The 110,523-nt window shown below is 42.9% G+C and carries 142 protein-coding genes, 1 pseudogene, 1 riboswitch and 1 other annotated feature; of the genes and pseudogenes, 41 read left to right on the top strand and 102 right to left on the bottom strand.

The genetic code is table 11. The features are described 5' to 3' along the window. The coding region (locus M3221_RS26830; RefSeq protein ID WP_396120282.1) for an IS3 family transposase at positions 1–109 on the top strand (109 nt) is incomplete at its 5' end. 36 nt (positions 110–145) lie between these two features. Continuing rightward, positions 146–508: a hypothetical protein gene (locus M3221_RS13305; protein WP_251272245.1), complete on the top strand. Its 363-nt coding sequence runs from the start codon at positions 146–148 to the stop codon at positions 506–508. A 104-nt stretch (positions 509–612) separates the two neighbouring features. On the opposite strand, the gene M3221_RS13310 is transcribed toward M3221_RS13305, so the two are convergent. Next, positions 613–1,296, bottom strand: coding sequence for a hypothetical protein (locus M3221_RS13310; RefSeq protein ID WP_251272246.1), 684 nt, complete (start codon positions 1,294–1,296; stop codon positions 613–615). An 839-nt stretch (positions 1,297–2,135) separates the two neighbouring features. Between M3221_RS13310 and M3221_RS13315 the strand changes: the two genes are divergently transcribed. Then, positions 2,136–2,432 carry a hypothetical protein gene (locus M3221_RS13315; RefSeq protein WP_251272247.1) on the top strand — a complete coding sequence of 99 codons (297 nt, stop codon included), beginning with the start codon at positions 2,136–2,138 and terminating at the stop codon, positions 2,430–2,432. A gap of 34 nt (positions 2,433–2,466) precedes the next feature. On the opposite strand, the gene M3221_RS13320 is transcribed toward M3221_RS13315, so the two are convergent. The 5 genes from M3221_RS13320 to M3221_RS13340 form a co-directional block, all read right to left on the bottom strand. Next, positions 2,467–3,372 carry a tyrosine-type recombinase/integrase gene (locus tag M3221_RS13320; RefSeq protein WP_251272248.1) on the bottom strand — a complete coding sequence of 302 codons (906 nt, stop codon included), beginning with the start codon at positions 3,370–3,372 and terminating at the stop codon, positions 2,467–2,469. A 335-nt stretch (positions 3,373–3,707) separates the two neighbouring features. Then, positions 3,708–3,908 (bottom strand): hypothetical protein, encoded by a 201-nt coding sequence (locus M3221_RS13325; RefSeq protein ID WP_251272249.1) that lies wholly within the window; start codon positions 3,906–3,908, stop codon positions 3,708–3,710. Positions 3,909–4,118: 210 nt separating this feature from the next. Beyond that, entirely contained in the window at positions 4,119–4,904 is a 786-nt protein-coding gene (locus M3221_RS13330; RefSeq protein WP_251272250.1) for a glucose-1-dehydrogenase, read from the bottom strand. 21 nt (positions 4,905–4,925) lie between these two features. Continuing rightward, positions 4,926–5,783 (bottom strand): GRP family sugar transporter, encoded by an 858-nt coding sequence (locus M3221_RS13335; protein WP_251272398.1) that lies wholly within the window; start codon positions 5,781–5,783, stop codon positions 4,926–4,928. 208 nt (positions 5,784–5,991) lie between these two features. After that, positions 5,992–6,186, bottom strand: coding sequence for a hypothetical protein (locus M3221_RS13340; RefSeq protein WP_251272251.1), 195 nt, complete (start codon positions 6,184–6,186; stop codon positions 5,992–5,994). Positions 6,187–6,379: 193 nt separating this feature from the next. On the opposite strand from M3221_RS13340, the gene M3221_RS13345 reads away from it, so the two are divergent. Then, complete coding sequence (locus tag M3221_RS13345; RefSeq protein ID WP_251272252.1) at positions 6,380–7,069, top strand: hypothetical protein; 690 nt, start codon at positions 6,380–6,382, stop codon at positions 7,067–7,069. A gap of 36 nt (positions 7,070–7,105) precedes the next feature. Here the strand turns inward: M3221_RS13345 and M3221_RS13350 are convergent, their stop codons facing one another. After that, positions 7,106–8,983 (bottom strand): ABC-F family ATP-binding cassette domain-containing protein, encoded by a 1,878-nt coding sequence (locus tag M3221_RS13350; RefSeq protein WP_251272399.1) that lies wholly within the window; start codon positions 8,981–8,983, stop codon positions 7,106–7,108. A 74-nt stretch (positions 8,984–9,057) separates the two neighbouring features. On the opposite strand from M3221_RS13350, the gene M3221_RS13355 reads away from it, so the two are divergent. Further along, positions 9,058–9,624 carry an SLOG family protein gene (locus M3221_RS13355; protein ID WP_251272253.1) on the top strand — a complete coding sequence of 189 codons (567 nt, stop codon included), beginning with the start codon at positions 9,058–9,060 and terminating at the stop codon, positions 9,622–9,624. Positions 9,625–9,684: 60 nt separating this feature from the next. Here the strand turns inward: M3221_RS13355 and purT are convergent, their stop codons facing one another. After that, the gene (purT, locus tag M3221_RS13360) at positions 9,685–10,851 is read right to left on the bottom strand and encodes a formate-dependent phosphoribosylglycinamide formyltransferase (protein WP_251272254.1); all 1,167 of its coding nucleotides are present in this window, start codon (positions 10,849–10,851) and stop codon (positions 9,685–9,687) included. 187 nt (positions 10,852–11,038) lie between these two features. On the opposite strand from purT, the gene M3221_RS13365 reads away from it, so the two are divergent. Next, positions 11,039–11,959: a CHAD domain-containing protein gene (locus tag M3221_RS13365; protein ID WP_251272255.1), complete on the top strand. Its 921-nt coding sequence runs from the start codon at positions 11,039–11,041 to the stop codon at positions 11,957–11,959. 63 nt (positions 11,960–12,022) lie between these two features. On the opposite strand, the gene nagE is transcribed toward M3221_RS13365, so the two are convergent. Further along, complete coding sequence (gene nagE / locus M3221_RS13370) at positions 12,023–13,465, bottom strand: N-acetylglucosamine-specific PTS transporter subunit IIBC (RefSeq protein ID WP_251272256.1); 1,443 nt, start codon at positions 13,463–13,465, stop codon at positions 12,023–12,025. A 209-nt stretch (positions 13,466–13,674) separates the two neighbouring features. On the opposite strand from nagE, the gene nagA reads away from it, so the two are divergent. Genes nagA through M3221_RS13390 form a run of 4 tightly spaced genes read left to right on the top strand, consistent with a single transcriptional unit; the run spans position 13,675 to position 17,055 of the window. Then, positions 13,675–14,844 carry an N-acetylglucosamine-6-phosphate deacetylase gene (gene nagA, locus M3221_RS13375; protein ID WP_251272257.1) on the top strand — a complete coding sequence of 390 codons (1,170 nt, stop codon included), beginning with the start codon at positions 13,675–13,677 and terminating at the stop codon, positions 14,842–14,844. Continuing rightward, positions 14,841–15,584: a glucosamine-6-phosphate deaminase gene (gene nagB, locus M3221_RS13380; protein ID WP_251272258.1), complete on the top strand. Its 744-nt coding sequence runs from the start codon at positions 14,841–14,843 to the stop codon at positions 15,582–15,584. The genes nagA and nagB overlap by 4 nt, the downstream gene beginning before the upstream one ends. Continuing rightward, positions 15,581–16,303, top strand: a complete 723-nt coding sequence (locus tag M3221_RS13385) for a GntR family transcriptional regulator (protein WP_251272259.1) — start codon at positions 15,581–15,583, stop codon at positions 16,301–16,303. Before nagB ends, M3221_RS13385 begins: the two co-directional genes overlap by 4 nt. Before the next feature lie 17 nt (positions 16,304–16,320). Next, a complete protein-coding gene (locus M3221_RS13390) occupies positions 16,321–17,055 on the top strand; it encodes an SIS domain-containing protein (protein ID WP_396120283.1) in 735 nt (244 codons plus the stop codon). A gap of 29 nt (positions 17,056–17,084) precedes the next feature. On the opposite strand, the gene uvsE is transcribed toward M3221_RS13390, so the two are convergent. Further along, entirely contained in the window at positions 17,085–17,963 is an 879-nt protein-coding gene (uvsE, locus tag M3221_RS13395) for a UV DNA damage repair endonuclease UvsE (RefSeq protein WP_251272261.1), read from the bottom strand. A 455-nt stretch (positions 17,964–18,418) separates the two neighbouring features. Between uvsE and M3221_RS13400 the strand changes: the two genes are divergently transcribed. From M3221_RS13400 to M3221_RS13410, 3 genes are all read left to right on the top strand, one after another. Further along, positions 18,419–18,751 carry a YolD-like family protein gene (locus M3221_RS13400; RefSeq protein WP_251272262.1) on the top strand — a complete coding sequence of 111 codons (333 nt, stop codon included), beginning with the start codon at positions 18,419–18,421 and terminating at the stop codon, positions 18,749–18,751. Positions 18,752–18,895: 144 nt separating this feature from the next. After that, complete coding sequence (locus M3221_RS13405; RefSeq protein WP_251272263.1) at positions 18,896–19,471, top strand: hypothetical protein; 576 nt, start codon at positions 18,896–18,898, stop codon at positions 19,469–19,471. A 655-nt stretch (positions 19,472–20,126) separates the two neighbouring features. Then, complete coding sequence (locus M3221_RS13410; RefSeq protein WP_251272264.1) at positions 20,127–20,720, top strand: branched-chain amino acid aminotransferase; 594 nt, start codon at positions 20,127–20,129, stop codon at positions 20,718–20,720. A 231-nt stretch (positions 20,721–20,951) separates the two neighbouring features. On the opposite strand, the gene M3221_RS13415 is transcribed toward M3221_RS13410, so the two are convergent. The 50 genes and pseudogenes from M3221_RS13415 to M3221_RS13660 all read right to left on the bottom strand — a co-directional run bounded on the left by M3221_RS13415 (position 20,952) and on the right by M3221_RS13660 (position 55,404). Further along, positions 20,952–21,155: a cold-shock protein gene (locus M3221_RS13415; protein ID WP_251272265.1), complete on the bottom strand. Its 204-nt coding sequence runs from the start codon at positions 21,153–21,155 to the stop codon at positions 20,952–20,954. A 1,008-nt stretch (positions 21,156–22,163) separates the two neighbouring features. Then, positions 22,164–23,018 (bottom strand): peptidoglycan-binding protein, encoded by an 855-nt coding sequence (locus M3221_RS13420; RefSeq protein ID WP_251272266.1) that lies wholly within the window; start codon positions 23,016–23,018, stop codon positions 22,164–22,166. Between the two features lie 61 nt (positions 23,019–23,079). Further along, positions 23,080–23,505 carry a phage holin family protein gene (locus M3221_RS13425; protein ID WP_251272267.1) on the bottom strand — a complete coding sequence of 142 codons (426 nt, stop codon included), beginning with the start codon at positions 23,503–23,505 and terminating at the stop codon, positions 23,080–23,082. A gap of 130 nt (positions 23,506–23,635) precedes the next feature. Next, positions 23,636–23,917 (bottom strand): hypothetical protein, encoded by a 282-nt coding sequence (locus M3221_RS13430; RefSeq protein ID WP_251272268.1) that lies wholly within the window; start codon positions 23,915–23,917, stop codon positions 23,636–23,638. 139 nt (positions 23,918–24,056) lie between these two features. Further along, positions 24,057–24,278, bottom strand: coding sequence for a hypothetical protein (locus M3221_RS13435; RefSeq protein ID WP_251272269.1), 222 nt, complete (start codon positions 24,276–24,278; stop codon positions 24,057–24,059). A 22-nt stretch (positions 24,279–24,300) separates the two neighbouring features. Further along, positions 24,301–24,447 (bottom strand): hypothetical protein, encoded by a 147-nt coding sequence (locus tag M3221_RS13440; protein ID WP_251272270.1) that lies wholly within the window; start codon positions 24,445–24,447, stop codon positions 24,301–24,303. A gap of 167 nt (positions 24,448–24,614) precedes the next feature. Next, positions 24,615–24,866, bottom strand: coding sequence for a hypothetical protein (locus M3221_RS13445; protein ID WP_251272271.1), 252 nt, complete (start codon positions 24,864–24,866; stop codon positions 24,615–24,617). 43 nt (positions 24,867–24,909) lie between these two features. Beyond that, positions 24,910–25,239, bottom strand: coding sequence for a hypothetical protein (locus M3221_RS13450; RefSeq protein ID WP_251272272.1), 330 nt, complete (start codon positions 25,237–25,239; stop codon positions 24,910–24,912). Positions 25,240–25,253: 14 nt separating this feature from the next. Continuing rightward, positions 25,254–26,309, bottom strand: coding sequence for a hypothetical protein (locus M3221_RS13455; RefSeq protein ID WP_251272273.1), 1,056 nt, complete (start codon positions 26,307–26,309; stop codon positions 25,254–25,256). A gap of 2 nt (positions 26,310–26,311) precedes the next feature. Continuing rightward, the gene (locus M3221_RS13460; RefSeq protein WP_251272274.1) at positions 26,312–26,653 is read right to left on the bottom strand and encodes a hypothetical protein; all 342 of its coding nucleotides are present in this window, start codon (positions 26,651–26,653) and stop codon (positions 26,312–26,314) included. Between the two features lie 16 nt (positions 26,654–26,669). Beyond that, complete coding sequence (locus tag M3221_RS13465; protein ID WP_251272275.1) at positions 26,670–26,849, bottom strand: hypothetical protein; 180 nt, start codon at positions 26,847–26,849, stop codon at positions 26,670–26,672. Next, positions 26,850–27,119 (bottom strand): hypothetical protein, encoded by a 270-nt coding sequence (locus M3221_RS13470; protein WP_251272276.1) that lies wholly within the window; start codon positions 27,117–27,119, stop codon positions 26,850–26,852. Further along, positions 27,120–27,470, bottom strand: coding sequence for a PF13754 domain-containing protein (locus tag M3221_RS13475; protein WP_251272277.1), 351 nt, complete (start codon positions 27,468–27,470; stop codon positions 27,120–27,122). It abuts the gene before it with no gap. A gap of 3 nt (positions 27,471–27,473) precedes the next feature. After that, positions 27,474–28,370: an Ig-like domain-containing protein gene (locus M3221_RS13480; protein WP_251272278.1), complete on the bottom strand. Its 897-nt coding sequence runs from the start codon at positions 28,368–28,370 to the stop codon at positions 27,474–27,476. A gap of 421 nt (positions 28,371–28,791) precedes the next feature. Then, a pseudogene (locus M3221_RS13485) lies at positions 28,792–28,896 on the bottom strand (hypothetical protein); the annotation flags it as partial. Next, positions 28,896–29,180 carry a hypothetical protein gene (locus tag M3221_RS13490; protein WP_251272279.1) on the bottom strand — a complete coding sequence of 95 codons (285 nt, stop codon included), beginning with the start codon at positions 29,178–29,180 and terminating at the stop codon, positions 28,896–28,898. The pseudogene M3221_RS13485 and the gene M3221_RS13490, both read right to left, overlap by 1 nt. Further along, the gene (locus M3221_RS13495; RefSeq protein ID WP_251272280.1) at positions 29,181–29,765 is read right to left on the bottom strand and encodes a putative phage tail protein; all 585 of its coding nucleotides are present in this window, start codon (positions 29,763–29,765) and stop codon (positions 29,181–29,183) included. Next, positions 29,762–30,907, bottom strand: coding sequence for a baseplate J/gp47 family protein (locus tag M3221_RS13500; RefSeq protein ID WP_251272281.1), 1,146 nt, complete (start codon positions 30,905–30,907; stop codon positions 29,762–29,764). Before M3221_RS13500 ends, M3221_RS13495 begins: the two co-directional genes overlap by 4 nt. After that, positions 30,900–31,367: a DUF2634 domain-containing protein gene (locus M3221_RS13505; RefSeq protein WP_251272282.1), complete on the bottom strand. Its 468-nt coding sequence runs from the start codon at positions 31,365–31,367 to the stop codon at positions 30,900–30,902. Before M3221_RS13505 ends, M3221_RS13500 begins: the two co-directional genes overlap by 8 nt. Positions 31,368–31,379: 12 nt before the next feature. Further along, a complete protein-coding gene (locus M3221_RS13510; RefSeq protein WP_251272283.1) occupies positions 31,380–31,745 on the bottom strand; it encodes a hypothetical protein in 366 nt (121 codons plus the stop codon). Positions 31,746–31,759: 14 nt separating this feature from the next. Then, a complete protein-coding gene (locus M3221_RS13515; RefSeq protein ID WP_251272284.1) occupies positions 31,760–33,664 on the bottom strand; it encodes a C40 family peptidase in 1,905 nt (634 codons plus the stop codon). Continuing rightward, positions 33,661–34,341, bottom strand: coding sequence for a LysM peptidoglycan-binding domain-containing protein (locus M3221_RS13520; RefSeq protein ID WP_251272285.1), 681 nt, complete (start codon positions 34,339–34,341; stop codon positions 33,661–33,663). The genes M3221_RS13515 and M3221_RS13520 overlap by 4 nt, the downstream gene beginning before the upstream one ends. Then, complete coding sequence (locus M3221_RS13525; RefSeq protein WP_251272286.1) at positions 34,338–36,863, bottom strand: phage tail tape measure protein; 2,526 nt, start codon at positions 36,861–36,863, stop codon at positions 34,338–34,340. The genes M3221_RS13520 and M3221_RS13525 overlap by 4 nt, the downstream gene beginning before the upstream one ends. Positions 36,864–37,047: 184 nt before the next feature. Next, positions 37,048–37,557 carry a phage tail assembly chaperone gene (locus M3221_RS13530; RefSeq protein ID WP_251272287.1) on the bottom strand — a complete coding sequence of 170 codons (510 nt, stop codon included), beginning with the start codon at positions 37,555–37,557 and terminating at the stop codon, positions 37,048–37,050. Positions 37,558–37,622: 65 nt separating this feature from the next. Continuing rightward, positions 37,623–38,030 (bottom strand): phage tail tube protein, encoded by a 408-nt coding sequence (locus tag M3221_RS13535; RefSeq protein WP_251272288.1) that lies wholly within the window; start codon positions 38,028–38,030, stop codon positions 37,623–37,625. A gap of 18 nt (positions 38,031–38,048) precedes the next feature. Then, a complete protein-coding gene (locus tag M3221_RS13540; protein ID WP_251272289.1) occupies positions 38,049–39,467 on the bottom strand; it encodes a phage tail protein in 1,419 nt (472 codons plus the stop codon). Next, the gene (locus tag M3221_RS13545) at positions 39,467–39,676 is read right to left on the bottom strand and encodes a YqzN/YkzM domain-containing protein (protein ID WP_251272290.1); all 210 of its coding nucleotides are present in this window, start codon (positions 39,674–39,676) and stop codon (positions 39,467–39,469) included. The genes M3221_RS13540 and M3221_RS13545 overlap by 1 nt, the downstream gene beginning before the upstream one ends. Before the next feature lie 14 nt (positions 39,677–39,690). Next, on the bottom strand, positions 39,691–40,161 hold the full coding sequence (locus tag M3221_RS13550; RefSeq protein WP_251272291.1) for a hypothetical protein: 471 nt from the start codon (positions 40,159–40,161) through the stop codon (positions 39,691–39,693). A gap of 14 nt (positions 40,162–40,175) precedes the next feature. Next, positions 40,176–40,673, bottom strand: coding sequence for an HK97 gp10 family phage protein (locus tag M3221_RS13555; RefSeq protein ID WP_251272292.1), 498 nt, complete (start codon positions 40,671–40,673; stop codon positions 40,176–40,178). Further along, a complete protein-coding gene (locus M3221_RS13560) occupies positions 40,670–41,065 on the bottom strand; it encodes a hypothetical protein (RefSeq protein ID WP_251272293.1) in 396 nt (131 codons plus the stop codon). The genes M3221_RS13555 and M3221_RS13560 overlap by 4 nt, the downstream gene beginning before the upstream one ends. A gap of 15 nt (positions 41,066–41,080) precedes the next feature. Further along, positions 41,081–41,386: a DUF7210 family protein gene (locus M3221_RS13565; RefSeq protein ID WP_251272294.1), complete on the bottom strand. Its 306-nt coding sequence runs from the start codon at positions 41,384–41,386 to the stop codon at positions 41,081–41,083. A 50-nt stretch (positions 41,387–41,436) separates the two neighbouring features. Continuing rightward, a complete protein-coding gene (locus tag M3221_RS13570; RefSeq protein ID WP_251272295.1) occupies positions 41,437–42,441 on the bottom strand; it encodes a major capsid protein in 1,005 nt (334 codons plus the stop codon). A 31-nt stretch (positions 42,442–42,472) separates the two neighbouring features. After that, positions 42,473–42,877, bottom strand: coding sequence for a hypothetical protein (locus M3221_RS13575; RefSeq protein WP_251272296.1), 405 nt, complete (start codon positions 42,875–42,877; stop codon positions 42,473–42,475). Positions 42,878–42,900: 23 nt separating this feature from the next. Next, on the bottom strand, positions 42,901–43,653 hold the full coding sequence (locus M3221_RS13580) for a hypothetical protein (protein ID WP_251272297.1): 753 nt from the start codon (positions 43,651–43,653) through the stop codon (positions 42,901–42,903). A gap of 203 nt (positions 43,654–43,856) precedes the next feature. Beyond that, positions 43,857–44,300: a gas vesicle accessory protein GvpU gene (gene gvpU / locus M3221_RS13585; protein WP_251272298.1), complete on the bottom strand. Its 444-nt coding sequence runs from the start codon at positions 44,298–44,300 to the stop codon at positions 43,857–43,859. Positions 44,301–44,359: 59 nt separating this feature from the next. Then, the gene (locus tag M3221_RS13590; RefSeq protein ID WP_251272299.1) at positions 44,360–45,454 is read right to left on the bottom strand and encodes a minor capsid protein; all 1,095 of its coding nucleotides are present in this window, start codon (positions 45,452–45,454) and stop codon (positions 44,360–44,362) included. 11 nt (positions 45,455–45,465) lie between these two features. Continuing rightward, positions 45,466–47,079, bottom strand: coding sequence for a phage portal protein (locus M3221_RS13595; RefSeq protein ID WP_251272300.1), 1,614 nt, complete (start codon positions 47,077–47,079; stop codon positions 45,466–45,468). Between the two features lie 140 nt (positions 47,080–47,219). Beyond that, a complete protein-coding gene (locus M3221_RS13600) occupies positions 47,220–47,423 on the bottom strand; it encodes a hypothetical protein (RefSeq protein WP_251272301.1) in 204 nt (67 codons plus the stop codon). Further along, a complete protein-coding gene (locus M3221_RS13605) occupies positions 47,416–48,021 on the bottom strand; it encodes a hypothetical protein (protein WP_251272302.1) in 606 nt (201 codons plus the stop codon). Before M3221_RS13605 ends, M3221_RS13600 begins: the two co-directional genes overlap by 8 nt. Before the next feature lie 14 nt (positions 48,022–48,035). Further along, positions 48,036–49,439 carry a terminase B gene (locus M3221_RS13610; RefSeq protein WP_251272303.1) on the bottom strand — a complete coding sequence of 468 codons (1,404 nt, stop codon included), beginning with the start codon at positions 49,437–49,439 and terminating at the stop codon, positions 48,036–48,038. Further along, positions 49,432–50,331, bottom strand: a complete 900-nt coding sequence (locus M3221_RS13615; RefSeq protein WP_251272304.1) for a terminase small subunit — start codon at positions 50,329–50,331, stop codon at positions 49,432–49,434. The genes M3221_RS13610 and M3221_RS13615 overlap by 8 nt, the downstream gene beginning before the upstream one ends. 38 nt (positions 50,332–50,369) lie before the next feature. Beyond that, the gene (locus M3221_RS13620; RefSeq protein ID WP_251272305.1) at positions 50,370–50,711 is read right to left on the bottom strand and encodes an ImmA/IrrE family metallo-endopeptidase; all 342 of its coding nucleotides are present in this window, start codon (positions 50,709–50,711) and stop codon (positions 50,370–50,372) included. Positions 50,712–50,776: 65 nt separating this feature from the next. Further along, positions 50,777–51,412 carry a hypothetical protein gene (locus M3221_RS13625; protein ID WP_251272306.1) on the bottom strand — a complete coding sequence of 212 codons (636 nt, stop codon included), beginning with the start codon at positions 51,410–51,412 and terminating at the stop codon, positions 50,777–50,779. A gap of 122 nt (positions 51,413–51,534) precedes the next feature. Continuing rightward, a complete protein-coding gene (locus M3221_RS13630) occupies positions 51,535–52,182 on the bottom strand; it encodes a hypothetical protein (RefSeq protein ID WP_251272307.1) in 648 nt (215 codons plus the stop codon). 80 nt (positions 52,183–52,262) lie between these two features. Next, positions 52,263–52,502: a hypothetical protein gene (locus tag M3221_RS13635; protein WP_251272308.1), complete on the bottom strand. Its 240-nt coding sequence runs from the start codon at positions 52,500–52,502 to the stop codon at positions 52,263–52,265. 322 nt (positions 52,503–52,824) lie between these two features. After that, positions 52,825–53,358, bottom strand: a complete 534-nt coding sequence (locus tag M3221_RS13640; protein WP_251272309.1) for a helix-turn-helix domain-containing protein — start codon at positions 53,356–53,358, stop codon at positions 52,825–52,827. A 38-nt stretch (positions 53,359–53,396) separates the two neighbouring features. Next, entirely contained in the window at positions 53,397–53,720 is a 324-nt protein-coding gene (locus M3221_RS13645; RefSeq protein ID WP_251272310.1) for a hypothetical protein, read from the bottom strand. A gap of 50 nt (positions 53,721–53,770) precedes the next feature. Next, positions 53,771–53,860: riboswitch (cyclic di-GMP riboswitch) on the bottom strand. A 141-nt stretch (positions 53,861–54,001) separates the two neighbouring features. Beyond that, a complete protein-coding gene (locus M3221_RS13650) occupies positions 54,002–54,493 on the bottom strand; it encodes a sigma-70 family RNA polymerase sigma factor (protein ID WP_251272311.1) in 492 nt (163 codons plus the stop codon). Positions 54,494–54,506: 13 nt separating this feature from the next. After that, the gene (locus tag M3221_RS13655; protein WP_251272312.1) at positions 54,507–54,713 is read right to left on the bottom strand and encodes a hypothetical protein; all 207 of its coding nucleotides are present in this window, start codon (positions 54,711–54,713) and stop codon (positions 54,507–54,509) included. Between the two features lie 517 nt (positions 54,714–55,230). Beyond that, positions 55,231–55,404 carry a DUF3954 domain-containing protein gene (locus M3221_RS13660; RefSeq protein ID WP_251272313.1) on the bottom strand — a complete coding sequence of 58 codons (174 nt, stop codon included), beginning with the start codon at positions 55,402–55,404 and terminating at the stop codon, positions 55,231–55,233. Positions 55,405–55,609: 205 nt separating this feature from the next. Between M3221_RS13660 and M3221_RS13665 the strand changes: the two genes are divergently transcribed. The 3 genes from M3221_RS13665 (at position 55,610) to M3221_RS13670 (ending at position 56,426) form a co-directional block, all read left to right on the top strand. Further along, the gene (locus M3221_RS13665) at positions 55,610–55,777 is read left to right on the top strand and encodes an aspartyl-phosphate phosphatase Spo0E family protein (RefSeq protein ID WP_251272314.1); all 168 of its coding nucleotides are present in this window, start codon (positions 55,610–55,612) and stop codon (positions 55,775–55,777) included. 190 nt (positions 55,778–55,967) lie between these two features. Next, a complete protein-coding gene (locus M3221_RS26320; protein WP_285880497.1) occupies positions 55,968–56,102 on the top strand; it encodes a hypothetical protein in 135 nt (44 codons plus the stop codon). A 156-nt stretch (positions 56,103–56,258) separates the two neighbouring features. Beyond that, complete coding sequence (locus M3221_RS13670) at positions 56,259–56,426, top strand: aspartyl-phosphate phosphatase Spo0E family protein (protein WP_251272315.1); 168 nt, start codon at positions 56,259–56,261, stop codon at positions 56,424–56,426. A 916-nt stretch (positions 56,427–57,342) separates the two neighbouring features. Here M3221_RS13670 and M3221_RS13675 read toward each other — a convergent pair. Both M3221_RS13675 and M3221_RS13680 read right to left on the bottom strand, forming a co-directional pair. Beyond that, positions 57,343–57,582 (bottom strand): hypothetical protein, encoded by a 240-nt coding sequence (locus M3221_RS13675; protein ID WP_251272316.1) that lies wholly within the window; start codon positions 57,580–57,582, stop codon positions 57,343–57,345. Further along, the gene (locus tag M3221_RS13680) at positions 57,579–57,977 is read right to left on the bottom strand and encodes a hypothetical protein (protein ID WP_251272317.1); all 399 of its coding nucleotides are present in this window, start codon (positions 57,975–57,977) and stop codon (positions 57,579–57,581) included. Before M3221_RS13680 ends, M3221_RS13675 begins: the two co-directional genes overlap by 4 nt. Before the next feature lie 319 nt (positions 57,978–58,296). Here M3221_RS13680 and M3221_RS13685 point away from each other — a divergent pair, with 319 nt between their 5' ends. Further along, complete coding sequence (locus tag M3221_RS13685) at positions 58,297–58,515, top strand: hypothetical protein (RefSeq protein ID WP_251272318.1); 219 nt, start codon at positions 58,297–58,299, stop codon at positions 58,513–58,515. A 292-nt stretch (positions 58,516–58,807) separates the two neighbouring features. Beyond that, complete coding sequence (locus M3221_RS13690) at positions 58,808–58,978, top strand: hypothetical protein (RefSeq protein WP_251272319.1); 171 nt, start codon at positions 58,808–58,810, stop codon at positions 58,976–58,978. A gap of 565 nt (positions 58,979–59,543) precedes the next feature. Here M3221_RS13690 and M3221_RS13695 read toward each other — a convergent pair. Next, positions 59,544–59,981 carry a RusA family crossover junction endodeoxyribonuclease gene (locus tag M3221_RS13695; protein ID WP_251272320.1) on the bottom strand — a complete coding sequence of 146 codons (438 nt, stop codon included), beginning with the start codon at positions 59,979–59,981 and terminating at the stop codon, positions 59,544–59,546. Between the two features lie 167 nt (positions 59,982–60,148). Between M3221_RS13695 and M3221_RS13700 the strand changes: the two genes are divergently transcribed. Then, the gene (locus M3221_RS13700; protein WP_251272321.1) at positions 60,149–60,352 is read left to right on the top strand and encodes a hypothetical protein; all 204 of its coding nucleotides are present in this window, start codon (positions 60,149–60,151) and stop codon (positions 60,350–60,352) included. Here the strand turns inward: M3221_RS13700 and M3221_RS13705 are convergent. From M3221_RS13705 to M3221_RS13755, 12 genes are all read right to left on the bottom strand, one after another. Beyond that, positions 60,349–60,570 carry a hypothetical protein gene (locus M3221_RS13705; RefSeq protein ID WP_251272322.1) on the bottom strand — a complete coding sequence of 74 codons (222 nt, stop codon included), beginning with the start codon at positions 60,568–60,570 and terminating at the stop codon, positions 60,349–60,351. The genes M3221_RS13700 and M3221_RS13705 overlap by 4 nt on opposite strands. A gap of 14 nt (positions 60,571–60,584) precedes the next feature. Next, positions 60,585–60,740, bottom strand: coding sequence for a hypothetical protein (locus M3221_RS13710; RefSeq protein ID WP_251272323.1), 156 nt, complete (start codon positions 60,738–60,740; stop codon positions 60,585–60,587). Then, positions 60,737–60,949, bottom strand: coding sequence for a hypothetical protein (locus tag M3221_RS13715; RefSeq protein ID WP_251272324.1), 213 nt, complete (start codon positions 60,947–60,949; stop codon positions 60,737–60,739). The genes M3221_RS13710 and M3221_RS13715 overlap by 4 nt, the downstream gene beginning before the upstream one ends. After that, a complete protein-coding gene (locus M3221_RS13720; protein ID WP_251272325.1) occupies positions 60,942–61,856 on the bottom strand; it encodes an ATP-binding protein in 915 nt (304 codons plus the stop codon). The genes M3221_RS13715 and M3221_RS13720 overlap by 8 nt, the downstream gene beginning before the upstream one ends. Further along, on the bottom strand, positions 61,783–62,688 hold the full coding sequence (locus M3221_RS13725; RefSeq protein ID WP_251272326.1) for a hypothetical protein: 906 nt from the start codon (positions 62,686–62,688) through the stop codon (positions 61,783–61,785). The genes M3221_RS13720 and M3221_RS13725 overlap by 74 nt, the downstream gene beginning before the upstream one ends. Before the next feature lie 173 nt (positions 62,689–62,861). Then, a complete protein-coding gene (locus tag M3221_RS13730) occupies positions 62,862–63,770 on the bottom strand; it encodes a recombinase RecT (protein WP_251272327.1) in 909 nt (302 codons plus the stop codon). 14 nt (positions 63,771–63,784) lie between these two features. Continuing rightward, positions 63,785–64,744, bottom strand: a complete 960-nt coding sequence (locus tag M3221_RS13735) for a YqaJ viral recombinase family nuclease (protein ID WP_251272400.1) — start codon at positions 64,742–64,744, stop codon at positions 63,785–63,787. 108 nt (positions 64,745–64,852) lie between these two features. Continuing rightward, positions 64,853–65,071 (bottom strand): YqaI family protein, encoded by a 219-nt coding sequence (locus M3221_RS13740; protein ID WP_251272328.1) that lies wholly within the window; start codon positions 65,069–65,071, stop codon positions 64,853–64,855. A 172-nt stretch (positions 65,072–65,243) separates the two neighbouring features. Next, complete coding sequence (locus M3221_RS26325; protein ID WP_285880507.1) at positions 65,244–65,366, bottom strand: hypothetical protein; 123 nt, start codon at positions 65,364–65,366, stop codon at positions 65,244–65,246. A 108-nt stretch (positions 65,367–65,474) separates the two neighbouring features. Then, on the bottom strand, positions 65,475–66,017 hold the full coding sequence (locus M3221_RS13745; protein ID WP_251272329.1) for a helix-turn-helix domain-containing protein: 543 nt from the start codon (positions 66,015–66,017) through the stop codon (positions 65,475–65,477). 75 nt (positions 66,018–66,092) lie between these two features. Then, positions 66,093–66,293: a helix-turn-helix transcriptional regulator gene (locus M3221_RS13750; RefSeq protein ID WP_251272330.1), complete on the bottom strand. Its 201-nt coding sequence runs from the start codon at positions 66,291–66,293 to the stop codon at positions 66,093–66,095. Between the two features lie 110 nt (positions 66,294–66,403). Next, positions 66,404–66,628, bottom strand: coding sequence for a helix-turn-helix domain-containing protein (locus M3221_RS13755; protein WP_251272331.1), 225 nt, complete (start codon positions 66,626–66,628; stop codon positions 66,404–66,406). A gap of 173 nt (positions 66,629–66,801) precedes the next feature. Between M3221_RS13755 and M3221_RS13760 the strand changes: the two genes are divergently transcribed. The 8 genes from M3221_RS13760 (at position 66,802) to M3221_RS13795 (ending at position 73,394) form a co-directional block, all read left to right on the top strand. Beyond that, positions 66,802–67,248 (top strand): helix-turn-helix domain-containing protein, encoded by a 447-nt coding sequence (locus M3221_RS13760; protein ID WP_251272332.1) that lies wholly within the window; start codon positions 66,802–66,804, stop codon positions 67,246–67,248. Positions 67,249–67,260: 12 nt separating this feature from the next. Further along, positions 67,261–67,704, top strand: a complete 444-nt coding sequence (locus M3221_RS13765; RefSeq protein WP_251272333.1) for an ImmA/IrrE family metallo-endopeptidase — start codon at positions 67,261–67,263, stop codon at positions 67,702–67,704. A gap of 66 nt (positions 67,705–67,770) precedes the next feature. Next, positions 67,771–68,217, top strand: a complete 447-nt coding sequence (locus tag M3221_RS13770) for a hypothetical protein (RefSeq protein WP_251272334.1) — start codon at positions 67,771–67,773, stop codon at positions 68,215–68,217. A gap of 145 nt (positions 68,218–68,362) precedes the next feature. Beyond that, positions 68,363–69,541, top strand: a complete 1,179-nt coding sequence (locus tag M3221_RS13775; protein ID WP_251272335.1) for a hypothetical protein — start codon at positions 68,363–68,365, stop codon at positions 69,539–69,541. Beyond that, the gene (locus M3221_RS13780) at positions 69,507–70,100 is read left to right on the top strand and encodes a hypothetical protein (RefSeq protein WP_251272336.1); all 594 of its coding nucleotides are present in this window, start codon (positions 69,507–69,509) and stop codon (positions 70,098–70,100) included. Before M3221_RS13775 ends, M3221_RS13780 begins: the two co-directional genes overlap by 35 nt. Continuing rightward, a complete protein-coding gene (locus M3221_RS13785) occupies positions 70,097–70,747 on the top strand; it encodes a hypothetical protein (RefSeq protein ID WP_251272337.1) in 651 nt (216 codons plus the stop codon). Before M3221_RS13780 ends, M3221_RS13785 begins: the two co-directional genes overlap by 4 nt. 255 nt (positions 70,748–71,002) lie before the next feature. Beyond that, entirely contained in the window at positions 71,003–72,154 is a 1,152-nt protein-coding gene (locus tag M3221_RS13790) for a tyrosine-type recombinase/integrase (protein ID WP_251272338.1), read from the top strand. A gap of 160 nt (positions 72,155–72,314) precedes the next feature. After that, on the top strand, positions 72,315–73,394 hold the full coding sequence (locus M3221_RS13795; protein WP_251272339.1) for a tyrosine-type recombinase/integrase: 1,080 nt from the start codon (positions 72,315–72,317) through the stop codon (positions 73,392–73,394). A gap of 82 nt (positions 73,395–73,476) precedes the next feature. Here the strand turns inward: M3221_RS13795 and M3221_RS13800 are convergent, their stop codons facing one another. Beyond that, entirely contained in the window at positions 73,477–74,403 is a 927-nt protein-coding gene (locus M3221_RS13800; RefSeq protein WP_251272340.1) for an MBL fold metallo-hydrolase, read from the bottom strand. A 71-nt stretch (positions 74,404–74,474) separates the two neighbouring features. Then, complete coding sequence (locus tag M3221_RS13805) at positions 74,475–75,554, bottom strand: branched-chain amino acid aminotransferase (RefSeq protein ID WP_251272341.1); 1,080 nt, start codon at positions 75,552–75,554, stop codon at positions 74,475–74,477. Between the two features lie 165 nt (positions 75,555–75,719). Between M3221_RS13805 and M3221_RS13810 the strand changes: the two genes are divergently transcribed. From M3221_RS13810 to M3221_RS13820, 3 genes are all read left to right on the top strand, one after another. Then, entirely contained in the window at positions 75,720–76,355 is a 636-nt protein-coding gene (locus M3221_RS13810; RefSeq protein WP_251272342.1) for an NUDIX hydrolase, read from the top strand. Positions 76,356–76,385: 30 nt separating this feature from the next. Next, positions 76,386–76,594, top strand: a binding site (T-box leader). 46 nt (positions 76,595–76,640) lie between these two features. Beyond that, positions 76,641–77,756: a glutamate 5-kinase gene (proB, locus tag M3221_RS13815; protein WP_251272343.1), complete on the top strand. Its 1,116-nt coding sequence runs from the start codon at positions 76,641–76,643 to the stop codon at positions 77,754–77,756. Between the two features lie 11 nt (positions 77,757–77,767). Further along, entirely contained in the window at positions 77,768–79,009 is a 1,242-nt protein-coding gene (locus M3221_RS13820) for a glutamate-5-semialdehyde dehydrogenase (protein ID WP_251272344.1), read from the top strand. Between the two features lie 101 nt (positions 79,010–79,110). On the opposite strand, the gene M3221_RS13825 is transcribed toward M3221_RS13820, so the two are convergent. From M3221_RS13825 to M3221_RS13835, 3 genes are all read right to left on the bottom strand, one after another. After that, the gene (locus M3221_RS13825; RefSeq protein WP_251272345.1) at positions 79,111–79,440 is read right to left on the bottom strand and encodes a hypothetical protein; all 330 of its coding nucleotides are present in this window, start codon (positions 79,438–79,440) and stop codon (positions 79,111–79,113) included. A 104-nt stretch (positions 79,441–79,544) separates the two neighbouring features. Then, on the bottom strand, positions 79,545–80,237 hold the full coding sequence (locus M3221_RS13830) for a hypothetical protein (RefSeq protein WP_251272346.1): 693 nt from the start codon (positions 80,235–80,237) through the stop codon (positions 79,545–79,547). Between the two features lie 122 nt (positions 80,238–80,359). After that, entirely contained in the window at positions 80,360–80,521 is a 162-nt protein-coding gene (locus tag M3221_RS13835; protein WP_242232955.1) for a hypothetical protein, read from the bottom strand. 217 nt (positions 80,522–80,738) lie between these two features. On the opposite strand from M3221_RS13835, the gene yfkAB reads away from it, so the two are divergent. From yfkAB to M3221_RS13855, 4 genes are read left to right on the top strand one after another with little or no spacing between them, the layout of a single operon-like run. Next, on the top strand, positions 80,739–81,866 hold the full coding sequence (yfkAB, locus tag M3221_RS13840; RefSeq protein ID WP_251272347.1) for a radical SAM/CxCxxxxC motif protein YfkAB: 1,128 nt from the start codon (positions 80,739–80,741) through the stop codon (positions 81,864–81,866). Further along, positions 81,863–82,402, top strand: a complete 540-nt coding sequence (gene msrA / locus M3221_RS13845; protein ID WP_251272348.1) for a peptide-methionine (S)-S-oxide reductase MsrA — start codon at positions 81,863–81,865, stop codon at positions 82,400–82,402. Before yfkAB ends, msrA begins: the two co-directional genes overlap by 4 nt. After that, positions 82,383–83,753: an aminotransferase-like domain-containing protein gene (locus tag M3221_RS13850; RefSeq protein WP_251272349.1), complete on the top strand. Its 1,371-nt coding sequence runs from the start codon at positions 82,383–82,385 to the stop codon at positions 83,751–83,753. Before msrA ends, M3221_RS13850 begins: the two co-directional genes overlap by 20 nt. A gap of 17 nt (positions 83,754–83,770) precedes the next feature. After that, the gene (locus M3221_RS13855) at positions 83,771–84,052 is read left to right on the top strand and encodes a DUF6509 family protein (protein WP_242232959.1); all 282 of its coding nucleotides are present in this window, start codon (positions 83,771–83,773) and stop codon (positions 84,050–84,052) included. A 92-nt stretch (positions 84,053–84,144) separates the two neighbouring features. Here the strand turns inward: M3221_RS13855 and M3221_RS13860 are convergent, their stop codons facing one another. From M3221_RS13860 to M3221_RS13895, 8 genes are all read right to left on the bottom strand, one after another. Next, on the bottom strand, positions 84,145–84,282 hold the full coding sequence (locus M3221_RS13860; RefSeq protein WP_242232960.1) for a hypothetical protein: 138 nt from the start codon (positions 84,280–84,282) through the stop codon (positions 84,145–84,147). Between the two features lie 113 nt (positions 84,283–84,395). Further along, complete coding sequence (locus tag M3221_RS13865; RefSeq protein ID WP_251272350.1) at positions 84,396–84,800, bottom strand: sporulation protein; 405 nt, start codon at positions 84,798–84,800, stop codon at positions 84,396–84,398. A gap of 119 nt (positions 84,801–84,919) precedes the next feature. Further along, complete coding sequence (locus tag M3221_RS13870; protein ID WP_251272351.1) at positions 84,920–85,549, bottom strand: metal-dependent hydrolase; 630 nt, start codon at positions 85,547–85,549, stop codon at positions 84,920–84,922. A gap of 58 nt (positions 85,550–85,607) precedes the next feature. Continuing rightward, positions 85,608–85,907, bottom strand: a complete 300-nt coding sequence (locus M3221_RS13875) for a hypothetical protein (RefSeq protein WP_242232963.1) — start codon at positions 85,905–85,907, stop codon at positions 85,608–85,610. 141 nt (positions 85,908–86,048) lie between these two features. Next, complete coding sequence (locus M3221_RS13880; RefSeq protein ID WP_242232964.1) at positions 86,049–86,399, bottom strand: hypothetical protein; 351 nt, start codon at positions 86,397–86,399, stop codon at positions 86,049–86,051. A gap of 218 nt (positions 86,400–86,617) precedes the next feature. Continuing rightward, positions 86,618–86,818 (bottom strand): cold-shock protein CspD, encoded by a 201-nt coding sequence (gene cspD / locus M3221_RS13885; RefSeq protein WP_242232965.1) that lies wholly within the window; start codon positions 86,816–86,818, stop codon positions 86,618–86,620. Positions 86,819–86,933: 115 nt separating this feature from the next. Next, positions 86,934–87,473 carry a hypothetical protein gene (locus M3221_RS13890; RefSeq protein ID WP_251272352.1) on the bottom strand — a complete coding sequence of 180 codons (540 nt, stop codon included), beginning with the start codon at positions 87,471–87,473 and terminating at the stop codon, positions 86,934–86,936. A gap of 33 nt (positions 87,474–87,506) precedes the next feature. Then, on the bottom strand, positions 87,507–88,877 hold the full coding sequence (locus M3221_RS13895; protein ID WP_251272353.1) for an aldehyde dehydrogenase: 1,371 nt from the start codon (positions 88,875–88,877) through the stop codon (positions 87,507–87,509). Positions 88,878–88,994: 117 nt separating this feature from the next. Between M3221_RS13895 and M3221_RS13900 the strand changes: the two genes are divergently transcribed. After that, the gene (locus tag M3221_RS13900; protein WP_251272354.1) at positions 88,995–89,591 is read left to right on the top strand and encodes a YitT family protein; all 597 of its coding nucleotides are present in this window, start codon (positions 88,995–88,997) and stop codon (positions 89,589–89,591) included. 19 nt (positions 89,592–89,610) lie between these two features. Here M3221_RS13900 and M3221_RS13905 read toward each other — a convergent pair whose 3' ends face one another. Then, positions 89,611–90,633, bottom strand: a complete 1,023-nt coding sequence (locus tag M3221_RS13905) for a metal ABC transporter solute-binding protein, Zn/Mn family (protein ID WP_251272355.1) — start codon at positions 90,631–90,633, stop codon at positions 89,611–89,613. Between the two features lie 114 nt (positions 90,634–90,747). After that, positions 90,748–91,491: a type I methionyl aminopeptidase gene (gene map, locus M3221_RS13910; protein WP_251272356.1), complete on the bottom strand. Its 744-nt coding sequence runs from the start codon at positions 91,489–91,491 to the stop codon at positions 90,748–90,750. Between the two features lie 153 nt (positions 91,492–91,644). On the opposite strand from map, the gene M3221_RS13915 reads away from it, so the two are divergent. Next, positions 91,645–92,268 carry an HAD hydrolase-like protein gene (locus M3221_RS13915; RefSeq protein ID WP_251272357.1) on the top strand — a complete coding sequence of 208 codons (624 nt, stop codon included), beginning with the start codon at positions 91,645–91,647 and terminating at the stop codon, positions 92,266–92,268. Between the two features lie 30 nt (positions 92,269–92,298). Here the strand turns inward: M3221_RS13915 and M3221_RS13920 are convergent, their stop codons facing one another. From M3221_RS13920 to parE, 5 genes are all read right to left on the bottom strand, one after another. Then, positions 92,299–93,495, bottom strand: coding sequence for an MFS transporter (locus M3221_RS13920; protein ID WP_251272358.1), 1,197 nt, complete (start codon positions 93,493–93,495; stop codon positions 92,299–92,301). A gap of 20 nt (positions 93,496–93,515) precedes the next feature. Further along, positions 93,516–94,385, bottom strand: a complete 870-nt coding sequence (locus tag M3221_RS13925) for a TetR/AcrR family transcriptional regulator (RefSeq protein ID WP_251272359.1) — start codon at positions 94,383–94,385, stop codon at positions 93,516–93,518. Between the two features lie 138 nt (positions 94,386–94,523). Continuing rightward, positions 94,524–94,904 (bottom strand): large conductance mechanosensitive channel protein MscL, encoded by a 381-nt coding sequence (gene mscL, locus M3221_RS13930; protein ID WP_251272360.1) that lies wholly within the window; start codon positions 94,902–94,904, stop codon positions 94,524–94,526. 371 nt (positions 94,905–95,275) lie between these two features. Continuing rightward, positions 95,276–97,699 (bottom strand): DNA topoisomerase IV subunit A, encoded by a 2,424-nt coding sequence (parC, locus tag M3221_RS13935; protein WP_251272361.1) that lies wholly within the window; start codon positions 97,697–97,699, stop codon positions 95,276–95,278. A gap of 4 nt (positions 97,700–97,703) precedes the next feature. Then, positions 97,704–99,680, bottom strand: coding sequence for a DNA topoisomerase IV subunit B (gene parE, locus M3221_RS13940; RefSeq protein ID WP_251272362.1), 1,977 nt, complete (start codon positions 99,678–99,680; stop codon positions 97,704–97,706). Between the two features lie 233 nt (positions 99,681–99,913). Here parE and plsY point away from each other — a divergent pair, with 233 nt between their 5' ends. Beyond that, entirely contained in the window at positions 99,914–100,516 is a 603-nt protein-coding gene (plsY, locus tag M3221_RS13945; protein ID WP_251272401.1) for a glycerol-3-phosphate 1-O-acyltransferase PlsY, read from the top strand. Positions 100,517–100,634: 118 nt separating this feature from the next. Further along, the gene (locus tag M3221_RS13950) at positions 100,635–100,943 is read left to right on the top strand and encodes a HesB/YadR/YfhF family protein (RefSeq protein WP_251272363.1); all 309 of its coding nucleotides are present in this window, start codon (positions 100,635–100,637) and stop codon (positions 100,941–100,943) included. Here M3221_RS13950 and M3221_RS13955 read toward each other — a convergent pair. Together M3221_RS13955 and M3221_RS13960 are read right to left on the bottom strand one after the other, a co-directional pair. After that, positions 100,933–101,235 (bottom strand): hypothetical protein, encoded by a 303-nt coding sequence (locus tag M3221_RS13955; protein ID WP_251272364.1) that lies wholly within the window; start codon positions 101,233–101,235, stop codon positions 100,933–100,935. The genes M3221_RS13950 and M3221_RS13955 overlap by 11 nt on opposite strands. Then, positions 101,235–101,657: an acyl-CoA thioesterase gene (locus M3221_RS13960; RefSeq protein WP_251272365.1), complete on the bottom strand. Its 423-nt coding sequence runs from the start codon at positions 101,655–101,657 to the stop codon at positions 101,235–101,237. Before M3221_RS13960 ends, M3221_RS13955 begins: the two co-directional genes overlap by 1 nt. 236 nt (positions 101,658–101,893) lie before the next feature. Here M3221_RS13960 and M3221_RS13965 point away from each other — a divergent pair, with 236 nt between their 5' ends. Together M3221_RS13965 and ggt are read left to right on the top strand one after the other, a co-directional pair. Further along, on the top strand, positions 101,894–102,283 hold the full coding sequence (locus tag M3221_RS13965) for a peptidase dimerization domain-containing protein (protein ID WP_251272366.1): 390 nt from the start codon (positions 101,894–101,896) through the stop codon (positions 102,281–102,283). 78 nt (positions 102,284–102,361) lie between these two features. Next, entirely contained in the window at positions 102,362–104,041 is a 1,680-nt protein-coding gene (ggt, locus tag M3221_RS13970; protein ID WP_251272367.1) for a gamma-glutamyltransferase, read from the top strand. Between the two features lie 98 nt (positions 104,042–104,139). Here ggt and cobT read toward each other — a convergent pair whose 3' ends face one another. The 3 genes from cobT to M3221_RS13985 all read right to left on the bottom strand — a co-directional run bounded on the left by cobT (position 104,140) and on the right by M3221_RS13985 (position 108,565). Continuing rightward, positions 104,140–105,189, bottom strand: coding sequence for a nicotinate-nucleotide--dimethylbenzimidazole phosphoribosyltransferase (cobT, locus tag M3221_RS13975; protein ID WP_251272368.1), 1,050 nt, complete (start codon positions 105,187–105,189; stop codon positions 104,140–104,142). A 154-nt stretch (positions 105,190–105,343) separates the two neighbouring features. Continuing rightward, positions 105,344–108,070 carry an aconitate hydratase AcnA gene (gene acnA / locus M3221_RS13980; protein ID WP_251272369.1) on the bottom strand — a complete coding sequence of 909 codons (2,727 nt, stop codon included), beginning with the start codon at positions 108,068–108,070 and terminating at the stop codon, positions 105,344–105,346. 264 nt (positions 108,071–108,334) lie between these two features. Continuing rightward, a complete protein-coding gene (locus M3221_RS13985; protein ID WP_251272370.1) occupies positions 108,335–108,565 on the bottom strand; it encodes a hypothetical protein in 231 nt (76 codons plus the stop codon). A gap of 174 nt (positions 108,566–108,739) precedes the next feature. Here M3221_RS13985 and M3221_RS13990 point away from each other — a divergent pair, with 174 nt between their 5' ends. Next, the gene (locus M3221_RS13990; protein ID WP_251272371.1) at positions 108,740–109,024 is read left to right on the top strand and encodes a hypothetical protein; all 285 of its coding nucleotides are present in this window, start codon (positions 108,740–108,742) and stop codon (positions 109,022–109,024) included. A gap of 383 nt (positions 109,025–109,407) precedes the next feature. Here the strand turns inward: M3221_RS13990 and M3221_RS13995 are convergent, their stop codons facing one another. Beyond that, positions 109,408–109,818 (bottom strand): hypothetical protein, encoded by a 411-nt coding sequence (locus M3221_RS13995; protein ID WP_251272372.1) that lies wholly within the window; start codon positions 109,816–109,818, stop codon positions 109,408–109,410. A gap of 463 nt (positions 109,819–110,281) precedes the next feature. Further along, positions 110,282–110,440 (bottom strand): hypothetical protein, encoded by a 159-nt coding sequence (locus tag M3221_RS14000; protein WP_251272373.1) that lies wholly within the window; start codon positions 110,438–110,440, stop codon positions 110,282–110,284. Positions 110,441–110,523: the final 83 nt, after the last annotated feature.

Genomic DNA, 110,523 nt, shown 5'->3' on the forward strand with positions numbered 1-110,523 from the left:
TGAATTCAGTGACTATGTCAACTGGTTTAACAAGCTGCGTATTCATGGAACACTAGGCTATGTAAGTCCGATTGAATACAAACAATCGTCCCTTAAAAAAGCTGTCTGATTTAGTGTTGACAATCCAAGGAGGAAATACAACTCTATGAAAAGATTGAGCCTGTACTTAGCCGCAACAGTGTTCTTTTTACTATCTTTAGCCGGTTGTTCTGATAATCACGATACGGAAAAGAATGCTAAAGCAGACAGTTACACCAAAGTTAGGGAAAGTGCTTGGAGATTCCTTGAAGATAAAGGATGGAACGATACTACAAAAGAAAACTGGCAGCGCGCTAAGGTAGAAAAGGTTGTTATTGATAATAGCTATGAGTTGTTAGATAAAACTTATAAAGGAAAAGAAGCATTGTCTGTTTCCTTTGAAGATAACGAAAATGTAGTTGTTGGTACACCACTAATTTTAGTCGATGCTGATACAAACAAAGTAATTGGCTATATGCCAAGTGAATAGTAAAGATGTGGCCTTCACATGTACTATTAAGGAGTAAACCGGTAAAGTATTAGATAAAACCTCATGCCTAAGTTATGCATGAGGTTCTTTGTTTTTGTATGTTATCATCCTTCAAACGAATGGAGTGTGATGTCTTTAAGACCCTTTAACTTAAAAAGTCCCCGTTCTTTTAAATATTCCGCAAAATAAAGGTCTGCTTCTTTCTTTTCATCGTATGGTTTCTTAGATAGCACAAACCCTATTTTATCCTGAGAAGATATTTCTACACCGGAGATATACGCTTTGATGTTATGGGAAATAAAAAGTTCCTTCGCTGGAATAAGAAAGGATTTTATCAAATTGAGAAGCAGCTTCAGTTCAAACTCATATGTAAATCGTTCAATATTAGATAAATCGATGAACACAGCGCCTAAAAACCCCGTGTTATATACGTCTCGAAAACTGCCAATTCCGTCATATAGGTTTCTTTCAAGTAAGTAGTTATGAAAGTAAGCTTCTCCTTCTTTTTCTGTGAATTTCTGTTTGGAAAGAACGAGACCCAGCTTCTTTTGTCTTTTTAAATATACGCAAGCTAGATGTGCCGATATCCCATGTTCATTGAAGATACTTGTCGATGCCTGCAACAATCCATTTAAGACATGGTGAACGATTTGTAACGACGCTCTTGGGAAATGATAGGCATTCTCTTCTATTTCAATTGTATCGACAAAAGTGGCTCCTAAGAAACCGGTATTGGAAATAATAGGACTGCTTTTTCTTGTTCGTCCTGCACTTTTTCTTATCGACATCCAATCATTCCCTTCCATCAGTAGTCATATCCAGTAAATACAAACATTTGTTCTCGTATTTATTATATCGTGACTCACTTTCCATGTAAATAGATAAACGGAAAAGAATTCTTCACTTTTTAGAAGGAAGGCCGCCTCGGCTAAAATGATTGAAAACACAAAAAAAGGAACGCCTTTAAGAAAGGCATTCCTTTTAAATTTCTTATGTCATTATCGTGCTTCTGTTAGCATCATTAACTCTTCATCATTATCCATTTCAATAACACAATCCATTGTGTGAATATCTTTATCTTCGTGGTTCCCATAATAAATCGTTATATTCATGATTCTCTCTCCTTATTGTAGGAATCCTAGAAAGTCCTTGTTGGATTTATTTATACCCTATTATAGCTTATTTTAAAAGCGACCACAATATTCTAGAAAATGAAATCGAATACTTATTTTGCCGATTTAATTAATACAGGTACAATACCCTTAAAAGAAGAGATAGAGAAAAGACACATTCTATTTCAGTTGGACGATAGAAATACTTATATAGAAACAATGTTGAGCAAAATACTAATCGATTAAAAAAGACTGTCTAGTGAGTTATTTTTACTACCAGGCGGTCTTTCGCTTAAAATTAAATCTTTTTCTTTATATTCCTTATCAGGGAGGAATAATAAATAAATTTAGCAAACTAAAGAAACAGAATTCTTTTAAAGAATTCGATGTTTTGTTAAGTATGTAGCGAAGCGCTTCTCCAATTATTCGGTAGGCGGGTAACTGGTTATAATTTCGACTATTTCATAGCAACACTGTTTGAGGAGCGGGAAATAGAACGTGAAAATATTAAATATTTGCTGGGGCATAGTGATAAAGAAAATATTGCGCGGTATCTTAAAAACGATAAACGTAAAATTTTTCAGCTAAGAACGGCTTTGACAGAAATTGAAGAAGAATTAGAAGGGGCTCTGCAGCAAAAATCGGATAAGGAACAAAGCAATAAACTTGCCGAGGTAACTGCGGAAAATGAGACAAAAGAGGTTCAAAGCAATGGAGATCTAAACTTATCTGCTGATGAATTAATGCGTATCTACACGACGCATCCAGATCTGTTTAAAAAATTGGTTTTAGCAAACAATGCAGCAAGTTAAAAATAACTGTCTCATGAAAATGAGACAGTTATTTTTACTCTATTTTGAAAGAGTGGATGGCTTTCTTTTTTTGTTCAAAGTCAATGTGTGTATACATAGATGTCGTTGCTAAACTTTCATGCCCCAATAATTCTTGAAGGGTTTTAAGGTCAACTTTATCATCAGCCTGTTGCAATAATAACATCGCAAAAGTGTGCCTTAAATGATGAAGGGAAAACCGTTTCAGCGGCAGTCCGGCTTTTAATAAGATATCCTTGAATGTGACATGCAAGCCATGAGGAGTCATTTTGTCTCCATTTTTATTTAAAAAAACGGGTTCTGTATCATGTAATTGATGTGCTGCCAAATGTTCTTTATATTTATGAAATAAAGGCACTACAATCATATGTAGAGGGAGGAGGCGCTCTTTTTTTCCTTTTCCAAATGCTCTAATGGTCTGATTGTCCAAATTCACTTGTTCCCAGATTGAATCAACAAGCTCCTGTCTGCGCATTCCAGACGTAGCCAGCAGCTTAAATAAAACGTTATTTCGATAGGCAAGCGGTCGTTCATCTTTTTCTAAAAAGCGGAAAAGCTTTTGTAGTTCTTCCAAAGACATATAAACAGGAAGATTTTTATCGGATTTCGGAGCTTGAATGCCTGCCACAAAGTCTGATTCCGTATAACGTTCTTTTAAACAAAATGAACTCAATGACTTTAAACAGGAAATGCGGCTCTGCAAGGTTCGGGGTTTGGCGTTATGATTCAATACTTGGTCCTGAATAAATCTCCGGCTTGTTGATGGTGTTAAATCATTCAGTTCCAGTGAGCGCTTATGACTACGCAAGAAGTCTTCGTAAGACCTTAAATCATTTGCGTAACCAACGATAGTGTTTTTTGAATAACTTTTTTCCACTTCCAGTGACATTAAAAAATCATCGGTCGCTTGTGTGAAATTCATGAGTAACAACCTTCAAAAAAGTTAATTATCCGTACGCGCCTATGAATTATAAGACGTACATACGGGTTATGAGAGCAACCTCAAAGCTTATCTGGACAGACCTAATGATTATAGTCAACTTGGAGAGAGGGAAGTTTCTTATAACTAATATTTATAAAAACGTGGGGAAACCGGTTATAGTTCTATTTGATTTTTTTGAAGTTAACATAATATTTATTATAGAAAGTCGAATATCTTTTTTCTCATTTTATAAGTAAACTTGTAACAATGAGAAAAAAGAGAAATTTTACGTTTCAGTTTTTATCCAGCCCTGGATCCATTTATTTGTTTTTGTTTTAAGCGATTTTTGTTTTCCGTACTCGTGGTCGATTAATCATTCCTGTGCAGCAAAAACATTCGGTATGCCATTGATAATCTTCATGGTCTTCAGGAAACTGGACATTGGAGACGAGCACCGATTCAAGTCTGTGTATAATAATATCTTCTACAGCAATCACAAAAATGCTGCGGCCGCTTTTTAATTCGATTTCAACCACTTTCTCCGCGCTGCCTTCCAGATCACTGGAAGGGATTTCAATGGCAATTCCAAGCTCTTCATGGTACCATTCGCGTGCTGTCCGCTTAAACGCTAATCCATCTGTCAGCAGCTTGTTGAATTACTCTCATTATCTTTTTTATGAAAACAAGAAAAAAAGGCTATACGTCATAAAGCTGCTTTCCTTTCTAGGAAAGCAGCTTTATTGGGTTCAGCCTCTGCCCGCTTGAAAACCAGGATACTTCGTCATGCCTCCGTCGGCAAAAAGCGTGATGCCTGTTACGTAGCTTGATTCTGAAGAAGCAAGCCAGGCGGCAGCAGCCGCGATTCCTTCCGGTTTTCCAATATAACCCATTGGGATGAGAGATTCAACGTCTGCTTTTGCCTTCGGATCCGAAAATTTCTCGGCATTAATCGGTGTATCGATCGCTCCGGGCCCGATGCTGTTCACACGGATGCCTTTCGGGGCATATTCAAGCGCCAATGTCTGCGTCAGCATGTTCACTCCGCCTTTACTAGCCGCATAATGAACAAAATGCGGCCATGGAATCACTTCATGAACGCTGGACATATTAATGATATTTCCTTTAATCCCGTGATCAAGCATATAAGAGATCGCTTCGCGGCAGCCGAGAAACATGCCTGTTAAGTTCGTGTCTATTACTTTATTCCAATCATCGAGGCTCAGCTTTTCGGATGGAACCTCATTTTCAATGCCGGCGTTGTTAATCATGATATCAATAGAGCCGAACGCTTCTGCTGTTTTTGCGATCAAAGCTTTTACATCCTGCTCCTTTGATACATCTCCTTGCAGCCAAATCGCTTCCCCGCCCGCTTGCTGCACTTCCTGGGCTACTTTTTTCCCGTCTTCTTCATTTTGATAATAATTTACTGCCACCTTCGCGCCTTCACGTCCAAAGCGGACAGCCATCGCCCGGCCCAGCCCTGAAGAAGCGCCGGTAATCACCACTGCTTTTCCTTTTAAGTCAGGATACATGCTTCTTCCTCCTTTAGCATATTACGTTTTTGTAAAACCGATGAGCACGCCGCCGGCTGCGATAAGCAGGCAGCCTGCCAGCACAAGGACAAGCTGTTTTTTCGTTTTCTTTTCTCCTAATAGAAAAATGCCGCCCAGTGTTGAGATAATAACGCCCGTTTGAGACAAGGAAAAGCTGGTGGCTACGCCGATCCGCGGTATGGATAAAAGCAGTCCGAGATTGCCAATGCCCCAAAGAATGCCAGACAAAGTATTGCGTAAAGCATATTTGTTAAAGGGCTTATGTTTAAGCGTCAGCAGCACGGCACCGATAAACATCCCGATTGCTTGAGGCAGAATAGCGGCCCAGCTGTCGATGTTAAACCAGCGGATGATCACGACGTAGAGCAGGTAGCCCGCTGTCGAAATGAGCAGCAGAAGCAACCCTTTCCGCCGGCTGCCTGATTCTTTACTTGGGTCTTCTCCGCCTCCTGTAATCGATGTCAGCACGACCCCTGTGATAATCAGTACGATCGATATAATCCCTAGTAAAACCGCTGTAGCAGTCGTCCACTCTTTAAAGACAATAACGCCAAAAAGAGTCGTAGCGGCCAGCTGCATACCAGTAGAAATCGGCACTGCTTTTGAAACACCAAGATGCGGTACACTGCCGAGCTGGTTTTTCTGGCCAACCGCCCAGAAAAGGCCGGAGACAACACCCGCCATCCAAGCAGTTGTATTCACAAAAGGCTGTGCCCACAGATACATACCGAAAGCAAAAACAAGCGCTCCGATGGTAATGCCGAGAGTCTGGCTATGAGAATCGCCGCCTAATTTTACGCTCACCAGTACGATACTTCCCCATGTCAAAGCAGGAAGAAGTGCAATTAAAATCGTTATCATTCTAAGTCCCTCAGTTCTTCTGTTGTTGGACATCCACGGGTTATGAGCGTTCCATCTATACAGAAGGTAGCTTTTGTCCAATGGAAAACGATTATACGCAAAAAAAACGCTTAGTCTTAAACTAAGCGAATCGGCAGAGCCATATTGTTGTGAAAGCGTATACAAAATTCTGTGAAGAAGGAGATCCTTGCTGTGCACCGGCGGTTTAGGCGTGCCGTTGATCTGATGTTTCATCATTCATAACCTGCTCAGCCCGGCCAATATAGTGCACGCCTTCCATCAGCTGCGAAGCATCACAAATTAAATGAACAAGCGTTTCTTTTTTCGTCCAGGCAATTAAGTCATTCGCCAGAATAGGCTTTTGGCATTTGCTGCAGCACCAGTTTATGTTTCGATTCATTTTTTCCACGCACCCTTTTTTTCTTTCTATCATACTGTTCCATGAAAGAAAAGCGTGTCAAACGACAACCGATTTTTTTGGCATGTTTTGTCGATTGCTTTTCTTTGTTCTACACGGTCGCACGGACACATTACCCTGCTGGTACATATGATGAAGAGCAGGATTCAATTTTAATGAGCGGAGGAGAAACGATATGTATTGGCATCCTTATTACGGTTTTTATAGCATGATGCCTTATGAAGATGTTCCAGCCAACGTGATCAGCGCGCAGGGGCAGCCAGACAGATTAGGACGTCGCTGGATTGTTCAAGAAGGTGCCTGGCGGGCTGTCTGGACGCGGCGTGGAAACAGCAACGTATTCGATGGGCGCTGGTCTCAGGCAGGCCAGGCTGATATTACAGCAGTACTGACGATTTATATACAGGGTTCCTTTGTTTTTATTTTACGGCGCAACAGCAGTGATGGAAATAACTGCAACTACACGGGAACTTTCGGTGCTGGCGGGCGGACAGCCAGCGGACAATTTTTTTGTAATCGCGGCGGCGGCACGTGGAGTGCAGTGATTGAACAGCGCCAGCAGCCCGATCGGGACCGGCTCGGCCGGAGATGGGATGTGCAGGAAGGCGCCTGGCGCGGTGTATGGACACGGCGCGGGAACAGCAACGTCTTTGACGGGAGATGGACACAGCCCGGTCAAACGCCTGTTACAGCTATTTTAACGATTACGCTGCAAGGCAACAACGTTCGCATTCAAAGACGAAACAGCAGCGACGGAAACAACTGTGACTACAGAGGCACAATGTCTGCAGACGGCAGAAGGGCTTCCGGCCAATTCACCTGTGACCGCGGCGGCGGCAGCTGGAGCGCCACGATAACCCAGTAACGCAAAAAGGCTTCCGGACAACCGGAAGCCTTTTGATTATTCGCCTGCTTTTTCTGCTAAGTATTCCCATCTTTCTAGCATGTGGTCAAGCTTTTCTTTGATTTCTGTTTCTTCTGCCATTAACAAATTTAATTTCCCAAAATCACTTCCAGCAGTCGCCATTTCCTCTGAGATGGCCGCAAGCCGCTGCTCCGCGGCTTCCATGTCATCCTCAATCGTTTCCCATTCGCGAGTTTCCGAATAAGACATTTTCTTTTTTCGTTCCGGGCGCGGCGGTGCAGCTGCCACTTTTGGCTTCGCTTCTTCAGCAGGTGCCTCCTGCTTTTCTTCCAGAAACTCAGAGTAGCTTCCATAGTAAAAATCGACGATACCCTGGCCTTTGAAAACAAGCAGCTGCTGGCACACTTTATCAAGGAAATAGCGGTCATGGGATACCGTTACCACAACACCCGAAAAATGCTCCAGATAGTCTTCTAAAATCGTCAGGGTCTGCGTATCGAGATCATTCGTCGGTTCGTCTAATAAAAGAACGTTTGGTGCAGACATTAAAATATTCAATAAATAAAGGCGCCGCTTTTCCCCGCCTGAAAGCTTTCGGATCAATGTGCCATGCGTATGCATAGGAAACAAAAACTTCTCCAGCATTTGTGCGGCTGAAACAAAGCTGCCGTCTTTAAGCTGAATCGATTCGGCTGTTTCCCGAATGTACTCGATCATCCGCATGTTCTCGTCCATGTCTTCGTTTTCCTGTGTATAGTATCCGATTTTCACAGTCTGCCCCTGGTCAAGACTGCCGGCATCTACCGTCTCCCGGCCGGCAATAATATTAAGCAGTGTTGATTTCCCGCTGCCGTTGCGACCGACAATTCCAATCCGGTCCCCGCGTTTAAACAAAAAAGAAAAATCGTTCAAGATCGTCTGGCTGCCAAATGATTTTTCAATGTTTTGAAGCTCCAGCACTTTTTTGCCAAGACGGGCGCCGCCAAGGTCCATTTGAAGTGATTCATTGCTGTGCTTCTGTTTTACTTCCGCATCCAGGACTTCAAAGCGCTGAATACGGGCTTTTTGTTTGGTTGTGCGGGCTTTGGCTCCTTTGCGCATCCAGGCAAGCTCTTTTTTAAACAAACTTTCTTTTTTTCCCTGCTCAAGCGTCTCGTTTTCTTCCCGAATAGCTTTTGCTTCGAGGAAGTCTGCATAATTGCCTTTGTACTCATACAAATTCCCACGCTCAAGCTCCCAAATTTTATCCGCGACGGCATCGAGAAAATACCGGTCATGCGTGACAAACAGCACCGCTTTCTGCGATTTCTTTAAGTATTCCTGAAGCCATTTAATACTGTCATAGTCCAAGTGGTTCGTCGGCTCATCCAAAATAAGCAGATCTGGTGTTTCAATGAGCGTTTTAGCAAGAGCAGCCCGCTTTTTTTGGCCGCCGGACAGTTCAGACAGCTTTTGCCCAAAATTCGGCAGGCCCAGCTTGGTTAAGATCGTTTTGGCTTCCGCACTTGTATCCCATGCGCCCAGGTCATCCATTCGCTGCTGCTGCTTCATAAGCTCCTGCTGCACCGATTCGTCTTCGGCATTTTCCTGCAGCCGAAGAAGCGTCCGCTCATACTCTTTAATCGCCGAAAAAACCGGTGATTGGCTGGCATATAAATAATCCATAATGGTCATATTCTCATTAAAATCCGGATTTTGGGACAGGTAGGAAATCGAATAGTCATTCGGATGATCCTTTTTCCCTTCGTCCCAGTCATCCAGGCCGGCAATCACGTTTAAAAGTGTTGTTTTGCCAGTTCCATTGATACCGAGAATACCAATTTTATCTCCTTCTGTGATCGAAAAAGAAATATGCTGAAACAGCTCTTTCTCCCCTACTGTTTTTGTTACGCCTTCCATTGTAAAAACGTTCATGGTTTTCCCCTTTTCATGCTGGTCTTTTTTCATTTTACCATTCTTCCCTGTATAATGGACCCGAGGTGGTTGAATTGGTTAAAACGATTTTGCTCTCCGGCTACAAAAGCCATGAGCTTGGCATATGGGATCAAAAACACCCTGGTATTTCCGTGATCAAACTTGCGCTTGAGGGGCGGCTGCGTACGCTTCTTGATGAGGGGCTCCAATGGGTGATTATCGGCGGACAGCCCGGCGTAGAGCTGTGGGGAGCGGAAGTGGTTTTTTCCTTGAAAGAAGAGTTTCCGGACTTGAAGCTCGGTGTTCTAACCCCCTTTTTAGAGCAGGAGAAAAATTGGAAGGAAGAACGGCAGGATTACTATAACAGCATTATCGACCAGGCCGATTTTGTAGATGCCGTATCTAAAAAGCCGTACATAGGGCCCTGGCAGTTCAAAGCGAGAGATGAGTTTTCACTCGACAATACGGACGCGCTTCTGCTCGTTTACGATGAAGAAAGAGAAGGGTCGCCCAAGTTTTTAAAAGCAGCAGCGGATAAACGGACGGAACGAGGCGATTATGCTGTTTTCATGATCACGATGTATGACCTGCAGACAGCAGCGGAAGAGCTGCAGGAGCGGGAGCGTACTGACTTTTATTAAATCGGCAGGATGCAATCAAAAAAGGAACCTGAATCAGGTCCCTTTTTTGATTGCATCCTTTTATTCGTATTCCACTGTAATATGAGCGGCAGCGGCCTCTGCCTGTTCACGCGCTTTCTCGACTGTTTCAGCACTGTTTAACACAACAGCCATGCGGCGGCCTTTTTTTGTTTCCGGCTTTCCAAACACACGCACCTGTGTGTCGGGCGCTGCCAGTGCTTTTTCAACCCCTTTAATTTCATAAGAAGACTGCTCTTCCAAAGCTTTAATCGTACGGCTGGCACCAGGTGAAAGAAGACGGATACCCGGAATCGGAAAACCAAGGACAGCCCGGATGTGTATGGCAAACTCAGATAAATCCTGGGTTACCATGGTCACCATTCCGGTATCGTGCGGACGCGGTGATACCTCGCTAAAGTAAATGCCGTTTTCGGTAATAAACAGCTCTACACCAAATAAGCCGTAACCGCCAAGCGCATCTGTTATTTTTTGAGCAATCGCTTCTGCTTCCGCAATCTGGTTCTCTGTCATGTTATGCGGCTGCCATGATTCGATATAATCGCCGTCTTCTTGAATATGGCCGATTGGCGCACAGAAGGTTGTACCGGAAACGGAACGGACGGTTAACAGTGTAATTTCAGACTCAAACGTAATAAACTCTTCTACAATGACCCGTGTTTTTTTCGCCCGCCCTCCTTCAAGAGCGATATTCCAGGAAGACTCTATCTCTTCTTTTGAGCGGCAGACGCTTTGTCCTTTGCCGGATGAACTCATAATCGGTTTGATCACACATGGTGTACCGATCGCCTCTACCGCTTCTTGCAGCTCTTCAAGCGTATTGGCAAACGCATATTTTGCGGTAGGCAGTCTCAGTGTTTCGCTGGCCAGACGGCGGATTCCTTCGCGGTCCATCGTTAAATTTGCCGCTTTCGCTGTTGGCACAACATGATATCCTTCTTCCTCCAGCTCGATCAGTGTCTCAGTTGCAATGGCTTCAATTTCTGGAATAATAAAGTCGGGTTTTTCCTGTTCAATTAACGCACGCAGCGCTGCCCCATCAAGCATATTGATTACATGGGAGGAATGAGCAACCTGCATGGCGGGCGCCTGCGCATAACGGTCTACCGCAATCGTTTTTACGCCAAGCCGCTGTGCTTCAATCACCACTTCTTTACCCAATTCTCCCGATCCGAGCATCATAATCGTTTTTGTTTTTAATCCAGTCATCTTCATACTCTCCTTAACATCCGCCATTGGCGGCTTTTTCTCTTCTTTTTCTGTTTCCGAATCCATTATAACACGCAAATAACGAACATATTCATCTTGATGACAATAAATTATTCGTCCGATGGAGCAAGTTAACTTTTTGAAAAAGAGGGAAAACAGAAAACAGAATAAGAAAGCGGGTGACGGAATGATACAGAGTGATACAAATACATGCCTGTTATGTGAAAACGAGCAATCTTTAATACCAATCAAACAGCACTTTATGTGCAGCGAATGCCTGGATGAAGGAAATGACTGGCGGCTGGCGCAATGGGAATCGTGGTTTCAAAAGCGGATCAGCCGGTATTTGCATTTATGCCATAAATGCTTAAAAACGGATGATATCGAAGCGGTTCATCAAGCCCGGGTAATAGGAAGAAAGATCATGGCTTTGCTTCAATTTTTAAACGCACCAAAAAATCATTCTGTTATAAAAGTGTTAAAAAACATTCATTCTTTGCTTAACCCGGTGCGTGAAGCCAATGTGTTTTTAGAGGCATTTGAGAGCCGAAACGATAAGGTTCACCAGCAGCTGTTTAAAAAGGTCCGCAAAAAACGAAAAAAGCTGCAAAAAAAACTGCAGCAAAGCCTGCCTCCATTAATCGAAAAAGCGAGCCGCCGGATGTCAGCTTTTTCTGCAGAGGAACTGCCTTTTTACGCATTATCAATTGACCCAGAGGCCCAGATCCTTTTGTTTGAAAACCAATTCAACGAAAAAATTGAGCGATACAAGCAGTTCGTGGACGCATATGGGAAACGAGCACCTGAATCCATTAAAGCGCTTCACAAAGTACGGATTCAATCTAAAGCGCTCCGCTACATGTACGCAGAGCTCGGCGGCCTGCTGGGACAGGACTTTTCAAAAAAAGAAAAGCATTATAAAGACATTCAAAGCCAGTTTGGCGAGATTAATGATGTGCAGGACTGGCTGAATAAACTGGACCGTTACAAAAACAAGCTGGATGCATCCGAAGAAGAAATGGCTGCTGTTGAAAAAAAGTGGCAGAACCGATTAAAAGCGCTTCACGAGGAAGTAGAACTTGTACTAATCGAAAACCGGGCAGGCTAAGGTGTGCCAATTCTGCCGCGCATTGAAATAATGATAAAAAAAGCCGCCTATTGGCGGCTTTTTTTATGATCGCTTATTTCGTATACGGGCAACTTCGTCCGCCACAAACTGTACATTCGTGCCGACAATGACTTGAATGCTGTTTGGGCCTACAATATGGGTGCCCGGCACACCGGTTGATTTGATTTTTGCTTCGTCTACTGCTTTCATATCTTTGACTTCAACGCGCAGACGGGTCACACAGTTATCAATGGAAGCGACATTGGCGTCCCCGCCCAGCCCTTCGTAAATAATCGCTGCCATTTTCTCGAATCGGCTGCCTGAAGCAGCATCTTCAATTTGTGCTGTTTCTTCTTCTCGTCCCGGTGTTTTCAAATCGAACTTTTGAATTAAAAACCGGAACATGACGTAATAAATCAGGCCAAAGACAAGACCCTGTAAAAGCAGCATATATGGCATATTGGCGAGCGGAAGCTTTGAACTGAGCACAAAATCAACAAGCCCTGCACTAAAGCCAAAGCCTGCGGTCCAGTGGAAAAACGCAGCTACAGCAAGAGACAGCCCAGTCAATGCCGCATGCACGACATATAGCGCCGGCGCTAAAAACATAAAGGAGAATTCCAGCGGTTCTGTCACACCGGTGAAAAAGGACGCGAATCCAGCTGCAAGCAATAGAGATGCAGCCTGCTTTTTCCGCTTCGTTTTGGCTGTATGATACATCGCCAGCGCCGCAGCCGGAAGACCGAACATCATTACCGGGAAAAATCCCGCCTGGTACATGCCAGTTACGCCTTTTTCACCAGTTCCGGACCAAAAATTGCCGATATCATTAATCCCCGCTACATCAAACCAGAAAACAGAGTTTAAAGCGTGGTGAAGACCGGTTGGAATCAGGAGACGGTTGAAAAAGCCGTACAAGCCGGCACCAATAAAATCAAGCTTACTGATCGCTGTTCCAAATGAGACGAGTGCTGTGAAGATAACAGGCCAGACAAAAAACAATACACCGGAGATAACAAGCATCGCCACCGCCGTCATAATCGGCACGAGACGTTTGCCACTGAAAAAAGCAAGCGCATCATGAAGCTGCACATGACTAAACCGGTTATACATCATAGAAGCCACAATACCCGATAAAATACCGATAAACTGATTGCCGATTTTTTCAAATGCCGCATTGACGTTTTCAGGGTCCGTCCCTTGCAGCATGGCCACCGAATCGGTTGACAGGAGCGTAGTGACTACGAGATAAGCAACCAGCCCGCTTAGCGCTGCCGATCCATCTTTGTCTTTTGACATGCCAAGCGCAACCCCGACTGCAAACAAAATCGCCATATTATCAATAATAGACGATCCCGCTTTAATTAAGAAAGCGGCGGCCGCATTGTCTGCTCCCCACCCGGCCGGATCAATCCAGTAGCCGATTCCCATCAAAATCGCGGCAGCCGGCAGTACAGCTACCGGCAGCATTAACGAACGGCCAATATTTTGCAAATATTTCATCATGAATATCCATCCCCCTTAAAAAGTAAATTAGAAAACGGTTTCGTTAACAGCACTTTATCACGCCTAAAGTATAGTTGTCTATACCAATAAATGAAATTTCAAAAGTATAACCCCGTAAATTTTGAGACTACAGCTGTTAATTGGTATAGACAACTAGTTTTTACTCGGTTACACTGAAACTAAACATATACAAAATGAGGTGCTCTAAAATGAAGGAATATGTGATAAAAGGCGGCTCCGTTTATGCAGAAAACGAAGTATTTTCTCCCGGATTTGTTCATATAACAAATGGGAAAATTGCTGCTGCAGGCCCCTTGTCAGCGTGTCCATCTGACGTGCCGTCTGTTTCCACTTCTGCTGAGTCCATGATTCTGCCTGGAGCAGTTGATATTCACATTCATGGTGCAGCGGGTGCCGATACAATGGATGCCACACAGGCTTCCCTGCATAAAATGGCGGCGTATCTTCCGTCTGAAGGCACAACCACTTTTTTGGCAACGACTATGACACAAGCAAAAGAAGCAATTGAACAAGCGCTAGATTGCTTTTCGCATTACGAACAAGAGCCAGGTGAAGCAGAAATAGCCGGTATTCATTTAGAAGGTCCTTTTATTTCTCCAAAACACCCTGGAGCCCAGCCGCGTGAAGCGATTCAGCAGCCGGATGTAGAGCAGTTTCAAAAATGGAATACCCTCTCCGGTGAAAAGATCCGCCTCGTTACACTGGCACCCGAAGAAAAATACGGAATGGACCTTGTCGCTTATTTAACACAATCAGGCGTTACCGCATCCGCCGGCCATACCGATGCTACATTTGATGAGCTTTGCAGAGCGGCCGAAGCCGGACTGACCCATATCACCCATCTTTATAACGGAATGCGGGGCATGCATCACCGTGAACCCGGTACTGCCGGTGGGGCCTTGCTTCACAACGGGCTTTATGTGGAAATGATCGTGGACGGCATTCATATCCATCCGCAGATGGTGCGCCTTGCCTTCGAACAAAAAACAGCGGACCGGACTATATTGATTACGGATTCTATGCGCGCTAAAGGCGTACCGGACGGAGAGTATGAGCTTGGCGGACAGGCGGTCACCGTTCAAAACGGAAGGGCTGTTCTTGAAGATGGTACCCTGGCCGGCAGCACGTTATCTATGCAGGGAGCCATTCAAAACATGCGGAAGTTTACGGACTGCACGATACGAGATATTGTTAAAATGACCGCCGAAAACCCAGCAAAGCAGGTACGGCTGTTTGAGCGAAAAGGAAGCATTGCACCAGGAAAAGACGCTGACCTTGTCGTATACGATGGACAGTTTTGTGTACAAAAAACGATTTGCCGTGGCGTTGTGGCATTTGAAAAGGAGAGGGGAAAATGAAGATCATCCGCGTTCCCGATTATGAAGCGATGAGCAAACAAGCCGCAGATGTTTTAATAAAAAAGATCAAAGAGCTTCCCGCTCCTGTTATCGGCTTGGCGACAGGCTCTACCCCAAAAGGGATGTACGAGCAGTTAATTTCTGCGCATCAAAATGCCGGCATTTCCTTTCGGCATGTGACGACCTTTAATTTAGATGAATATATCGGACTGCCGACATCTAATCCGAACAGCTATCATTCTTTTATGCAGGAAACCTTTTTTGGGCATATTGATATCCCATTGGAAAATATCCATATACCTAATGGAGAAGCGGCTCTTTTAGAAAATGAGTGTACCCGGTATGAAGCGCTCATTGACAAAAAAGAAATCGATGTGCAGGTGCTTGGCATCGGCGAAAATGGACATATTGGCTTTAACGAGCCAGGCACATCGTTCGATCAAATCACCCATGTGACGACACTGACCCATTCTACCCGGCAGGCAAACGCCCGGTTTTTCCAATCAGCAGAAGCAGTGCCAAAGCAGGCGATTACAATGGGAATTGCGTCTATTATGAAAAGCCGTGAGATTCTTTTGCTTGCCTCTGGCATGCGAAAAGCAGAAGCAGTCGCACGCTTGTTTTCAGGAAATATCTCAGAAGAGTTCCCGGCGTCTGTACTGCACCATCACCCATGTGTTACAATAATAGCAGATAATGAAGCGCTTTCATTGTCGAATATGGAAGGAAGAACGATATGATTGACAAACGCTCGCCTGTGCCAATTTACTATCAGCTTGAACATGTGATTCGTCAGCAAATCGATACGGGTGAATTACAGCCTGGTGACCTTATTCCTTCTGAACGGGAGTATGCCGAACAGCTTGATGTCAGCCGGATGACCGTACGGCAGGCCATTACAAATCTCGTAAATGAAGGACTGCTGTACCGGCAAAAAGGCCGCGGCACGTTTGTGGCAGAACAAAAATTAGAACAAAACCTTTCTGGACTCACGAGTTTTACCGAAGATATGAGAGCGCGGGGAATGGTCCCTGGCAGCACACTGCTTGCCTTCCAAATTGTGCCGGCGGACAAAAAAGTGGCAGACAGGCTATTGCTCGCTGAACATGCGCCTGTGTATGAAATCAAACGAATCCGGCTGGCTGATGAAGTGCCAATGGCTCTGGAGACCGTATACATGTCCGCCAACTTAATCAAAGGCTTAAGCGAAGCCATTATTACGGCTTCTCTTTACCACCATATAGAAGAAGAACTCGGACTTGAGATTGGGCGCGCCGTTCAATCAATGGAGTCTGCGATCGTCAGTGAAGCAGAGCGGCCGCATCTGCTTGTGCCAAAAGGAGCGCCTGTTTTGCTGATTGAACGGCATACCTTCTTAAAAGACGGTACACCCCTTGAATATGTGAAGTCATCCTACCGCGCGGACCGCTACAAGTTCACGATCGACATAAACCGGTAAAGGAGCGGGATACGATGATGTACTTAAAATATGTTCACAGAGTCGCGGATATGCTTGTTGATGCAGCGCACAAACAAACAAGCCAGGCGGATATTGCCGCTGAATGGATTGTCAAAAGTGTCCGGCGCGGAGGAATTGTTCACGTATTCGGCTGCGGGCATTCGCATATGCTGGCGGAAGAGCTGTTTTACCGGGCTGGAGGACTCGCCTGCATTCAGCCGATTTTTTTGGAAGATGTGATGCTTCATAAAGGGGCCGTGCGCTCTTCGACATTTGAACGCCAAAACGGCTATATCGCTTCGTTGGAGGATGAACTCGATATTCGGCCGGAAGATGTGCTGATCGTCGTATCCACATCGGGCATTAACCCGGTTCCGATTGACATTTTGCTTCGCGGCCGAAAAGCAGGCGTGAAAACAATCGCGATTACTTCCTTAGAATATAGCCGAAGAGCCCAAACCCGGCACGAGGAAGGAACGACCCTGCGTGATGCCGCGGATCTTGTCATTGATAACAGCGCTCCTTATGGAGATGCGCTGTTAACAGACAAAAAAGCGCCAGCACCGTTCGGGCCGGCGTCCACCCTGCTCAGTGCCGCTCTGTTAAATGGCATTATGGCTTCAGTGATTGCCAAAATGATTGAACGCGGATTGGAGCCGCCGATTTTTTTAAGCGGCAATCTGCCGGATGCCGATGAACATAACCGCATGCTGGTTGAACAATATAAGGAACGGATTCCTCTGCTTCGTTAAAACGCCCTTCCCTGCGGAAGAGCGTTTTTTTAACGGTACTGTTCCCGTATTTGCAGGACGGCGAGCTCCTTCATTTTTGCTTCCACCATCACATCAATGGATGAATCCGGCAAATGCTCGATAAAATAGCGCCAGTCATCTTCTAAAATATAATTATGATGGGCACGATCTGTTTTTCCGTCCCGTCCGGAGCTGATATGCATTTTCGGCGGGATTTCTTTATGCTGCCACGTGTCGACGGCACGCTGGATTACCTCGTCAATTTTCGCGTCTTCTTCATGGTTACATGCATGATGATGAATATCAAAACAAGCCGCTGCACCGGTTTCGCCGCACACATCCAGCACATCATGGATCGTAAAAATTTTATCATCATTTTCAATCCGCATCGTTTGTTTGATCGCTTCTGGAAGCTGCTTAAACGTTTCGGCAAAACGTTCCTTTGCTGATTCCTTATCTCCATATGCACCGCCGACATGCAAAATCATATCGCGCCCGCCGGTAAGATCTAAGAGTTCCTGATGGTGAATCAAGTCTAAAATCGACTTTTGCACCACTTCCTCGTTAGGAGAATTGATCAACGTGTACTGGCCTGGATGAACCGACAAACGAACATCGTATTCAGCTGCCAGTTCCTTGATTTCATCGGTAATTTTTAAAACATCTTCATCTTTCCCCCACTCCCATGTCACCACCGGATGGGTGGCAAGCGGTATGAGGTTGCTGCTCATCCGGTAAAAATAAATCCGGTTGGCGACATTCCATTTAATGATTTCCAATGTTTCATTTAAGTTATGAAGCGCCAGTTCTTTTATTTTGGCCATTCCTTCTGTTTCGGCTGTTTTCAGCCGGCACGTTTTAAATTTGGACGGCATCGACATATTAATACAAGCATATCCGATTCGCATAGATGAACTCCTTTTTTGGTTTCGTTTCTTTATGTTTTCCCTAACCGCCCGGGGATGAACCGCTTCACTATACATGAATTCAGGCTTTTCCTGCAAGAAAGAATCGGCTATACTATAAGTAAAGATAACTATAGAGTATATTCATGGCCATTTTTAGTGTTTTTGACCGTTTTATGTATTGTTAAACAATCCTTTTATATCAACAAATGAATTGATAATTAAGAACAGGTGTTTTTATTGTTTTTAATTGTTTGGTCACCCATTTAGTCACCTGTAGTCACCCGTATTCTATGAAAATAGCCAGGATTTCGAATCCAGTTTCTTCATTAATATTGTGTATGTGAAAAGGCACTCGTTTTGAGTGTCTTTTTTTTATTGTATTTGCCACCGTACAATCCTTCATTTATACTTAAATGATATAAGAACATACGTTCTCATTAAAAGGAGTGGTGTTGGTGAAGAAATTATACCCAGATCGCGGCATGCTGAAATGGCGCGGGCTGACCCTAGCTGAACAAACAGAAATGTACGCTAAACTGAAACGAGAAGAAGAAAAAGAAGCGCCCCCTCTTTATCTGGATGAACAGGCACTGGAAGAAATGCAACGAATTATGATGGAGTCTTATAATGAGCATCGAGTGATTGAGCTGCAAGTGAACACGTTTGGTCTTCCTTATGTAGAAGGTAAAGGGATCGTTACTTCCCTCCAACCGCAGAATGGCCGCTTATTGCTGACAGACGGCTCTTACTGCGTCAAAGACATTGTTACGATTAGATTTGCCGATTGATTTATCTCGATTTTACAATTCAAAAGGCGCCCTGTTACCTTATTCGTAAGCTCTATTAAAGAACATTGTTGTTTTCTTAAACGAGTTAGAAAACTAACTGTTATACTTAAAACAAGAAGAAAGACATTTGTAGAGGAGATAAAAATGTTTGAAATCAAAACCTTTTTAGAGAAGCATGGTTATGATCATACCGATTCATACTTTTTTGAGCATCCAAGGGAGAGATATATTGGCTTGGATGAGTCATCAAAGCTAAAGGAATATTTTGACCATAGGGATTTTACTCCTGAATATATTCAAATGCTTGTAACCATCCAGTACAAAGAAAAAGTATTGATGGGCATTGATAAGCTGAATGGATTAGATTTGTGGGAACAGACTTATCTAGATGCGATTAAACAATATATAGAAAATCGCGATGCTGAATCAATGTATGGTATTGACCCTGTGACATTAAAGTTAACTTCATTGGATAACACGTTGTTACAGTTTCTCATTATCGATGATTGGGAACCAAGACAAGTTCACACTGAGGCTGTTCTCCCTGAAAAAGAATTTTTAGAAGCTCTTTTAACCGAAGCAGAACATTTCTGGGAAGTGCTTCTTGAGTATAAAGTATTTGAAGGGAAAAATAAGAGGGAAGACACCCCAAGTGATTATCCAGCACAGATGATTAAAGAAATAAAAAAGCTGAGAGAAAAAGTGAAACAATTAAGTTGATTTTCAAAAGGCATACACGATATGTCTTTTCTTTTTGCGGAAATATCAATATTGGTTATTTAACAAAGTCTATTCGCAAAGGAGCTGATTACATGCGAAGAGAGAAAATCGTTATGGTGTGCCGGCGTTGCCAGGAAGAAATACAGGAGACTGATCATGTGGGTATCACGCAGATAAACAGCATCGTTCATTTATATTGTGGTGCTTGGCCCCGGCCGGGTGAGCGGATTGTTAATGAAGGTTCTTTCAAGGATATAGCTAAGAAATATTTGTGACTGGCTGCGGCCGGCCTTTTTTTATTTAACATTTGCGGGTTTAATCAAGTAATCCTCACTTTATTAGGGACTCCTTTAAATGTGACAACGAATTTTTTCACAAAGGCTCTGTTAAAGCCTAATGTTGATAAAGCACAGTTTTTTCTGTGATACGCTGACGTACTGTTGATTAATAACGGGTGTTCCTTTGGGAGAAAAAATTAACGTTTTGTTAAAACTGTATTCGTAGTTCTTGTCATCATAATAGGTATTGTGACTATGGTAACTAGAAGTTTTAAATATGCAGGAATAATCCTGCACGGTTACAGATATTTTACCCGTGGTTTATATGCTATGATTGAATGAAATAGGTATGAAAAGATACTAGGAGGACACTCACCATGTTAAAAAAACAAATGGAAATATACATATCAAAAGCTTTAAGGGAGAATAAGGTTGAATTGTTTAAAGAGGAAAAAGAATATGCAGAAAGGCATCACTTGACAAAAGATTTTACTATAGTAGAAAAAGAAAATATTACCCGCTTTGCTGATGCTTATATCGAGCGCTGTAATAAAGAAAACGAAGAGTTGATTTCGGAAGAATCAGCTGCATTTTTATCACAATCCCTTGAATACCTAAAAATCAATAAAAGCGAATTCCTTTACTTTGAATCTTCATGGTTTGAATTAATCGGAGTTGAGACACTTTCATTGGAAGTCGATGATGTGTTCGGAACATACAATGCCTTGTTCGGCTTGAAATTCCAAAAGAAAATGGGGAATGTATTAAAGGCTTACTTAAATAATGAACTCCAAGGAGGGATTGGAACATACAGTTTAATGTTCAACCAAGATGATGGACTATGGGATGTCAATTTTTCCTTGAATAGTATAGAAGGATTTAAGGAAGAGATGTCTTTGGGCGATGCTTTAAGCCTCATTTATCATTTTCTGTTTATTCTTGTTGAAACAATCGAAGAAGATATGTTGTAATCCATAATGCATTAGTTCAACAAAACATACAAAAAAGACCGATTTTTTCCGGTCTTTTTTATTTCAGTATGTTATACTGTAAACAAACCTTTGAAGCTTTAAATCATTTTCTATTACCTGTACCATCTCCCTACTCGAACGTTGAGTAGGGTTTTTTATTGAGTATTTTATATAGAGAACATAAAAAAACAGGCCCTATATAAAGAGCCTGTTTGTATAAACAATTTAAGATTAAGCAGCTTTTTGAACGTTAGTTGCTTGAGCTCCACGAGCACCTTGCTCAACGTCAAACGTTACTTTTTGACCTTCGTCTAAAGACTTGTATCCGTCACTTTGGATTGCAGAGAAGTGTACGAATACATCGTCTCCATTTTCACGTTCGATAAAGCCAAAACCTTTTTCTGCATTAAACCATTTAACTGTACCTTTTTCCATTTTTGTTGCCTCCTAGTGCGTTACCACACATTGTATTACTATCCCTGCTCAAAGTATTTATCAAGACGAAAAGTCGATATTCATACTATCCTTTACACCGAACAAAAATAATTCTTCCTTATCATAGCAGGAAACGGAAATAATTGCAAATTAATATTATCGTTTAGCCGTGGCATTATTTGTTAAACGTGTGGATACCCATACAGAATCGGTAAGCAAAATAGAAAATGTCAATAATCCTGCATCGAATTTATAATATTGTCTAAGATGCCTATTAATAACTATGGTTTGAAAACCCCATGAAAATGAATCACGAGTGTCTTCAAACCTTTTTCTTTGCTTAATAGTACTTCAAAAATAATTTTTACGGTTATTGATTGTTAATGATTTCTTTAAAAAGCTCAGCTGTTTCTTGTTCAAGTGCAAGATATTCTCTTAAAAGCAGGGCTGTTCACTGGTAAAGCTTTGTTTCTGCAGATGTTACCAAACGGTCACTCACGGTAAATCCCCATTTGCCAAGATGTTCATTATAAAATGATATTTGATCACAAATAATCTTCCTTTTATTCATTACCACTTTTCAAAGCCTTTTAAATTAAGAAATTCAAGCTTAATAGTAATATGGTCTTCTGGCTCTTTATTTTGACACTCAAAAACCAATCCATATACGGTAGTATTTCCTTACTTGTAATGTTTGTTCTCAAACATCTGTTTCCGCTTAGGAATAAAAAAAGCAATTACCTCTGGACGAAGTAACTGCCAAATTAAATATATGTGCCAAAAGAAAATGAACAAAGGCAGAGCTATACCTTTGTAAGATGAATGTATGTTAAGACAGTAAGATATATGAAACATATACCAAATGAAAAGAGCAGTTGCGAATTGCAATCTGTTCAAAAAGGAAGGAAATGAGTATTGCCATTGCCTTAATCAGTGTATGACTTCTTGAATACAAGGCTTAATTTGTTAGCCCTTTAGCATTTAAAAAATTGATGTAAGGTGATTTTCTTACGCACTATATGATTTGATTTTTGGATTGTAGCCGTGCTCAACTGCAATAAGTGCCCGTGCCTCTTCTGCAGACTCAAGCGATGTGAAAACGCCGGTGTACACTCGGTTGTCCTCCGCACCTTTTCGAGCGTTGAAGCCAAGTTCTTTTGCCGCGGCTTCTGCAGCTTCCGGAGTGCCAAATGTGCCCGTAACAACGCGGAAAATACCTGGTGTTGCGACAAACGATTTCTTTTTAAGCAACTCGTCGATCTTGGCCAGGGTTGCTTCTCCTGCCACTCCATCGATGGTTAAGCCCGTACGACGTTGCAAAATCATAACAGCATTTGTTGTGCCTTTGCCGTGGATTCCATCGACACCGTTTGTATCCAAGCCCAGCTTTACGAGCTTTTCCTGCAGGGCAAGGATCTCTTCTTTGCTCATGACGTTGATCGGTGCTGCAGCTGCTACAGTCAACGCCTTATCAGTGCCATAACCTTTATAATTGTACTGCAGGTGTGGAGCATCCCAGCCCCAGCGGTATCCAGATTCAAAGCCCAGCTTCTCAGCGTATTGGATCGCTGCATAAAACGGAAACTTGCCATAAGCTTCCTTTGCCCACTGTGCTTTGCCATCTTGGATCGGGACGAAATCCAAAGCTTGTCCCGTTAAGTGAAAACTTTTCAAGGTTTTTGAAGCGCCTTTTGCTAAGTTTTCCCGCTGTTGCGCCATAGTGCGGAGCGTTTCATAAACCAGTACATCGATTTTGTTATCTACACAATACTGATACCATTTCATTGCCTGCGCTCTTGTATTTGGCGCTAAATCATCCAGATTTCCAAGGTTTCTTTGATGATAAGTAGGTAACCAACTCATTTTCTTATCCTCCTGTTCAAATAAAAAGAGCAGCCCGCTAGGATCGCTCTGCTTGGTGTATTTAAACTGCTTTATCGTCTTTATTACTGACACGTTTTTCGCCAGGCTTATCGTTAAACAAGGCAAGCTTTTCTAAGATCGAGGCTGGGATTGGCACGCCTAATTTACCTGCATTTTCTACAATCGATAAAATCTCATTACAAATGTAGAAAAGGACTGTCCCTTTCGCCAAGGCGCCGTCTAAGCCCAGCACCTGATCTGCAATATTGGCGGCAATGATCACGATGAACACGCCCACTTTTCTGGCGTAGCCATATAATGCTGTACGGCTTCGCAGGCGCCCTTCTTTCCACGCGTACATAACGCCTGTCACAATATCACATGCCATCATGAGCAGTAGCAGATCAATAAATTGAGCGCCGCCAAACAGATACATTTTTACAACTTCCAATCCTTCTCCGTGTATAAACACTTGAAATCCCTCCATTTTGTTGTCACCTCCTTTCGGTGATGACCTCCCGCAGTTATTTTTCTCTACTAAAAAAGCCGCCCGGAGGCAGCATGAATGAACTTAAAAAGAGCACCCGTATGGATGCTCAAATGAAATCAATAAATATTTATTTACTGAACTCAAAATTATATTTCTTATTAATTTTTTGGGCGATTTCATCTAAAAATGCCTCTACAGTCATTTTTTCTACTTCTTTAGTATACCAAGCTAGTTTGGCACCTTTTCTTTTCTTATTATAAGCCACTTCAAGTGGCATATAGGCTTTAACTGCGTAAGTATAATCAAATTTAATATATAACTCGTTTCCCAGTGGGCACTCTAATTTCACTGTATACAATGGATTTTTATGCTCTGGTTCAAACTTCACTTTTTTGATTTTTGCTAACATTATTTATTCCTCCGATAGTGTTTGTCGTCATTAGTAACATCGGATAGGTTAGCAGTTATGTTAAGTTTCTATATGAATAAGAAGTTTCCCAAGGCAGCTTGGTTTTTGTGCATAAGAAAGAGCACCCAATATAGATGCTCTAACGTAATTTATTTAGTTTTACTGCTTGATAGTTCCCTAAGTAATAGTTAAAATTGTCCGTATATTTTTCGTAATGATATAATTTCTTTTCCTCAAATTCTTTTCGAATTCTTTTATTAATACAATCGGCTTCAAGCTGTTTGTATTTAAAATAATTATATCTGTGCCACATCTGAAGAAGTTCAGACAAAAATAAAGAGCAATTTGCTTTTACTTTCATATATTAACCCTCCAATTCCCCTTTATCCCTTTTCACTTTGAGTTTGAGATACTTTTAGATAATTTTCATTTCTTTTTTGTTCATACCATTCAACCGCTTTGCGTTGTTTTGAAGTTAAGTAACCCATATTAACTTTTGGTGCATTCTTTCTCATATTTCGCTTATTCAATTTTAAAACCACCCTATATCCTAACTATACTGTTAAATTGTTTATCGACAATTTCTGAAAAATTTCAACATAATAGGCGATTTTACAAAAGAAAAAGCCCTTCAATTACAAAGCGCTTGCTAAACAGTATCGTTTTACTATTCTCAATAGGACATAAAAAATACACCTTACTCTGTAGGTGCTGTTTCCGTTCCTTCTGTTGGATATTTATAAGCCACCGTATCGTCATATTCCGGCTGTGTAATCCATTCGTTTGTATGTGCATTATGAATTTCGTCTTCTGAATAAACCGCAGCTGCTTTCTGCTTTACCGGTTCGACGTATTCAGCTGGGATGTTTGTAAAGCGCGTTTCTGTTGTTTCGCCGTAGATATAAATGTTTCGTGCGTAAGTGTTTGTTCTAAAGTCGTAGATTGCCATTGATAATGCCTCCTATATTGATATTAAGGTCGATCAAACCTTTTCATTGGTTGAAATAGAAGTCCATAAACCCTTGCAGATCAGCGCTTAATGTCGCCATTTCTTGTTCCTGCTTTTCGATCTTTGCTTTTAGCTGCGCGTTTTCTTCTTCTGGCGACAACGGACGGTCTACATATTCATAATACAACCCTTTAGTTGCATCGTATTTTAAAATAGGATCTTTACCCTTTATTTGTTCCGGTTCGGGTAACGATTCAACAAAAATACCGGTTTTCTCTAATTCCTCTTTCGTTCTTTTAAGCCCGTATTCTTCGTGAAAAGGTGCAAAATGCGTCATTGTTACTTCTCTGTTTTGTAAGCCAATATAAATCATTTCATTTCCCCCTCTTACAGTAATTTAAAGTTTTGTGATAATACGTTTAAATACATCCATGAGTTCAGGTATGAAACCCACGGGATTTTAGCACCCTTTTTGCCTTTGACAAACGTTGATTGCTTCTGGTAAGGTCCGCCATTTGACGGCGTTATTGTATAGAGAACTGCACCGGTACTTAATCTGAAACACGTTATCACACCATTAGAGATAGTGAAAATTTCATCCGTATCAACATTTACATACGAGAAGTCCGCCGTATAACTTATACTATACTGCCCGATTCTTGTCCAAGTGGTAGTTGTAGTATCGTACACGTTAACCGCTACCGGGCTTGAAGACGATACAACGGCTCTATTGCCGTCCACATGGACACTATCGCCATAGAAGTATCCGGAATGTGCTGTGAGTTCAACCGGCGCAATATCGTCTAATGCCAATGATCCAATTATGCCGTTGTTGCCGCCTGTCTTGAAGTAAATTCGGCCATTATGAATCCACGGTTTATTGAGACGGCTGATGCTGGCGCGGGTACTGTATATCTCATATAGCGCGTTCCCCATATTTCCGACTACCGTCATTGTTTGCAAGTTCACCGTCGTATAATAGACGTATGATCCTATTGTAAAAAGCACCACCAAATACTTGTCGTATTCGTAATGAGCCTGGTAAGTGACCGCGCTGTTGTAAAGCGTGACCATTGATAATAGTTCCGTGAATGTATCATTGTAGAACTTCAGTGAGTTACTATCGACAACGATGTATTTATCTAAGTATGTTGAATAAATCATTTCTGAACCATTCCCGGCGGTTGGTGATACCTCTGCTATGAGCCCGAAATCCTCGTTTATCAAAGCGTGTTTATAAGGGTTGCTACTGTACTGATACGTGAATGTATAAACGCCGTTAGGCATCCGCTTGAACCCCTTTGAAGTATTGGCCATATATCGCCCTTTACTTAGGATGGGCGGCGTGTCCATCCCTTGTAAGTCTCTATATGAGATTTCTGATCCGCTGCGATATTTACCCCCGCCGAATGGTCCGCCGTGAATACTAATATCCAGATTCATAATTACGCCCCCGTCCAGTCGCCGTCTGCGTCATATGTGATTGGACGCGCTACAGTCGTTTTTACTGTTGTCCCGTCTGCTTCATAGACAGTAAAGGTACGGGTCGTATATTGCGGGCTGGTTCCGCCAGAAAGGACAACTTTTACTACCAGCTTATCGTCTACACGGTTTCTGTATTCTACAGTCGTAAAGACGCCGTTCGCATCCTTCCCAGACCGGACCATTTTACAAGGTCCTACCAGCGATTCTATGACCCTGAAATTTTCGTTCCATTCGTACATATCCAGATCGTCGTCTAGACCCCACTTGTGCAGCTGCAGCTGATCTGTTTTGTATTGGCTCATTTAAACCCCTGCTTTCTTAATTCGGTTCATCTACGTCACGCCATGTAAGACCGCGATCATGGACCTGCTGCCAGGTTAATGTCTGCAGATCGCGCAGCGTAATAACAGACGTTACAGATACTTCAATTTTAAAGCTTTGCCCCGCGTTTACTGTCTGCGGCGTCAGCGTCACGCTGTCTATAACAGGCCCAGCCATTTAATAACGCTCCACGTTAATCGGCACAGGCGCTTTTAAGATTTCATTTGCAACTTCATATGTAAACATTAGCGTATACAGCCCTTTAGCTGGGGGCTGAATCACCGCTGTTAGCTCTTTATCATTTATCGAACATTCGCCCGTCTGCACAGCTTCCTCGTTGCTATTTCGGTATAGCGTGAAGACCGGGTTTCGAATCACGAAGGGGGCTGTACTGGTGCTGATAATGTTGACTTTTACTTCTTTACGTTCCCCTAGAATAAACTTCATTTACAAAACCACCCTCACACTAAAATTCTGCGGCAGTTCTGCGTGCTGCATGTGCGGATCGACCACATAAAAGGCAAAATCGGAACTGATCACCGTGCAAGCAAACGGATCATCTCCCACCTTATATACATAATTCAGTGGAATTACCTGCGCCGATAAAGTGGACGGGTCAATTGCAAACAGCATCGCGGTACTATATGCCATGTTTCCAGCTTCGTCATATGCCGTGACTTCGACGATAAACTCACCATCAAGGTTAAGCGGCACAGGTGCGACCCATGTACCGCTTTTGTCTTTGCTGAAGATGATGCTTGTCCCGTCGATTTCCCCGGTCATTCGTACCACAGCCATAAATTAGTCAGTTACAGAAACGCTGATAATAAATGTCGCACCTGTGTCCACTGGATTAGGCGTGATTGTTAAGCCGCTAATTGTTGGAGCGACTGTATCAAGCGTGACGGTACGTGTAACGGTTGTTTCCAGACCTGCGCTGTCACGAGCTTTTACGACAATCGTATTTGTTCCAGCTGTGAGCGTAACCGCTTTGCTGAATGCGCCAGAAGACACCGTAACCGCGCCCTGGTCTGCCCCGTTCACGGCAATTGTAACCGTCGTAGGGTTTGAAGTAGCGTCAGACGTAGTCCCTGTTACTGTCAGGTTTGTTTGGTTTATTACCAAAGCATTTACAGGCGCTGTAACGTTCAAGGTAGGCGCTACAGTATCAACTACAAACGTTACGGACTGCTGCGTCGCTGCATTTCCGTCATTATCCGACACGTTTACCGTGTACGTGTGATTTCCTTGTGCTAAACCGCTGGCAGTATACGAGAAGTTGTAGCCGCCTGTAACCGGCGTAAAGGTAATATTCGCATTTGATACGGCTGTTCCGTCGATCTTCAAAGAGAAAGAAGAAAGATTAATCCCAGAACCGTTTGTTTCATCTTTGATCGTTCCTGTGATGGTCGGTGCAGCTGTTGTCATACGTGCATTTGCAGCTGGAGAAAGGGCTGAAATAACTGGTGGCACCTTCTCCTTAACAACTAGGCGGTTTGCCGTGTTCGTCGCATCCTGTGTGGTGCTGTTTCCCGCAGTATCCGTCGCTGTAACTGTTACAGCGAAATAGCCACCTGATTCATTAAAAGACGTTTTTGTAGGCGCTGTGACCGTCGCTTCATATTTTCCTGTTGATCCGTTAAGCGTCAATGTATATGTTTGGCCGTTTATCGTGGCCGTGACTGTTTGTACTGTCAATGTCCTGCCCCCTTATTTGTTATGAAGTACCTTCAGGAATACCCATCACATCGCGCCAGCGAAGGGCGCCGATTTGGTTTCGGTTGATTAAGCCGTTTTCATTTAGTGTCGCAATTCCGTTCGCTTTGCCCAGTGTATCTGTCACTGCTTTTACTTTTGCTGCAGACCCTGCGGTTGTTTCCTGCTGGGTCCAGGATGACCAGGCTGAACCATTAAACAAACGAAAATGTACGGCGTTTGTCGATAAGTTTAAAGCGAATTGATAAAAAGCGCCCGCAGCTGTTTTTGGTGTGTTGCAGATCAAGTAAGCAGCCGCTGAAGGCGTGGCTGTGACGGCATTTGTGACTGTGTAATATTTTTGATCGGTCAACGTGTTTGCGCTCCCGCTTGATACAGCCGTTGTGCCTTTTATAAGCGCGTCAGACAGTATCGTATGGGCATCTTTAATCCCTTGTTCCCAGCGATTAATATCACCTTCTGTTACCGGGTCGTTTCCCTGCCAATTTGTTTTTGCATTATAGGCCATTATTTACGTTCACCCCTTACATTAAATTCAAAGGTGAAGACAAGCGGTTTCCCAGCTGCAGGGGTAAAATTCGTTGTCCGGTTTGTGATCACGCCGCCATTTTCATCCAGTAATGCGACCGATGTTACCGGAGTCGTCATTTCGATATTTCCTGTGTTAATTACAATCTTCCCGCCGCTGTCTGTTTTTGTGCTGATCGGTACGTCTGTCGCACCGTTCAAGCGCACCGTTGTCGCCCGGTTCAGAATATCGGTACGGGCACGCTGTATATATGCCGTATTCATTTATAGAACCATCCTTTCCTGCGACTTAATCGGCGTCATGCCTACCCGGAACTCATTGACCGTGTGGTATGTGTTCAGATTTACAGAAACCGTGTCTTCGATAATCAATTCTTCATCTGTGTAAAGCCCGACGACATGCCGCATATGTGCTGGCTTCATTTCTTCAAACGCTTCAATCATCCCGTCAAAACTGACAAGGTGATCAATATTGTGCATGGTCATAAAGCGGTATGTACGCGGGATCGATCGAAAACGGGCAGTTTGCGGCACGCTGTACATATTGGCAAGGCGAAGGGCTTCTGGCTTTGTAAATGTGGAAAGCCCGGCCCGTTTAGCCATGACACGCGCCCGACGCAGCTCATAGCTGTCTGTTTCGATTGTCGAAAGATTATAGTTGAACTCCCAGTATTTCAGTCCCCAAGTGGCAGTCTGCACATGCAGCTGCGCCCGAAGATCGAGCGCACGCTCTGCATTTCGCTGGTGTTCAGATAAAATCGCAGTCAATACATCTCGGTACACCTGCGAAGTGTCGTAATAGCTGGGCACCAGCTGCATGACGGCTTCGACGCGTTCTTCTAAGGTCATGTGAAATTCACCATCCCGCGAACTGGAATTTCATTACCCTGTACTGCGATATTTGTTGTGCCGCCGTTTAGTGTGAAATTACTATAATCCGCGATAAGCTCATTTGCTCCAAGCAAGGCTTCTACTTTCTTATAAATCACGTACTGCGTTTCTGAAGAAGAAAGTGCAAGATCTGCGACCCCGCTTAAATAAGTGTCAAAATCAACTTTAAACGAATCAATAACCTGCTGCATTGTAGCACCAGGCATTAGCACGACTTTAGCAGCTGCATCGATTAGCTTGTCCACCGAACTTTCGACTGTGACAATCGCACCGACTGGCGCCTTCCCGTCACCCATACCGTCCTGATACGGGTCAATATAAGTCTGTACTGCATTTATCATTTCTGCGGTAGCTGGACGCCCTTCAATGTCTGCAATGATCAGCTTGACCGTGCCATCACCGTCCCATAATGGAATAGGTTTTACAGTACCCACACCGATAACTTCCTGTGCCCAAGCGTCATAATCCAGCTTGTTGCCGCTGCGGCGCGGCAGCTGTGCAGCATTTTTCCATCGCTGCAGAAGGCTTTCATCACTTTCTCGATCCCGGCCTCCCTCAAAATCTTCGGCCTGATCGATTGAAATAATACCGGATAACGTTGGAAGAAACGTCCAAGCAGACCCCGCTTCAACATTCATTGATGCCCCTTCACCCTGCGTATCGACCAAAATGTCTTGTGTGCCTTCTGCCGTATAAATGACTTCTTCAGTTACAATGCCGATGATGGGATTTCCATCAGCATCCACGGCAGTCGTGATCAGTTCTTGACCCTGCTGGATCGTGACACCAGCGCGGGCTGTTACCTGGAGTTTGCCCTGAGCGATCGTTGCTTCGAAACGCGGTTCCATATTCGTTCCTGCAACGTTCATATCAAGATAAATATCTTCTGCATACACCGGGAAAGCGTGCCGAAGTGTGGCGTCCATATTTGTGCCCTGCTGCTGGGTATCCAGCGCACCAGCGACGACTACGTCATACACAAAGTCGCCAGGTTCTTTCCGGTATTTCTCCAGCTCTGGACGCGCCAGTACACGTTCCTTTATCGCATCTTCACTTTCTTCAAAAACACTTTGGAATTCAAGATCCAATTCATCAGCCATCAGATAAAATCACCCCTTCGATTATGACATCCTGATTAAAGATAGTCTGAAGCGTGAAGCTGATTTCGACTTCATCTTCCTTCAGGTGATCGGCATCTTCCCCGTATTGACCTGGTGCGCCACGGCGTTTTAAAACAAGGTCCGTGACACCAGTAATCCATGGATCATAAATCAGGGCTTCAATTGTTGCACGCTCCAGCTCATTTAGGCGGGCCTCTTCTGTCAGACCATCCGCTTTTTTGATTTCATAGGCATCATTTCCATACTTGTGATCAAGATCTTCGTCATCGATATTGGCGTATATCAAGTACTTTCCTCGTGCTGTATTCAAGGCTTTTAACGCGACTTGATTTGCTGCTTCGCCGCCTTTCACAAGGATGACCCGGCGCCGCGAATCAAGGGCGAAATCGCCTTTTTCCCAATCAAACACAGGGGTCTCCTGCTCTAAAATATCAGCCATATTGTCACCTCATTAATTCGCCGCGACGAATATCCCATTTTTCAGGGTATACGTCGTAACGGTCGATCCATTTGAAACTTGTATCTGTTCAGATAATCCTTTATTGTCCAAACGCTGGATGATGCCCCAGCGGTTAGGTGTAGGGTTATCACCTATCGGTACTGCAAAATAACGGGCGAAGGGTTCAAGCGGAAGATATTCCGCGGGGATTTCGAACAGCGCCATCGACACAGGGTTTGCTGAACCTTCAAAAATCAATGTGCTGGAAGAATCTGCAGTCACGATCGTCATGCCTTTTCGATTTACGGCACCCTTGCTTCCCTGCTGCTTTATCAGCCCCAGAAGCTCCTGCGCTTTATTTACCTGTGTTTTTGCCATTGCCTGCCCTCCCTTTATAGAACCCTTCGTATTTGCATAAATTGTTTTCCCCAGTAGTCGGCGGCTGTCTGCATGGTATATCCGTGTTCTTTACAGCCTGAAGATGCCAGGCTGACACAGTAGCCTGGCCGCGTCACAATACCTACGTGCGAAGGAAGATGTTTCGCACGCCCCTTAATTGTTCCTTTAAATACAACCAGGTCGCCCGGCTGCGCTTCTCTCGTGCTGATCTTTACGCCTTTTGTGGCCTGATTGATAGAGCCGTCGCCTATGTTTAAGCCTACAGCCACCCTGTACACATACTTTGTGAAGCCTGAACAGTCCCCCTGGCCGTTTGTGATTGTTTTACCGTTCCACTTATACTTTAGCTTCCCTTTCCATTTCCGGGCTTCAGCGACAATTTTATCGCGCTTCGTGTTCCCGTTAGAAGAAGAGCCGCTTGACGTATTCACGGTTTTGGTGACTGTCTTCAGCTTCGCTTCATATTTTGGTTTCAGTGTTTTCCAGTTCTTCACTTTATTCCGGGCATCAGCTGGACCTTTGCCGCGTTCTAAAATGGTCACTTCCACGCTTCGGCGTCCAAAATTCGCTGTCGCTGTCTTTCCTTTAATCAGGATGTCAACTCGCTTACCGCCGTTCTCCCGCTTGATTGCGCCTCCGGTATCTTCAGCCAAATAAATGCCTGAATACTTCGGCATAGACGGTACCTGGATATGCACAACCGATCCATATGGGATTATGGACGGGGAAACTGCGATGGTACGGTTATACGCCCATATGGTGCTTGTCGCAGTGTATTTTCCGTCACCCTGCTTGTTGATCCCGCCAAGCTTCGGATCGTATGCTGTGGCTTGGAAAGAGCTGTACGCTTGTCCATTTATGCGGGCTGTAGCATCCGTCGTGGTTGTGCTGCCTGAGCCAACTTCAGCTGCTTTTTTCTTGGCCGGATCTTCATTTGCATCTTCGATCTGAATTTCAGGAACGTACGCGGTTTTTTGTACATCCACGGCGACACTGATCAAGCCGTCAGATTGAAATTCATGTACTGCATTTCGAATATGGTAACCGCCCAGCAGTCCGCTGAATTGTTCTTCAATGTAGACCATGTCTGCGGAAAAGAATACAGGCATCTTCCCATCTGATACGCCAGACACACTTGCGGTGATCCCGACGCTGGAAACTTCATCAAGGAACTTTTGTGCCAGGCCGTTTATATTTGCAGCATCTTCCTTACTGACCTCTTCCATATCCTGAATCATGCCGTATTTCTTTCTTTGTACTGCGTTCTGCTTTGTAACAATCTGGCCAGTTTCCCGGTTGATTAGCTTCACGACTGTGGCCATATTTTCGCCGTCTTCTTCATACGTGGCTTCAGTAAGGTTTACACCTACCTGAAAGGACCACATTAGTTTCGGTGTTTCCAGCAGAACAAGATCAGCAGCATCTGTGTATGGATTGTATCGCGGCATCCATCGTGTGTTTGTTTTCGCTTTAGTACGGGCCATTGAATCTGTTAAGGCTGTGACTGCTTTTTCTTTCTGATACCACAGTTCAGTAAGGATAATTTTCGTGTTTGGGATGTTACCAATATTGATTTCACATGCTTTTAAAAGCTGCTTATAAATCTGCCCCAGTGTCATCCCTGGAAAGTGCCAGTCATTTACACTTTTCAATTTGTACAGCGGGTCATAGGCCACATACTGCATCTGCCGATCATCCACGAAGCGGCGTCTGTAAACCTTGCCAATGAACTCCCGGCGGTTCTGCACGAAAAATTCAACGTCAGCACCTTCAGGGATTTTATGCGAAAAGAGCGTAAACTCAAATTTTCGCGTAATGCTTTCAATTGGATCGTCAATACGCGGCGGTTCTGCGATCAGTTGGCTGACATCCTGCCCTGCCACTTCTATACGGATCATGGAATCACCAGCTTCACACCGACTTTTAAGTTATCAGGATTCGGGCCGATTACCTTTCTGTTCGGCAGGTAAAGCATTCGATACCAATCCGCAATTTTAAACTTTTTTGCGATCAGTGTGACACTGTCGCCTACTTTGACCGTGTAGGTTTGAGGCATCTTTTTTGCAGGTACCGGCGTCCTTGTTTTCGGCGTCGCTTTCTTTTTAACGGTTCCAGCTATGGGAGACACTTTTTCCGCCTTCACTTCACGATATTCGCGCAGCTCCAGCGTGTAAAAGATATGGCCCAAGCGGCCCCGGCCGTGATCCGGCACGTAGCTTGAAATATACATCCGTGAATTGATTCCGGCAGCTGGAATGATGACTTGAATGGAATTCCGCATCTTTTTCCATTCCAGAAATTTCTCCTGATAACTCAATGGTTTGGAAAGCTTTGTAGGTCTGACTCTTACGATGCCTGGATCATGCTTGCCAGGGAAAAAAGATGAAATTGTCATCGAATCCAGTTCAGTGCCAAGCGGAAATTCTACGCTTCCAAGCTCCACGATGTCTGCTTCGACGGCACGCGTGTCACCATAGTTGTATGTAATTTTCCCATCAATCGGCAAAACGGGCAGAGTTAAATACTCGCCCGTCTTGTTATGTCTGAAGGTAATATCGAAATTTAATTTGTTCATATCAGATCACCCAGCCCTGTCGCTTCTGTATCGCTTGCTTCAGCAAGTAATTCATAGATGATGTTAATGATCTCCATTGCCAGCTTGCGTGGATCTTCTGTTTTTGAACCATCGATCGTTAAGCCGCCGATAAGGTTTTGAATGGTAATGCTTTTTGAAGCTGCTCTGGCAATGGCAGCTGTCGATCCTGCAGGGCTTGCTGTTCCTGGCTCGATACCGACACTTGCGCCAGGTGCATCGGCTAATACATCATTCATAGCAGACGTAAGTGCCCCACGCTGCTTGTAAATGCCTTCAGCCATTGTGCTGACGATTTTTCCACCGTTATATGTAAGTTGAGACAGCGGACCACGCTTTGCATCTGAGAACGGAAGAAACTCACGTACCTTGCTGAGCACTCCGGAGATCGCATCGATTGGAGCTGAAGCCATTGACGTAATCCCATCGGCTAAAGTTGAAACAATTTTCTTGCCAGATTCGAAGAAGAGGTCTTTCAGATTTGAGAAGAATCCTTTAATATTGCTTTTTACTGTATCAAGCATTTTCATCATAGTGTCCCAGGCTCCGCGCCAGTCTCCTTGGAGTAATTGAAGCCCTGCCTTAAATACGGAAGTAATGAACGTCCAGGCGTTTGATACCACGGAAGAAACAAAAGAGAGTGCCGCTTGGATAACAGTGGAAATAATTTGGAAGGCAACCTGCACTACAGTCCAAATCGCCGTCACAGAAACTTTCGTTTGCGTCCAAATGTAGGTCCAGGCAACGTAAATGATGGTAGAAATTAAGGTCCAGTGTTCCTGAATAAAGGCGACCAGACCGCCAAATCCTGCAACGATCATCCCGATAATTTGGTTTAGAATCGGGGTCACAAAATCACGCAGGGTTGAAAAGGCCGTAACAATCGCGGAACCTATTTGCTTTAGTGCCGGAATTACTACACTTGCAATTTGTGCAATAAATGGCTGGAGCTTAGCCCAAAATTCTGCAATTCTTTGACCAGCTGCCTGCCACCCTCCGGCCATCCGAATTAAGTATCCGATCAGAAGACCAACGCCGACCGCGATCATCGTAATAGGGTTCATTGTCAGTACTGCAAAAAGCAGCCGCATAGCAAACAAAACAACCTTTGTTTTTAAGGCTACTGCAGCAAAATACGCGCCTACTGTGGCAAGAGCGACTCCTATTCCTACAAGATAAGGAGATATAGCAGCGATCACTGGGGTGAGAGCTTTGAATGCCCCGACAAGGAAGGTACCTACAGCCATTACAATTGGCTGTACCACGGCAAAAAAGCCTGGCAGGTTTGCCAAGGCCCAGTCTAGTATTTTTTTCAATCCATCAATAACAGGCTGGCCGAGCTGGGCAAATCCGAGCACAAACTGCCGGCTAAACTGCTCCCATTTTGCACCTAAAGTGTTTTGGAGCGCTTCACCTGCGGCGGCAGTTGCTCCCTGAAAATCACCGAGCCCCTTCATTCCCTTTTGCATCGCTAAAATTACCGAGTCGCCCATGTCCTCCCATTGTGTCCCGAAAAGTTGAACTCCAGCTGTTTCACGGGCAAGAGGGTCTTCAAGTGCAGCAAGACCCATCAAAGTTGCTTCATACGCAGCTTGCGCACTTTGACCGCCCGCAGCGATGTCCTGTGCCATTTTTGTTGCATCTAACCCGATAGCCGCGAAACCTTCCCGCGATGTTTTCGAACCATCTTGCAATCTGATAAAGCTCTCTTTTACAGAATCCCCGACTTTATCAAGCATGAAAGCACCCTGTTTGCTTCCTTCGATGAGCATACTCATCATCTGATCAGCTGAAAGACCTAAGTCAGCAAACTGCATACTGTACTCGTTTAGGGTATCAAGCATATCTCCAGCATAATTGCCTCCACGCTGAAAACCTGTCGTAATAATATCTAATGCGTCTGTTTGTGAAAGACCAGCAAAATTCGCAGTCAATGTTTTGACTACTTTTGCTGTTTCATCCACTGGGGCCTGCATATTAGAAACCTGCTCGATAATGTACAGCCCTTCCATTGTAGACTCTGTGACATCACCCATTACTTGCTTCAAGCCGGCCATATCTGTCGCAACCTGATCGAGCGCCGGCCCCCAGCCATTTGCATAAACTTGTGCTGCTGCAGCTGTCATTTGAGCTGCCTCTTCTTTTGTGGCTCCTGTCATGGCTTGTATTTTTCCTGTCGACTGATCAATTTGACCAGCCATTGCCGCTGCTGCTGAAGTTACTGCCCCGATGCCTGCTGCTAATGCACCAACAGCTACTACAGCGGCAGCGGTAGCTACCCTGAAGGCGACTGTCGCGGCGACTGACTTGTGTGTCGCAGTGGCATATCGCCCATTCGCTTCTCGAAGCCTGCCCTGGCGATCATAAAAGCGTCCTAATGCGGCATCTGCAATGGAAATCTGTTGTGCAAACCCATTCGTTGCACTGACTGAATCGCGAATACCGGACGTATAGCCTGACGAAACCAAACTCAGACGCGCGCCCATGTTAAATATTTTAGCCATTACCTGCTTCTCCCCCCTTTCTTTTTCGCTTTGTCAGCAGCTTGTTTTTCTGCTTCAATCCGCTGCTGTGTAGCTTCGTAAATAAAGGCACGTTCGAACGGCGGCAAAGATAAAATATCGCTGGGGAATGTACCTTTTTCATTCCAAATATAAGCCAGCAGTTGTGCTTCGCCGTTCGAAGCAATTAGTTTTTTGCTTTTTTACTCAAGTCCTCAGCTTCATCATCGAAGCCGGAAATGTCCTGTACAACCATTGCTGCAGCTGTAATTTCACCAGGAAACAGCAGCTCTTTTACTGCCTGATCTGCAGTTTGTACACCTAATTTTTTCAAAAGGCTTTTATCCTTGAAACTAAAGTTAGAACGCTGATCTTTATGAACAGCAGCAATGATCACGCGGATCATCAGCTTGTCATCATCAATCTGCGGTGCATACCGCTTGTTTGGCAGCTTATCCATGTATGTGCAGTCTTTTTTAATCTGCGCATGCTCATCTGGAGTAAGTGATGTAATAGGAATCTTTCCGCCTAAGCGCTCAGCCTTAATGACTCCTTCTTTTGTTTGAGTTAAAATTTTAGGATCTTTGCCCAGCACATCCTCAAGAGATACAAAGAAAAGCTCATCATTTTCATCCATCAATTCCGCTTCAATTAGCTCCTCATTTGTTACATCTTTTACAGCTGTATTTTCTGGCATTGTTTATTCCCCTCTCGGTTAAATGTGTTTTAAATAAAGAAAAAAGGACGCATTTTCGCGTCCTGTTAAATCATATAAGCCAGGTATTCAGCATCGTCAGCAGTCCAATCGAGATCAAACTCTACTAATTCTTCTAAGCTGTAACCCAGCAACGGCGTACCATCAAAACTTACGCCTTTATATAGAATGGCTTCCTCTCCGTTCGGACCTGGCCGTTTCAGCTTTCCGATATAGTTATATTTTGCTTCTGGATTTTCGAAAATCTTCTTTTGAAGGCGGCTATCCATCTTCAAAATTGTTGCACTTCCAGAGATTGTTCCATTTAAAACTTCATGCTTTTTGTAAAATTTTCCTGGAATCAGGTATTCCTGCTTTTCGAATTCAGCAGTAGATTCGAATTCTTGTGTGCCCTGTACTTGATCCCCTTCTTCATCGTACAAAAAGCCAAATAGACCATTAATTGGTTTCGGCATATATTATCGACTCCTTTCTTATGCGCTGAAAGAAACGTTAAATTTCTGATAGATTTTTTCCATACTGTCGATCGGCTGGATAGTAGAAGCAAAGTACGCTTCGTCAATCTTCGGTGTGTATGCCGCATTTTCTCCATGCCATTCAGGATCCGGCGCGTATGTAGCCCCTGGATGAAGAACTTCCTGCGTGATCATCGGTCCGAAGTATTCTGTAGTGATTGCAGCACCATAAGCGACACGCGCTTCAACAGTATTGTTTTTGTTTTTCTTGTAAGCTTGGCCGAATTTTTCTGTATCCGCTGCGATTTGATCCAGCGTATTGCTGACGCGAATTTTCCCAAACTCTTCACGTTCATTTTCTGGGTCATTGACAACTGTAAAGGTATTAACGCCTTCGTCAATTTCTACAGTATCGCCGTTTTGTACAAGCACTAATGTACCTGCGCGCTTGGCTGCGATACGCTGATCAGGCGTCAATTTCTTGTTCACTTTGTCATAAGGAATCGTTTCATCCGTGATCGAACGATTCAATGCTACAGAAGCAACACGGGCCGCAATGAAAAGTGCAATTTCTGAAGGTGGGTATCCATCAACTCCCATTGCTACATTGACGATAGAGCGGTTGTTATATTCGCGGCTAACAACATGTGCAACATCCTGGTTTGTTTCCCAGCTTGCAGGACCGCCGTTTACAAATGTGATGTATGCACCGTTTGCACGGGCACGCATTAGCCAAGATTCATAGGTCGCAACCTCAGCGGCATCTGTGTAGTCATCCATTGCAATCGCTTTTGCACGACCATCAGCTTCAATTTCTGTACGGAAAGCAAGGTGCTGTGAAGCTGTAATATCCTGGCCATTATGCCCTCCTGCGAATGTAACCCCTGCATTATTAGCTGGAAGATTTGCTCCAGCTGTGCGGACCCGGAAGTAGTTTGTCGCATCGATTGCTTCCCGAAGTTCGACCACGGAAGACCCTTCCACGTTCGCAATCTCGCTACCATTTTCCGTAAACTCGATCCGTTTGCCGCCGCTTAATGTATCGATGACACGCGCCACGAAAGGACGCGTGGTCGGATATAAAGTGTCAATAATTAGTGACGTCGCCGGTGTGCCCGCCCCGTCTGTTAATGTGATAGACGCGACTTTTGCACTTGTAGAAGCCATACGGTACGCAAGTACGATGTAAGGATTTCCACGGAATGCGTGATTGTAGATGCGTTTAGCAGTGAGTGCTGTTTTGCTGCCGTTAAAAAGCGTATCGAATTGTGTATCTCTGGATACATCAGTCAGCACGTTCACTGGCCCCCAGTCAGACGTAAATGGGTAGGCGACAATACCACGCGTACCCTGCTCATTCGCTTCACGAACCGCTTGGATTGTGCTGTATACACCTGAAAGGTCTTTATGCTGACCCTGCGTGTATGTTCCTGCCATTATTTACCACCTTCCTTTTTTGCTGATTTTGGCCGATTTAAGAACTTATCGATCGCTGCTTCAGCTTCTTCTTTTGTAGCTTCTTTTTTGTCGTACAGCGCGCCGCGTACAATTTCAGGCGGCACGCCAAAAACCGCCGCATTCGCCATTAAGTAGTCAATGGTATACGACGTTACAGGTGCTGCTTCTACTTTTTTAGCTGTTGCCAATGTGAAGACCTCCTTTAATTAATCGGCTTTACGATCACCCTGCTATGTACTGCAGTAGCTGGACCTGGCAATTCCGGCTGTTCTCGCTCATGTACCGCGTTATATCGGACTACGATGGGAACATCTAGATTTTGAGCTGTGCTTGTCTCCAGATCCACGTCGATCAAATAACCGATGATGGAAGCAGAAGCATCGCTTGTTTCGTAAACAGGAATCTCATTCATTTTGTCATGAAGATCCTGTTCAAGTTTGCTGATCAGCTCTCCGTATTCCTGCAAGTTTTGAACATACAGCTTGCCGTACTGTGCTGCTGTCTTTAAGCGGGTGTAATTATCCCAGTAACGGCCGCTTGACCGGCTAGGAATTTCCCACAATACAACAGGCCGCGCTACTTTTGGTGGTGCTTCACTTAATTGATAGGATCGCAATCCTGCTGTTTTGAAAAGCCACCGCTGCAGAGCATCTATTTCCTGCACAAAATTCATAGACATCCCCCTTTCTATCCAAGTAAATCGCGGTACATACGGCGAAATTCAAAGTCTATGATCGTTCGCATGTCATCTTCAATGAGATCCATTGCCCTTTCAAACATGCGGGCACCAGGAATCACTTTTCCTATCAAAACCATTCCGCTATTATGGTTCGGAATGTAGTGAAAGGTATCACCTTTCCATTCCCCTGGCACAAAACGTCCTTCCTGCTGCTCAAATCCATCGTTGATGTATTGCGCATATTCAACAGCGGTACCAGTGAACACATAGCTGTTGCCGCCCACTTTAATCTCAAAAACATTGTCTGAATGACCTACAGACATGGACTCTTTTAAGCGTCCTGTTTTCGCAGGCGTGAAATCGTCCAGGTGCTCTTGAAATCGGAGCCCTGTAGATCGCAAAATGCGATCCTGCGCTTTATCCCATGCAGGACCGCCCATTTGTACCAGCGCTTTCTGCCACTGTTCAAGCCCTTCAACGTTGAAGTACCTGTTTTTCCGGCTCATAAGAACATCATACCGTTATCCTGGATAGGTGGATTTTCAGCTTCCTTCTGCAAATCAACTTTCTCTGCATAGGGGCGCAGCATTTTTTCCACCAAATCAAATGGGTTATCCGCTTTCCGGACATAGTGACCGGGCGGAGCTGCCTCGGTAATGTTTCCATTAACGGGATTTGTTTCAGCTTCTTGGCCTTCAGCGAAGATTTCAAAAGCCATTGCCACTGCAACTTTCAGTGTGTCTTCAGGAAGAGTGTCTGAAAAAACAGGCATTCCACCGATCACACTGTATGCGTAGCCGTTTGCACGGCCAAGATACATATTTACATCGCCAGCGTCCATACTGTCCGCTTTTTTGTAATATGTGGATTTCAGCTCATTGGCTGTTAAATAATTCATAAGAGCACCCCTTTATTACAGGGCGTCTACTTTGCCCTGCTCAATGATCGCATCGATCACTTTTGCTTTTGTGGCATTAGCGGCAAATTCAACACCTGCTGCTTCAGCTGCTTTTTTTAGATCAGCTAGATCGCTGTATTTTTCATCCAAAGCCTGGCGTACAACATCTTCATCAGCTGGCCGAACTTCACGGGCTGTCTGTTCTTTAATCAAGGATTTTGCACTTTTTTCAGGAAGCTCAATTACTTCACCTTTTGCAATTTCTTCACCGTTATAAGTAATTGGAGCGTCTAATACTACAGAAATAGTTTTATTAGCCATTTTTTTGTCTCCTTTCACAGTAAAAGAAGGAGCAATGCCCCTTCTCTGGATTAAGCTAAAATTGTTGTGATCCCAACTAGGTCAGGGCTAGTGATTTTCGGGAAGCTGGAAGCCACAACCTCGATGATGTCGCGCATTGGACGCTCTTCACGGATTGTACGTCCAAAGATACCAGGATTCATGCCATTTTCAACTGTAGGACCAAGCAGCTGTGAACCAATTTCGCCACCTTCACGAAGGAAGATGCCTTTGTTTTCGGCAAGCAGGCGCTGTGTCACACGTTGCCCCTGGTTATTTACATCACGGTATGTAACAGAGCTGTCAAACGCTTCAATACGCGGCATCTGACGGTCTTCAAGAAACGCATTGAGCTCTGAAATTGTAACGAGCTTGTCAGATAGCCCGGTAATTTGCTTGCGAGCATCTCCGTTTGCCAACCATGTACGGATTGCTTTAATAGAAGTTACATAAGTAGATGGTAGAACACCATTATTATCGAGGTATTCTTGTACCCAGGATTCATAGTCTGCCAGGATCGTAGCGCCAACATCATTCCAGCGGATGCCCGCTACCTTTTTCATGTTGATGCCGAACGGCTGCGTCACGTAAATACCGTTTTTAGCGTATGTAATTCCGTCATTACCAAGAGCCTGCCAGCGCATCCACTCAATACGAGCATCAACGTTTTCTTTAATCTGACGCGCTTTACCAAGCAGCTGCTTCTCTGCAATTTTCTTCTTACCAGAATTGCCTTTATCCATCACTGCAGCCATTTCCTCTTTTGTTACGATATACGCCTGGGCAATATCCGCGATTTCACCGGATACGTGGCGCATTGGATCGCGGTCAGTTAATGGAATTTCAGCATCCAGGCTGACGATATTCGCCATATCTGCTTGATGTGTTACAACAGATTCATGGAATTTTGTTTCATACGTCTCCTCGATCGGAAGGAAACGAGCTCCGATGTGATCTTTTTTTACTGGAATTTCTCTAATGGTTTCAGAGAAAAGCGGATTCGAAAAGAATTCGCTGTATTGTGCTAAACCAGCCATATAAGAATGACCCCTCTCTATTTTTCGTTAATTATTGAGTGATAAAGCTGACTTGAGGCATTTTTGCTTCAAAAGCATCTGTACGGCCGTATAACATTCCGCGATATACAGAACCATGAATCATGGCTGCACCTACAATCACATCTGCGTTTCCGCCGCCATCTTTAGGCTCGAACTGAACAGACGTATCAAGAATGACTGGATCACTCTTACCTTCAGGAAACGTGCCTGCTGTCGCTTCTGCGTACTTTTCATACTTGCCTGTTGTCTTGTCTTTCACAAGGCACTGACCTTCCACAATCAGCTCGTTAGCATCGAATTTTGAGCCATCCAATGTAATCCCGTTGACCACATATGTATAATGCGAACTTGCCTTGATTTCGCGGCCGCCTGTCGTAGAAATACGGCGGATTTGACCTGTAAATTGTCCTGGCATTTTCAAGATCCTCCTTTAAGGAATTAATTTTGCGGTGTATCAAAGCCCATAAGCTTCAATGCATTCGCTTTTTGAGCGGCTGCTTTCTCCGCTGCGGTCTGTTGCTGACCTGCCCCGCCTGGAGGCTTACTGTTCAGATCATCATCACCTTGATCTTCGCGTTTTTCCTCTTCGGGTTTTTTGTTGAATAAGTTTGGTTCTTCAGCTGCAATCTGTTTAATGGCACGCGTTACGCTCTTAGGATCAAGTGCGTTCGTCTCTTCATCAAAATCAAGAAGGTGCGAATAATCAGCATTCAGCGCACGGACAACCTGTGCTGGGTTTACCGGATTGTATTTGCCTGCCGCCTTCAAAACAGCATTTTCAACAGTCAGAGAACGGTGTGACGGCTCCAATTCGTCGTAAGCCGCTGCTTTCCGGCGCAATTCCTTTAATTCGGTGTTTGTTTCTTTCTCCTTGCCTACACCGGCTGCAGCAAGCTCTGCCACAGAATCAAGCAGTTCAAGCGGTTTAATGTTTGATACATCGACACCCGCTTTTTTCATTGCCTGACGGACCATCTGGCGGGCTTTCTTTACAATGGCGGAATCCATATCAGACTGCGTGTAAATTGGCTTTTCGTCTCCGCTATCACCTGGATCAAAATCAGCCGCTTCATCGTGCTCTTCCTGAGTGATTTCTTCCTCATTTAAAAGTGCCTGCAGCTTAGCAGTGTATTCAGCTTCAGTGATTTTCCCAGCGCGGTAGTCCGCTTGAAGTTTTTTTAACTTATTCATGATTACTCCTTCTGCAGTTTTTCTGCCCTGCGGCATGAATCTGCCCTGTTTATTGGCACAGGTAGCCGTGTATTTGCCTTGGTATAAACGCCAAGTCGCCTCATTTCAGACATTCCGGATATTAGAAGCCTCCGGTATGCTAGGGCAAGATTTAGGCAACAAAAAAAGGACCAATTCAATTGGTCCTCATAGAAATATTGTGTTTATTTTGGCGAGAAGTTTCCTAGTGTAAAACCACTAACATCTGATAATTTTCCTCGCCACCAAAAACCTTCACCTTCGTTTGGCAATGTTCCATTTGAGTCATAAAATTTCGCATTTTTCAAGTGAATAAAATTTGGTTGCAAATCTTTTCCAGACTCCTCAGAGTCTGTCTTACCTTTTTCATAGTTTTCAGAGGCTGTATCGAAAAATCCAGCTAAAACTTCACCGAATTCTTGATTTGTCTGGATAGATCGAAACATTTCAGCTTTCCCTTTCAAGAAAGTTTTGTAACCTACAAGAAGACCAGAAACGATAGTGCCTCTTACATTTAATGTAATGCCTATTTCTACCCCTTCTTGTTGATTTAGCATATATACAAGAGTATCTAATAAAAAATCTTTCTTGTAGTAATCGTCTGCTACTTGCACAGAATTTTCTTCCATTTTTACACAACCCTTCCTTATGATTCTTTTAATATATCACAAGAAAAGGAAATAACAGCTTAAGCAGCCCCGAAAAAGTCTGCTGGAATATCTGCCTCAGTTTCACCGCGGCGCAAGTAATTCCTTGGATTTGCATTTCGTACCGCTTCATCCACATCCGGAAGACCGCGCTCTTTCGCATACTCTTTATACGTTCGCGCCTTTGTATAAATACGGTTGCCATCCTGATCCCGGGCAATCCTTTCTTTTGTAGAAATGCCGAGAGCAGATAAAACAGGTGACCACTTACACCGACAGTTTGGGTGATTCGGAATCCTCTTGCCTGGCTGTCCTGGATTTTCAGGAGTGTCATAGGAGAGAGAAAAAATCTCTCCGTCGTTTTGAGCATCCTTTTCAGCTGTTACCAGGTCTAATATGGCATTCCAACGTTTACCGTCCATGATGTCAGCATTCTGCATGTAAGAATGATTGGCACCTTGTGCAGCTGCACGCGTCATTTCGGTTCTGGCCAGGCGGACAGCATTGTAATATCCTTCTCCTGCCCGCTTTTGAATCTCCCTGGCTGTTCGGTTAATAGACCAGCCACTTCCTAGTGCTTGTTCAACGACTTGCACCATTTTATCCGCTAAATACTCTGTATTTGCCCGGATGCGGTCACTGTATGTCTTTCCGTCAGGCAGCCAGGGGTTAATGATAGCCCCGACTACATGAGCCAGCGTAAGAAGCGGTGCAGCAACTGTGACCCGAGCCGCTTGTTCCATTCCGAAAAGGTGAAAGTAATAGCTTTGCGCATAGCTGAAAGCTAGATTTACGCTCATTTTCTGCGTTTGTCGCTTTACACCCATCATTTCTATTAGGCGCTCCCGAAGACGCCCCAGACGGGCGATTTGCCGCTTCATATTGCGCATCTTTTCCTGCTTAATAGGCTGTTTTACAATCGGAACACCATTCGCATCTTGAACCAGGTTAAAAATAGCCTCAATTTCATTGCTGATATTAGTTAAAATCCGCTTCCACATAGGTTCAATTTCAGCCGCATATTTTAACTGCCGCTGTTCAAGCATTTGGGTATGCTGATCGATAAAGCCTTCAAGGTCTTTTTGCCGTCTGGCCAGAACCTTTTTATCAAGCGGGCTAGGTGGTGGCTTCGCCATGATTCACTCCTCTATTCGTCAGCGGTTTCGTCAGTTTTAGTTTCATTTGCCCCGCCAGTAGTGCTGCTTGTTGATGTTTGAGAAAACTCACCGCCGAATCCAATTGTATTCATTGCATTAGCGGCTGCACGTTTATCCTCTTCCGCTTTTTGCTTCTTCATTTCCTCTAAAGCAAGCTTCGGATCTTCAATAAACCAAAGAAGCTCATAGAGGTAAATATCAGGAACGAAGCCGATAAGCTGGCCAACGATTTGTGCAATTTCAAGGAAGTTCTGAGGCAAGTTCCGATTGATGGTGAATTGTGCCCATTCCGGTTTATATAGTACTACAGAGCTTGTTTTTTCACCTCTTAGAATAGCATAACGTTCTTCTTCAGGAACATTTGCAGCAGACAAGCGGCGCCGGTTTATAAAATCGGTTAAAACAGCGACGAGCTGCTTAATGGCAGTAGTGAGATACAGTTCTTTTTTTCCTGATTTAATATCAAGACCGCCATACTTCATCTTGATCTCAGTTGCTGTGCTGCCAGTTATATCTGTAATTTTCGGTGTAAAAGTTAATTCATGAATCGTTTCTTTCAAACGTTTCAAGTGATTTTCAACCGAATTATCGTCCTGGCTTGGTGCAATAAAGCTCGCATCACTTTCTTTGCTCTTTAGCAACAAACTGCGGGCCTTCTGCATCATCAGAACTTCTTTTTCAGCCACTTCTCGCGGTCCCATATCAATTCCTTTAAGTAAAAGAAACTGGTCAAGTATGCGGTCTACCGTATTTGCTTTATCACTCATTACATGAGCAAAGTTCTCCATCACACTAAAAACAGCACTCAGATCACTGGTGCCGGTTCTCATTGCTCGTTTGTTATAGCGTGCAGGCATCCCATTTACATACAAAGAAGCAGGAATGCGCCCTGCTTTATGTTCAACTGGATTTCCGGTTATAACTTCATTAGGATCCAGGACAAATCCAGTACCCGCAACATCAGATAAATAATAGGTGATAAAGCGGTCATCATACACTTCTACTTTTGTTCTAGTTATACCCATGTCACTGCCCGCTTCAAAGATTTGCACCTTATAGTAGCGGATCAGCAGTTTCAAGCGACCTCGACTGTCATAAACGGGAATGATTTCTTGCACCGGAAACTCCTCATAATCAATTTCTGCGTTTTCCATCCAAGCAATAATGGCACTGTAGCATGATACGCTCCCTTGCGTTAGCTGCTCCCGCAATATACGCTGGGCCTGTTCCTCTGCCAATAACGCACGTAACTCCTTGCCGTATGCCTTCACGTCTTTTTCATCTGCTTCCTCGTCTGGATCTTCAAATGTCCAGACAATCGGTTTGCCAAGCATGTAATCAACTACCGTGTCTATTACTACTTGTGCATATGAAGCCTGCAGCTTATGGTTTATCTCATCGCCTCTTTCTTTCGAGCGCTTATTGATCGACTCCATATCAGTGTCATACGCTTCCTGCAGGGCATCAATGCGTTCTTCTTTAAGCCATTTTCCATGCTGTTGGATTAACCCAGCAAGCCAGGAGCCGTTTCCCTGAATCCATTTTTCAGCAGCTTCTTTAGTCGCTTCAGTAATTGGAGCAGGTACTATATTTAAAACAGCCATTTAGCGCCTCCTTTCTTCTGTAATCAAAAAGCGTACAGTTTAAAACATCCATAAAATTCCCTTCACAGTACCTGAGACAATCAAGGCTACAATGCATCCTAGAACGATTCCCGCAAATAACGTTGACATTTTATCCTTCATTACCGCTTCATCCTCGCTTTCACAATTAAAAAATGACCGCCTTGGAAGCGGTCATCGAAAGCACGCTGTATTGTGTAGCTGCCGCAATTCTGGCAGGTTGTTTTTGATGTAAGCTTGTCCATCCAGCGGAAGGATAGTTCCTTTAATTCTTCTGTCGCTTCTACTTCAAGCCCACAATTACCACATTTCCATTGCTTACTCATGTTCAAGCTCCTTGTTCCAACCAAGAAAAGCCTGTGCATTTGGTTCATGATTTTCAGCGTCCGGCGGTTTCTTCCCTTCCTCTTGAGCAACTTTTTCTAAATAGCTCATTGCTGTACTATGCGTAAGCTGAGAAGGAGGCAACACAATTTGATACTCAGAAATACCTTGCTTCTTGAGATACTCTTCTGTAAGACTAATCAGCGCATCATCAGCTAACATTTCACTTACTGGACGGTTGTTCGCTTCCATTGGCAGGACATAAAAGACTCCTTCGTATGAGAGCGACAGGCCGCTCAATGTAAGCATGACTCCCAAATAGTTAAATTCTGCTGTGCGGAATACACTGACCCCGCCTGCTTCTTTTGGAGGCTCTGGCTGAGGCGGCTCCACCACTGGTTCTTCTTTGTTTTTCCAAATACGGATATGCTGATATTCAGCCGATGTGCCAAGATCGATAAAGTGATCATCTGCTTTTGCTATCTCCTGGCTAGTGGCATATTTAATTGCCTGGCTATATGCTGCACCAATGTCCGGATAATTGGTTAGATTGAATTGATACACCTCGCCCGCCTTTTTAATTTCAGCAACAAAGTTCATGGCACCTGTCCTCCTTAGAATGGTCTTTCGAATGCGTAAGCACCTGTATCCTTACCTGTAGCAAACGACAAAACGACCGCATCCGCTCTATCCGGCGAAGGCAGCCCTCTCTTTTTCATATCTTCTTTCCGCTCGATCGCAATCTTCCCTTTTGGAGTCATGCGATACTTACGCGTTGTCAGCTGGCTAATAAGTTTTTCATCATCCGGCAATTCAAGATCAAGCGGTTTTCCCTGTATGTGGCCAGAAAAGCTCTCTTCCAACACTTCACGAAGAGCGGCCCATGTTTCAGTTGCTTTATTATCGTAATGGTCATCATCTGACGCCCATCCGTTGTTAATTGGCTCTACTTTATAAGGCAGCCGCTGACGGTAAACTTCTTCTTCCAGCTCATCCGTCACACCACCGCCGACACCGCTGTCATCCACTCGGATAATTACGTTACGGATGAAAGGATACTGCTTGCGCATCTCCAAGGCTTTTGCCAACACATGACCGGTTGTTTTTGTTGTCCCCTGCTTTGAATGCACTTGGAGATCAAACACTTTACCGCCGATCCGTGGTGCAATAACCGTCTCATCGTCCCCGTAACGGGCTACATCGACGCCAAGATATAAAGTATCTCCTGCAGCAGAAATACCGGCTCCTTTAGCCAGTTCTGCAAATTCAAGCGGAATAAAGGCATCTGCCTCTGCTTTTGGAAACTCACCGAGCACCCGGACGCGCCAAACGTCTGAGCCTTCATTATATTTCCGCTTCAGCATTTCAATGTTCTGCTTGCTTGTCCGCGGACTGTCTAAACTGGACACTTTATGCGTCTTGTATAGATCGCGATCGCGGTTATGAGAATCAAAAAACGTGCCGCTTGTTCGTGTCGGGTTTCCGCACATTAGCAGCTTATTTTCCGCACCTGATAAGGTACCGAGTATTGCTTCCATGATTGGATCCGCAACACCAGAAGCTTCATCCACGATAAAAAGCATGTAATCTTCGTGAAAGCCCTGCATGTTCTCTGGGCGTGTAGCGGTACGAGCGGTTGCAAACCAGCGCTCTTCAAAACCTGACATATAAACCCGTGTTTTGGTCCATTTTAAAAGGCTTTTCACCTTGGACCCTTCAAGCCATTTTGCTATCTCTGCCCACAGGACAGTGAACAGCTGCTCTTTTGAAGGAGCGGTACAGATCACTTTCGGATTTGGACGACAGCATAAGAACCAAATACATGCGACCGATTCAAGCCCGGTCTTTCCTACTCCCTGGCCTGAGCGAATGCTTACACGCGGATGCCCTGCCAGATCATTAAGGACCGCTCTTTGCCAATCATCCGGGTAAAAGCCTAGCATATCTTCTGCAAATGCCACTGGATCGTCCCAATATACATCGATAATGTCTGCCATTACGTTATATGGCTTACTCATTTCCGTTACCTTCTCTTAAAGCCCGGCGACGAGCGGCAACTTCCTGCACAGCTGCAACCCAGGACTGCGAATCTTCATTTTTGTTACCTCCGCCTGCCTGCTGTTGAGCAAGTTTGAGCTTTTCTTCTTCAATGCGCCGCTTGAAGTGATCAGGAAGTAGGTCCGTATATATTTCTAGCTTCTCCAGCGCCTTCATTCTGTCGGCTAACTTTACAGAAACTCCAGCTTTTCCTTTTTTAACTTCAGTAATAATAGTGCCATCGAATTCATCAGCATTTTTGAGATTTACAAAGCTGTAGTTATACGTCAATGGCTCTCCTTTTTTATTAAGGAGAGGTTCTCCCGTTCTAGGATCAAGCTGTAGCTCTTCTTTTTGTCCAAATTCTACATAGTCTTTTATGTCCGCAAAAGCAATATCTATGTATTTTTGCAGAATAGATTCAGCGTCTAACAAAATGCCTTCTGCGCGTTCCTTTTTCATGCGCTCAATTTCATTTTTAACACTAGGTTTCACTAGGGTTCTGTATCCTTCAACATTAGCTGTTGCGTAGCTGCAACCATATGCTTGGATATATGCTTTTGTGGCATTAAAATATTTTAGATAGTACAGACAGAAAAACCACTGTTTATCTGTTAATTCCGCAGAATCAGTGCTTTCTTCTTTTGCTTTTTTATTAGGTGAACGAGCCTTTTTCGTGTGCTTTTTCTTTTGTTGTACAACATTCTTTTTTGTTTGTTGTACAACATTCCATTTATCCCGTTGTTTCCAGACCGCAACTTTCTTTTCGTCTATACCTAGCTGTTCAGCGATAGCACGATTGGTTATGTTGCCTTTATGCTGCTTATAGAGCTCATGTGCTTTATCTCTGTTTGGATCACGTGGCCTGGCCATATTACATCACCGCCGCCTCCTGCCTTTAAAAAACTGTTTTATTGTTTCTTCTCAGCTTTTTTCTGCATTTCTCTTGCATAAGCATCCGCTTCGCTGTTAAATGCACTATAAAAGTCGTTTTCCTTTAATACCTGGTGTAACACCGCTCCTACACGGCGAATCATATCTTCTTCCTGTTCATCAAATCCGGCTTCGTAAAAAACACCATGCAGTACTTCATGCGTAAGTACCTGGTTTTTTCGATCTTCAGACATTGTTTCGTCCAGCTGAATAATCCCTTTATGGTAATGAATCTGACCTAGAAGACTAAAATCCTCATTCATGTTTTCTACTTTTTGGACATCATAATTAATGCTGCCGACTTTAACGTTTTCCAACATCCAATTTTTGCCTCCTAACTTTTTGATGGACTTTTAAGAAAAAAAAAAAGCACCGCGGTGGGTGCTTATTTTAGAAATTCAAATTGAATATTTTGATTGCACGTTTCCGGATAGCGGGCTGCAGATTTCCTTAGATAATCATTAGCAGCCTTCTTAACCAAGCTTAAATTCAAATTAGTAGGATTTATACGGTTAACAAATTCATCCTGTAAATCTCCTAAATTTGGTTCGCCTGCAAAAATCACATTGTAATTTTCCTCAAAAACATCGTGATAATTAAGCTTGGGTGTTCTTCCAGAAACGCTATTCATAGTAAAAGTTATTAGGTTAGCAATAGGCTTACTACTACAAATTAAAACATTAAAATTATATGCTCCGCCATCTTGTCCAGTAATGCTTTTGCAAAATTCCAAGGCCATATGAGCAAATACTTCTATTTCAGTTTCTTCGTCCGAATTTTGTATTAGATAATTAATTAAATCTTGATGGCGACCGGTAGTAAAACGACCAGTCACCCCTAGTAGCTTATTATAAATTTTAAATATCTTTTTTGCGTTTTCATCCTGTTCAATGCTAGCCAAAATTTCTCGGCCATCTATTATATCGTAATTTCTTGTAACGCTTTTTGAATCGGCACCCATTAACACATAGGGTTTTAAACCCTCTTTTGGCTTTACAGCTATCACTAATAAAACAGTCATACTTACAGCTCCTCTCATCGCTCATAATTCGACAAAAGGAGATAATTTCCTTCTTCAACTCCTTACGCTAATCGCCCCTGTATTTGGACATAAAAAATAGCACCGGTTAGGGTGCTGTATTGTTAATCCTTTCTATTGAGGAAACTATAATCCATAAATCCATTGCCAAGCTCTTTGCTGTCATAATCAAGATGGCATGTTTCTAGCATTTGGTTGCATTCTTTAATAACAGTTTTAACTATGTTGGCAATTAGCTCGACTTCTTCTTTTTCGAAAGCCTGTTTCCTTTCTTCGTCTTCCCAATCAAATTGAGAGTATTCATGACAAAATCTATAAGCTACTGCTAATTTCAGTAGCTTTTGGGTAGAGAACTCTTTTTTATCGATTATTTTTTCCGCAATGGCCAACTTATTGAAGTCGGTGATCGCATTATGTATTACTTCCTCTGTCCGCTTTGTAACCCGATTAGTAATCAAATTCCTCACTTCTTTTACTCTTTTGCTGGTTAATTCAATAAAGGGATACTCTTCAAAGGGGGTCTCTTGTCCGGAATGTCGTTTTTCAAAATATCTAACATATTCAGACTGTGAAACTATTCCGTACAGCTCTAAATAAAGCTCTTTTAATTGATTGTAACTGTGTTCCCTTTTAAACTTTCTTTTATCTTCAAACAAGTCTAACTTATTCTTTAAGTAATGAAAGATTAAATTTGTTAAGAAAGTCGCTGCAACTGTAATTACGGCTATTATTATTTTGTCTTGCATGGTCATGTCACCTGACCTCCATACATCTTACATTCATCGAGAGAAATTCTCTTCATACGAAATAGCACCCCGTAGGATGCTTATTTTCACGCATTTTCTCTTATATAGATCTGACCTCTTTGCGTTACTACAGGATTCATATAGATATTTTTAAAGAATTTGTTACCGGGACCACCAAACAGCAAGGTTAATCCTGTTGCCAACTCATTCGTTTTAATAAATTGCAACGCATTTCCAAACTCCTCTAGTTCTACACCATAATCATTTTCAGTAGGTTTTTTACCATCGTTTATGTCTGTAAGTACTCTTACTACCAAGTCAGTCATTCAATCATCTCCTTTCGCCTTATATTTCGACAAAAAGGATTCACTTTCCTCTTCCACCGACTCCAGTCATTCATGGTATCCTATTCAAGTGACATCAAAGGAGTATGCAGCATGGAAACAAAAATTGATTTAAGCATCACCTATAACATCCGTGAATACCCGGACATGAAAAGCGGCCGTTGCGATAACCGCTGCATGAAGAAAATTATCTAACCCCGCTGAATGGCAGGGTTTATTTTTTTACTCTCTCACATATACATCGGCTGTACGACAAAACAGTCTCTTTCACGAAACTAGAAAGAGACTGTTGTTTTTCTGCTCTTTAATTATTTTTAGAACGTCCATAACGACGCTCAACGCTAATGCTGCTTCTATTCAGCTTTTGAGCAATCTTTTTAAAGCTTTTCCCTTCTTCTCTCCACTTTAAGAGGTGTTCAATTTCTTTTGTCGTCCAGCGTTTATATGCCTTTATCGTCTTGTCTGTATTACTCTTACGAGCTTCATCTACCCAATCTGGTTCTGGAGGCAGCGCATGTTTTTCGACGATACTAAAATCGATTTTGTCTTGGTTTTGTTCAGCCCATTCCCAAAAAGAATTAATATCAACCAGAATAAATTTTCGCTCGTAACAAGTTATTCGTGATATTGCTTCAAGTCCATGGAACTGAACCCAATGGTATACAGTTTTTCTTTCCACATGTAAGGCTTCAGCCAGCTCACTGCCTGTTAAAAGGCCTGTTGCGTATTTTGTGTTTCCAAGACCCATTCTCTTTAATTTCAACGAAACAGCTGTCTCGCTTCGGTTAAGTTGTTTAGCGATGGCCGATAAGGAACAGTTGCCAACACGCTTCTGCAAAAAGGAAACGTCTTTTTCTGTCCATTTTCTTCCCATCTTTATTGGCCTATCCTTTTGCCTTCGAAAATAGACTGAAGCCTGGTCTCTGCTTCATGAATATCCATTGATAAACCCGTTAGAAAGGCTAAAATGTTATCTTTCTCCGAAAGTTTTCTCATGGTCTGAAATACAATAGGCTTATGCTCTTTTATCAATGTCATAACTTCAATTGTAGGCAGTACGCCTTTTTGAATATTTCCTCTTAAAAAAGACCGTAAAAACCTTACAAATACAAAAGTCGAGTCCACACTGTTGGGATAATTTTTTAATAGGACAAAGAACTTTTCAATATTTGTTTTTAATTCATTTGTTTCCTTCCGCATATTTTAACCACCTTAAATAATATTGGTCCAAATACGGAGGTACTCTCCTATTTGGCAACCCGGCTATCATGATTCATCTAATGAATGTTAGACCCGTGGCTTTGCGTCCTTACCTTTCGATAAGTTTGCCTTTTTCATTAAGAATTATATAAAAATTAAATCATGTCGAATAATGTCAAGTCAATAATTTTAGTAATTGAACCAAACAATTCAATTAAACTTACTCTTTGGCCCCAGTATTTGATTACACCATTTTTATCATTTATTTCAAGCAGCCTTTTTCACGAAACAAGAAAAAGGCTGCCGGTTTTTCGACCTTCAATTTTCCGCTCTGCCCGCTCTAAGTACGTCTGCACAGATGATTTAGTAAGCCCCAGCAACTCCGCTGTGTACTCATACGTTAACCCTTCTGCTTTTACTAATGTAAATACATCTCTTTCCCTTGCTGTTAAATCAGCCAACACATCATCCAGCAGCCATTGTTCATGCGCTGTAAGTTTTCTCTCTTCACTGGCCACTTGGTTTGGTACTACAGCTTCAATCAGTTTCGGATCCAACGTATAAGCCCCTGTCCGATCAGCTCCGCGTCTTGCATCAGGGTTCCGGCCAGACATCATCCACTGAAGAGCAAACTCTACTTCGCTGATCATGCTGTTGATGAGCGTCTTATCCTGAATATCCTGCTCCAACAATTCCGATTTTGCTTCAATAGCTGCTTTCATTTCTTTCAACGCCCGCAACGATTGTTTATATTCATAGATAAGTTTTCTCATTTAAAGTCCCCCTTTATTTATAGGCGCCGCCACGACCACGGCGAAGTGTTTTCATGTTGGTATTCATTAAATAGCGTAAATCCTGTTCAGTAAGCTTTTCTTTCTTTTTCGCAGGCTGCTTTTTATTTGCTTTGGGCTTCTGTTTTCTCTTTTGCGTTGACTTAACAGGAACAGGATTTACTTCACGCCATTGTCGCAGTTGGTCTTTCATTGTTTTCATCTTCACAACTCCTTTTCAGCCATTAAAAAAGAGCACCAAATAAACGCCACATTTGCGTTTATTCAGTGCCCTTGGGTTTTCCAATAAGCGTATTCATTTAGCTAAATCACAATTTCGAATACCTTTATTTACCGCTTGTTTTCAATATCACCCAGCGATAATATAAGTAGGTCAGTTGCTTCAAGAAATGTTAATTTAATTTTTTTAAGTTTAAATATTTTGTTCCGAAGAGACAGTCCGTTGTCTCTTCTTTTTTTGTGTTTAATTATGAATAACATTTCATGAACTGGTGCATACTTATAAAGATTCATTCTTGTTCGCCACCTAAGAAGGATCATTTTGTCTAAAGCCGAGCTCTCTGCCCGGCTTTTTTTGTGTGCTGACCGCTAAATGAGAATATATATTGACGATGGAAGAAGGAAGCGGGTTGACTCTTCTTTCTTTTTCTCTTTCAGTTTAAATTGACCATAATAATAATACGTTAAGTTTTAATAAGAGGGAATTATCACGCATTTTTTTAAAACCGTATATCCGTCTCCAGCTTAGCGTGACAAGGCTTATTTCCCTGCCAGCTGATAATTTGCTTACCATGTCCGCTTTCAGGCTTGTCGACCTCCCTTAGCTTACCGTCCTTAACCACATATACGGCGTCTTTCAATAAGTTAATTTCTGCTGTTGTTTTGATCTCCACAAGAGCGCCCCCAGTCTGTTAAAATAAGATTGTCAGTAATATTTTAAAGAGCTGAGGAACTTCCTCGGCTTTTATTTTTTTATCAAACAAAAAATGCAATCTTTTCAGAACTTTTGTCGAACATATTGTCATTTCTCTTCAAGCATCATATGATTCTTTCTGTTGTATTTTTAAATAAATAGAATCATATAGGAGAAATGACGCGATGAACAATCAATTTAATCTAGATGAGTTAGCCATTGAAATTAAAAATGTTCGCAAGTTAATGATCATCACCGGTACAAATAAAGGTCTTGGAAATAGCGAAACTATTAAATACAGTCAAGAGCTGGATAATTTAATTTTTCAATTTCAGTTACAAAGCCTGAGTTAACACTTCACCAATTAAATGTTGTTTTTGTAGATATTTTTTGAATCAAGTATGCTATAGCTGTTGAGATCCTCCTTCCACCGCTTACACTTCTATGACAATCTTTGTATGTTGAAGATCTCCTCGGCTTTTTTTGAAACTTTTTATTTTCCCCTTCGTATATAATCTCATTACATTTTGAAGGAGTACTATCATGTTTAATGAAGAAAGAATATTTTTAGGTATTTTAATTTCCGGCCTTGTTTTAGCTTTAATTGTTCCTTATTCAAGAGAAGTTATATTTAACTCGATTTCACAACTCGGCAATGTAACCATTTCTGGATTTTGATACTTATCCGAGCATCTTGATTACAATTTTCTATTTTTCAAGCCAGGGATTTCCCACGGCTTTTTTTTTTAGATTTTCCACCAAACATTCGTTTCTTTTTTGTGAAAAATATCCTATAATTTAACTAGTTTCTATTTTGAATTCAGGAGGATTTACATGAAAAACAACCAACCACTCCTTGATGATTTATCATCTCAAATTCAGAAGCTTCGTCACTTAATGGTTTTATCTGCTGATATTTATGGATTTGGTAGTTTGGAAGTATTGCGTTACAGCCAGGAACTAGATGAATTAATTATTCAGTTTCAGCTTCAAAATAGATGACTAATTGTAGAGCTGGAGTTTTCTTCAGCTTTTTTGTATAAACTTTTCTTCAATGGACCATAATGAGATTGTTATCCAAACCCACTCCTAAGCTTTCTGCAGTCAGGTCCCGCCTGGCTGTTTTTTTACGCAAACCTCAACTACCTACAGCTACTCTGTCGGTAGTTGAGGTTTGTTTGAATATTCTTATAACGGGTAACTATGCAATCAGGTCCTTCCCAAAGCGGGGTAGCTGTTAAATGGCTGCTCCGTTTTTTGTGTGGATAATTGGTTTGCTTTCCTGCTCTCTGGGTATTATCAGTAAAGTACCAACTACCCCCATCTAAAGCTTACTCATCTTTTTTTTCGGAGGGCCTTCGGTTCTTCGGCTTTTTTGTTTGTTTTTTTGATGAGTCGGGTACATTCATAGCAATAAGAATCCTATCCTAAATATGTGTGGTGGTTTTGAGATAGGAATTCTTTTTGCCGAGGTTTCTCCCTCGGCTTTTTATTTGCATAAACTCCCTAATAATGGGGCATAATGGTGCTGTCACAACCCAAATCCAACTCCAATAAATCGTAGCTTTGTCTACAGTCAGGCCGCTACCTGGCTGTTTTTTGTATATTTTTCTCTATTGTTGGAAATGATCATTATCGAGGCGTTAATCCCCTTGCGATAAATTAACGTTCTTGATAGCCTTGGAGTTTGAGAACCTCCTTGGCTTTTTCTGCATAAATTTTATCTAACGGATCATAATAATTCTGTTGGTTTCAAATCCAACTCTTACAGCTCATTACATTTCTACAGTCAGGTTCCTGCCTGGCTGCTTTTTGTTTTATTTGCATAAAAGACTCTACGATAACGTATAATGATCATGTTTTACACAGTTTGGATTTCGCTTCTTATATACAAATGCTAAAATGAAACATCACCCTCTTATTTGCAGTCAGCCGCCACCTGGCTGTCTTTTTTATGCAAATCCCATCGTTTCTTTGCTTCCTGCAGCCATCCTATCGGCAAATTAGGATAGCGACTAATAATGTTTTCCTCGGTTAAACCTTGTTTGAGATACCGCTCGTATTGCTGCTTGTTTGGCTTTGTCAGACATAGCTCATTTCTTTTGCGTTTACCGTTTTTAGAAAAACGAAGGGCATCATTTTGTTCTGCTTTTTTCACATAAACCGGCCTCTTTGATTCAAACTTTTCTTTACAATAGGTTTTAACTTCTTCTGGTGTCCATTGCTGTTTAATGACTGCTCCACGGTATGCCATTGTTGTTTTCCCCCTATCAATTCTTTAAACCACTGCTCATCCTTTGTTAAAAGTGCCAGGTCAATGAGCGCTGATTTATCCTGGTACTTGTCCCAAAAATCATCAATTGGTTCCAATTGCTCTTCTGTAAAGATGCCGGGTACTGGTGTTCTAAACTCAAATTCACCATCTTTGATCCGTATTACTTTTGTGAGTTCGATCTCATATCCTTGAAACCCGCTTTGCACAATACTGCTCACATAACCAATTACCGTCATACCGCCAATTTGTACTTTCCTCCACTCTCCTACTTTTAACAAAGTTTTCACCCCCCAGTTTTCTTACTTTCTTTATTTCACTTTTTCTCTGAATTTATTCCTTCTAAAAAATAAAGATACAAGAATATTCTTAACTGGGAACGCTTGTGTAATTTGCTATCAGAAGTATTCGGAATAAGATAGAGTGGAGCTTTACCTAATCTCCCACCCTCGCCAAGGCTGCCACCCCTTTTATTTTATTTTTCGGACGTACTGTTGAGTAAAAAGTACTAAATTGTGATATTCTAGAATGATAGACGTCTATTGGATTCTTTGAGACTTTTCTTAGTCACTTTCCTTTGATGGGAAAGGGGGTGATGAAATGTCCCTTGAAAGTATAAAGATGATGTTGGAGTTTATGCAGCATCATAGAAATACTAAAATCATTTATACTTTCAAAAATAACAACCATCCTGTAGCTTTAGTTTGTTTAAAAAACATTGGTATGATACAAATTATATTTTCTCAACTGCCAAATGAAATCAGCTACTACCATGATGCAGATGAAGCTGCATCTGTTATCGACAAACTAATAAATTAAAATTTTTTTATATTAACTCCTTTGAGATTTCAAAGGAGTTTTTTAATTGCATAGTTTCTGTCTACTGTTAAGGAGGGACAGCCCCTCCCGCGTTGATTAAGCAGCTCCGTCCTGCTCCTTCATCTTTTGGCAGATATTCCTCTTCGAACTACTCTCCCAGTGTGATCAACAAGGTTTTCCATCTAAAAAAAAGCCATTTTAGGTCTCCTTTTTCATAAACAAAAACGTTTATTCCCCAAAAAATTGGGTAACTTAAAATCGCGATATTTGTGTGTCTGGAGGTTTTCTCAATATGTCTTCAAATGAACTCTTTTTGTGGTTATTTTTATCGATTTTAGAACTCGTTCTTATCTTTCCAATCATTTTAAGAATGATGAAGTTACAAGGCTTTTCGGAATCAAAAAATAAATTTTTGGATAAGAAAATTCAAAAGCTTGAAAAAAAAGATAAATCATCTGATTAGGGTGCGTTTATATTTGTTTTACTTCTTAAACAGAAAAATGTACGAAATTGAACTTACTTTCCCATATTCATCAATTTTTTTGCATATTTCTCTACAACCACTGTTAAGAAGAGAGTACCCTCTGTACTAATTAATACCGTCCTGCTCGTCTCCTTTTTAAAAATATCCTTCATTCCAATTCCTAGTTCTTATCGAGTCTGCCACCCCTTTTACTCAATTTTCGGACGTACTGTCTAGCAAGCCAAACTTGTTTGTTTACTTCCGAACAAAAAGATGGTCGTCATAAAATTTCTCCACATTAGTTCTAGGCAGTTGGGAAAACTATAAGAAATTAACAAGGAGGAACCTTTCATGCCAAAAAAACAGTCCAGTGAAAAACTCTTTCATGTAATTTCAGGTATTATAGTAATTATAGTTACAGTCTTATATTATTGGCTTCTTGCCAGAATCCACGGCTTTCCCATGAACTAACTCCTAAGCCCATTTTATCGGTCTATTGTTAGGGAGGGAAAACCCCTCCCGTATGGATTAAGCAGCTCCGTCCTGCTCGTCTTTCTCTTCCTCTTCAGACGGATAGTTGGATTTGTTGTAATTCAGTAGGTTCAACCATTACTTCAACGCGCGGTGTGGCACTGTAAAACTTTGAAACACTTAAATCAACAACCTGGCTGTCATCCTTCCAAATAACCTGTTTCAAGGCGTCCTTTACGCCCTTTACGTAGTTATCAACGTCAGGCTTTGTAGTCGGCCGTACAATACCTGCCTCTGCATCAGCTGCTTTCTTTTTGCTAAAGCTTTTGAGTGTTGGCTTAAACACCCGGACTGTTAGTTTCAGCGGCCCTTCTAAAAGCTGGGCTGGACGATGCTGAGAAGCAACCAGCTGCACATACTTTTTAAAATCCTTTGACTTTTGAGGATCGTACATTTGAACTTTCCCATGAAAAGTTGAAGCTCTCGGTCGGCCTTGTGCAACCGGCTCACCGTAAACTGTAAATTGAATCATCTACTAAACTCCTTTCAAACTTCCTTCTCCAAAAATTCATTCAATTAATTTCTAAATCTATGCATATTTTTTAATTTTATGGGTATATTTATACAGTTTTATAAAATTGAGTATTATAAAACAGTGGTAAATTCATGAAAATAAACCTATAAAATGGAGCGTTGTTAATGAAAGAACTAACACTTGACCTATCTAAAGAATTAGGGAAATTAATTGATGAGTATTACCAATCCAGTGATCCTGAAATCAAACAACAAATTCAAAGCAAAGTTCAGTTATTAAATGAAGCTATTCTATTATGTGATCAAGCTACATCTGAGAGTGACTATAACCAGGCTGTCTGTACTTTAAAAGAGTTGGCAGTTTATTAATAATAAAGTCCTTTTGCTGTAAATTGCCGCCGTTCGCCGTTTAGGAATCGAACATCAATTGCAGCTTGCTGCGGATTAGTTTTCACTTCAATAACATTCCCAAGTCCGTACTGCTTGCGTTCCTTGTCTGTTAGAGATGATAAGTGCTTTTGATGTGCTCGAATGAATAACCTGCGTTCGGCGTCTGTTAAATGCTCATAACCTTGAATCGGTGTCATGCTGTCTTCTCTCCCTACTTATCCAGATACCAGTTGAACATCTGACGTCTGGTCATAAGTTGCGCTGGTTCTGTTTCCCCGCAAGCAATGATCAGTTCAAATACAGCCATTTCCTTGCCAGTTTGTTGATGATGATTAACAAGCAACTGGCACACTTCATATTTGTTCATGCCGCATCACCGCCTGTTTTTTCCTTTGCAAGCCGCTTACGAGCTTCTTCTATGCGTTTATCAAATGTTTTGCATCTTGCCTGCCATTCTTCATCCGTAAGAGGCTTCCGACCAGGCTGCGGCTGAAACATATACATTCCAGCGCCTTCGTATGTCACCCGGCGTGCATCACTACTTTGTAAAATGATTGAGTTTCTTTGTTCAAACATTTCTTAATCCCTCCAAACGATGATTTAGTAATTTCCGATCGCCCTCGATTACCACTATAAAATCCTGGCACATTTCGTAAATTCGGGAGCCAAGTGCTTCATCCACTTCGTCCAACTGATCAACGTCCAGCTCCGATGAAACGAGAATTGGTAGATGGTTCAGGTACCGGTAGTTAATCACCGCATACATTTGCTCGATCTGCCATTCGGTTGCCCGAGGCTTACGGTTTGTTCCCCGGCCCACTGGTTTGAACAGATCATCAATAAACAGTACATCTGCTTTTTTCATCCGATCCAGCTTAGGCGCTATCTGCTCAAAGTCTTCTTTCAAGTCATTGAAGCCTTCAACGTATGGAAAGTAGTGAACTGACACGCCTTTTTTAACGATTAGATTGTTTGAGATCGCCATCAGCAGGTGCGTCTTGCCGCTACCTGGCTGGCCAAGCAGTGCCATGCTGTTAGCACGTCCGCCGCGGGTTTTATCAAATTCTTTGTAATAATCCATCGCACAATCTTTCATGTCAGCAATGATTTCCGGCTTTCCCTCTGTATCAAAGTTCTGAAAGCCAAGACGTTTGAACTCGTCTGTAATGTCGCTGGATTTCATTAACCGATCCATCCGCACTTTCTTCACACAGTCGCATCGGACAGAATGTTTTTGCTGCCACTGATTGGCTTCTTCTGGCCCGCACACTCTCATTGAGAGAAAATCAGATTCAAGTACTATTAGCTTCGGATCTGGCACCAGCGTTCCAAGTGCCGGATTTTCTGTCCATTCAGTATCTTTATGCACACGGTAGTCAATCAGCAAACGATCTTGGCATTTCTGGCAGTTAACCTTTTTTTCTGCCGAGCCATCCGGTTTTTCCGCCGGTGAGGGAATCCCTCTTAGATGCAATTCCGCCATGATGTCCTCTAGTTTTCTGGCCATCGTCTGGTATCCTCCGTTTCGCTAGGTTTTTAGCAGCCTCTTTTGCTTCCAAGGCTTGATGATGATCAAGGATATAGTCCTTGCAGTATTTAAAGCTGGTAATCTTGCCGTTAGGCTTTCGCTTTCTGTAATCCGCAAAGCATTGTTCAAGAAATTCGATAGTTCGAGAGACCGACACTCCGTGGACGACTATCTGGGCGATTTCTTGATAATCTTCAATGCTTGGAAAACTCGGCTTGCCTTGCTGGGCTGTTTTTAAATCTGCAAATCGTTCAGCAATTAAATCAACAGGGTCAGATTCTTTAGTAGTATTAGTACTTTTGTTTATCCCTGTAATATCTTTATTAGATGCGACACTTTTGTCGCTTCTCTTGGACAAAAATGTCGTATCACTATCTGACTGATCAGACATTTTTGTCTCATCACTAGATGACTGAACCGACATATCTGGCGTATCACTCTTTTCTGATGCGACATTTTTGTCCGGCTTATTAATGTACTTTTTCGAATTTCTTACTGAAAAAATTAATCCATGAGGAGCACGGGTTGTTTTGATATACTCGTTTTTCTCCAGGTCATTGATCCATCGCTCTACTGTCTTTTCGCTGACACCGAATATCGGCGCTATATCTTTCTTCTTCAGCGGCTTATTACCTAACACGATGCCCCAGTTCACCCCGTCTCGCTCGACTTCTTTTGTTGTTGAACTGACACACCAGAGAAATAGCCACAATGCTGAACCGATCTTTTTGTAATGTTCTGGCTCCAACAAACCGGAGTACATTGGAAACGGGTAACTGTCTGGCACCAAATCACCGCCTTATTATTCTTTCCTAACCAGCACGCCGGATTTCTTTTCGATCCGGACGAGTCTTAGATGAGGATGAGAAGACTTGAAGTAGCTTCTCACCCATCGGATATACTCATTGTTGTCTTTGCTCATCTGTCGGATAAAACCAGGTATGGCCATTTTGTATTCCATTATTGTTTGCCGAATGGAAGATCTTCTTCAGCAATATCAATCGTGTCAAAATTGATATCCTTTGCTGATGGTTTCTTAGTTTCTTTTGCCGTTGATTGTTCAACTGGTGCTTCTTGCTGTTCCTCCTGCAGCTCAATGAGCTCAGGCTGTACATCGATTATTTCACTCATATCCGGCGCAATCTCTTTCTTAATGGTTGAATCAGCTTCAACCGTCTTTTGAAATTCAATTGATTTTGGAGCGTATTTAAGTACTTCCTTCAACACTGTTTTCTTTGCCATCGCGTCATAGTTTGTTTTCCAAGGGCTTGTCCAGCCTTTTTGAACAGCCTGGCTAAATTTCTTAGCATGCTGATCAATGCGTTCACGCGTCCAATAGACAAAATCAAAACCGCCGTTCTGTAAGTGGTACACTGCGTAATAGCCAATTGGTTCACCTTCTGGAACACTGGCAGGAATATGTTTTAAATCTTTATACAGACCATATTCAAAAGTTAATTCATCATTTGGATATACTTCATGTGCATAGATCGCTTTGTATTGGCCGCTTCGTACTGCTAAATCGATTAACCCTTTATAGGAAAGCTGGAATTGCACCTGCTTGCCGTATGGGATTAAATACGCCTGGCCAAGTCCTGTGTTCGGTTCAACGCCCAGCTGGGCCGACTGCATAAGTGCTGCAAGAAAAGACATCTGATCGCATTCAAGAAGCTTTGGTGTAGTACGGACAGCAGTTAAAGCAATACGCGCCATCCGATCGGCATCCATGTGTTTAGGAAGAGCCCGCTGAATTTCAGGGCCCATCCGTTTTAGTAAACCGTTCAACTGCTGTTCAGGTGCTACCTGTTTAGCCGGCGCATTCTGCTGTTTCTTGGCCAGTTCGTTTTTCATTGTGCTGTTTGTTGCCACAGTAAAACCTCCAGTTATTTAATTTTGAAAGGACGGGAAATGCTTTGTTTGGCGTATGCTTCGTAAATTTCCGGTTGTTCTTTCTTGAGACGGGCGGAATCAATTCGGTTTGAAACCTGTGCTTTCCAGGTAATCTTCTGATCACCGATAAAAGCTGTTTCGTTTTCTTTCATGGCATCTTTCAAAACGTTTTGGCATTCAGCCATTTTCAGCTCAATCGCTTTTTTATCTGCTTCCAACGCTTTATATGAGTCAATGTAGACCTGTAGATCAGTCGTCAAATTGATAGAAGTTCCTGGTTCATGCTGCGGATACAGAGCCTTAAGCAAGTCACTTGAAGCAGTTGTTCCATCGAATGGTGGTGGATTATTGGCCAAAACATGGTTTTCCCAAAACTCTTTTTCAATATTGATGAGATAATCAATCAGCTCCTCATCACGTTCAATTCGTTTATGGATGAATTTATTGCCACCGACTAATACGGCAATCCACCAGGCTTCATATCCGGTTACGGCCATGTAATGCTGGCACTGCAGCAAATAGGAAGCTGGAATTTCGTCGCCTTCCCACTCTCCTTTTAAAAACTCAGAAGCTGTTTTACATTCAAGTCCCTCTTTTTTGCCAGCAATGAGTCGGTCTACATTGGCATAAATGAAATCATGTTCTGGATGCTTCAGAATAGCGTTGCGCCGGCGTACTTTTAAGCCAGTACGGCGGGAAAACTCCTGGGCAACCAGGCCTTCGTTTAAGACCCCGAAATAGGCTGCTTCACTACCATCTTCAAATCCACCCTGCTCGTTCACCGTAAAGATCTCTTCTGACTCAATTTGATTCGTTTTTTCCAAATACACCTTCATCGGTGAACTGTACTTATTGACGCCGGCGATCGCAGCACAATCACTGCCGCCAATGCCATTGCGTCTTGCCATAAGCCAGTCATGCCGGGATAGATCGACTGTTGAAATGGCACCCATGTTCTTTGCCAAATTCTTCACTCCCTTGATTGATTTTTTGAAGTACAGTACAATGTTCTTAATGAAATATTTTTAAACAGTCGACTCCTGCTCTAACAGGAGTCTTTTTCATGCTTCCGCTTGTTTTTCGGATGCGTTCAAATACTGGACTGCATATTCAGCAAGATTTTGCTCCAATACAACTGAGCCATCTTTCATGACAAAGTAGATGTCGTTGCTCATGATTTCGTCACCGAAAATGTCTTCCACTGGATAATTAGATTCACGTTCTTGAAAATGTTCCGGAAAGCCAGTCCGTTCAATTTGCTGGATAAGTGGATGATCCATTTTGTTTACCTTCTTTCTGATGGAAGATGTCCATCAACAGCGGCCGGAACTTTCAACAGGTACAGGGGGAAACCCGTTCCGGTCGCCGTTGACGAGCACCGAAGTGCCCATCGAAAAAAATATATGGTATAATGTTTTTAACGACACCGACGTCTGCTCTAGCCAGCAGGCGTTATTTTTTTTGGTCTTCTTTATACCGATCCCACACAGGCCGTGTCACCCAGGCCATTGCCCAAATACTGATTCCCATGATTGTTAAAAGAATTGTTTGTGCTGCATCAAACACCCAAAACATGACGTTTGCTCACCACTTTCGCTGGAATGTTTTTTTGATTTAATCGAATGACCATTCTCCCAACCTTTGTATATGGTTGGCGTCGCTTCCTTGGCTTGTCCTTCTTCTTCACGCTTCAACCCAGCCTTTTGCTTTTATTCGGGTCAGTGTCTCATCTCTAACCTGTTTCGGGTTGATAAGATACGCTTCATGCAGATGACGCCGAAAGTTTGCTGCAGCCATTTCCATTTCATTCAATTCGATGATCAAATCCTTTAACCAATCCTTTTCAGCTTTACTGGCTTCGTTAGGAGGCTTGCACCAGTCAAATTCCTCTGAATTTATTCGTCCATAGACATCTGTCCATTCCTTGAGTAAAAAATGCTTGAATGACAACCGGTGCTGCTCGATGGCTTTGCCTCTCAAGACTGGTGAGGTAAAGCCGTTACTGAACTCGAAGATCAGGTCCATCACGAAAGCCGGACAGTCGTTAAACACATTGATTGCTCTTTTGGCAATATCCCTTTGCAATGGGCGCCGGTCATTTTTTATGTGACTGCCCATCTGCGGGGAAACACCTATGTCGAACGAAAGCTGATTCACTGACACCCCCTCTTCTTCGATTAATCGTTCGAATATTTCTCCCGCATTGATTGATTTTTTGATGTCCATAAGCTGACACCCCCATCTTTTGTATTTAATTGTAGCTTTCTTCATACATTTCAGTGCTTTACTGTAAAAGAAAGGTTATGCTGATTCTTCACCAGCGAGCCAAGCGTCGATTTCATCAAGGTTAAATAAAAACACTTGAGGTGAAATTTTTCGGTGCGGGATGGTTTTTGCTTTCACCCCGCGGTATAAAGCTGTGAGCGCGATGTCAACGCCGATTTCATTAAAATACTTGTGCAGGTTCTTCACGCCAGTGACGACTCTTGCTTTTGTTTTCATTGTGTGTTCCTCCTTAAAATGATGTGTTTAGATGTTACTCTTACTTAAATGGCAGCAATTTTTACCGTACTGGGAAGGTAAGACCATAAAGTTCCTCCCTACCTGATCTATTAAGAACTCCTCTCCAAAACTTCACGTATTGCATAGTGTTTAGGTAAAAAAATTTCATCTTTCTCACAACCGTATAATTTTGCGATCTCATCTGCGCGTTTTGAATCGATTTGTCGCTGGCCGTTTTCAATTTGGGAAAGGTAACCTCCCGAGATATTCAACTCTTTAGCTGCACCTTCTACGGTAAAACCAGCGGCAATTCTAGCCTTCTTAGGCAAACTCACTTTAATTCACCTCTTTCTCAATTCGAAAACTTTGCATATCGTGTTGCTTGTTTTCATGTTACAACGCATAACGCAAAGTGTCAACGCATTTTGCAAAGTTATTTGTTTTTTTCTTTATATTCGCATTTTGCAAAGTATAATGGATTTATATAGAAATTAGGAGGATCATTGCTATGTTCGGTAATCGATTACGGGAACTTAGAAAAGAAAAAAAATTAACTATGAAGGAACTAGGGAAAAAATTCTCCCTTGCTGAGTCCACCATTTCTGGATATGAAAATGGAAATCGAAAACCCGACAGCGAAATGATCAATGCGTTTGCTGACTTTTTCGAAGTTTCTACCGATTACTTGTATGGAAGAACAGATAAAAGAAAGATTGATAATAATACTGAGCTTCCTGAACTGACTGCTAAAGATGAACGGGATATTTTAAGAGACCTCGAAAAAATCATTAATAATCTTGAAAGCAAAGATGGTCTGGCAAGTTTTGATGGTCATACTCTGGATGACATGGATGAGGAAGATCGTGAACTGCTAATTGCTTCACTTGAAAATTCCATGCGCTTAGCAAAACGCATGGCAAAACAAAAATTTACACCTAAGAAACACCGTAAATAGGAGTGGAGAATTATGTCGGACATCAAAGTCACGGTACAAAATTTAATTAAAAAACATAACACCAGCGATCCTTTTACGATTGCAGAACAAAACGGCATTCTCCTCTCCTACGAAGCTTTAGGGAATATATTGGGTTATTTCAGCAGCTATAAAAGGGTTAATTTTATTCATATTAATAATAAATTAAACGAGCATGGCCAACGTTTTGTATGTGCTCATGAACTGGGTCACGCCCTTCTACACCCTAAAACGAACACCTCATTTTTGAAGAGAAAAACGTTATTCTCTATTGATCGTATGGAAGTTGAAGCAAATACCTTTGCTGTGGAACTTCTTCTTCCAGATGAAAAAATAAAAGAATATTCAAATGAACATCTTACTCTCTACCAAATTGGCGAAATGCATGGTGTCCCACGAGAAATTGTTTCGCTTAAAACGGTAGAGTCATTTTTTTAAATTTTTTACTGGAACATTTTTCTCAAAATGTATTAAGTTAACTAGGAATGAGAGGAGATAAGAAAAATGAAAAAACATTTGTTCGCAGGAATTATTTTCTTGTCAGCTTCTCTTATCTTAACTGGTTGCAATGATGACAGTTCATCAAAAATGACTGCCTCCGATGAAGAGCGATTGAAAAAGGAAGCCCAAGTACTTGATTACACTACAATGTCCGAGAGTGGAATTGAAGAAGAAACTAAAGTTGTAATTGAAGGCGTTGTAACGTCTGCGGATAACTACGTTAATAATGATGTTATTCCGGCTCGCACACAGTTTAGACTAGAAAAGAATGATGATTCTATTCATTACTGGGTTGAAAACGTCTCAGATGACCGGTTTAAATTAAATTCTTATATCAAAGTATACGGAATCTATAAAGGTATTGATCCTGACAGCTTGGTGCCAGTTGTTGAAGGGCAAGTAGTAGAGATAGTTGATGAAGATGTTACTGATGACAATGAAGGTTCTTAAAGAACAAATCTTACTGATTTTGAAGGTGCTGTACTCTTTCGCAAGGAGTTTGAAGCGCAGAAGAAGAAGCTGTTTTCTTGATAAATCAAACAAAATTAGATCATCAAAAACAAATTTACATATATGAAGAAAAGAGGTTAATATAATGGCAAACTTGCGTCATACATACACATCCCCACTTTTGAGAAACTTTGAAATTCAAGATTTAAAGAGTTTCCTCCCTGAGTATATAGACGATTTCACAAAAAAACTTACCAACCAAACAGGTGATAATGGCTGGTATAAAATTTCTGAAGTTTTAAATGAGTTTATTCAAAATGATGAGAATGCTGATAACGAAATTGATAAAATATTGTTTGAAAAGTTATTCTTCAACTTACAGGATCATGTTCATCTTTTTCATCTTGAAAGTGACATCAACGCAGATGAATTTGTTAGCAGGTTTCAAGACCGTTCCGTTTTCCTTAGTAAGTTAAGTACTCTAACTCAATCAGAAGATAAACTTATTTCTTTAAGAAGAGATGGCAACAAAATTTTCTTGTTGTATAAATACGATACTATTACTCTAGGTTCAACTGGACAAAGGTCAAACTTTTATATCCCCTGCATGCTAGATTTTGAAAATTCACTTTTTCAAATTAGACTAAGGAAACATTACATTACTTCATCACCATACAAACATAATGATCTTCTGACAAATATCAAAAGCTATGTGAACGAATTAGATGGGGATATTTCGATCCACTCTTATAATGAAACACACATTTATAATCTTATTTATTCAATTTTCAAGGAAGAATCAGAAAACGCTGAAAAGATTATTAAACAAAGCATGAATGATGATCTTACAGAAGAAATAGTTGATCAGAAAATAATAGATTTTCTTGCAGATCAACTTGCAATGTCAAACCCAGAAGGCTATTCTGATAGAGTAAAGTCAGCTTTTTATCAAGACCTTTCTGTGCATATGGATCCTTCTACATTTCATGATGGGTTTATTTCTGCATTTACATTCTTGGATAAAAATTTTATTAAATCATCAACGAGAAGTCCAAGAAGAGATCCAATTTATAACTCTAAAGTATACTGGAATCTTAAAGATTTAATTCATGAGTACGAAGAAGTATCTGAACTAGCTTGTTTTTGGAAGTTTAATGAAGCTAACTTTGATGCTCATCCTGAAGGAAATGAATTCGAGTTTGTCGAAGTAGCATTAAGAGAAAGAAATGGATCCATTGAAATTCAATACTATCAGAGTCCTAATGAGAAAAGGAGGTTGAAAGAGGAATATGTTTATTACAGAATTAAAAGGCATTTACTCTAATAAACCATTTTTAAGTAATATTGTTCCTTATCATGAAATTGCACCTCAGTTAGAGCTGTTTATCAATCAAGAAGTTCGTCTCGGATCGAGATATTTAAATCCTTACCGTTTTGCATTTAAATTTGGGTATAACCCTAAAGATATCATCAATCTTTTTATTGCCTTCTCTTCTAAGGGTGGACCATTAAAAAGGTTCTATAGATTTGAATGCGGTGAGTGTGAAGAATTACATCTATTAGACGATGATCAATTTAAGAATCTTAAATGCCCTGAGTGTGGGTATGATGGAGATATAGAAAATATCGATTTTTTAGATAATGTCAAGGTGGTTTTCGAAATTAAAGAGCCATTTTTGAAAGAAGTGCAACGCCGTTTAAAAGATCAAGCCTCCTCTGAAAGAAAAACAAAACTGAAACCGCAAAAAACGAGCGATTCAGAGGAGGCATCCCTAAAATCTGTAATGGATTCTACTGATGCTGCTAACGAAAGTCCTGATGAGGATTTCACAGAAATGATTAAACAAGTCAAATCTCGATTATCTTCAGGTTTAAGAAAATGATTTCTAAATTTTTTTCAAAACCGGCATTTATTTTTATTTCGTTCTTGTTCTTTGTATCTCTAACTTTAAGTTTTATTATAATTTTAATTTTAATAAACAAAAAAGTTTTAATTGATTCATCTAGTTTTGACTTTATGCAAATGTTAGTTCGTTCGTCTTTTACATTAATTGGTGCTGCCATATCTGCCGGGATCGCATTATTGATATTCACATTACAGCAAAATAGAATAGAATACGATAAGAACGAGCTTCAAGATTTGTATATAGCAAAGATTAAAGATGAGCATTCAAATAATTTAGAGGTTTTAAAAAATCTCGAAGAAGCCATAGCTCCATTTGAAAATCCTCCTCTGGCAAAAATGCTACTAATGACTAAACAAGAGGAAAAAAATGAATTAAAGGAATTCATCCTAATCTACTATACCCAATTAGATTTTTCTATGTTCGATTCCTTATTTAAGGATATAAGGATCACTGATAAGGACAATATTATGCTTTTAACAGACGTTAGAAAGCTAAAGTTAATTAATAAATATTTAAAATTAATTTTAGAAGAAGTTACTCAAGTAGACCCATTAGAAAAATTATTAAGTTTACTTAAAGATGATCTAGCACAAATTCCAAACCCTCCCTCTTCTCCTTCGTGAGTAGAGGCTTTTTTTTAAAAATTTACCTATGCGTATAACGTGTATGATCCGTCCCTCTTGCTGGACGTTCACAAAGCCTTTTTGTATTCGTCAGCAAATTGAATACTACTCCCTTTTCATAAAAGCTTAAAATGAGATGAAAGAATGCTTCTTTTGCCTAGTCTGGAACATTTGGATTTATGACGGATTTTTCATCATAATAAGGTAAAATAAAACTAACAAGAATCTTTACTCAAGAAGAAAGGAGATGCTCTAGTGTCGAGTTATATTGTTTTAGATAAGAAGAACCCGGCTGATAAGTCCGAGCTCCCTCGTATAAAGATAACCGTTGAGTTAGGTTATGATGAGCGCGGTAAACGGATCCGGCGTAAAAAGACGGTTTCACTCAAAACTCTTTCAGATCGTGCTATTAAAAAGGCGATTACCGAATTTGAAATTGAAGTAGCAACTAGCGGCCCGGTTGATACAAATAATCTTAAATACCGGGAAGCAGTTGCTTTGTGGCTCGAGAACCATGTATCCCACCTCTCTTTCCAATCACAAAAAGCATATGAGCAGAACATCCAGCCTGCAGTTGAGTTTTTTGGAGACATAAAGCTGAAGGATTTGAAGAAGTTTCATATTGTCGAGTTTATGAACCATTTAACAGCTTTAGATGAAAAGTCTGCTGATTATAAAATGAAGATGAACCGCTTGATGCTGCAAAAAATGGTTGAGTGGGATTTGATGTCCGAAAACGTCGCGGCCACTGTTAAGAAGAAAAAAGAGGCCAGGAAAGAAATGCTCTTCTATAGTGAGCAGGAAGTAAAGCAGCTGTTTGAACTGCTTGAAGAAGCTATGCCGAAGCACCGGCTGGTTATCAAGATGGCTGTTCTTTCCGGTATGCGTCTTGGTGAGATTCTAGGCTTAACAATGGAGAATGTAAACTTCTCGGATAATACGATCACAGTTAAGCACACACTGGTTCACGATACGAAGAAAGACATCTATTACCTGGGCGCTCCTAAAAATAAGAAAAAGCGTATCATCCCAATGCCAGCTGACTACATGGCTGAGCTGCGCGGTTATATTAAAGAAGTGAAAAAGAATCGGCTAGCGTATGGATCTGAATGGCGAGGAATTGAAGGAATGGATTTGATCTTCTGCCGGCCGGATGGATACCCGCACCTTCCACAGTCGTTTCTAAAATATTTTCACACCTTTACAGAGAACCACGGCATGAAGCGAATTCGATTTCATGATCTTCGCCACACCCATGCTTCCCTTTTATTATCGAAAGGTGTTAATATTAAAGTCATTCAAGAACGGATGGGTCACAGTACAATCACATTGACCATCGACACATATTCACATTTAACGAAGGAAAACGAACAAGAAGCAGTTACAAAATTAACGAGCATCTTTTAACGTTTTTTATTCTTTGGTCCCCTTTCGGTCACCTAAAACAAAAAATACCACTAAAAAACGCTAGAAACCCTTGATTTATAAGGGTTTCTATTTTTATGTCCAGATAACTATAGATTATATGGAATATACATAATCATTTTACGGTAAAGGACTGAAAAACATGAATCTGCCGGCGATTTTGGCCTCACACGAAGCGTTTTTGCAGCTGCTTCAATCAAAAGAGCATATGCTTGATGAAGAGCGCAACTTGTCTCTTGCCCACTGTACAGACGAAGAATTTTTAGAGTATTTTTTTGCGATCGGCCTTTTAAAAGAAAATCGGACGTTTTCTCCGCACACGATCAAGGCGTATCGAAGTGATGCGAAAACGCTTCTTTCTTATCTTTCTTACCATAATCTTGAATTCCGTGCGATTGGCTTTCCGGAGGTTAAAGCCTTTAACCGGTTTATTATTAGTACATACAAGCCAAAAAGCGCCCTGAGAAAATTAGAATTTTTCCGCCGTTTTCTTGAATTCGGTTTTCATACGCATTTCTATACCGCCCAGCTGTCGGTTTGGATTCAAAAACCGCGCGTTCAAAAAGGACACACAGCGGAAACAAGCGAAAACCGGACCGTCATGCGCGAGCTGTCTTCACAGGAAGCACGCCATATTATCGACTGCTTTGCAAAAACGATTAAAACGACGAAAAATGCAGAAGCGATTGAAGCCCGCAACCGGCTGATCGGGATGATGCTGTTGACACTTGGCATCCGCGCTTCTGAATTGATCGGGTTAAATTGGGGAAGTTTCCGGCGCAGCCGGCAGGGTGATTTGTTGGTAGATGTGATAGGAAAAGGCGGAAAAGAACGGACTCTTCCAATTATGAGAGAAACCGAGTCTCTTCTTTTTCATTATCGAAGTGTATGCGGCGAAACAACGGAACTTCAGCCCCATTCAGCCGAGCCGCTTTTTTATGCCCTGTACAATAAAACCGATATACATGCAGATAAAAAAAGACTTTCCTACGCCGCTTTGTACAAGCTTGTAAAAAAAGCCGTCGAAGCTGCCGGGAGCCGGTCCGATGTCAGCCCTCACTGGTTCCGGCATACATTTGTCACAAATTTGCTTGAACAGGATGTTCCGCTTGCTGTTGTAAAAGATCTGGCAGGACATTCAGATATTTCCATTACCAATCTTTATTTAGAGCGAATTCAAGAAGATCGCATGCATCATCACCTCCAAAATATCCGTTTTTAAGCATGCTTGAGATTCGCTTTCTCGCGCATCAAGAAACGGTTAGATGAATAACTGTCCGGCTCGATGCAAATAAAAACAGCACTCATTTTGAGTGCTGTTTTTCCTTATAATGGATCATCCCTTGGGCGCTGACTCTGAGATCAATAGCAAGCAGTTCATAAACTGGATGATCATTCTCAACTCCGGCTTGTTCGAGCTGTTCGCGGACTTTTTGCATGAGTACCGTCTCGATCTCTTCGACCGTGCTGTTTTTTTCCAAAACCTGCATATACACATCAAGCCAGTTCAAAACCATGTTTGCAGCTTGCTTCGGCTGATCGTTCATTCCATAATGACTAAAGAAAAATCGTTCCGGATGAAAGGCCATCATTTTATCGATAGACTGCTTCATCAAATGCGGGTCAAATTGGTTCGGTGAGCTAGTCGGCATAAAAAGCTCGATTTCTTTGTTTTTAAGCTGGGCATATTGAATACCTGCTGTGTCGCCGGTAAACATACCAGCCGATTTTTCATCCCAGATCGAAAAGTGATGGTTCGCATGCCCTGGTGTATGAAGAAACCGCAGAATGCGGCCGCCAAGGTCAAGTTCGCCCCCGTCTTCTATTTCAATGATTCTTTCTTTCGGCACCGGCACAATCGGGTCGAATAATTCATCGAATTTTTCACCGTATACCATTTTTGCACTGGCAATCAGCCGGCTCGGATCTGCCAGGTGGCGGGCACCTTTTGGATGCACAACCAATTTTGCATTCGGGCAGGATTCCAAAAACAAGCCGGCGCCGCCTGCATGATCAAGATGAATATGCGTGACAATCACATAATCAATCTCTTCAAGCTGTATGTGGAGTTCCTTCAGTCCATCAAGTAAAAAAGGAACAGAAGGGCTGGCACTTGTTTCAATAATCGCTTTTTTCGGCTCGTGAAACACATAGCAGCTCGTCCGCTCTTCAAAACCGGAATCGTGTAAATCAATTAACGATAAGTCAAATCCTAATGAAACCGCCGTCATTTTTTTGCCTCCTTTTGAAACGAAACGAACTGCCCGAGGGAGCAGTTCGTTTCATCCGTACAGTATAGGAATTATTTTGAAACGGGAACTTCCGTTACCCATCCAAACTCGTCTTTGATCTTGCCTTTTTGAATGCCTGTAATCGTATCGTAAATACGTTTTGACAATTCACCTGTCTGGCCGTCGTTTAGCACCATTTTTTCTTCTTCCCATAAAAATTCACCAATTGGAGAAATAACCGCAGCGGTGCCTGTTCCAAAAGCTTCTTCCAATTTTCCGTCACGGTAAGCCTGTGCAACTTCCTCAATGGAGATACGGCGTTCTGAAACCGGTACATTCCAGTGTTTTAAAAGCTGAATGACTGAGTCGCGAGTTACCCCGTGCAAAATGCTGCCGTTTAGCGCAGGTGTCACCACTTCCCCATCAATTTTAAAGAATACATTCATGCTGCCCACTTCTTCGATGTATTTTTTCTCCACACCATCAAGCCAGAGCACTTGTGAGTATTCTTTCCCTGTGGCTGCTTCCTGCGCTTTTAAGCTGGATGCATAGTTCCCGCCTGTTTTCGCTTCACCTGTTCCGCCTTTTACCGCGCGGACAAACTCATTTTCCACGAGAATTTTAACCGGCGCAATTCCTTCTTTGTAATACGAACCGACCGGCGACATGATAATCATGAAAATATAATTTTTCGATGGAGCAACACCTAAAAACGGTTCTGTAGCCACAATAAATGGACGGACATATAATGATGTGCCTTCCGCTGTCGGAATCCATTCCTGGTCTACCTCAATCAGCTTTTTTAACCCTTCAATTGCAAATTCACCATCAATTTGCGGAATGCAAAGACGTTCATTGGAGCGGTTTAAGCGTTCCATGTTTTTCTCCGGGCGGAATAAAAAGACTTTTCCTTCATCCGTCAAATAAGCTTTCATTCCTTCGAATACCGTTTGTCCGTAATGGAACACCATAGCCGACGGATCAAGGGTAATCGGCTGGAATGGAACGATGCGCGCATCATGCCATCCTCTGCCTTCCGTGTAATCCATCATAAACATATGATCGGTAAAAAAACGGCCGAATCCAAGGTTGGATTGATCCGGTTTTTCTCTTTTTGTGTCAGCTAATTGTACGGTTAATTCTTGTGTCATCTTCAAGGACTCCTCATGTGTAAAAATTAGTCAGCACAGGGGCTGATGTATGTACTTCTTCTATCATACAATTTTTTAGAATATTTTCACACTGTAAAATCAAATTTTTTCAATATGCTCTGCTTTCCACTATAATAGATAAGAAAGAAAAGTGGAGCTGGTTAAATGAATATAAATGAACTAAAAGCTTTGTTTGGAGAAAGAACTCCGGATATACTGGGCGGTGAAAATCTAGTCAAGTTTTCGGTCCTGCTGCCGCTTATTCAAAAAACCGGCGAACTGCATGTGCTTTTTGAAGTCCGTTCCCTTTTTATGCGGCGGCAGCCAGGTGAAATTTGCTTTCCGGGCGGCAAAATCGATCAAAGTGACGAGAGCCCCGCTCATGCGGCCATTCGTGAAACGAAGGAAGAGCTGGGAATCCCGGTGGAACATATTGAGCTCCTCTTTCCTCTTGATTACATGATTTCGCCATTTGGGACCATCATTTACAGTTATGCCGGCCTCGTTGACGTATCTCATATGCAGCTGAATGAAGCGGAAGTAGGTGAAATATTTACCGTACCGCTTTCCTTTTTGCTGCAAACGGAGCCGGAGCTTCACTACGTGGCACTTAGGCCGGAGCCAGAAGAAAATTTCCCCTATCATTTAATTGCACAGGGAGAAAACTATGACTGGCAGACGAAGAAAATGGAAGAATATTTTTACCTTTACGAGAACCGGATTATATGGGGGCTGACCGCACAAATTTTAAAGCATTTCCTTGATATCCTTCGTTCTCATCCACATATGCTTGACAAATAGTTAGAATATACGATAATAAAAACAAATATATCAAAATGATGGGATTAGTATACAGACAGCTGCCGGATTAGAGAGGGAGTTCATTGGCTGAAAAACTCCTGCGGAAAAGCACTGTAGAACCTGCCCTAGCCAACATTGCTTATGAAAACATAAGCCGGTCTTTCCCCGTTACGGATACAGAGTGGGCGCAGTTTTGCGTCAAAAAAGGTGGTACCACGGAAAGCATACCCGTCCTTTATGGACGATTCGGTATGCTTTTTTTTATGGAAAAGGATGAGATAATCAATGAAAAAGCAACGTATTGTCGTAAAAATTGGCAGCAGTTCTTTAACAGATGACAGCGGCAACATTATGGAAGAAAAAATCGCAGATCACACATCTGCAATTGCGGCGATGAAGCAGGCAGGACACGAAGTCATTGTTGTTTCCTCTGGCGCTGTAGCAGCCGGCTTTCGGGCGCTTGGCTACCCCGCGCGGCCGAAAGTAATGGCCGCACGCCAGGCCTCGGCAGCTGTCGGACAAAGCTTATTGATTCAGCGGTATATTGCCCACTTGTCGCCAAAAGGCATTACAACCGCCCAGATGCTGCTTACAAAAGGCGATTTTTATTCAAAAGGACGGTTTCAAAATTTCTACACGTCGATGAGTGAACTGTTAAGCCGCGGGGCTGTGCCGATCATCAACGAAAATGATTCTATTTCGATTGAGGAATTAACGTACGGAGATAATGATATGCTTTCGGCACTTGTCAGCGGCTTCCTGCAGGCGGATGGCCTAGTGATTTTAACGGATATTGATGGCTTATATGACAGCAACCCGAAAACAAATCCAAATGCAAAACGGTTTAACTTTGTTCCGTCTATTACGGAAGAAATGCTTCAGGCAGCGGGTGGAAGCGGCTCGTCTGTCGGTACCGGCGGCATGAAATCAAAATTGCTGGCTGCAGACAAAGCCCAGTCTCTTGGCGTTTCTGTTTTTATTGGCAACGGAACCGGCGAACGAAAGCTGCTTGATATTATTGAAGGAAAAGGGGCCGGCACCTATATCGGCTCGCCGATGCAGCCGCATATGCAGCGAAAAAAACAGTGGCTCGCCCTTCATGCAAAGCCGGCCGGAACGGTTACGGTAGATGCAGGAGCCGAAAAAGCAGTGTTAAAAGGCGGCAAAAGTCTTCTTCCTGTCGGCATCCTGGCTGTAGAAGGCTTGTTTGACGCATTGGATGTTGTAGATATACGCAGCCAAAGCGGTGAATTACTCGGCCGCGGCCAGGTCTTTTACTCATCGGTTGATTTAGAAAAAGTAAAAGGCCTGCCCGGTCCTGAAGCAAAAGCTTATTCCATCAACGAACGGGCTGAAGTGATCCACCGCGATAACTGGGTAACATTAAAAAATGAGAGCTAGGAGTGGAAAACATGAGTGAATTATTACAAAAAGCAGCCCTGTTGAAAGAAGCATCTTTCGATATGGCAATGAAATCAACAGCCGAAAAAGACGAGGCACTTTTGCTGATTGCGAATGCTTTAATCGAACAGACCCCTTACATTTTAGCGGCAAATGAGCAGGATATGGCCGCTGGACGCGAAGCCGGATTTACCGATTCTCTGCTTGACCGGCTGCAACTGACGGAAGAACGTTTAACTGCTATTGCTGAAGCGGTGCGCCAGCTGACAAAGCTAAATGACCCAATTGGTGAAACGGTCGAATCGTGGACGACTGAGCATGGCCTTGAAATTGAAACGATCCGAGTGCCGCTCGGCGTAGTCGGCATGGTATATGAAGCACGTCCAAACGTAACGGTTGATGCAGCTACTCTTTGCTTAAAAGCAGGCAATGCCGTTCTGCTCCGCGGCAGCACTTCTGCACTCGAATCCAATAAAGCGCTCGTTTCAGTGATGAAAAAAGCGCTCGAGCAGTCTGCTCTTTCCGCAGATGCGATTCAGCTTTTAGAAGATACAAGCCGCTCCACTGCAGCTCAAATGTTTAAGCTGAATGAATATTTAGATGTATTAATCCCGCGGGGCGGCGCTGGCCTCATTCAATCGGTGATTGAACAGGCAACCGTTCCGGTTCTTGAGACAGGGGTTGGAAACTGCCACATTTTTATTGATGAGTCAGCTCAGAAGAACATGGCTATCGATATCGCGTTAAACGCGAAAACACATCGTCCTTCTGTTTGTAACGCAGCGGAAAGCCTGCTTGTTCATCGAAACTGGCCTCATCAGCGCGAATTGTTTGCGGCTCTTCAAGAAGCCGGCGTAGAAGTGCGGGGCGATGATAACCTGACCCATTCCTATGAGTATATAAAAGAAGCATCCGAAGAAGACTGGGGCCAGGAATACTTGGCTATGACGCTGTCAGCAAAGCTCGTTGACAGTACAAAAGAAGCGGTGGCCCATATTAACCGTTACGGCACAAAGCATTCAGAAGCGATTGTGACGGACAATGAAGAAAGTGCGGATTTATTTTTCCGTGGAATCGATGCAGCGGTTTTATACCGAAATGCGTCTACCCGTTTTACAGACGGAGAACAATTCGGTTACGGAGCGGAGATTGGCATCAGCACCCAAAAATTGCACGCGCGTGGCCCTATGGGACTGACGGCCATTACAACCGTAAAATCCCTTGTTCGCGGATCCGGGCAAATACGTCAATAAAAAAGCGGCGAGAGATTTCTCTCGCCGCTTTAAGCTGCCCGCAAACGCCCGCTTTCTCACTTTGCCTACACTCCTTGAGCGGCGGAAAAATCCGCCGCTTTTCACATAAACGCTTTGTCAATATAGTTGCTTTGTTTTAAAATCAGCCCATCTTCTACAAGCGCTTCCCATAGTACGCAATCAAGCGCGTAAGGCGCTTCTGCCTGAAGCTCCTTCAGCATTTGTTTTGTTACCGTAAAAGAGTGGGAGAAGCCGTCTATAATAAACAAACCAGAAACATAATCCTCCCGTTTGTCCCAATTGAATAAAAGAAGCGTATCATAATTCCAGTCTGCCAGCTGTTTTTCCATGCAGTTGATCACGTGAAAAAAGAAGCTTTCCTGATCCATTACTTTAGCCAAATACCCGCGAAGCATTCCAGATGTATTCATATCTCCCATCCCCCTATAGTCCTTGCTGTCTTATAGTTTTTTCTTCCCTTTGCCTGTCCCTTTTAAACGAGAAAAGCGCATCATGTTTTGATGCGCTTTTCACTTTATTTCACCTCATTAATAACAAGCTGTTCACCGTTTTCTTCATAAACAAATGTCACACTTTGGCCAGGTTCCATTGATTCAAATTTTTTCATTGTTTCACTTTCAGCTTCTACTTGATAAGCGTTTGGTACGCCGTCTAATTCAATTTCTACTGTATGCGGATCGGCTACGCCGTTAAATGTCCCCGTTGCTTCTTTTCCCTGCACCGTTTCGGTCACTTCTTCCGTCGCATTTTCTGTAGCTGTTTCAGCTTGTTCTTTCGCGTCGCTTGCGCCCTGTTCAACGGCTGCGCCAGCATCAGCTGCTTTTTCTTTTACCGTATCGGCAGCTTTGCTTGCTTCATCCTGTACACCCTGTGTAGCTTGATCCGCTTCCTCAACAGCTTTTTCAGTTGACTGGGCTGCATTATCAGCTGCTGTTTTGGCATCGCTGGCCGTTTCATCTGCTGCTTGCTCTGCGTCTGTTGTTGTTTCTGTTTCTGTTGTTTCTGTTTCTGTTGTTTCTGTTGTTTCCGTTTCTTGCTGCTCGGTCTGCTGCTCAGTTTGCTCTGTTTCTTCCTGAGGCGCCGTTGTTGTTTCTTCTGCTGTGTTTTCGTTTTCCTCTGGTGATGCATTCTCAGAATCAGCTGAACAGCCGGCAAGAAGTCCTCCAGCCAGTAAAGCGGCTCCCATGAAACCTGTTGCTTTCTTCATTATGTAGCTCCTCCTCATATGTTGTTACCTCACACTATACTTGTTTTTTGTTTTGAAGAAAAGTAATACGATAATAATAGAGGAGAAATGGATGATTTTTACTATTCCGATGGTCCTGCCAGTCAAGGAGGATTCGGCCGGTAACCTTTTTTTAATGGTACAAAAATGGAGTTCATCTGTCTTTGAAGGTTGAACGGATGCAGCTTTCTTTGGTTTTTCCTGTTTCGGTTCATGCTGTTGCGTTCAGTTTGTTCAATCAAGACAATGCCTCTTCTTTTGCCCATTCAAGCACCTCTTTCAATTTAGGAAATAGTCATGCCGCTTCTCTTACTATCATACGGTACAAGTATGAAGAATATGTAAATATGTTATTAAAGATTGTAAATTTATCAATCACCTATCCTGCTTAGCCGAGCAGTGATGTACCTCTCAACTTTCTTTTTCATTTCTGTGAAAAAGCGGTATAATTATGTGTTGAAAGATTAAAGAGGTGTTTTTAAAATGAAAAAAACCATTTCACCCGCGTTTGATCCGTGGGAAAGCTATATGGATATTGACCAGTCCGGCTCTGCCCGGCTGTCTAATATTGAGTTTACGACGACGACACTCTGTAATATGCGCTGCGAGCATTGTGCGGTCGGCTATACGCTTCAAACAAAAGACCCTGAGGCTCTGCCTCTTTCGCTGCTGCTGTCACGCCTGGAGGAAATTCCACACTTGCGCGCGATCAGCATCACAGGCGGCGAACCGATGCTTTCCAAAAAATCAGTTGAACAGTATGTAAAACCATTGCTCAAATATGCCCACGAGCGCGGTGTTTATACCCAAATGAATTCCAATTTGACGATTGATGCCGGGCGTTATGAAGAGATTGCGCCTTTTCTTGATGTTCTGCATATTTCCCATAACTGGGGCACTGTAGACGATTTTGTGGAAGCCGGGTTTGCCAATATGGAGCGCAAACCTTCCTATAGCCAGCGGGAAAAGCTATTTGACCGAATGATCGAAAACAGCCGGATTTTATCTGAGGCAAATGTGATGGTATCGGCCGAGACTATGCTGAATAAACGGACTCTTCCCCATCTTGAACACATTCATAAACAAATTGTCGGGGAAATGAAATGTGCCCGACATGAGGTTCATCCTATGTATCCAAGTGATTTTGCCAGCGCGCTTGAATCTTTGACACTTGACGAAACCCGCAGCGCGATCCATCACTTGCTTGATGTTCGTGACCCGGGTGTGTGGATGCTGTTCGGAACACTTCCGTTTTTTGCGTGCAGTTCGGATGAGCGCGATCGTGAACTTCTGACCCGCCTGCACCAGGAACCGCTGGTGACCGTGCGCAATGATCCGGATGGACGCTCACGATTAAATGTGAATATTTTTTCCGGTGATGTGATCGTAACCGATTTTGCGGATGCACCGTCGCTTGGCAATATTGCAGACAACTCTCTTCAATCTTCTTTTGAAACGTGGAACCGTTCTGCATTAGCAAATGAAATTGCCTGCCATTGCTCGTCCGTCCGGTGTTTAGGCCCGAATTTACTTGTTAAAAAAGCTTATTATCCGGATACAGATTTTACAACACAAACAGCTTGGACAGAAAGAAAGGAAGTACAGCAATGAAAAAAGAAAAAGCGATTTTTGCTGGTGGGTGTTTTTGGTGCATGGTCAAGCCATTTGACCGATGGGACGGTGTTGAATCCGTCATTTCCGGTTACACAGGCGGGCACACAGAAAACCCGACGTATGAGGAAGTAAAAGCCGGCGGCACCGGCCATAAAGAAGCAGTTGAAATTATCTACGATGCCGATATTATTTCATATGAGCAAATCCTTGAGGTATACTGGCAGCAAATTGATCCAACCGATGACGAAGGACAGTTCCAGGACCGGGGTGACTCTTACCGGGCCGTTATCTTTTATTTGTCTCCTGAGCAGCAAAAAGCGGCCGAGGAGTCTAAACGAAAACTGGCAGAGAGCGGTATGTTTAAAAAGCCGGTTGTGACGCCTATTTTATCGGCTGGTCCGTTTTATCCGGCAGAAGACTACCATCAGAATTTTTATCAAACACACGAGGAAGAATATAAAGCGGACCGGGCACAGTCCGGCCGCGATGAATTTTTAAATGAGCATTGGACAGATGATGAAACGAAGCATTAAGTCAGATGCTGTTGCCGGCTGGATTAAAGATCAAATTGTGCGCGGCAAATGGGCGATTGGCACGAAGATTCCAAGCCAGCGTGTTTTGGCAGAAGAACTGTCTGTAAACCGCAGCACGGTTGTAGCTGCGCTCGAACAGCTGAAAGCGGCTGGAATTATCGAGGGCGTAATGGGAAAAGGGACGATTGTAGCGAGCAATACATGGTCGCTTCTCGCTGCCCTGCCTGCAGAAGATAAAGTACAATCTTTACCAGCAGATACCGGGATTATTGACTTAAGCAAAGGGGAGCTTGCCGAAGATGTTTTTCCGGAAAATTATTTAAATGATGTACTCAGCCGGCTGTCTGGAAAAATCCATTCACTAGGATATGAAGACCGGGGCGGTTATGAGCCGCTTCGCGAGGCCATCGCCGGGTATATGACCCGGCAGGGAACCAAGGTAGCGCCGTCTTCTATTTTAATTGTGTCTGGTGCTATGCAGGGATTTGGCTTGATTGCATCCGGCCTGCTTGAGCGGGGATCTTCTGTTTTACTCGAAGAGCCTTCTTATCTGTACTCCATCCGTACTTTTCAGTCGCTTGGCATGTCACTCAAAGGCATTGAGATGGATGGCGAAGGAGTAAAACTGGATTCGCTGCAGAATACTTGGACGTCCGGACAAAAAGGAGCGCTTTATACCATTCCCTGCTTTCATAACCCGACCGGTATTTTAATGAGCGAAACAAGAAGAAAAGAAGTGCTGTCTTTTTGCAGTACAAACCGCCTGCCTGTAATTGAAGATGATATTTACCGGGATTTATGGCTCGATGAACCGCCGCCGCCTTCTTTAAAATCAATGGATGAGACCGGTAATGTGCTTTATATTGGCAGCTTGTCAAAAACGTTGAGTCCCGGCCTGCGGATTGGCTGGATCGCCGGCTCTCATTCCGTTATTGAACGGCTGGCGGACTTGAAAATGCAGGCTGATTACGGAACGAGTTCTCTCTCGCAGCGTGTAGCAGCTGAGTGGCTTGGTGAAGGGCTCTATGAACATCATCTTGAATATGTCCGTAAAGAGCTGAAAAAGCGGCGGCAGGCAGCTTCTGAGTCGCTTCAAAGGCACCTATCAGATGTCGCGCAATGGACAATGCCGAACGGCGGCTTTTTTGTCTGGCTTCGTTTGAATCAGCCTATTTCTTTAAGAGAGTTATATACAGAAGCATTAAATGAAGGAATTTTATTTCACCCGGGAAGTATTTACACAGAGGGTGCGTCACGGGCGATTCGGCTGTCATACGGCTATGCCCGTCCCGATCAGTTTGAAGAAGGCATCAAACGGATGAAAAAATGGATTGTCGCTTTATCAAAATAACTAAAGGAGTATCACACATGGTCATTACAGAACATACACTTGAAAAAATAGAAGATCCATTTGGCATTTTAGAGGGAGATCGATACGAATATCGCCTTTTTGCTTCCGTAGATGAAGAGGATGAGCTGTATTCACCAGAAGGCTTTTATATCCGCGTTTTGTACGCAGTAACGGAATCTGGACAGCACATAGCCGGTTTATTTTTGCATAACCGCACAGATGACAGCGTATTGGATTTTGAACTAGAAGAAGATGAAGTGGAGATGGTTCGCGAATACTGCGCTGCCCACCTTTCCTAAACAGTACAAACCCCGTCTGCTCTATCAATGCGGACGGGGTTTTTATATGACTTCACTGACGGCTGTTTCCGTAACGACCAATCCCTTCTTCCTTATTGGGCTTTTTGAATATATAACTTCATCTGCTCTTCTGTTAAGTTGTGCATAAAACGGTAAAACGGAATTTTTTTAATTCCAAACGCCTTGCACATTTCCAAGTAATATTCATATGCTTCCCGGTACATTTCCATATTTGCCACCCTTTCTGTTATATAACAATTTATTTTTATATAAATTAATATATAACAGTATGAAAGGGTTGTCAATTTCTTTCAATAAAAAAAAGCAGAAAGAGTTCTGCTTTTTAATAAATAATCACTTCGTCTTCATCTTCTGGATCTACGGCCTGATCAATAAATACTTTTGTGCGGATGAACCATTTATGTGTTTCATCGGTTTTAGGACTCTGCAATGGAATTTTGATAGAAAATGGAACCTTGTGTGCCTCACTTGCTTTTATATTCCGTTTAAATGGCAGGATAACTTCTTGGAAACGTTTTTCGTGCCATGAAAAATCACTGTCTTCCTTTACTTCTTCGTACTGAAGATAAAGCAATATTTGAATTTTATCAATCGGCTCTTCCACTTTTCCTCCCATTATGTGGACATAACCGTGTATAGTTTCTCCCGGCGATACCGTTTTTTGATCTATCATTGTATCTACTTTAACGCTTCCTATGCCGATGCTCGAAAAAAAATCTTTCCACATGTACAGTTCCTCCTGTTTTTAGTTTTCTTTTCCCTGAACAGGCTGTTTTTATTACGTTTTTTGATTATTTTATTTGAATTTTGCACACAATGTATTATTAACAAAATAACAGTAAGCGGTCAAAATTCTTTTTTCCATACTGGATAAAAGAATTTGGTTCCTTTTTTATTGTATGGAAGCAGCTTCATGTCGGCGATCAAATGAGATAAGTATGCAAGCATTAAAACGGTTTGAAGACCCTGAATCGGGAACTTTTGGGCAATTTCAGCGGCAACAAAATAAAAAAGAACCATGCCGATAAAAGAGTGCGTCCATGTCCGATGGGAAACAACAGAAGCAAATATAATGAATAATCCTATGTAAACAATCCATATTTCCTGTATGTACCACCCTGCATATGCGGCCGCCGCGCCGGTTAAAAACAGTGATGTTCTTTGCTTAATAAACAGTCTTGGCAGAAGCAGCAGTCCAAGGCTGACAAGAAAGCCGGTTACCTGTTTTACACCGAACAGCATAAAATAACTGTATAAAGCCAGCAGCACACCGGCTGCCGCAAAAAACAACACAAGCCATTTCTTTTCTACCGTAATTTTATTTGCCAGCTTTCCGTTCACATCCAGATCGGGAACTAATGCGGTAACTGCTCCGACAAAACCGAAAAGAGCTGTTTCAACGATTGAAGACTGCGACCAGACAGCTATGCCCACCCCTGTAGCAGCCCCAATCGCCATATGGGAAGATCCTTTCATGATTCCTCATCCTTTCATCATATAAAAAACCGCCCTTTTACCGGACGGCTTTTTACTTTTATAAATTGTCCATAACTTGAAGCATCCAGTCTTGTACTGCTTCAATATGCTCTGTAGAAATTTCCATTTCGCATAATACAGTGCCCTTGCCGATAATTTTCAGCACTGGAACAATGGCCGGCTTTTTAGGATTGTAAGAATAAACAACCGTATCGATGTGTTTGATCGGTATCCGCGTATTGGTTACCATCCCTGTGCTTTTTAAGTATCCATTTTCTACTTTCACGCAGTTTTTCTTCCAGCTGTAGGATGATTCGGTTACAACTGCCTGCGCCTGCTCATCTGTAAAAATTGCCATCTTTATTGATAACTCCTTTTTGTTCACCGCGACTACTTAAAAATAACAGCTTCTATTTCATTTGTAAATACCATTCTAAAGTTTACATAATATTATTACGGTTCATTTTGGCAAAAAAAATAAAACGGAACTTATTCCGTTTTACATCACTTTTGCTTTGATAAACACTTGTGGATTCTGCGCTTTTATTGCTTTTACGAAACGGTTTGGGTTGCGCAGAATAAAAAAGTAAGAAACATTTGAACGGGTATAAACAGCAATCCGTTCCTTTTTGACGTAAGGACGGATAATATATTTTTCAAAAAAGGATGCATCTTTTGATATTTCACCCATTTCAAACACTTCCACAATCTCATTCGTTGGAATAGAGGTTTCCTGGGTGCCATTTTTAACAACAAGCACTCCTTCTTCAACTTTATGTCCAGAGAATACACGACTTGCCCATACTATTCCAGCAATCATTGCAACGACAGCTGCTGCCATATAGATCATACTCATCCTCCTGATCGTTCATCATTCATCTATTTGCCATCCTTATTTTACTCGTTTTTTCTAAAAAAACACCTATTTCCTTCAGAAAAATGTAGCATTTTTGTGACAAATAACCAGAATAATATTGACAGCGCTTGCAATTTATGCTTTTAAAAAATGATTCTAAAAATGTAAAACAGGTGAAGCGTTTGCTTCACCTGTTATGGTTTCATTCAGAATTATTGTTTTTCAACGTTAGCAGCTTGTGGGCCACGTGGTCCTTCAACCACTTCAAATGTCACATTTTGACCTTCTTCAAGTGATTTGTAGCCTTCACCTTGAATAGCTGAGAAATGAACGAATACATCGTCCTGTCCTTCAACTTCGATAAAACCGAAGCCTTTTTCTGCATTAAACCATTTTACTTTACCTTCTAGCATGTTATGTCCTCCTCGCGCTTAATACGCAAATCTTTTCTTGCTGTTTGCTGCTATTTCAAGATGAAGCACGTAATGTGATATCATTTGAAACGAACGAACAACTGTCTTTACTATATCATCTTTTTTTAGGCGGTGCAACCGCAATCTTTCCATTTTTCTCAATTTCAAGCATCCTTGCTATCTGTAAAAGATGAGCTGGAATATCCCATTTTATCGTACGGTCCGGGTAGACCCACATGCGAATGATATCAAGCTTATCAAGACCGTTCTCAAGCTTTGATACAACCCATTTCATTCGGTCAAGCCCTGGATTTGCCATAATAAACAAGCTTGGGTTTTCAGCTTCTCCCTGAGCACGAATCAGCTTTTCAATCTGGTCTCCTGTATTGCCCCGTAGCTGGTTATTGTCATAAACCATGCCTTCCTGCTGGCGTTTTCCGCGTGAACCTTTACACTTTATGTAAGCGTACCAGTCCTGTTTAGCGGCGATTAGATCATGGCTCCCGGCTGCGGATTCAAGCTGGACCGTCCATCCTTGAGCCATTAAATGCTCCGTTACGGCTTCAAGCACTTCTTCCTGTGTTAGAACAAATTCATCCGGCACTTTTAATCGTTCAAGACTAATCGGCACACGTCTTCCCCCTTTTCTTTTCATATTACATTCCACCCGCACGCCCGGTTTCCCTTCTCAGCGCAGAATTTTCCGCATAATCTGCACGCGATTTTCATAAGGAGGATACAAAAACGGCATGGAAAGCGACGTTTTTTTGCGCAGAATGCTTTTTTTATGGGAAAAAAGATCGAAGCTTGCTTTTCCATGATAGGCATTCATGCCGGAAGGCCCGACGCCGCCAAACGGAAGATGCGGACTTGATACGTGAAGAAGCGTATCATTGATCGTCGCACCGCCAAACGGAATGGAAGAAACAAGCTTTTCTTCAATTGCTGCCTTCTTTGTAAACGCGTAAAGCGCCAGCGGTTTAGGAAGCTGTTTGACTTTCTTAATAGCCTCATCGAGCTCCGTATAAGCAAGAACAGGCAAAATCGGACCGAATATCTCTTCTTCCATTAATACATCGTCCCACTCTGCTTCAACCACAGCAGGCGCAATAAACAAGTCTTCCCTGTCTGCCGCACCGCCCATAAGAAGGCGCCCGTTTGTCCGCTCGAGCATAGCGTGCAGCCGGTTAAACTGCCGTTCATTGACAATACGCGCAAAATCAGGACTTTCCTGCGGCGCTGCCCCGTAAAAATCATGCACAGCAAGCTGCAGTTCTTCCAAAAAAGCGCCCTTTGCATTTTGATGTACGAGCACATAATCCGGTGCTACACATGTCTGGCCGGCGTTTGTAAATTTCCCCCATGCAATCCGGCGGGCGGCTTGTTTTAAATCAGCTGAATAGTCTACGAAAGCTGGACTTTTGCCGCCGAGCTCCAGTGTAACGGGAATCAGCTGCTTAGCTGCTGCACTCATTACTACTTTTGCCGTTGAGGCACTTCCGGTAAAAAATATATAATCAAAAGGAGCCTCTAGCAAAGCGGCAACCGTTTCTTTTCCGCCTTCCTGGACACCGATAAACCCGGGCTCAAAAAGTTCTTCTAAAAGGCTTTTAATCACAGCAGAGGTGTGCGGGGTGCTTTCGGAAGGCTTGACCACAACGGTATTTCCAGCTGCAACGGCGCCGATCAGCGGTTCAAGAACCAATTGAAACGGATAATTAAACGGGCCGATGATGAGAACACTCCCGTACGGCTCCGGAATAATATAGCTTTCCGCCGGCTGCTGGTATAAAGGAGTAGCGACTTTTTCCGCCGCTGCCCACTCCTTTAGATGATTCTGCATGTATCGAATGCTTTCATATAAGAAGCCGATTTCTGTTGTATACGCTTCAAAGGCACTTTTGCGTAAATCTCGGTGCAGTGCTGCTGAAATCTCGTTTTCATACTTTTTTATCGCTTGCTTTAACTCTGTCAGGCGCTCGATTCGCCAATCGATACTTTGGGTGACGCCTGAATCAAAAAAATCCTTCTGGGCCTGCATCATATCGGCCACATTCATGCTTATCAACCCCTGTATGTATATTTCTTTTAGTTTAACAGTCTCCTATAGGAGCGTCAAAAAACACCTTCAAATTTGGGATAAAGTGCGTTATGATGACACAGAGAGGTGAAGGTTGTGAACATATTGCTTTGGACAGCTGGTGCCGCCATTCAAGCAGCAGCAATGTCGATTTTTTTATTTCCGCACGCCATTTCTTCCGGCGGTGCAGCAGGTATCAGCATTATGATGAATCATGTGCTTCACACTCCCTATGCGGCAACAATCTGGGGAGTGAACGCCATCATGATCGTCCTGGCCTTTAAATGGCTTGGCTTGAAAACAGCGGCCGGCACCATGTATTGTGTGTCGGTTACAGCGACCGTTATTCATTTTTTAACACCGATTTTTATTGTTCCACCCGCAACAATTTGGCTTGATCTTCCGGCCGGCGCCCTTTTGTTTGGAATTGGGCTTGGCATCCTGTTTAAAGCCGGCGCTTCTTCCGGCGGTATGGATATCGCGGCGCTTATTCTGTCAAAATGGCGGAACTGGGCACCAGGACGAACGTTATTTTACATAAACACGCTGATTTTAATTGCAACGGGAATTGTGGTGGATGTTAAAACCATCCTCTATGCGATTGTCTGTCAATGGATCGCATCACGGATGATTGATTTTATTCAATCTGCCGCTTTTCATCCTGTGCAAAAAAAGGCGCTTCCGAAGCAGTAGCTTCAGGAAGCGCCTTTTTTTATTTGTCGTTCATCGCTGTTTTTAACGTTTCAATATTTTGTTTCATAATTGACATATAATCCTGTTTCTGTTCAATATCTTCTTCTGTCAGTGTAGCGAGATTGTGAAGGCGGAGAGAATCTGCTCCAATTTCAGCTTGGATCACCTCAGCAATTTTAGGCGTTACGTTTTGCTCGAAAATCATGTAGTGAATATTATGCTCTTTCGCTGTATCGGCCAAATCTTTCAGCTCTTTTTGTGATGGCTCATCCGTAGACGATAAACCAGCCACACTCAGCTGTTCAATGCCGTATGATTTTTCCCAGTAGCCGTACGCTGCATGAGATACGAGAATTTCCTTATGTGCTGCTGTATCGGCCAGTGTATGGAAATCTTCATCCAGCTGCTCAAGCTCGGCTGCCAGCGCTTCATAGTTTTTTGTATAAAGTGCTTCTTCATTCGGGTTTAGTTCAACCAATTCTTCCTTTACTATTTCGGCCATTTGTTCTGCCAACAGCGGATCCAGCCAGATGTGCGGGTCCACTCCACCGTGGTCATGCCCATCTTCTGATTCATGGCTGTCCTCTGCTGCTTCTTCTGATTCATGATTGTGCTCTTCCGCTGCTTCTTCCGATTCGGCGCTATGTTCTTCTGTCCCATGGTCATGTGCCGAATCAAGATCCACCTGCTCACCTACATTTACCACATGCACATCTTCAGAAGAAAGGGTTTCGGTTACTTTATCTGCAAACGGCTCCAACTGAAGGCCGTTATACAGGAATAAATCAGCTCCAGCGATATCTAATATCGTTTTAGATGTTGGCTCATACGTATGCTCATCTGCTCCTGCAGGCAGCATGCTTTCTACTTTCACCGTATCACCGCCGATGCGCTGGGTAAAATATTGAAGCGGATAAATCGTTGTATAAACCGTCAATGTGTCATCCGCTGCTTTTTTTGTATCCGCTGCTTCGTTTTCTTTATTTCCGCAAGCTGCCAGCATTAAAACCAAGCCAGCTGCCGCTGCTGTCCATTTTTTCACGTGTATATCCTCCAGAATCGAATGTTTCTTTAATAATATAGTAATCATTCCGATTTGTAAACAGTAATTGTTACGATTTAAAAAAGCACCCACCTTTTGGTGAGTGCCTGCTCGTTATTTCGTTAAAATAATCGGTTCGCCTCTTGTGACAATAACCGTATGTTCAATTTGCGCTACCCGGCTTCCGTCTGGTGTTACAAACGTCCATCCATCTCCTGACTCTTTAATCATATCGGCTTTTTCTGAGACGAACGGTTCAAACGCAATCACCATTCCTTCTTTTAAAAGCGCATTATCCCACGGATCAAAATAGTTTAAAATATGATCCGGTGCTTCATGGAGTGATTTGCCGATCCCATGCCCGGTTAAATTTTTAATGACCTCAAATCCATTGCGGCGCGCTTCATTTGCGACTGCTTTCCCAATTTGGTTTTGCTTTGCGCCTGCTTTGATTTTCATTAAGCCGCGCTCAAAAGCCTGCTCTGCCGTTTGGCATAATTTCGTTAAAACAGGATCGCCCTCGCCTACCACAAAGGAAATACCGGTGTCTGCAAAGTAGCCGTCGAGTGACCCGGAAACGTCAATATTTACAAGGTCTCCTTCTTGAATCACACGGCTTCCGGGGATACCGTGGGCCACTTCGTCATTTACACTAATACACGTAAAGCCCGGAAAATCGTATTCCCCTTTTGGCCCTGAAATCGCACCATGCTGCGCAAACAGGCGGCCGCCCAGTTCATCTATTTCTTTTGTAGTCACGCCTGGTTTTGTAAAAGCGCGCATTTCATCGCGAATCGACGCGACGATTTTTCCGATTTTTTGGAGTGCTTGAATATCTTCATCTGTTTTTACAATCATTAAGTCCATTCCTTCACTTTTAATTTTCCATTACTTATTATAGCAGAATGTTAAGAATCTGTTGAAAATATGTATGGATCATGTTTGATGCACCGATGCAATGTTAAACTAATACTATAAGCCGATACCATCCTGACCGAAGGAGTGATTTCGATGACGAAATGCATCATTTTTGATTTTGACGGTACCCTTTCTGATTCTATTCAAATATTTATAAAGGCATACAATGATTTTGCCGAAAAAGAGGGCTATAATCAAGTTTCAATTGAAGAACTTGATGATTTAAAAAAAATGAGTATTCCTGAGCGCTGCCGCCATTTAAATTTCCCAATGCGCAGCATTCCATTTGCGGCTCCAAAGCTGTACCGCTTTATACGTGAATCAAAGGCCTCTCTTCCGCTGTTCCCAGGCATTAAACAAATGCTTGATGAATTAAGCAGCCGTGGCATTCACATTGCGATCATTTCATCTAATGCATCAGATATTATTAACCACTGCTTAAAATCAAATGGGATTCATTACATTCATGATATCTTTTCTTCTAAGTACATCTTCAGTAAAGATAAAATGATCAAAAAATTATTGAAGCAGTACAATTATTCACGGGAAGAGGTTTTTTATGTAGGCGATGAGCAGCGTGATATTGATGCCTGCATGAAAAGCGGACTACGGGCCGTCTGGGCGTCGTGGGGATACGACCATGAATCTCTCATTTCCGGCGAAGCGTCCAAAGCGGCTGTTCCAGACGATATTGTTGATTTTGCGCTGCGGACATAAAAAAAGTGCGGATCTTTAGTCCGCACTTTTTTAATGAACTGAACTTGCGGTGCTCTGCCTTCTCCCTCTTGCCCAGTGGATGCAGATCAGAAGCGTAACACCGATAATGACAGCTCCAAAAATATAAGGAAGCCCCATATTTACGTCAAACAGGGTACCTGCAAGAGCCGGCCCAATCATATTGCCAATGCTCATGTAGGCGTTGTTCATACCGGCTGCAAATCCCTGCTCACTTCCTGCCATTTTTGAAATGGTTGTGTTAATGGATGGGCGCAGCAGGGAAGCAGCGGTAAAAAACACAGCTGAAATAAGTAAAACGGACGAGAAGCCGGTTGCAAATAAAATACCGAGCATCGAAACCGCTGCAACAACAAGCATCGTATTCATGACGCGAACTTCCCCAAATCGTTCCAGCACACGGTCAAGCACAAACGCCTGAACAATCACACCAATCAAGCCGCCGATTACCATTAAAATTGAAATGTCTGACGGGCTAAAGCCAAACTTTTGATCGGTAAATAAGCTGATGGTAGATTGATAATTAGCCAGTCCAAAAGAGAGTGTAAACATCATAACAAGCAAAATAAAATAAGGCTTTTTCAAAGAAAGCGCAAGCTGTTTCACAAGCGGATCCCGTTTTTTTACAATGGCTTGTACATGTTCTTTCGCTGGTTCACTCAAGAAAAAAGTGGAGATCAGCGCTGCCAGTGCCGCTACCGTACCGGCAATCATAAACGGCGCCCGAAGCCCGAATGCTGCCAGGAAACCGCCGACACCCGGTCCCACTACAAATCCAAATGACATGGCCGCTCCAAGGCGCCCCATCCCTTTTGCCCGCGTTTCAACGGTTGTAATATCCGCCACAAATGCCATCATCGACGGAATCATAAAAGCGCCTCCGATACCGCCAATCACACGGGATGCATATAAAAGAGCAAGGTGATTAGAAAACGCGAATAAGAATTGGGCGGCAGAAAACAGCAGAAGACCAAAAATAATCGATTTCTTTCGTCCGTATCGGTCTGATAAGTCTCCAGCCAGCGGTGAGAATAAAAACTGGGCAAACGCAAACGTTGCAATTAAAAATCCAAACGTTTTTCCGCCGGCCCCAAATTCATGAATAATGGTTGGCATGATCGGAATCACCAGGCCAATTCCTGTCATGACGATAAACATATTCATCATTAAAATCAGCAGTGGAAACTGCTGAATATCTTGTCTTGACATGTACATCCTTCTTTCTTGTCTTAATAAATCGTTTTAGGCATTTTGCTGACTGCCTGTTCAAGCTCTTCAGCCATCGCTTTCATATGCGGCAGGCTTTTCAAATTAAAAAGCATCCCTGTTAGAACGGCGGCACGCGGGTTTACTTCAAGTAATTCTTTTTCTAAAAGCGCGATCGAGTCGAGTGCAAAAGAAGCATCCTGTTCCCCTTCCGCCAGGGCTTTCAGTTTTTTAATAAAATAAAGGGGATGAACACTTTCTGCATACAAACCGTCTTCCTTATCAGAACCGGAGGCTTTAAAAAACGGCTCCGGTTTGTTCTGAAGCATCCAAAGAGCTGAGGCGTTCAACTGCTGAAATAAATGCCGGGCAAGGCGGTCAAAATCGTGCTGGACGTCTTGTTCAATAATTTCTCCTAAGTACGATATCATCATTCCCTTTATGGAAGTGTTCAAATCTGGTGCATATGGAATGATTTCTTCTCCGTAGATAGCAGTAATCTGTCCCTCTGTCCGCTTTCTCAACTGAATACTTTCCTGGCGGACAAAATCGTGTAAAGATGAATCTTCAAGGCCGCGTATTTCTTTTAGCTGCATCATAAAAAATTCCTGAAAGGCATAATAATGCCGCGCTCGAATGGCCATCTCTCGGATAAAATGTTCTTCATGGCTGTCTGACTCGTTTTTCGCCGCTGCAATTTGATCGTGCAGCACCTGATAGTAATACTCGAATATATCGGATAACAGTTCTTCTTTTGATTTAAAGTACGTGTATAAACTTCCCTTTGACAGCCCGCATACATCCGCAATCTGCTGCATGGACGTTTGGTGAAAGCTCGTTGTTGAAAAGAGCCTCATCGCCGTCAGCAGGATTTTTCTTTTTTTTCCATTCATTTTCCACACCAACCGAACAGTTTTTTAATTGACCGCGAAGTCAATCTTAACATAGGCTGTCCCAAAACACACGAAAAATGTTTCGTGGAACGAAATAAATATCAAAAAGATACCCGGACGGTTTGTCCGGGTATCGGGTCACTGCCTGCCTGACTTCAGCAAGTCTCGTATTTCCGTTAAAAGCTCTTCTTCTTTTGTTAAAGAAGGCCGTGCTTCTTCTTCTTTTTTTTCTTTTGTATAAAGCTTATTAAATAATTTAATAAACAAAAAAATGGAAAATGAAATAATAACAAAATCCACAACAGTTTGAATGAAAATACCGTATTTCACCTCAGCCTTGCCAAATGTAAAAGACAAGTCTGAAAAGTCGATTCCGCCAACTAAAAGTCCAACAAGCGGCATGATCACATCAGCCACAAGAGAAGAAACAATTTTACCAAAAGCGGCTCCGAGGATCACCCCGACGGCTAAATCCATCACGTTGCCCCGCATCGCAAATGATTTAAATTCCTTCAGCATGGTCCTCCCTCCTTTCTGCTTCACTGTTTTATATCCTGCAAACAGGCATAAAAAACATTTTAGCAGAAAAGGAGCTTATTTTTCAGCAAGATCGTCTTTTTTCATTTTTTCCCTTCTATTCCATCTTTGCTCGGACTTAAAAAGCTTAATAAATAACGTAATAAAAAAAACTGGGACTGCATAAACCAATACATACAGAAAACCGGCCAGCCATTGCATATTCCCGCCCCCTCTGTTGATTGACTTTCAGTTTTTATATTATATAAGGTTTTTCTGTTTTATTGCAATCTGATTTGAATTTTGCACATAATTAAATAAACACATTGAGAAACTTAAAAAGCTTCACGCTGTGAAGGCGTGAAGCTTTTTAGTTAGGCTTCTTCTTTTTCCGTTACAAGAAGCTGTTCTACAGCGCCTTGTTCCTTTTCGTCTACAACAAAGGAACCATTTGAATAACGGTCCACTTTTTTCAAAGTATGGACAGCCACTTTTACATCCGGTCCTTTTTTCGTCCGTACAAAATAGTCCCGGTCTTCATCAAGCTTTGCTGCACCGACAATACGGTGTGGATTTGTTTTCAACTCACGAAGCAGCACGACGCCGCGCTTGGCGCGTGTTGTCTGCTCGAATTGATCGAGCCCGCCCCGTTTTGCCGATCCGCGGTTTGTAACGGCGATAAACGACGTTTCGTCTCCGCTGTCCGATACAATAACCGCAACGGTATAATCTTCGTCTTTTAAGCTGATTCCTTTTACGCCGGCTGCACGCGGTCCAACCACAGGTACTTCTTCTTCTGGAAACCGCAGGCCATAGCCGTAATGCGTAATCATTAAAATTTCACTGCTGCCGTCTGTAAGTGCCGCTGCACACACTTCATCGTCACCCTTGACATTCATAGCCGTCAACGCCCGTGAATAGCGCTGTACGCTCAACTGCGAAAGCTCTGTACGCTTAATCATGCCGTCTTTTGTGGCCAGCAGCACATATCGCTCGGCAGAAAAATCACGTACAGGAAAAGCTGCCACAATTGATTCATCCTTAAAGCCGCTGACCATACCCGATGCATGCTGGCCGGCGTCTTTCCAGCGAATATCCGGCAGCTCGTGTACCGGTAAATACAAGTAGCTGCCTTTATTTGTGAAAACAAGCAGCACATCTGTTGTATTCATTTCGCGCTTAAATAACAGCCCGTCCGATTCTTTCATGGCCGGAAGCCCGCCAGAAGCGGAATAAGAGCGCGTACCGGTCCGTTTAATGTATCCTTCCCGCGTAACAGAAACGATTACATCCTCACTTGGGATCATCGCTTTTTGATCGATTTTAATTTCCTGGATCTCTGCTTCGATCACCGTGCGGCGCTCGGTCGCATAGATTTTCTTCATGTCTTTCAATTCACGCTTAATAACCGATTCAAGCTTTTTCGCACTTCCTAAAATGGCCTCCAGCTGCTTGATTGTTTTTTCAAGCTCAGCCGACTCTTTTTGAAGCGCGGTAATGTCTGTGTTGGTTAAGCGGTAAAGCTGTAATGTCACGATTGCTTCAGCCTGCGGCTCCGTAAATTCAAATTGATCCATCAAGCGGTGTTTCGCATCCTGTTTATCTTTTGAAGAGCGAATGCAGGCAATCACTTCGTCCAAAATAGACAGTGCTTTGATCAGCCCTGCTACGATATGGTGACGGGCTTTTGCTCTCTCTAAATCATAAGCTGACCGGTTGGTTACCACTTCTTTTCTATGTTCAATATAAGCATCCAGCAGGCGGTGCAGTCCCATCAAAACAGGGCGCTTATTGGCGATTGCAACCATGTTAAAGTTATACGAAATCTGCAGGTCCGTCGCTTTAAATAAATAATTTAAAATCAGCTCTGCATCTGCTTCTTTTTTCAAATCAATCACGACCCGCAATCCGGTACGGTCGGTCTCATCCCGAACCTCGGCGATACTGTCGAGCTTTCGGTCGATGCGTAAATCATCCATTTTCTTTACAAGTGATGCTTTGTTTACTTCATATGGTATTTCTGTAATGACAATCCGCTGACGTCCTCCACGCATATCTTCAATTTCCGTTTTGGCGCGGACAATGATTTTTCCTTTTCCGGTTTTATACGCTTTTTCAATGCCGTCTACACCTTGAATGATCCCGCCGGTTGGAAAATCCGGACCCGGAAGAACAGTCATTAACTCCTCCACTGTGCAATCCGGTTTTTCCATACGCATAATAACAGCGTCAATCACTTCATCAAGGCGGTGAGGAGGAATTTCCGTGGCATATCCTGCTGAGATCCCTGTTGATCCATTCACAAGCAGATTTGGAAATCTTGCCGGCAGCACAACCGGCTCATTGGTTGTTTCATCGAAGTTCGGAATAAAATCAACGGTTCTTTTTTCAATATCTGTCAGCAATTCACCGGCAATCGCTGACAGTCTAGTTTCTGTATACCGCATCGCCGCAGGCGGATCCCCATCGACTGATCCGTTGTTGCCATGCATTTCAATGAGCGGTGTCCGCATTTTCCAGTTTTGACTCAAGCGGACCATTGCATCATACACCGATGTATCACCATGAGGGTGGTAATTACCGATTACGTTCCCGACCGTTTTGGCGGCTTTCCGGAACGGCTTTTGGTGTGTATTCCCCTCTGTATGCATAGAAAACAAAATACGGCGCTGTACCGGTTTGAGTCCATCCCGTGCATCCGGAAGCGCCCGTTCTTGAATAATGTATTTACTATACCGCCCGAATCGGTCGCCAATGACGTCCTCAAGCGGCAAATCTTGAATGTGTTCACTTTCCAATTCGTTATTCCTCCCTGTTGCCAGCCAGCTGCTCATTTTCTAAAAGCGCGGCTTCCTCTTCCAATCCGAACGCGACATTGGATTCGATCCATTTTCTGCGCGGCTCTACTTTATCCCCCATCAAGACGGTTACGCGACGCTCCGCCCGTGCGGCATCATCAATGGTCACCCGGATCAGCGTTCTTGTTTCAGGGTTCATCGTTGTTTCCCATAGCTGGTCGGCATTCATCTCACCAAGACCCTTGTAACGTTGAATGGTGGTTCCTTTGCCCATTTTTTTGAGCAGCGCATCGAGTTCACGCTCAGTCCACACATATTCTGTTACTTCTTTTTTTCCAGTTCCTTTTGATACTTTAAAAAGCGGCGGCATCGCAATGTACACTTTACCGCTATCAATGAGCGGCTTCATATACCGGTAGAAAAACGTAAGCAGCAGCACTTGGATATGAGCGCCGTCCGTATCGGCGTCTGTCATTATCACGACTTTATCATAATTGGCATCATCTACAGCAAAGTCCGGGCCAACACCGGCGCCGATTGCATGAATAATAGTATTGATTTCTTCGTTTTTAAAAATATCTGCGAGTTTTGCTTTTTCTGTGTTAATGACTTTTCCGCGAAGCGGCAGCACTGCTTGAAACTTGCGGTCGCGTCCTTGCTTTGCAGAGCCGCCGGCCGAGTCTCCTTCAACCAGGTACAGCTCATTACGCTCTGGATTGCGCGACTGGGCCGGCGTCAGCTTTCCGGACAGCACCGATTCCCCTTTTTTGCGCTTTTTGCCGTTCCGGGCATCTTCCCGGGCTTTGCGGGCAGCTTCTCTCGCTTGCGCCGCTTTGATTGCTTTTTTGATCAGAAGCGCACTTACATCCTGGTTTTCTTCAAGAAAATACAGCATTTTTTCAGATACGACTTGATCGACTGCCGAGCGGGCTTCCCCGGTTCCAAGCTTTCCTTTTGTCTGCCCTTCAAACTGGAGAAGATGCTCAGGGACGCGCACCGATACGATGGCCGTCAGCCCTTCTCGAATATCCGTTCCTTCAAGGTTTTTATCTTTTTCCTTCAGCAGACCATTCTTACGCGCATATTCATTAAATGTACGCGTCATAGCTGCCCGTGCACCCGCTTCATGTGTACCGCCGTCTTTCGTGCGCACATTGTTGACAAACGACAGCACATTCTCAGAAAAACCATCGTTAAATTGAAAAGCGAATTCTGCTTCGATCTCGTTCTGTGTTCCTTCAAACGATACAACTGGATGAAGCGCATCTTTTTCTTCATTTAAGTATTTAACAAACTCTTCAATCCCGTTCTCAAAAAAGTATTCTTCTTTTTGTTCACGGTCTTTTCGCTTGTCTTCTAACGTAATTTTCAAGCCTTTTAACAAAAATGCTGACTCTCTTAACCGTTCGCTCAGCGTGTCAAATTGAAAAACGGTCGTTGAAAAAATCGTTTCATCCGGCTTGAAATGAATTTGTGTACCGGTTGATTTTGCTTTCCCTTTTTTCTCAAGTGTTGTAACTGGATGGCCGCCTTTTTCAAAACGCTGCTCAAATTGAAAGCCGTCCCGCCAAATTGTAACCGTGAGCGACTCAGACAGGGCATTGACAACAGAAGCCCCTACCCCATGCAGGCCGCCGCTTGTTTTATAGCCGCCTTGTCCAAATTTTCCGCCTGCGTGAAGCACGGTTAAAATCACTTCCGTTGTCGGCTTGCCCGTGCGGTGCATGCCCGTTGGCATTCCGCGCCCGTAGTCACGCACACTGATTGAATTGTCTTTATGGATCGTAACGTTAATCTCGGTTCCATGTCCGCCAAGCGCTTCATCAACCGAGTTGTCAACGATTTCATACACCAAATGGTGAAGCCCACGGCTGTCTGTCGACCCTATATACATTCCAGGGCGCTTTCGAACCGCTTCAAGTCCCTCAAGAACCTGGATGGAGTCTTCATTGTAAGTTGATTGTTTTGTTGCATCCGCCATGAACTAAATCTCCTCTCTTTCCAACACCCGTACATAAAACGTATGTTCTTAACTATCATATCATAAAAAGCGGCCGTTCACCAATCTCTTTGCTGATTCCGTTTTAAAGAGTACGTTACTTTTCCTCGAGAATCAACCGAAATAATTTTACCGCCGCCGTAACCCTCGTGGTAAAATGAATGAGAATGTCATGCACATGATTATACAACACAAAAAGGGAGAATGAGAAATTGATTCCAGCACTTGTACTTGTTATCGCCTACTTACTGGGCTCGATTCCTTCTGGTTTAATTGCGGGAAAAGCATTTTTCGGCATAGATATACGGGAGCATGGAAGCGGGAATTTGGGCGCAACCAATTCGTTTCGCGTTCTCGGAAAAAAAGCCGGCGCTTTTGTGACAGCGGCAGATATTTTAAAAGGAACAGCCGCTGCCTCTATTCCGATTATGTTTGATGATACAGGGGTTCATGCCCTTTTAGCCGGCCTTGCCGCAGTGATCGGACACATCTTTCCCGTATTTGCCGGATTTCGCGGCGGCAAAGCAGTCGCCACATCAGCGGGTGTGCTCCTTGCGTACGAACCGCTTTTTTTCCTGCTCTTAATCGCGATCTTTTTAGTTGTTCTGCTGACCACAAAGTATGTGTCTGTCGCATCCGTAACCGCTGCTCTAGCTGCCTTTATTTATGCGGTCGTCCACACTTTTTATACGCAGGACATCCCATTTTTAGCGGTTGTGACCGCTCTGGCTTTTTTCGTTGTTTACCGGCACCGGGCAAACATGACACGCCTTCGTAATGGGACAGAGCCTAAAATTCCATTAGGCGGGCGCAAATAAAAAACGGCTTGACTGTTGAAGTCAAGCCGTTTTTTGCGGAAATAATTCAAAAACAGCGAACTATTTTGAGTCCTTCTCTTTCCATGCTACACTATGAAAAAAGAATGGAGTGGTAACAGTGAACATCGATATAACAAACGAAGCCTTAAATTGGTTTAAGGAAGAAATGCAGGCGGCAGAGGGAGATACCGTCCGCTTTTATGTACGGTACGGCGGCTCAAGCCCTCTTCATGAAGGGTTCTCACTTGGCATGACAAAAGACGAGCCACTTGAACCAGCCGTAACCGTTTCTCATGAAGGTGTGACCTATTTTGTTGAAGAAAAAGATGTCTGGTACTTTGACGGCCACCATTTAAAAGTCACTTATGATGAAAAGCTGCAGGAGCCTGCTTTTGAGTACATAAAAGATTCCGCTGCTAAAGATTAAATCGTTTAATATGGTCAAACAGTTTTTCATTTTTTAAGACAACCAGCTGCTTTTCGCCAAGCAGATCGAAATGAGGCCGGGATGGATTTCGCATATCGATCCATTCCGGTTTTAACCCGTACTTTCTTCCCCACTCCGCCAATTTCTCAGCATCGGTACAGCCTGCTTTTGTTACGGTCCGGCAATCCGGGAACCGATCATCCTTCCAATAGTGGGTTAAAAAGGCCACTTTGCCCCGTGCAATCTCCTCTTTCCAATTTTCCACTTCTTCCCGCTTCACTCCGAATGCCATTATTTTTCCTTCTTTTCTTTTTCATACACTTCATGCCACTCGGGAAAAGCTTTTTTAAATTTGACCGGGCGGAATGTTTCCTTGTCTACGACGGTATGTACGCTTGAGCCGGTTACACAAACGTCGCCTGCTTCGTTCACAATTTCGTAGCCGTATGTCGTGCGGATGCCTGTATGTGATTGGATCCATGTTCGAACAAGCGCCCTCTCTCCGTAACGAAACGGCCGCTTATAGGAAAGCTGGATATCGGTTACCGGGGAAACAAATCCCGCTCTTTCCATATCAGCATAATGAAAGCCTAAATCTTTAATGAGCTGGGTTCGTCCAATTTCAAACCAAACAACATACTGGCCATGATACACAACCTGCATGGCATCAGTTTCTGCATATCGGACTTCTACTTGTGCTTCTGAAATAAACAAAATCAAAACTCCTTTAACAAAATCAAATTCTTTACCTATTTTACCATGTTTTGAACGGGCGTTTATTCATTTTGCTTTTATGGGTACAGACAAAGAACACGTAAACAAGTTCTTCTGCGTCATACAGTGTTTAAATCCTGTTTAACGGCGATGAAGAGATCCACCCTCCCTTCCTCCCAAGTCTTGACTAAAGACGCGGCGGAAGGGAAAAGATACAGCCTGACAGCGGGATGCAGGTGTCCTGGCAAAGCATCGGCCGTTTTCATATGCATGTTTCCAGTAAAAGTGACCATGCCGGCGTCGAGCCCGAGCTTGCCCGGAGTGCTATTGAAGAAATCGCTCGTAAAGTGATTAAGGCCCAGCAGTTAGGCGATCATTCAAATGGGCCGTCTGTCGATATCGGATTAATCGAAGGCAGAACGTCTGCCCATGAAAAAATGATGGCTTCCGTCCGGCTTTTAAAAGAAGCAAAAGAAACCAGCAGGCATATTGTACTGGACATTCACGATGAGTATACAGGCAGCGCCTCAGACGCTTTTTTACTGCAGACAAGGGCACTCCAGCAACCGATGGAATGGAGCCTGTCGGTGAATTTTCACATAGTGAAACCGATGAGTATCCCTTGACCGATTCACTGGTAGAGCGGACTGTTTTACTTGTATAAACGATTGAACGATTATCTCAAACTGACGGAGGATAACCCTATGACAATAGATCACATTTGGAAAAATCAACGAAATCATGCGCACAAGCAGCGCGCTCACGGATCGAAAGGAATGACAGCGAGCGCCACTGAAGAATCGTCCCTTATTGGTGCAGATGTGTTAGCGAAAGGCGGGAACGCCATGGATGCCCTGGTGGCTATGCAGTTCGCTTTGGCCGTATCTGAACCGTTTAACACAGGGCTTGCAGCCAGCGGCTTTATTCTTTATTACGATGCCGAAACAAAAAAAACGTCCGTTGTAAACGGACACTCGATTTCACCGAAAAGAGCGCATAAAAATGTTTTTGTAGATGAGCACCAGGATGTGATTCCATTTTTAAAGCGCTCCACCCCTGGTACGGCTGTAGCGGTTCCCGGCCTTTTAAGGGGAATAGAAAAAGCGTTGAATGAATTTGGAACCATGTCCTGGCAGGATGTAATTGCCCCAGCCATTGATTTGTCCGAAAAAGGAGTTCGTGTGAATTTAACCTGGAATACAGGGCTGCAGCGCTTCAGCGACCGGCTTGGGGAGAAAGCGAAAGACTTTTTTTATCCAAACGGCGTGCCGCTTACTGAAGGGGAAATTGTCGTGAACGAAGACTTAACGAAAACACTTAAAATTCTGCAAAATCATGGGGCAGATGCTTTTTACAAAGGAGAAATTGCCGATAAAATTGTCCAAACCGTTCAAGAGTTTGACGGTTTTATGGAAAAAGACGACTTGGCCGCTTATGAAGCAACTGTGTCTGAAGCGATCACCGGCACTTATAAGGATTATACGGTTACAGTTCCTGCTCCGCCAAATGGAGGCGGCTTTGCTCTTCTTTATATGCTCAAACTGCTTGAAAAGCTGGATATCGGCCAATATGGCCTTCGTTCGTGGGAAAAATATTATCTTCTTGCTGAAGTAATGCGCATTATGACGGCTGATAAGCTTGCGTTTATGGGTGATCCTGCTTTTTACGATATCCCGTTAAAGGGTCTGTTAACAGAGGAATATTTAGAGGAGCGATTGAAGCTGGTAAACTTTAAATTCCGGAATGAAGACGTAACAGAAGGCAATCCGTGGCCGTATGATGAAAAAAAACCTCATGATAAAAACGCCAGTACAACAGATCCTGGACCCGATACCACTCACTTTATAGCTGTAGATGAAAAAGGTAACATCGCTGCCTGTACCTCTTCGTTAGAGCACTTCTTCGGCTCTGGTATTATGGTGCCCGGCTGCGGATTTTTATTAAATAATGATATGACTGATTTTGATCCGGATCCAGCCGGTTTAAATTCCGTTGAACCTGGCAAATATCCGGTCAGCATGAAGACGCCGACGATTGTTTTTAAGGATGGCGAACCGATTTTAACACTTGGCTCACCCGGCGGGCCAACCATTCCAGCATCCGTTTTACAGACGATGATCCATGTGCTTGATTTTGGGCTTGATTTAAAAGAAGCGATTGAAGAACCCCGCATCTATAACGGCACAGGACCGCTTATTTGGCAGGAAGAAGGCATCCCGGAAGAAGCAAAACAGACGCTTGAGAGCATGAACTATCAGTTTGATTCCATTGCGCTGTCTATAGGAAACGTTCAAGCAATTTTACTAAACCCCAAGACGGGTGAACGTATTGGCGGCAGTGATTCCTCTCGTCCAGGAATTCCCGCTTCCCAGGACCCTGAATAAAAAAATTTCCGGCGTATCAGCCGGAAATTTTTTTGTGGCAAGAAAACAGCTGAAAAACCGCTAAGCGCAGCCGGTTTGCACAATACCGTTTTGCTTATCTATACTTGTCCGGCTACCTGGGCAGATTCAAATGTAGCCATTTCCTTAAGCATTAAAACCGCTGATTGAAGAATCGGAAAAGCAACAGCGGCACCTGACCCTTCTCCCAGTCTCATTTGAAAATCAAGAAGCGGTTCTTTTCCTAATAATTCAAGAATAGCGGAATGGCCGGGTTCAACCGAGCGGTGAGCCATGATCATATAATCCTTTACATTGTTTGATATTTTCGATGCAGCAAGTGCCGCCGTCGCTGCAATAAAACCATCTACAAGAATCGGCGTTCTATTCGCTGCGGAAGCAAGCATTGCCCCTGTCATACCGCAGATCTCCAATCCTCCTACTTTCGCTAATACGTCAATTGGATCTTCTGCATTCGGCTTTCTTCTTTCAAGTGCCAGGCGGATCACCTGTTTTTTATGTTCTCTTTCGTTCTCTTTAATTCCGGTGCCTGCACCTGTCAGCTTTTCGATGCTGATCCCGCTGAGCGCGGCGGTAACCGCACTGCTTGCGGTCGTATTACCGATCCCCATCTCTCCAAGGATCAGACATTTAACGCCGCCGCGAATCATTGCTACTGCCTGCTGATAGCCTGTTTCGATTGCTTTGACCGCTTCATCCCGGCTCATCGCGTTTTCGTTTAAAAAGTTAGCTGTGCCGTATTTAATCTTCTTGTTTACCAGCTTCTCCTCTTTCATATCTCCTGCTATTCCGATATCCACTACACACATTTTGGCTCCAATGGATTTACTGAAAACATTGATAGCCGCTCCCCCGTTTAAAAAATTGCGTACCATTTGCCTCGTCACTTCCTGCGGAAAAGCAGACACCCCTTCAGATACGACTCCATGATCGGCAGCAAATACAATCACACCCGGCGGTGAAACAACAGGAAATGATTCTCCCGTCATTTTAGCCAGCTCAACAGCCAGTTCTTCCAGCCTGCCGAGGCTGTTTTTCGGTTTGGTCAGCGTATCTGCATACTGCTGAGCCAATTCTCCCGCTCTTTCGTCCAGGCTTGGTATATGTATAGCCATTATCTTGCTTTCCATCAATCCAAAAACATCCTTTCTCCTTTTTATCTGCATACAGCTCCAACAAAAATCCGCTAGCAGCTGGAAACAGCATTGCCACATTTATTTTACAATGTATGGTGGAGACCAATAAAAAAGCCGGCTCCTGATTGGAACCGGCTGCATTCAAATATTAGTTGCCTGCTTTAACACTTTGCAATTTGCCGCGAAGGACCATCTGCAAAATACCGCCATGACGGTAGTAGTCAACATCTACTTCAGAATCAAAACGAACAAGCGCTTCAAATTCTGTTTTCTTGCCTTCTTTATTTATAGCAGTTACTTTAACGATTTCGCGTGGTTTTACACTGTCTGTAATCGCCACTTCGAATGTTTCTTCTCCTGTTAAGCCAAGAGTATCAGCATTCTCGCCTTTTTTGAATTGAAGCGGAAGCACACCCATCATGACAAGGTTGGAACGGTGAATACGCTCATAGCTTTCTGCGATAACTGTTTTTACGCCAAGAAGGTTTGTACCTTTTGCTGCCCAGTCACGTGAAGAGCCCATGCCGTAGTCTTTGCCTGCCAATACAACAAGGCCTGTTCCCTGCTCCTGATACTTCATGCAAGCATCATAAATCGGCATTACTTCGCCTGTCGGCCAGAATGTTGTGTATCCGCCTTCTGTGCCTGGTGCAATCTGGTTGCGAATACGGATGTTCGCAAATGTACCGCGCATCATGACTTCGTGGTTTCCACGGCGTGAACCGTAAGAGTTGAAGTTGCGAGGCTCTACGCCTTTTTCACGCAAGTATTTGCCTGCTGGTGTATCTTTGCCGATTGCACCTGCTGGTGAAATGTGGTCTGTCGTAACCGAGTCACCGAATTTACCCATCACGCGAAGGCCAGCAAGTGCCTGGATCGGCTCTGGATTTGGTGAAAGATTTTCAAAGAATGTTGGATTCGCAATGTATGTGGATTCAGAATCCCAGCTGTAAAGAGCATCATCGTTCGTTTGGATTTGATTCCATTTTGCATTGCTGTTAAATACTTGATCGTATTCTTTGCGGAACAATTCAGGTGTTACAGTGCGTTGTACCGCTTCTTTTACTTCTGCTGTACCCGGCCAAATGTCTTTAAAGAATACATCTTGTCCGTCTTTTCCTTTGCCAATCGGATCTTTTTGAAGATCGATGTTTACGTTGCCTGCAAGCGCATAAGCCACAACAAGCGGCGGAGACGCAAGGTAGTTTCCTTTTACAAGCGGATGAATACGTCCTTCAAAGTTACGGTTTCCTGAAAGAACAGACGTGACAAGAAGGTCGGAATCAATAATCGCTTTTTCAATTTCTTCTTTCATTGGACCTGAGTTTCCGATACATGTTGTGCAGCCATAGCCGACAACGTTGAAGCCGATTTTCTCCATGTATGGAAGAAGTCCGGAATCACGCAGGTAGCCTGTTACAACTTTTGAACCTGGCGCCAATGAAGTTTTTACATACTTCGGCACTTCAAGACCAAGTTCAACCGCTTTTTTCGCAACTAGACCTGCTGCCAGAAGAACATATGGGTTTGATGTATTTGTACAAGATGTGATCGCTGCAATACCGATCGCCCCTGTTTTCATTTCTGCTGTTGTGCCATCTGCAAATGTAACGGTTGCTGTACGGTCAAGCTCTTCTTTAGTTAAGCCAAAACCGTGGTTGCCTTGCGGCGCACTTACAGCTTCCTGGAATGATTTTTGCATTTGAGAAAGCGGAATTAAGTCCTGCGGACGTTTTGGTCCAGACAAGTTTGGCTCAATTTGGGCCAAGTCTAGCTCTACTACTTGTGTGTAAACAGGATCTTCGCTCGCTGGCGTAAAGAACATGTCGTTTTCTTTCAAGTACTGCTCAACGACTTGAATGTGTGCTTCATCACGTCCAGTTAAACGCATGTAATCAAGCGCTTCTGAATCCACTGGGAAGAATCCGCATGTTGCACCGTATTCTGGAGCCATGTTTGCAATCGTTGCACGATCCGCAAGCGGAAGCGTAGCAACACCTGCACCGAAGAATTCAACGAACTTACCAACTACGCCTGTTTGACGAAGCACTTGTGTTACTTTTAGTGCAAGGTCTGTCGCTGTAGCGCCGTCTGGAAGCTCACCTGTTAGTTTTACACCTACAACCTCAGGAATTGGGAAGTAAGATGGCTGTCCAAGCATACCTGCTTCTGCTTCAATTCCTCCAACGCCCCAGCCAAGTACACCGATACCATTGATCATCGTTGTATGCGAGTCAGTTCCAACCAATGAATCAGGGTATGTTTCAAATTCACCGTTTTCTCCTTCTACTGCATGAACAACGCTTGCGAGGTACTCAAGGTTTACCTGGTGGACGATACCAGTTGCCGGCGGAACCGCACGATAGTTATCAAATGCTTTTTGAGCCCAGCTTAAAAACTCATAACGTTCTGCGTTACGATCAAACTCAAGCTCCATATTGCGCTCAAGTGCTTCTTGTGTACCGTAAGCATCTACTTGAACAGAGTGGTCGATAACAAGATCAACTGGAATCTCAGGATTGATCACTTGTGGATCGCCGCCGATATCTGCCATTGCTTTACGAAGAGATGCCAGGTCAACAACAACCGGTACACCTGTAAAGTCCTGCAGGATAACACGGGATGGCTTAAATGGAACTTCTGCTTCTGCATCCGCATCTGCGCCCCATTTAGCCAGGTTTTCAACATGTTCTTTTGTAATGACATAACCATCAAATTGACGAAGAACAGATTCAAGTAATACTTTAATTGAGTAAGGAAGACGGGATACGTTTCCGATACCTGCTTCCTGAAGTGCTGCCAGACGGTAGTAGTTATAGCGCTTACCGTTTAAGTCAAAGCTCGCACGGGCGTTAAAAACATCAGTAGTCGCCATTTTGGTTCCCCCTCTTAACTAGTTGAATATGTACTAAAACGATTGGAAAATAAATTTTTTATTTTTTCTAATTTTCCACCCCTTTTATCTTAGTACATTCATTAACATAAGTAAATAAAAAGAAATTTATTGCTTCCGATAAGAAAAACAAATCACTTAAAAAATGACTTTTGCCTTGTCTTTTTAAAGTATCCCCTATCCAGCCGCGTTTTTTCAAGAAACAAATAGTCATATTCCCAGTCGGGCTCGGGCACATACATATGCTTAAAATTCATTCCCTAAATGATGCTCAGTACCCAACGCTGATGGTCTGCATTCGCTGTCCGGTCGAGTGTTTACACATTGTTTTGCTTTTTTATTTTCCAAAATCATTCCCGGAGTTTTTAGTTTGAACTTATCAATCTCATACAGTTTGCATGTATAATGAGGCCGGGCAAGCTCTTCTGCCAGCTTTTCACCTTCTACATTAATCTTTCTGGGAAAAACGAAAAACATGTGCCATCATCCCTGTTTCTCCCGCTTCATTTAACATATCACTATTACCCCATTTTTGTTTGGTTAAACTGGCAGCTGTTTCTAAATACCGCGTTTTGAAAAACGGGTCTGCGGGTAAAATTAGTTATACGCAGGCGCCCAAGCGGCAGCTTCTGTAAGAAGGAGGATTTTCGTATGTATACTAGCAATGTAAATAAAAAACAAAAAAGCGGCGGACTTGGCTATCTTTTAGTAGGGGCAGGAGCAGCAGTATGGTGGCTGTCCAAAGAAGAAAATCGTTCCAAATTAGACAGCTTGATTTCCCAGGCGAAGCAAAAGTTAAGCAGCTCTCCGTCTTCTAACGAGTCATCTCCGATTCAAAAAGCAGGCGATTCACACTCAATTGACGTCCCTGATCATAAAATGGTTGGAGAAGGATCCCAATTTGCTGTTGATTACTACAACAAAAAACAAAAATGAGCTGTTTAATTTGTTTCATTTCAATGAAAAGAGTTGATTTGCCAACGTTCCTACGAGGGTAGATTATTTTTTGCTTTGTAGTCTCTCCCACTGTTCCCCCAGTACTTCCGGGGAACAGTGGGGGAGACTTTAAATTTAGGGCAGACGCTCTAAAAAGGTTCTTATCTGAGACCCTTTTATTTTTCTTCTATGGATCTCTTGACCAACCTTCGCGGCTTTTTAATGTACCAAGTTTTAAATCATGCTTTTCCGCTAATGCAGCAAGCGTGATTTGATTGTTTTCCATTCTGATCTGATATCATCCCAATTCGCCACTTCACATCACCACTTGTTTTTAGGCAAAGAAAAAAGCATCCCGCAGGCTGCTTCCTTCCACTCTGTATTCAGCTAATTACTTCCTCGAAAACTACTTTTAGATATTCATCAAACTTATGTTCATTAAAGAATCCACCTTCGTGACATACCCAATTACCTTCGGATACTAAGGGAGATATAATATCAATTCGCTGTCGGTCTTCCCCAATAATCTTAAAAACCTCAATAGAGTTTTTATCTCTTTTGAACCCAAGAACATGCCCTTGGATTCTTATTTCCGAGAAAAGTTCATCTTCTGGATAATCACTATATACTTGGATATCTCCATAAGTTGCTGGTATAAAGTCCTCTACGCTTTCACCAAACTTTTCGACGCGATCATTGATAAAAGATACAGCACGATCTGTTAACTCTTTTCTTTTTACATCATTTGCATACTGATCTCTTAAACTCGCTACGAATCGACTTTCAAAACTCATACAAACACCTCCCCTAGTTTATTATCATTATTTCGACAAAAGGAGATATTTTCCTGCATTAAACATATCTGATTCGGTGAAATGGCTGATCAGGCGAGGTGATCTCTTGGAAACAAAACAGGAGATCGATTTAAGCGTGGTTTACAACATTAAAGTATCCTGGTATTAAAAGCGGCCTTTGCGACAACGCTTATTTTAAGAGTTCCATCAAAATATGGCCTTTCTTTGAATCCCTAACTGTGGCGTGAAGAAACTGATTAAACCCGGCCAACTGGCAGGGTTTAATTATAGCTGCAATTTTATTGAGTCAATCACATCCTTCGTTAACTATCGCACCCTCTAGTTAACGAAAAATAATTACATTTATTTTCACATAAAATGTAATGGAATAAAAAAGAGTAACCGGTGCAGGCTGCTTCATGATGAAAATAGCTTTATAGCTTTTTAAAAAGGCATTTTACACTTATCTCTCATAAAATTCTCTTTCCATCATTTTCAGCTTTCTTTTCATCTCTCGAATATCTTCTTTCATCTCTCGAAGATCATCTTCCATCCGTTTAAGCTCGTCTTCCATCCGTTCACGCCGACTTCTCCGGTCGCGGTTACTGCAGTTAGAGCACATATCATAATACTCTCCTTTCATTTTTTATTGTCTTACACCATTAGAATATGAAAAAATGCTAGACGTGCTTGGGAGATTATCCA

It is taken from the genome of Domibacillus indicus (assembly GCF_023715895.1).
GTDB classification, from domain to species: Bacteria; Bacillota; Bacilli; order Bacillales; family Domibacillaceae; genus Domibacillus; species Domibacillus indicus_A.

Bases quoted from the DNA above. Each gene is read 5' to 3' on its own strand.
- M3221_RS13420 (WP_251272266.1), bottom strand. From the start codon at position 23,018: ATGAGTTGGTTACCTACTTATCATCAAAGAAACCTTGGAAATCTGGAT.
- M3221_RS13685 (WP_251272318.1), top strand. From the start codon at position 58,297: ATGTCCCTTGAAAGTATAAAGATGATGTTGGAGTTTATGCAGCATCAT.
- M3221_RS13365 (WP_251272255.1), top strand. From the start codon at position 11,039: ATGATACAGAGTGATACAAATACATGCCTGTTATGTGAAAACGAGCAA.
- M3221_RS13525 (WP_251272286.1), bottom strand. From the start codon at position 36,863: ATGGCTAAAATATTTAACATGGGCGCGCGTCTGAGTTTGGTTTCGTCA.
- M3221_RS13435 (WP_251272269.1), bottom strand. From the start codon at position 24,278: ATGAAAGTAAAAGCAAATTGCTCTTTATTTTTGTCTGAACTTCTTCAG.
- M3221_RS13535 (WP_251272288.1), bottom strand. From the start codon at position 38,030: ATGCCGAAACCAATTAATGGTCTATTTGGCTTTTTGTACGATGAAGAA.
- M3221_RS13665 (WP_251272314.1), top strand. From the start codon at position 55,610: ATGAACAATCAATTTAATCTAGATGAGTTAGCCATTGAAATTAAAAAT.
- nagA (WP_251272257.1), top strand. From the start codon at position 13,675: ATGAAGGAATATGTGATAAAAGGCGGCTCCGTTTATGCAGAAAACGAA.
- M3221_RS13735 (WP_251272400.1), bottom strand. From the start codon at position 64,744: ATGGGTGCCATTTCAACAGTCGATCTATCCCGGCATGACTGGCTTATG.
- proB (WP_251272343.1), top strand. From the start codon at position 76,641: ATGAAAAAGCAACGTATTGTCGTAAAAATTGGCAGCAGTTCTTTAACA.
- M3221_RS13705 (WP_251272322.1), bottom strand. From the start codon at position 60,570: ATGACACCGATTCAAGGTTATGAGCATTTAACAGACGCCGAACGCAGG.
- M3221_RS13770 (WP_251272334.1), top strand. From the start codon at position 67,771: ATGAAAAAACATTTGTTCGCAGGAATTATTTTCTTGTCAGCTTCTCTT.
- M3221_RS13575 (WP_251272296.1), bottom strand. From the start codon at position 42,877: ATGCCAGGACAATTTACAGGTCAAATCCGCCGTATTTCTACGACAGGC.
- M3221_RS13710 (WP_251272323.1), bottom strand. From the start codon at position 60,740: ATGAACAAATATGAAGTGTGCCAGTTGCTTGTTAATCATCATCAACAA.
- M3221_RS13600 (WP_251272301.1), bottom strand. From the start codon at position 47,423: ATGAGTAAGCAATGGAAATGTGGTAATTGTGGGCTTGAAGTAGAAGCG.
- M3221_RS13995 (WP_251272372.1), bottom strand. From the start codon at position 109,818: ATGAGTTTTGAAAGTCGATTCGTAGCGAGTTTAAGAGATCAGTATGCA.
- M3221_RS13925 (WP_251272359.1), bottom strand. From the start codon at position 94,385: ATGAATGGAAAAAAAAGAAAAATCCTGCTGACGGCGATGAGGCTCTTT.
- M3221_RS13785 (WP_251272337.1), top strand. From the start codon at position 70,097: ATGATTTCTAAATTTTTTTCAAAACCGGCATTTATTTTTATTTCGTTC.
- M3221_RS13760 (WP_251272332.1), top strand. From the start codon at position 66,802: ATGTTCGGTAATCGATTACGGGAACTTAGAAAAGAAAAAAAATTAACT.
- M3221_RS13465 (WP_251272275.1), bottom strand. From the start codon at position 26,849: ATGGCTGGGCCTGTTATAGACAGCGTGACGCTGACGCCGCAGACAGTA.
- M3221_RS13890 (WP_251272352.1), bottom strand. From the start codon at position 87,473: ATGAAAAGAAAAGGGGGAAGACGTGTGCCGATTAGTCTTGAACGATTA.
- M3221_RS13740 (WP_251272328.1), bottom strand. From the start codon at position 65,071: ATGGATCATCCACTTATCCAGCAAATTGAACGGACTGGCTTTCCGGAA.
- M3221_RS13430 (WP_251272268.1), bottom strand. From the start codon at position 23,917: ATGTTAGCAAAAATCAAAAAAGTGAAGTTTGAACCAGAGCATAAAAAT.
- M3221_RS13330 (WP_251272250.1), bottom strand. From the start codon at position 4,904: ATGTATCCTGACTTAAAAGGAAAAGCAGTGGTGATTACCGGCGCTTCT.
- M3221_RS13385 (WP_251272259.1), top strand. From the start codon at position 15,581: ATGATTGACAAACGCTCGCCTGTGCCAATTTACTATCAGCTTGAACAT.
- M3221_RS13590 (WP_251272299.1), bottom strand. From the start codon at position 45,454: ATGGCGAAGCCACCACCTAGCCCGCTTGATAAAAAGGTTCTGGCCAGA.
- M3221_RS13410 (WP_251272264.1), top strand. From the start codon at position 20,127: ATGTTAAAAAAACAAATGGAAATATACATATCAAAAGCTTTAAGGGAG.
- M3221_RS13470 (WP_251272276.1), bottom strand. From the start codon at position 27,119: ATGAAGTTTATTCTAGGGGAACGTAAAGAAGTAAAAGTCAACATTATC.
- M3221_RS13920 (WP_251272358.1), bottom strand. From the start codon at position 93,495: ATGTCAAGACAAGATATTCAGCAGTTTCCACTGCTGATTTTAATGATG.
- M3221_RS13530 (WP_251272287.1), bottom strand. From the start codon at position 37,557: ATGCCAGAAAATACAGCTGTAAAAGATGTAACAAATGAGGAGCTAATT.
- M3221_RS13805 (WP_251272341.1), bottom strand. From the start codon at position 75,554: ATGACACAAGAATTAACCGTACAATTAGCTGACACAAAAAGAGAAAAA.
- M3221_RS13955 (WP_251272364.1), bottom strand. From the start codon at position 101,235: ATGGCATTCGGAGTGAAGCGGGAAGAAGTGGAAAATTGGAAAGAGGAG.
- M3221_RS13695 (WP_251272320.1), bottom strand. From the start codon at position 59,981: ATGATTCAATTTACAGTTTACGGTGAGCCGGTTGCACAAGGCCGACCG.
- M3221_RS13540 (WP_251272289.1), bottom strand. From the start codon at position 39,467: ATGGCAGGAACATACACGCAGGGTCAGCATAAAGACCTTTCAGGTGTA.
- M3221_RS13500 (WP_251272281.1), bottom strand. From the start codon at position 30,907: ATGGCTGATGAATTGGATCTTGAATTCCAAAGTGTTTTTGAAGAAAGT.
- M3221_RS13345 (WP_251272252.1), top strand. From the start codon at position 6,380: ATGTATTGGCATCCTTATTACGGTTTTTATAGCATGATGCCTTATGAA.
- M3221_RS13990 (WP_251272371.1), top strand. From the start codon at position 108,740: ATGTATACTAGCAATGTAAATAAAAAACAAAAAAGCGGCGGACTTGGC.
- M3221_RS13865 (WP_251272350.1), bottom strand. From the start codon at position 84,800: ATGTGGAAAGATTTTTTTTCGAGCATCGGCATAGGAAGCGTTAAAGTA.
- M3221_RS13510 (WP_251272283.1), bottom strand. From the start codon at position 31,745: ATGGCAAAAACACAGGTAAATAAAGCGCAGGAGCTTCTGGGGCTGATA.
- M3221_RS13915 (WP_251272357.1), top strand. From the start codon at position 91,645: ATGACGAAATGCATCATTTTTGATTTTGACGGTACCCTTTCTGATTCT.
- M3221_RS13690 (WP_251272319.1), top strand. From the start codon at position 58,808: ATGTCTTCAAATGAACTCTTTTTGTGGTTATTTTTATCGATTTTAGAA.
- M3221_RS13715 (WP_251272324.1), bottom strand. From the start codon at position 60,949: ATGTTTGAACAAAGAAACTCAATCATTTTACAAAGTAGTGATGCACGC.
- M3221_RS13515 (WP_251272284.1), bottom strand. From the start codon at position 33,664: ATGATCCGTATAGAAGTGGCAGGGCAGGATGTCAGCCAACTGATCGCA.
- M3221_RS13520 (WP_251272285.1), bottom strand. From the start codon at position 34,341: ATGAACAAATTAAATTTCGATATTACCTTCAGACATAACAAGACGGGC.
- parE (WP_251272362.1), bottom strand. From the start codon at position 99,680: ATGGCGGATGCAACAAAACAATCAACTTACAATGAAGACTCCATCCAG.
- M3221_RS13745 (WP_251272329.1), bottom strand. From the start codon at position 66,017: ATGGACATCAAAAAATCAATCAATGCGGGAGAAATATTCGAACGATTA.
- cspD (WP_242232965.1), bottom strand. From the start codon at position 86,818: ATGCTAGAAGGTAAAGTAAAATGGTTTAATGCAGAAAAAGGCTTCGGT.
- acnA (WP_251272369.1), bottom strand. From the start codon at position 108,070: ATGGCGACTACTGATGTTTTTAACGCCCGTGCGAGCTTTGACTTAAAC.
- M3221_RS13495 (WP_251272280.1), bottom strand. From the start codon at position 29,765: ATGACCTTAGAAGAACGCGTCGAAGCCGTCATGCAGCTGGTGCCCAGC.
- uvsE (WP_251272261.1), bottom strand. From the start codon at position 17,963: ATGCGAATCGGATATGCTTGTATTAATATGTCGATGCCGTCCAAATTT.
- M3221_RS13350 (WP_251272399.1), bottom strand. From the start codon at position 8,983: ATGAACGTTTTTACAATGGAAGGCGTAACAAAAACAGTAGGGGAGAAA.
- M3221_RS13700 (WP_251272321.1), top strand. From the start codon at position 60,149: ATGAAAGAACTAACACTTGACCTATCTAAAGAATTAGGGAAATTAATT.
- M3221_RS13795 (WP_251272339.1), top strand. From the start codon at position 72,315: ATGAATCTGCCGGCGATTTTGGCCTCACACGAAGCGTTTTTGCAGCTG.
- M3221_RS13750 (WP_251272330.1), bottom strand. From the start codon at position 66,293: ATGAAAACAAAAGCAAGAGTCGTCACTGGCGTGAAGAACCTGCACAAG.
- M3221_RS13870 (WP_251272351.1), bottom strand. From the start codon at position 85,549: ATGAAAGGATCTTCCCATATGGCGATTGGGGCTGCTACAGGGGTGGGC.
- M3221_RS13850 (WP_251272349.1), top strand. From the start codon at position 82,383: ATGATGAAACGAAGCATTAAGTCAGATGCTGTTGCCGGCTGGATTAAA.
- M3221_RS13810 (WP_251272342.1), top strand. From the start codon at position 75,720: ATGAATATAAATGAACTAAAAGCTTTGTTTGGAGAAAGAACTCCGGAT.
- purT (WP_251272254.1), bottom strand. From the start codon at position 10,851: ATGACTGGATTAAAAACAAAAACGATTATGATGCTCGGATCGGGAGAA.
- M3221_RS13650 (WP_251272311.1), bottom strand. From the start codon at position 54,493: ATGAGAAAACTTATCTATGAATATAAACAATCGTTGCGGGCGTTGAAA.
- M3221_RS13830 (WP_251272346.1), bottom strand. From the start codon at position 80,237: ATGAAGAAAGCAACAGGTTTCATGGGAGCCGCTTTACTGGCTGGAGGA.
- M3221_RS13860 (WP_242232960.1), bottom strand. From the start codon at position 84,282: ATGGAAATGTACCGGGAAGCATATGAATATTACTTGGAAATGTGCAAG.
- M3221_RS26320 (WP_285880497.1), top strand. From the start codon at position 55,968: ATGTTTAATGAAGAAAGAATATTTTTAGGTATTTTAATTTCCGGCCTT.
- M3221_RS13720 (WP_251272325.1), bottom strand. From the start codon at position 61,856: ATGGCGGAATTGCATCTAAGAGGGATTCCCTCACCGGCGGAAAAACCG.
- cobT (WP_251272368.1), bottom strand. From the start codon at position 105,189: ATGGAAAGCAAGATAATGGCTATACATATACCAAGCCTGGACGAAAGA.
- M3221_RS13580 (WP_251272297.1), bottom strand. From the start codon at position 43,653: ATGAATAAGTTAAAAAAACTTCAAGCGGACTACCGCGCTGGGAAAATC.
- nagB (WP_251272258.1), top strand. From the start codon at position 14,841: ATGAAGATCATCCGCGTTCCCGATTATGAAGCGATGAGCAAACAAGCC.
- M3221_RS13825 (WP_251272345.1), bottom strand. From the start codon at position 79,440: ATGAATACATCTGGAATGCTTCGCGGGTATTTGGCTAAAGTAATGGAT.
- M3221_RS13320 (WP_251272248.1), bottom strand. From the start codon at position 3,372: ATGAATTTCACACAAGCGACCGATGATTTTTTAATGTCACTGGAAGTG.
- yfkAB (WP_251272347.1), top strand. From the start codon at position 80,739: ATGAAAAAAACCATTTCACCCGCGTTTGATCCGTGGGAAAGCTATATG.
- M3221_RS13450 (WP_251272272.1), bottom strand. From the start codon at position 25,239: ATGATTTATATTGGCTTACAAAACAGAGAAGTAACAATGACGCATTTT.
- M3221_RS13800 (WP_251272340.1), bottom strand. From the start codon at position 74,403: ATGACGGCGGTTTCATTAGGATTTGACTTATCGTTAATTGATTTACAC.
- M3221_RS13610 (WP_251272303.1), bottom strand. From the start codon at position 49,439: ATGAGTAAGCCATATAACGTAATGGCAGACATTATCGATGTATATTGG.
- M3221_RS13605 (WP_251272302.1), bottom strand. From the start codon at position 48,021: ATGAACTTTGTTGCTGAAATTAAAAAGGCGGGCGAGGTGTATCAATTC.
- M3221_RS26325 (WP_285880507.1), bottom strand. From the start codon at position 65,366: ATGTTTTGGGTGTTTGATGCAGCACAAACAATTCTTTTAACAATCATG.
- M3221_RS13620 (WP_251272305.1), bottom strand. From the start codon at position 50,711: ATGTTGGAAAACGTTAAAGTCGGCAGCATTAATTATGATGTCCAAAAA.
- M3221_RS13305 (WP_251272245.1), top strand. From the start codon at position 146: ATGAAAAGATTGAGCCTGTACTTAGCCGCAACAGTGTTCTTTTTACTA.
- M3221_RS13855 (WP_242232959.1), top strand. From the start codon at position 83,771: ATGGTCATTACAGAACATACACTTGAAAAAATAGAAGATCCATTTGGC.
- mscL (WP_251272360.1), bottom strand. From the start codon at position 94,904: ATGCTGAAGGAATTTAAATCATTTGCGATGCGGGGCAACGTGATGGAT.
- M3221_RS13635 (WP_251272308.1), bottom strand. From the start codon at position 52,502: ATGACTGACTTGGTAGTAAGAGTACTTACAGACATAAACGATGGTAAA.
- M3221_RS13425 (WP_251272267.1), bottom strand. From the start codon at position 23,505: ATGGAGGGATTTCAAGTGTTTATACACGGAGAAGGATTGGAAGTTGTA.
- M3221_RS13550 (WP_251272291.1), bottom strand. From the start codon at position 40,161: ATGAATTTTGTGCAGGAAATAGATGCTCTGCAGCGGTGGCTTTTCAAA.
- M3221_RS13820 (WP_251272344.1), top strand. From the start codon at position 77,768: ATGAGTGAATTATTACAAAAAGCAGCCCTGTTGAAAGAAGCATCTTTC.
- nagE (WP_251272256.1), bottom strand. From the start codon at position 13,465: ATGATGAAATATTTGCAAAATATTGGCCGTTCGTTAATGCTGCCGGTA.
- M3221_RS13475 (WP_251272277.1), bottom strand. From the start codon at position 27,470: ATGGCTGTGGTACGAATGACCGGGGAAATCGACGGGACAAGCATCATC.
- M3221_RS13765 (WP_251272333.1), top strand. From the start codon at position 67,261: ATGTCGGACATCAAAGTCACGGTACAAAATTTAATTAAAAAACATAAC.
- M3221_RS13490 (WP_251272279.1), bottom strand. From the start codon at position 29,180: ATGAATACGGCATATATACAGCGTGCCCGTACCGATATTCTGAACCGG.
- M3221_RS13390 (WP_396120283.1), top strand. From the start codon at position 16,321: ATGTACTTAAAATATGTTCACAGAGTCGCGGATATGCTTGTTGATGCA.
- M3221_RS13455 (WP_251272273.1), bottom strand. From the start codon at position 26,309: ATGAATCTGGATATTAGTATTCACGGCGGACCATTCGGCGGGGGTAAA.
- M3221_RS13655 (WP_251272312.1), bottom strand. From the start codon at position 54,713: ATGAAAACAATGAAAGACCAACTGCGACAATGGCGTGAAGTAAATCCT.
- M3221_RS13775 (WP_251272335.1), top strand. From the start codon at position 68,363: ATGGCAAACTTGCGTCATACATACACATCCCCACTTTTGAGAAACTTT.
- M3221_RS13880 (WP_242232964.1), bottom strand. From the start codon at position 86,399: ATGATCTATATGGCAGCAGCTGTCGTTGCAATGATTGCTGGAATAGTA.
- M3221_RS13895 (WP_251272353.1), bottom strand. From the start codon at position 88,877: ATGAATGTGGCCGATATGATGCAGGCCCAGAAGGATTTTTTTGATTCA.
- M3221_RS13445 (WP_251272271.1), bottom strand. From the start codon at position 24,866: ATGGCAATCTACGACTTTAGAACAAACACTTACGCACGAAACATTTAT.
- M3221_RS13625 (WP_251272306.1), bottom strand. From the start codon at position 51,412: ATGACTGTTTTATTAGTGATAGCTGTAAAGCCAAAAGAGGGTTTAAAA.
- map (WP_251272356.1), bottom strand. From the start codon at position 91,491: ATGATTGTAAAAACAGATGAAGATATTCAAGCACTCCAAAAAATCGGA.
- M3221_RS13645 (WP_251272310.1), bottom strand. From the start codon at position 53,720: ATGCGGAAGGAAACAAATGAATTAAAAACAAATATTGAAAAGTTCTTT.
- M3221_RS13985 (WP_251272370.1), bottom strand. From the start codon at position 108,565: ATGTTTTTCGTTTTTCCCAGAAAGATTAATGTAGAAGGTGAAAAGCTG.
- M3221_RS13460 (WP_251272274.1), bottom strand. From the start codon at position 26,653: ATGAGCCAATACAAAACAGATCAGCTGCAGCTGCACAAGTGGGGTCTA.
- gvpU (WP_251272298.1), bottom strand. From the start codon at position 44,300: ATGGAAGAAAATTCTGTGCAAGTAGCAGACGATTACTACAAGAAAGAT.
- M3221_RS13340 (WP_251272251.1), bottom strand. From the start codon at position 6,186: ATGAATCGAAACATAAACTGGTGCTGCAGCAAATGCCAAAAGCCTATT.
- M3221_RS13615 (WP_251272304.1), bottom strand. From the start codon at position 50,331: ATGGCCAGGCCACGTGATCCAAACAGAGATAAAGCACATGAGCTCTAT.
- M3221_RS13415 (WP_251272265.1), bottom strand. From the start codon at position 21,155: ATGGAAAAAGGTACAGTTAAATGGTTTAATGCAGAAAAAGGTTTTGGC.
- M3221_RS13405 (WP_251272263.1), top strand. From the start codon at position 18,896: ATGTTTGAAATCAAAACCTTTTTAGAGAAGCATGGTTATGATCATACC.
- M3221_RS13560 (WP_251272293.1), bottom strand. From the start codon at position 41,065: ATGAATTATTTAACAGCCAATGAGCTGAAATCCACATATTACAAAAAA.
- M3221_RS13505 (WP_251272282.1), bottom strand. From the start codon at position 31,367: ATGGCTGATATTTTAGAGCAGGAGACCCCTGTGTTTGATTGGGAAAAA.
- M3221_RS13780 (WP_251272336.1), top strand. From the start codon at position 69,507: ATGTTTATTACAGAATTAAAAGGCATTTACTCTAATAAACCATTTTTA.
- M3221_RS13555 (WP_251272292.1), bottom strand. From the start codon at position 40,673: ATGAGCCGGAAAAACAGGTACTTCAACGTTGAAGGGCTTGAACAGTGG.
- ggt (WP_251272367.1), top strand. From the start codon at position 102,362: ATGACAATAGATCACATTTGGAAAAATCAACGAAATCATGCGCACAAG.
- M3221_RS13835 (WP_242232955.1), bottom strand. From the start codon at position 80,521: ATGGGCAAAAGAAGAGGCATTGTCTTGATTGAACAAACTGAACGCAAC.
- M3221_RS13310 (WP_251272246.1), bottom strand. From the start codon at position 1,296: ATGTCGATAAGAAAAAGTGCAGGACGAACAAGAAAAAGCAGTCCTATT.
- M3221_RS13570 (WP_251272295.1), bottom strand. From the start codon at position 42,441: ATGGCTGGTTTAGCACAATACAGCGAATTCTTTTCGAATCCGCTTTTC.
- M3221_RS13565 (WP_251272294.1), bottom strand. From the start codon at position 41,386: ATGGCTAATAAAACTATTTCTGTAGTATTAGACGCTCCAATTACTTAT.
- M3221_RS13875 (WP_242232963.1), bottom strand. From the start codon at position 85,907: ATGGCAATTTTTACAGATGAGCAGGCGCAGGCAGTTGTAACCGAATCA.
- M3221_RS14000 (WP_251272373.1), bottom strand. From the start codon at position 110,440: ATGTGCTCTAACTGCAGTAACCGCGACCGGAGAAGTCGGCGTGAACGG.
- M3221_RS13595 (WP_251272300.1), bottom strand. From the start codon at position 47,079: ATGGCTGTTTTAAATATAGTACCTGCTCCAATTACTGAAGCGACTAAA.
- M3221_RS13670 (WP_251272315.1), top strand. From the start codon at position 56,259: ATGAAAAACAACCAACCACTCCTTGATGATTTATCATCTCAAATTCAG.
- msrA (WP_251272348.1), top strand. From the start codon at position 81,863: ATGAAAAAAGAAAAAGCGATTTTTGCTGGTGGGTGTTTTTGGTGCATG.
- M3221_RS13630 (WP_251272307.1), bottom strand. From the start codon at position 52,182: ATGACCATGCAAGACAAAATAATAATAGCCGTAATTACAGTTGCAGCG.